Source organism: Methanomassiliicoccales archaeon, assembly GCA_029907465.1.
In the GTDB taxonomy this organism is placed as follows: Archaea; Thermoplasmatota; Thermoplasmata; order Methanomassiliicoccales; family JACIVX01; genus JACIVX01.
Genome location: JARYLV010000006.1, coordinates 1 through 103,903, shown reverse-complemented (window position 1 = coordinate 103,903; position 103,903 = coordinate 1). Strand labels below are relative to the sequence as shown.

Sequence of the window (103,903 nt, the reverse complement as noted above, 5' to 3'; positions counted from 1 at the left end):
GTGCACTTTGGGATCGGGGAGGCACATATTACATCCTCAAAAAATCAAATGCGGACAAGTTTACCAAGCATCACGGGCATTTTTAAAAATTACACCCTCATGGCGATCAATCTTGCAATATTCGGAATTTTTTTCATTCGAATGGGCGTCGTTTCAACTCTCGTTCCAATTTTCGCGAGTGAAAATCTCGGGTTGAGCGTTCAAATAATAGGTGGTGTGCTCGCAATTACCGCGCTCATAAATTTCTTAACAATGTTGCCAGCCGGATCGTTGACGGATCGGTATGGGAGGAAAAAATTTTTGTTCGCAAGTCTTTTCATCACTGGCCTGCTGACACTTGCGATACCTTTTGCAAATTCTAGCGTCTCCCTCATTATCATAATGGCTGGTCTTGGGTTTGGTTTCGGATTTTCTGGTCCCATTATGGCTTGGGTCACGGATACAGCCAGTGAGGGTCAGCTTGGTATCGCGATGGGGATATTTAGGACAATGAGCGATTTAGGTTTTATCGTTGGACCATTAATTCTTTCATACATTGCAAGTTCATCATTGGATGGAATCAGCTACGAACCATTTGCGCTCGCTGGCTTTCTTGCCATTGGGACAAGCATATTCATCTTAATGGCAAAAGAGAGAGTGAAATGAACCTTCGAAAAATGCATTGAAACTCCGAACGAAATGTTTAATCACTGCTAACGGAATAAGCGTCTGGATGTTAGAAAGCTCAGCACCAGGCAAAATCATCCTTTTCGGTGAACACGCTGTTGTATTCGGGCAGCCCGCTCTCGCTCTCGCGATCAGCCTTCGATTACGATGCAACATATCATTGTCTGATAAATTTACTGTCAATGGCCAAGTACTTTCTTATAAGCAACATCCCTATATTTGTGCCGCTATCGATAGATATTGGCATGGTCAGCCACTGAGAATCGAAATCGATTCTGATTTACCATCTGGATCTGGTCTCGGATCTTCGGCCGCAGTCACAGTTTCAATAATTGGGGCCTTTCAAGCCATGCAGGGAAACATCGTTGAAAAGCAAGTTGCTGAGAAGTCTTTTGGCATCGAATTAGCGGTTCAAGGAAGGGCCAGTCCGATAGATACTTCGACGTGTGCGCATGGAAGTGGGATCTTCATCAACAAGACACCAGGAGATGAACTTCTCTGGGATATAATAAACGATTCCAAGCGCTGGTTCATTCATCATTGCGATGTGCCTGCGATGAAAGTTGTCGTTGGGTATACTGGTATCAATGCACCAACCGGTCCTCTTGTCGAAAAAGTGAGACGATTTGTCGAAAAAAACAGATTTGGCAACGAGGTCGTGGAAGAGATTGGGCAAATTGCTATTGAGGGTATGAAGAAGTTGAGATGCGGCGATCAGGTTGCTCTTGGCCAATTAATGGACAAAAATCAGAAACTGCTTTCGATACTTGGGGTATCTACGCCAGAACTTGAAAAATTGATTCAAGCAGCGGCGCAGTATTCATTCGGTGCAAAACTCACGGGAGCTGGGGGTGGTGGTAGTATAATTGCCCTCACCGATCAACCAGATAAAGTAAGTGAGATGATCAAGAAAAAGGGAGGGACACCATTTATCGTTGAGACTGGTGCTCCCGGTTTAACCATAAAGAATTTCGACTAATTTGCACTCTTTCCTACCTTTTTATTCTCAATTGAATATGTATGTTGATAATAAGTTTATATTAGATCTTCAAATTCTTTGACTAGTTCTGGATGCCGAGACTTTATAACCTTCAAGATGTTGCCGACGGACATTTTCTCAACGCCGACCTCAGCGAGAGTCTGTATGATCTTATCGAATGTTTCATCGCTGAGCGTGATGAGCTTCTCCTTCGCCATCCAGTTTCGCCACAACTTGTTCTCAAGGCGGTCGCGCAGCATATTCTCATATTTCATCAATTTCGCTTCGCTGAAATCCCCATCCTGAGCTGCCTCTCCAAGAACCTTACCTGCAAGCATGCCAGAAATACATGCGTGAGCGATGCCACCACCAGTTATTGGATCAATGATCCTTGCCGCATCACCCACGAGTAGGAGTCCGTCTCGGACCAATTTGTCAGGCGGCGGTGAGACAGAAACTGCTCCACTCACGGCATCAAGCGGTTGTCCCTTATTGAGTCTTTCATCCTTCGCGATAAACCTATCCAGCAACTGCTTGACCTGACCAGGCGCTTTAATCTTTGAAAGCAAAACACCTATTCCCACATTCGCTGTATGTTCGTCCTTTGGGAAAATCCAGATATAACCTCCTGGAGCGACGCTGCCGATTATGAATTCGCAATATCTGAAGTCATGATCTATATTTGTTAATCTGTATTGAAAACAGCTCGTTATATCATTTGGTTTAAGAGTTGTATCGAGCCCGCCCCATCGTCCGATCTGCGACTCGAAACCATCGGCACCGACAACACATCCTGCTTCAAATTCCATCGGTTCGCCTTGAGAAATGACTTTGACGCCTCTAACCTTTCCATTTTCAAACTTTAAGCCAACGGCCGACGTCTTGACTCTGATCTCCGCACCAGACTTAGCTGCATCTGCAGCAAGTGCCTTGTCGAATAGAACCCTTTCAAGAACCATCCCAACTTCATTTCCTGCCATCCTCTCATTGATCGTGAACGTATGACCACTCGGCGACACGATTTTTGCACCATCGACCTCAGCAGCTATCCATTTTCTATCTGGTCTTATGCCAACTTCATCGAGTGATGCCCTGGAGATACCTTCGCCGCAACGGACGGGTGAGCCGATCTCTTGCCTCTTCTCAATCATTAGAACGCTTGCTCCATTCTGTGCTGCGTGCTTTGCCGTCATGCTACCCGCCGGTCCCGCACCGACGACGATTACATCGTATTTCCCAGTGATCATTTAATCACCAGCCTCCATCTGGATCGCACCTACTGGGCAGACTTTCACGCATCGTCCGCACTTTGTGCAATCGGAGTTAAAATTGAGTATGACTTCATTCAGATAGATTGCGTTGCTCGGGCACGAGCCTACACATGCGCCACAATGCATACATTTTTCAACAGCAGCAATCATCGGTAGATCCCCCCATACTCAGGTATATTCGGTTCCTCTGGTTCTCCTCCATTCCTCAATAGGAATTGAGAATTTCTTCTCGATTTCTTCTCGGTATGTTGGTCCGCCATTGTAGGCGCAGAAGGGTATGATTCTGCCATCAGGCACTGCATAATGAATAACGCATCTCTTGACCCTTTCAATGTCGTAGTTGTACGCGTCCTGGAAGTGCATTCCTCCAACGAACATCATTTTCCATGAAAACTCTGCTAAGCCTTCTTTGGTCTCATCACTGAAGACGGTGCTCATCAACCTCAGAAAGTTTGATAAGTTAAGGCCCTCGGGTGTTTTCTTTTTATCGATGTATTTCTTTAGAATCCGCAAGGCTTTGACTTTTGCAGGCAGCTTGATACTTGACTTTTCTGTTTTTTGGGAGAGGGTGAAAAGCTCATTGAAAAGCGGCTCGACATCAACGAATCTCGTCAATGGGATGACATTGTTAACGTCCTGAACAAAAAGGTAACTCGCGAGGCCGCAGTGCGGATGGGCGGTAAACGTCACCTTTGGCTGATTAAGGATGGAAGAGACAAATGTTGAAATCGGCACGACCGTTGGGACTGGATACCAGTCTTCTTTCTTGATATATCCAGTTTGTGCTTCTATGTCGTGAACGAGGTCAGTGAGAGTATACCGATGTTTCTCCCGTTCTTCCTTACTAATTCTGCCAGTGAAAGCCACAGGTTGATAGTTAACCCCTCTTATAACATCGGAGTTCTCAATGGCATACTTGAGAATAGGTCCCACTTGATCGTCGTTTATGCCTTTTACTATTGTTGGTACCAATACAACTGATGGATGTCTTTCCATCTTTCTCAAATTTTCAATCACCTTTTTCTTGATTTCGAGAAGCGGCCTTCCCCTTGTCATGACATATATGTCCTCTCTAAGGCCGTCGAATTGGAGATAAATTGTATTAAGTCCCGCTTCCGCAGCTTCCATAAGAAATTCTTCATCTTCTGCCAGTCTTAATCCATTTGTTGCAATTTGTATTTGAGCAAAACCCATTTCTTTCGCTTTCTTGATGACCTCAATGAACTTTGGATAAATTGTAGGTTCTCCACCTGAGAATTGAACGGCTGGCGTAGGTACCGGTCTCTCATCCCTGAGAGATTTGAGCATGGCAACGACCTCTTCAAACGAAGGTTCATATACGTAGCCTGCAGCGTTCGCATTCGCAAAGCATATTGGACACTTTAAGTTGCACCTATTTGTGAGATCGATATTTGCAAGTGAAGTATGGCTGAGATGTAGATCGCAAAGGCCGCATTCATTTGGACATGTCTTTGCTCCTTTGATTGCAGGATTGAGAACGCCCGTTCCGTCGTAAGCAAACTTTTCTGCCTTCAGATATAGATCAACATCTGACCAATATACATCGACGAATTTTCCGTGTAACGGGCACTCCTTTTCCATTAGAACCTTTCCGCCAGACTCGAAGATTGTTGCATTTACAATCCTTTTACACTCTGGGCATAGAGATTCTGTCTTCTTCGGGAGTCCCTTTGTTAGCGCACTTTCTCTAGCTATCATTGTGATCAGCTCGGACGCTTCGATTACTCAGATAATGATTTAATACTTATGTCGCTTTTTTAGCTACAAGGTCAACCATGAGAGACGAAAGAAAGAATCAATTCAATTTGATAAATCTCGACATTAACTACAGCGAAATGCTATCATCGCTGCGGCGTGTAGGCCTATCCGAATATGAATCAAGGGCGTATATCGCCCTTGTTGCTCAGGGGCGTGGTACAGCTGAGGAAATTGCTCGGATCGGAGGTATACCAAGAACTTCCTCTTATAAGACTCTGGAGAGTTTGAGATCGAAGGGTTTCGTCCATATGCATGATAGTAGACCAGCTATATTTTACCCAGTTTCTCCAACGGAACTCAAGAAAGACATCATAGGGGCGATCGGAAAAGCGTTCGATATCCTAGAAAATCTGCAGGGGGTTTTGAGTGAAAAGGGAACGCCCCAATTAGTATATACGATCATGGGGAAAGATAAGATACTCGCAAAGATTGGTGAAATGCTTGATGGAGCTACAACTCGATTCTTTCTATCAACACCTACGATGACACCAATCCGGACACTTCACTCGCAACGATTCAAAGAAGCCGTGAAAAGAGGAGTTGAAGTCATTATCGTTGCCGAGCCCTTTATAAAAGTCCCAGAATGCACGCGAGTTCACAGACGACCTGATCTAATTGCGACAGATGTCATATCTGATGGAAGAACGGCGCTCATAGCCTCACCAGATTACTCGATTTGTGGCTATTCCGACAATCCTTTTCTGGTAGGACACCTGGAAGTTTTTATGTTGTCACCTCTTAAAGAAACGCGTCCTCTCCAATGAAACCACATGCAGTTTTTCACTTCGTGTTCAGGTCTCAGAACAATCGATTGGGAGGTTGTAGGTTTTGTACCAATGCTTGGGGACAATCTCTTTTGATTCATGTTGTAGTTTGCAATTAACTCAAATGGTTTTTATGTCAAATCAACTCGAGCAATGTGATGTTGAAAGTCGCAAGAATAGGGAAGCGTCTGGGACAAAAAGCGTGGAATCTTCGGCAATCAAAGACTGGTCAAATGGCATTTTCACTCATTGCAGTTATTATATTGCTGATCGCCTCGGCGAGTATAGCTTTGATTTCTAATCTGGAAGAGAAAAATAATAATCAAAGGATGTCAGTAGATGCCATCCAAAGGCTGATCCAATCGGCCGACAAAGTTGCAAAACAGCTAGAACAAGAAGCATACTTTCTTGCAGTAGATGCAATTAAGGCCAGCGTGGGAAGAGACGAAAATGAAATCAATGACTTGTTTACTGACTACTTGCGGCAGTATCTGAACATGACTTTTCCTTTATTGGTAGGCGAATGCCAGTTACACGTTAGGGATTTGAATGTACATTTGACTTTCCTGAAAATGAGCCTCCAAGAGCTTTATCCGGTACCAATCGATGGGAATACCAATTATTCTACGGACTGGAACGGTGCCACAATACCTGCATATTTCTCACTAGGGGGGACTTACTGCATTGTTGCGAACTCGACAAGCGGAAATATCGCAAGGAATTTTGTAATTTCAAGAGCAATCTATTTGCCTTTTCCATTTCTCTACAATCGATTTGAATCATTTTCAAATGCAATCTCTGGGGAACGAAGTGAACTTGAAAACATTGTTCGATACGAATTGATGGCATTGGTGCAAGACAGAATTCTGCGGGGTTATGGCGTAGGTTCAAAGCATGGTACGTTTGGTACGGAAAATATTCTCACAAAGGAAGATGTTGAAAATGCATTGAATCTCGCGATACTACTGGAGCATCGCAAGTATCTGCGAACTTTAGGCAGTTCATCTATTTTGTTTTCATTTCTCAATCGTACTTCATCGAACGCAACATTTTTGTTGTTGGACAGGAACATATCTGGCTGGATTGATCCGGCAGAACTCTTTCTTGATTTATTCTCATCGAGAGAATATGATTTGAACATAATGCTCGCTCAGACATTGTATGCTATCGCAGATATGCTTGTGTTGAGGTGGCTGGATTATTTCCATATAATCGATATCTGCGAATTTGTCGACAAAATCGGCGATGTTTCGGACCTTGCCGTTTCATCTTTGGTAGATTATCTATTTCATGAGGACGTCCTCGGAGAATCGATCACCAAATGGATGCATTGCAGGCTTGAAAATGCTGGATACCCTGATTGGTCGTATCGGTATTTGAACTACGGTTGGCCAGATGAAGTGATCGAAGTCCCTGGTCGAACCATTATGTTAAGGAATGACTATAATGAAGTCCGTTCTTTCTATTTGGGTGGTTCATATACTATAGATTTCCCGCCATTAGATCTTTTCTCGGTTGAAGTCTGGAAAGAATTTGCTGTACAATATAAAATGAGCACCTGCGAACTAGCAAGCACACTTGAGGATTTTGTGAAATCAATCGCTTGCAGCCTTCTCGATGAGAAGGTTCTGCCACTTGCGGAAACTACCAGAAATGCGATGGACGGCAACTACTACCATTCTTCACTGAAGGGCGCGCTCAAGAAAGCATTAGAGAGCGGCGATCTAGCCCTTAATCAAGCAATCAACCATGCTCTGAACGCCTCTATAATCATCGATAGAATGGGTGAGGCGCTAATCGATTTCATACACATGAATTGGGAAAGGATTTTCGATCGTAGTGCTGCCATCGACCAGGCGATGAAATCGCTTGCAAACACGATCGTCAACGAAATTGCGCTCCAATCACAGGACTTCAACATTGATTCTTTCCAAAGTGCAGTTGATCAGGTTTATTCAGAAATGAAGTGTTCTTCAACTTGGGGGCTGAGAGAAAGAATCGAGGAATCTTTCGATGAAAGAGTGGATCGCGTTATTAGTATCTTTGAAAATGTGTTTGGACAACTTCCTTCCCAGAGTCCGATCAATCTTCTTGCTCAAAATTTGGGAAATCTTGCATTTGGTTTTGTGGAAGAAATACCAGGTATTGAAGATATCTTGACGAAGGTGATATTTCGTCTTCTAGATGATATTGAAAATGCCTTCAACTTAAGAGGAGACCCGATTCCAATTGCATTTCCAGAAATGAAAGGGTTCACCCTCCTAGCTGAAGATGGGTCCATAACCCACGAAGTTATAAGATCGGCGTTCGCTTTCAACGAGGGGAAGATTGATGCGAGTGTACTGCCATTGGAATTGGAAAATCCCTATACAATTGAAATCACAAAACCTTGGGAGCATACCCCTTCATCTGGATTCTATCCAAATAGGCATCTCACCGATCTCAAAAACCTATCGTTCTCTCCATATGTCACGCAATGGGAGGTTTCAATCAATGGTTCCCTTTATCTTTCAATCTCATCAGATTTGGATGCGAATTCTCTCATTTCAACCATACCATTGAGCGTTAATGGTTCGTTCGCTTTTAACATGACATTTTCAGTTACAGCCCAGAGTGGTTGGCCACTCATGGGAGTCTACTATGAATCAACTTCAACGCTCGGAAAAGACGTCTTCAATTTTTTGGAGAATGTCTGGTCAAAGATAAGCGGAGGCATGGGATTAGTCTTCAACATCGTCAACCATATATTCTCCTTTACAAGGACGATTCTATCAACGGCTCTTTCTTATGCCGTAAAGGCGATCCAAATATTCTCGGATTCGTTGCAAACCGTGTTCTCTAGCATCGTTAAATTCCTTGAGCACGGCACGAACTCTGTTCTTTCATGGGTTGTCGAAAAGATCGTCTCTTTGTTTGGCGAACTCCAGTTTAATCTGACGATTTATGGCTTGAAATTCATTATTGCGATAAATCCCATCGATATCGCGCTTGGCTCTACAAAAGATCTACTAAAGATCACTTCCCTGTTGTCGTGCGGAGATACGGAGTTCTCAATCTCTGTGAGGTTCTTGAAAATTGCCACTGGCGATTATGATTTGATATCTAATGCGACAATCGCAAATGGCGAATGGAGCCTTGATATTATAATTGATCCACTTATGAAAATTTTCAATCATTTTGTCGAAGTAAAAGGTCTTCTCGGCACGATCTCCTTTGAATTCAAGATGCCTGAGATCACGCAGTATAAGCAACTGCAATTCTCCCTATCTGAAGTTCCCATCATCGGCCAATTCCTTTCCAGAATTCCTCTTCCAATTCCAGGTATAGTTGGTTCTATTGATGCTGGCTTTGAGATGAAATATAACTATCCAATGGCAAATCATGTCGTCATCAATGAATATGAACAGAACCCTCCCAGTACAGACTTTGGTCGCGAATGGATCGAGCTTTACAATCCCACTGATTACACGATCAGTCTTTCAGGCTGGAGAATAGAAACTTCACACGGTGTCCAGAAATTAGATACGATTGGTGATGACCAGATTCTCCCAAAATCGCATAAGGTAATTGTCCTTACTGGACAAGCTTTGGATAACGGCGGGGAGAGGAAGTTCCCTCTAAGTGAATGCATTGTGCTGCTTGATTCGTCGGGCCATCGCGTTGATGTAACGCCATGGACGACTGATTTCTATAACGACGATCGTACGTGGCAACGCGCATATGATGGCGGAGACCGATGGGTGTTCAAGTCGGAGAGCTGTGGTAGGCCGAACGGCAAAAAAATTATTACGCCATCGAGCCCAGAATGGATACGAAAAACACTTTGGGATGCTGCCGCGCAGACTTTTTCTGAACTCTCTCTTTCGAGCACTGACCTTAACGCATTGGGAACATTATTGAAGAAGATATTACACAACATTACGGAAAGATGCATTCGTGCTATCGGGGACACCATAATAGAATTTCGCATATTTGTCGAAATTGCAGTATCTGATGTTGCCTCAACAGTGAAATCTGGATTTGCATTGAGCTTGGTAGTGACAGGGGATTTCATAGAAAGAGCGCTCGAGAACATCTCCTCAATCATTGTGAAAGCAATCAAGAGAATTGCGACCCCTGGCATTTCCGATGCTATTGGAAAAAACATTTCTTCTATCTTCGAGGACGTTTACATTCGATTCGAAGTTTTTGGCTCCACTGGTCTCCCCAAGTTGTTATTGAGCGCCCCATCGAGTGGGACATTTCGGTTCGAGGCAGTCATCGAAGCAAATATTCCTGCGATCTCACGTGTTTTAGGGGACAGCGGGGAAAGGACGAGGATCAATCTCGGAGTACGAATTTGCAACGTGCCAGGTCTTATCCTGTCCCCTTTATTCAGTACAGGAACGGAAAAGAACGTTGATATCTGGATATTCAAAATATGTCTGTTTCCACAAGGTGTTTAGCTGCTTTGCCTTTTTCGCATGCTCTCGCTAAGGACTATTCTTCATTGAAGTAATTGATATGCGATCGTCTCGCGAAGTTTCAATATATTTCCTACGGAATATCCTAGCGTATGGATATTTGCGATATGTCGCCCACTCTTGAGATCGGAAATACCAGTTGGCTCGAAGAATACGGATGGGCTATCCTGGCATTTTTCTCTCTTTTTGTTCTCTCTCTCTACCTATGGTCATACGTCTCGAAACATTTTGAGAAAATGAAGACCAAGGAGAGCAAGTACTTTGACGCGGACGTTGTTGAGTTTTTGGGGCGGACAATCAAGTCGCTGATCGTCATATTTCTTATCTTTTCGCTGATTTACGTTACTTCTTTTGTTTCAGAATTCTTTAGAGAGAATATATGGAACTTTTACTCTGGATATATGATTGAAATCATTTTCATCATCGTCCTTTTGCTCCTCGCGATCCTGGTAGGGAAGATTTTGCGGAGAATCTCAAAGAGTGCGAGAGTAAGATCATTAAAGGATGGGACCATTCATACGAGTGCGGTTGAGTTCACAACTCTGTTTTTGAGTTATGTCCTCTATGTTATAGTCGCTATAATCATCCTTTTCGTACTCATATCAATGATTCCGGGCGTAGACCCTTACACTGGATTGGCAGTTTTTTTGGAAAGAAATCAGGTAGCTCTTGTATCGACATTTATTATTATACTCGCGATTTATCTCATTGTCAAATTGATTGAGGCGATCTTTGAGGATTACAAATTTAGGACAAAACGATTTAATCCGCAGGCAATCGATCTTTTTAAGGTGAGCTTGAAATATGCGCTTTATCTGGTAGCCGCTTTCACTGCAATTTTCAACTTCTTTGCGCTTATAGAATTGGAACTGGTCGGCTTCCTTTTGGTCGCAATTTTATTCACATTTATCATCATAGGGATTATCTTCTCGTATTCTACCGCTCGGAATATCGTTTCGGGGTTTACGATTATGGAAGTCAATCTTTTTGATGTTGGAGATTACATAAAAATTGGGGATAGTCTTGAATGTGAAGTTCTTGAGAAGGGAATTGTATACACGAAAGTGAGGACCCCAATGGGGGAAATCATCGATATTCCGAACCAAGAAATCCTCAGAAATAGAATCTACAACTATTCGCGATCTGGAACATATGGTATTTCTCTCGTGTTCGAAGTCTCTACTGATGTTCCATATGAAAAAGTTGAAAGTCTTGTTAAGTCCGCGGCGGCCAATGTCTCAGGGATCGTTGAAAAGCGTCTACCTGAGGTAACTGCGCTTGAAATCAATAATGATAAAATAAAATACGAAGTGGTAGTATTTACAAATGCTCCGACTGAATGCAGAAGGATCCGATCGGATTTCATAACACATTTGCTGGAAACGTTTAGGAAGAATGGCGTAAACATTGCGTGAATCAGGAAGGAAAATCTGATCGGAGGTGCGGCTCCATATAAATCATAATTGATCTTCTCATACTCCTTTCATTTTCTATATCTTATGAAATTTACTAGGAAGTCTTTTTTGGAGTTGACCTATGTACATTCATTGTTGCTGATATTAATTCATTACAACATCTTTGGTATATCTGAGAAAATCTTATTCTGCGGAATTGTTATACCTCTCGGGATGCACTCGTGGAACTTAATGCAATATTGGCCCTATTGATCTTTGGCGTTGTTTATCTCATAATGGTTCTAGACCTCGCTGATAGAGCCGTACTTGTGATAGCAGGTTCTCTTCTGATGGTTGGCCTCGGCATCATATCGGAAGAACAAGTGATCAGATCGATTGAATGGAATGCTATTGGACTGATATTTGGTATGTTCATCCTCGTGGGGGCGCTTGCTGAGAGCGGGTTTTTCAGGTGGATAGGCCTGCATTTTCTGCAATTAACAAAATTTGACTCGGTAAAGATTTTTATCGTATTCTGTGGCCTCTCAGCTCTTCTATCAGCATTCATGGATTCGATCACTGTAATGGTTTTCATGAGCTCCCTGACCATTGAGGTTGCCTCTATACTCAAGATTCCACCATTGCCTCTGATCATAGCTCAAATATGTTCGGCCAACATTGGCGGCAGCGCTACAATCATGGGTGATCCACCTAACGTCATCCTTGGGACGGCTTTAAACTTTGGGTTTATGGATTTTGTTGAGAATACTGGCATGATCGCCGTTATCGTTTTCTTTTTTAATCTCTTCCTCTTCATGATACTATATAGGCATAACTTCAGGCGACACGATATTAATGTGCATGAAATCATGGAACAGCATAAGGACTTAGATCCTTTCTCGGCGGTTAAGGATCTCAGACAGATGCGAATTGCTTTGGTCATTTTCGCATTTACAGTCACGTTGCTAGTCCTTCACAATCTTTTGGATCTACTAGTTGCATTTGTCGCCGTTCTTGGGGGCGCTCTTGTTCTGTTGTTGGGTAGAAGAAGATATGATGAACTCATACAGAAGATCGACTGGCACACGATCGTTTTCCTCGCTGGTCTTTTCGTTATGGTGGGAGGTCTTGAATCCGCTGGTGTCTTGACTGGATTTGCTCACGCGATCGCAGATATTTCTGGCTCAGATTCATTCATCCTCCCTACACTCCTCTTCTGGTTTGTTGCTCTAATCTCGGCGGTCTTCGACAACATTCCAGTCGCAGCCGCAATGGTTCCTGTATTGAAAACGCTTTCAGCTGATACCGGAGCGAGTTTGGGTTCACTGACCTTCACAACCGCACTGGCATGCGATATTGCAGGGAACGCGACTCCGATCGGCGCGTCTGCTAATGTTGTCGCCTTAGCGGTTGCGGAGAAAAACGGCATTCGTTGGTCATGGAAATACTATTGCAAAATCGCGATTCCTATCTTACTCGCTGTACTCATCCTAACTAATCTGCTTGTTCTCCTCTTAATCTGGTGAACTCAATGGCATTTCCTCAATTATCTGCAATTGCTCATTTCTAATTTCTTCGTCGACGCCTATTCCCATTGCCTGCAATCATTCAATGAGCTCTTGGCCCTGCATATACGGCCTTAGAACTTTTGGAATAGTCACCGTACCATCACGATTCTGATAATTCTCAAGAAGTGAGGCGACAGTCCTCGGCAATGCAATTCCAGATCCATTCAAGGTGTGGACAAATTCGCTTTTCAAATGAGGTTCAGGCCTATATTTGATCCTTGCCCTTCTTGCCTGAAAATCCGTAAAACAGCTACACGAAGAAACTTCCAGCCAAAGTCCTATTCCTGGCGCATGAGCTTCAATGTCGTAAGTTTTTGCCGATGCGAAACCGAGATCGCCTGTGCAGAGTAATCTCACACGATATGGGAGTTCCAATCCCTGAAGAATTGCCTCTGCGTCAAGAAGAAGACTTTCGAGTTCATCGAATGATTTTTCTGGTAGAACAAATTTGACGAGTTCGACCTTATTGAATTGGTGTACTCTCACAATCCCTCTTGTGTCAGCGTGACGGCCAGCCTCTCTTCTAAAGGAAGGCAAATACGCGGTATAATAAATCGGCAGATCCTTCTTGTCAAAAATTTCGTCCATGTGGAGATTCGTGACAGGCACCTCAGCAGTTGGGTTCAACCATAGGTCATCTCTTTCAATCCAGTACATGTCATCTTTAAGCTTTGGATATTGCCCAGTGCCAATCACCGCCTGTCTGTTAACAACTGCCGGTGGAAACACTTCAATATAACCCTGCTGTCGATGAACATCAAGCATGTAATTGATAAGCGCTCTTTCCAATCTCGCACCGTCTCCTTTCATCACATAAAAGCCGGATCCTGCAATCTTCGCGCCTCTAGCGAAATCAATGATGTCAAGATCTTCGCCGATCTCAAAATGCGTTTTTGGTGGAAAATCAAACACCCTCGGCTTTCCAAATTCTCTAACAGTAATGTTATCTTCACTGTCGCGACCAATGGGGACAGAATCGTGGGGGATGTTCGGCATGTTGAGCACAATCTCGGTTCTCGTATTCTCCAGTTCTGATATTTTTGTATCAAGCTCCTTAATTCTCTCAACGATCCTCTTCATTTCATCGATCTTGCTCTTTTTTTCATCATCCTTCAATTTCGGTATCTCTTCTGCGACCGAATTCCTCACCCTTTTGAGTCGATTGCTCTCGTCGACCATTTTCCGCCACTCGGCATCGACTCTCAGAAATTCATCGAGGAGATTCTCTGGGTAGCCTCTGTTTCTAAGGGAGGCTCTTACCAGGTCAGGATTATTTCTGATCAAGGCGATATCCAGCATCGGCTCACCTGTTTGCGTTATCATTCTGTTTGCTCAAAAAGACTTGCTTCACAGAGTAATATGGTATTGCCTCTTACTTCAACCAGTTCCGATCCTGTTCGATCGGCAAGTTCTTTTGCAGTAGTCATTCTCTCTAAACCCGCTGTTTCGAGAATTCTGATCTTTACAATTTTATTCTTTTTCAATTGGCATTTTATCTCTTCAATGATGTTTTCCGAAATACCGCCCTTCCCGATATGGATACTTGATCTGATCTTTGTGCCCATACGTCTCAATTCCGTTTTTGAAATCCTCGACATTCTTTCGCCATCCTCTTCTCTTTTAAGTAAGGTATTCTCCTGATATTTCCACAACTGTAACAATGAATTACTACTCGACCCGCTCGTAGCCTTACGCGGCAATTCTTACCTGGAATCAGTGGATAGAGACATTCACGGCAGTACATTAAGTCACCTTTCGGCATCGGGGTATTTGTTCTTAATCCGATTCGCCTTGCCAGTTCCACATACCTCTTTCCGCGAGAAAAATTGTTCCTCAAAGCTTCAGATTGGGCCAACGCTAATAGATATTCGATTCGTCTTTTCGCAATTCGATGTGCTTCCTTGTTATCGATTCTTTTCTTTGCCGTGGTTCCCACTCACCTTTAGATTCAACAAAGATAATTTCCCTTTTGCTTCAGCTAGCATTTGATGCGGTTTCGTAATTTGTTCTCATCACAATATTATGTTCTGATAAAAAGAAATCGGAAGAATTTTTTGAACTACTCATCAGCCTTATATACCAAAATATTAATGTAGCCACCTCTTGGATTATTAAGATTACTGGTGATCTATTATGGCACGGAAACCAGGAAGGATGTATCGCCAAATAAAGGGACAAGCATATACACGGAAGGAGTACATGGGAGGCGTCCCCGCTCCGCGCATTTCCCAGTTCGACATAGGGAATCCAGCAGGTGATTTTCCGGTTGTACTTTCCCTCAGAGTGAAAGAACCATGCCAGATACGACACACAGCTCTTGAGGCGGCGCGTATCGCAGCAAATAGGGTATTATCCAAAGGTGTAGGTACTTCCAATTATCACCTGAAGGTTAGGGTCTATCCTCACAATGTGCTGAGGGAACACAAGATGGCAACTGGAGCTGGTGCTGACCGAGTTTCAGGCGGAATGAGGGCGGCCTTTGGAAAACCAGTGGGTACAGCGGCGAGAGTTCAGCCCGATCAACCTATAATAACAGTGCGCACGACTGTGCAAGGAGTCAATGCCGCTAAAGAGGCTCTATGGCGCGCAGCGATGAAGCTGCCCTCCCCATGCTATACACAGGTTGAAAAGGGTGCAGAACTGCTGACCTAAAATCCTCCTATTTGTTCATAGCAAGGGAACGGACTTGTACGATTTCAAATTTGACATTGTGGCGAAATGGATCAATGGAAGAAATGCCAGATCTGTTGCTCTCCAGATGCCTGAGGGCCTCAAAATCTATTCACAATTCATTGCCGAGGAACTTGGAAAGAGGACCAATGCGGCTATGCTCATTATTGCTGATCCGTGTTATGGTGCGTGCGATATTGCAAGGGATTTTTCGGACTTTGCAGACGTTCTCGTGCACTTTGGTCATACAGAAATACCTACACTAGCATATGATGACCGAATTCTTTTTGTTGAGATCGGCGCAGATATTCATTATCAAAGCCATCTTGTCGAACTCCTTCCAAAGTTGGAGAACAGGGTTGGATTGATTGCAACGATTCCTTTCCTTGGGGAGCTCGAAAAAATCAAAAAATGGTTGGAAGAGAACGGCAAACAGGTCTTTATCGGAAGAAGAAAGGGTCGAGCAAAATATGATGGCCAAGTCTTGGGCTGCGATATTTCGGCGGCAAAGGACATCTCTGAAGTCGTTGACCAGTTTCTTTTTATCGGAAATGGTGATTTTCATCCACTGGCAGTCTCCATCGAAACTAAAAAAGAAGTTATAATCTTTGATCCAATTACTCAGCAGGTTCGCGACCTTGCAGACCTGCCCGAACGGATCCTCAGACAGAGGCATGCTGCGATCTCGAAAGCCTCGACCGCAAAAAAGTTCCTCATCCTTGTGAGCACGAAAATCGGGCAAAATAGGTTGGAACTCGCCATGCATCTGAAAGAAGAGGCGAGGGAACATGGTAGGAAAGCGGATGTTGTCGTAATGAATGAATTCAACCCCGATCTCTTGATGCCATTCGAAGCTGACGCCTATGTATCTACGGCTTGTCCCCGCCTTGCGATTGATGATTTTCTTAGATATCCGAAGCCTATTCTGACACCCATTGAATTTGAAATCGCGATCGGAATTAGACGATGGAGTGATTATCACCTCGATTCTTTTTAGTTTTTTGATGGTGAGCGACAACACTTAAGTTTATGATCACTTGGATCAGACTAATGTCGCTTCAGGACTTTTGATTTCTTCAATCGAAAAGATAGAATATTGCCATTGATAATCATGACTTGTGTTTACCGCACGCACGATTCTGGACACCGCAAGAGGTTCTGACGCAAGAGTTGGAATCGGATTTGTTGGGGATACTCAGGGCGCTCATCGCATCACTTCGGCCGCCAAGAGGATCGGGCTAGGTAAGCCCATTATATTCAATGATCCCAGGCGCCTGGTAGAAGCATTGAGTTCTGGCGAGATCGATGCAGCTGTCCGGGGGAACTTAGACGCTCATTCAACGATCTCCGCCATTAAGACTATTTTCTCATTGGACCGCATATTTAGAATGGCCCTTATGCAGCCCAGGAAAGGCATGATTGTCCTCATTGGTCCTGTTGGGGTTGACGAGGGGTGGACAGTGGAGGACAAAATCGAAATGATCGATCTTGGAAGTAGATTTCTCACGAATTTCAATATTGAACCGAAAATTGGAGTACTTTCTGGCGGGAGGAAAGGGGATCGAGGCAGACATCCTATTGTCGATAAGACGCTCGACGATGCAGAGTTCATTGTTCGGCATTTCGCCGGGTCTGGACTTGATGTGAAGGATTGTGAGATTCTCATCGAAAATGCTATTTTAGATCGAAATCTGATTCTTGCGCCTGATGGTATATCAGGTAATCTCATTTTCAGGACACTTCATTTTCTCGGCGGCTGGCGTGCCCTTGGAGCGCCTGTTTTAAATCTTGAAAAGGTCTTTATTGATACATCGAGGGCTAAGAAGAGTTACATTGATTCGATCGCACTCGCGTCAGCAATTGCGAAAATGAAAAGGTGAAATTGAAATATATTATGAGAAGTGTGTGAAATATGCGATTAGAAATCGATGGAAGAGAGGCCAATATCAAGTTTTCTGCATGTCATCTTATCACAGAACACCCTAAATGCGGTCGCCTTCATGGTCACGTTTACGTGCTTAGGATGATCGTTCATGGGGAAAAAGGGGAACATGGAATGATCATGGATTTCACCGAGTTGAAAAGGATTATGAGAAGAATTGTTGAGGAATTCGATCATCGTGTCCTTTTGGCTGGCAATTGTCCGCGGATGAAAATCACGGTCGGGGAAGAGGTAATTGCTGAGACATCTGGCAAACGTTATGTTTTTCCAGCAGAGGATGTTGTCATAATCGATGCTGAGGAGGCGAGTGCCGAGGAAGTCGCCCGTGTTCTTCTCTCGCGAGTGTTATCGGAGGTTAAATTCCCTGCAAATGTAACGAAAATTGAAATAGGGATTGATGAAGAGCGTGGCCAAAGTGCTTGGGTCTCCCATAACATTGGATAGGGGGAATAGTGAACGACCATGAGAAGGGCGATCGTCTTACTTTCTGGCGGTCTCGATTCCACCGTTACCCTAGCATACGCGATATCGAAAGGGTATGAGACAATTCCGCTTACATTCGTATATGGCCAAAAACATCATCGGGAGTTGAGATCAGCAAAGGAGGTCGTACAGTATTACAAATTGAAAGATCACGTGATACTAACTCTAGATCCAAGAATTTTCTCGTCGAGCGCACTGGTTTCATCTTCTTTGCAGATACCCGAAAAAAAGAAGGTCGATGAAATCAGCGAAGACGTCCCTTCAACGTATGTGCCAGCACGCAATATCATATTCCTGAGCATAGCTGCAGGTCTTTGCGAAACGGAAATGGCCGATGCGATCTTCATCGGTGCCAACTCAGTTGATTTCTCTGGGTATCCTGATTGCAGACCTGAATTCTTTGACGCGTTTCGCAGAGTTCTCGAGGTCGGGACAAAGAGGGGTGTCGGAGGAAAGCCCCCTGAATTAGAAACACCGATACTGTTTCTAACGAAAGCCGAGATAGTGAAATTGGGGAAATCGCTCGGTGCACCGTTGCACCTGACTTGGAGTTGTTACAAAGGTGGTCAAAAGGCATGTGGAAGATGCGATTCGTGTCTACTACGTTTAAAGGGATTTAGAGAAGCTGGTCTTAAAGACGAAATCGAATATGAGGTGACTGAATGAGAATCTCCGAGATCTTCTATTCATTGCAGGGTGAAGGAATTCTTATCGGCACGCCGAGCTCCTTCGTGAGGACGTCGGGATGTAATCTGCGGTGCAGATGGTGCGACACGACGTATGCCCAAACTGGTGAGGGCGTTGAACAAACGATCGATGAGATTATTGAAAAGGTCAAGGGATTCGGCTCGCGATATGTCTGTATCACTGGTGGGGAGCCCCTGCTTCAGAAGGACATCTATAAATTGATCAATAAGCTGCTCGAAAATGATTATGAAGTTTGTGTAGAGACGAATGGGTCTATTTCGATCGAGGAAATGCCATGCTCTGAGAATCTAGTGGTGAGCATGGACATTAAATGTCCTTCATCAGGCATGGCGGATAAAATGAACCTTGAGAATCTCGAACTTCTTTCGCAATCGGATCAGTTGAAATTCGTTGTTGCTGACAGGAAGGATATGCTTTACGCTAAGGAAATCATACAGAAATATGAGATTCAGGCAACCATTGTTATGACGCCCGTCGGTGGTCTTGATCTGAGGCCGGTCGCTGAATGGGTACTGGAAAACAAGTTGCAAGTGCGTGTTCTGCCTCAATTACACAAGATAATCTGGGGAGATAAAAGGGGCGTTTGATCTGAGGAGCTCATTTCAGTCGTTTTGAACTTGGTCAAGCCGTGATGGCTGATTTCCCCCCCACAAACCCATTCCCCAGTAAGATCTCCAAAGTTTTGTCAGGGGAATCTTACAGCGCCGGGAATGTTGTAAAACACAAGTCCAAGATAAGCGATAGCATAGCAATGATTAAATAGGAGCTTGAAAGTGTCATCTTGACTAGAGCCGGGAGAAACATGAGCGAGTCGGGATTTGATTTCATATTGCTTTTGCGCTCAGCTCCAGTTTCATTGCTGTAAACCCGGCTTGGTCGAGGTGTTTCTTATGACTTCGCATCAAGCTGCTGAGGGCGCATCATATCAAATGAAGAGAACTTCGGGTCTGGATCGCAAAAAAGTGTATACAAGTCATTTTAATGTATTTGCAACGACGGATTCAATCCCTCCTTATGTTGAGATTTTTGACACAACGCTTAGAGATGGGGAACAAACACCTGGAGTTGCCCTTTCACTCGAGGAGAAAATAAGAATCGCTGAAGCGCTTAACGACTTAGGCGTTGATGTCATTGAGGCGGGTTTTCCAGTCATTTCCGAAGGGGAAAGGGAAGCTGTCAAGCGGATTGCTTCAATGGGCCTTCAGTCACGAATTTGTGCTCTCTCTAGAACAACTTTTAAGGATATCGATACAGTCATCGATTGTGGCGTCGATTATGTCCATACATTCATCGCCACTTCAGATGTGCATCTGAAGTATAAATTGAAGATGACAAGGGAAGAGGTAAAGGCTCGAGCGGTCAGCGCAATTGAATACGCAAAGGCACACGGTTTGACCGTCGAGTTTTCTTGCGAAGATGCGACGAGGACTGACCTGGACTTCCTGAGAGAAATGCATCTCGCCGTGCAAGATGCGGGGGTCGATAAAATCAACCTACCCGATACTGTGGGTGTGATTTCGCCGCCGGCGATGGAACGTCTCGTGGAAGAAGTCATGAAATTCACACGTGTCCCTCTCAGCGTGCACTGCCATGATGATTTCGGTCTTTCAGTTGCAAACTCAATCGCAGCGGTGAGGCGTGGGGCAAAACAGGTGCACGTATGTGTTAATGGCCTCGGAGAAAGGGCTGGGAACGCTGCGCTAGAAGAGGTTGTTCTTGGCTTAATGGCGTTTCTTAATGTCAGAACAAACGTTGACACGAGGAAAATTGGTTATGTCTCTAAGACCGTCTCGAACCTGACTGGTATTCCGATCCCCGCGAACAAGGCGATTGTTGGAAGCAACGCCTTTGCACATGAATCTGGGATACATGTTCACGGGGTGCTCGGAGATCCCTCGACATACGAGGCATTCGGCCCCGAGCTCGTGGGTATGGAGCGATCAATAGTCATAGGGAAGCATACTGGTGTTCATTCTGTAAAGGAAAAACTTAGGGAATATGGTGTTATACTAAGTGATGACCAGGTTGCACAAGTCGTCAGCGAAATCAAGAGATTGGCGGAAAGTGAAAAACATGTCGACGACAGCGAACTCGTTGCGCTTGCATATCACATCGCAGGGCAGCGTCCTGATGAAGAGCGCAAAGTCACACTCAAGGAGTTTGCTGTATTTACGGGCCTCAACATTACACCAACAGCTGTTGTGAGCATCGATGTTAATGGAGAAACAAGGCGAGGGTCGGAGATCGGTGTTGGTCCAATTGACGCAGCCCTGAAGGCGATCAGGCAGCTGGTCAGTGAAAAAATCTCCCTCCTCGAATATCGGCTAAGTGCTATTAGTGGGGGAAGCGATGCCCTGTGTGAGGTCGGAGTAAAGCTGCAATACAATGGTGAAAGGAAATTGATGTCCGTGGGTAGGAGCGTTGGGCCAGATATCGTGCAAACAAGCGTTGATGCTGCAATTCAAGCGATTGATCGCTTATACACGCGTATTCATAAGGAGGGTGAAGCACGTGACGAAGGTAGCCGAAGGACAGGGAAAGACAATCTCTGAAAAGATCCTTTCTCTCAAGTCCTCAACTGATGCCTACGCAGGAGATTTCGTTGAAGCAGAGATCGATTACGTCATGGTTAATGATGTTACAGGACCTATCGCTTTCAGGGAATTCGAGTCGATAGGATGTGAGCCCCTGAGGGATAAAATCGTCCTGATCCCAGATCATTTCGTCCCTAACAAAGATGTTCCTTCTGCTGAACAGGCGGCAGAAATGAGGCGTTTCGCAAGAAAATACGGCATCCTCAATTACTACGAAGTCGGGAGGGGGGGTGTTTGTCATCAGGTTATGGTTGACGAGGGATTTGTCGCGCCTGGTCGACTCATAGTCGGCGCCGATTCTCATACATGCACTTACGGCGCACTCGGCGCGTTTTCGACTGGTATCGGCAGCACAGAAGCCGCAGCTTGTTTTGCAGAGGGTAGACTCTGGTTTCGCGTGCCAAATTCAATATTAATCCAGCTTGAAGGACGCTTGAGCGGTTTTGCAACAGGAAAAGATCTCATCCTTAGCATTATCCGAGACATCGGGGTTGACGGCGCAAATTACATGACCTTGGAGTTTTCTGGAAATGGTGCGCGATCTCTTAAGATTTCAGACAGATTGACCGTATCGAATATGTCAGTTGAGGCAGGTGCGAAAGCAGGTATTTTTTGTCCAGATGAAAGCGTTTTCAGTTACCTCAAAGGAAGAGTGAGAGGAGGTTACTCGCCTGTAATGCCTGATGAAGGCGCGAGTTATAAGTCTGAAATGTTTTACGATTTAGGTAGTATCGATTGCATGGTTGCATTGCCACATTCTCCTGGCAACGTCAGACCTGTCAGGGATGTTGATGTGGAAATCGATCAAGCATTTCTCGGTTCATGCACAAACGGCAGGATTGAAGACCTAAGGATAGCCGCATCGATCCTCAAGGGAAAGAAAGTTCATCCTTCAGTAAGGATGATCGTTGTTCCAGCGAGCACAAGGGTATATCACCAGGCTCTCGAAGAGGGTCTATTGGAGATTTTCGTCAATGCTGGTGCATTTATTTCCGGCCCCACATGTGCAGCTTGTCTTGGTGGGCACATGGGTGTTCTTGCGTCTGGCGAGCGTTGTGTGAGTTCGACGAATCGCAATTTTATCGGAAGGATGGGGCACAGGAATTCGGAGGTGTACCTAGCAAGTCCAGCTGTTGTCGCCGCAAGTGCCGTTACTGGGAAGATTACACATCCTGATGATGTGGTGTGAGGGTTTCATATGCAATCAATCAGAGGACGTGTCTGGAAATTTGGTGATCATGTCGATACTGATCAGATTATCCCTGCTGAACGCCTGACCAGCGACAATATCGAGCGACTCGGTCACTTTATCTTTGAAAAAGTTAGGCCTGGATTCGCGTCGGCAGTCAAGAATGGTGATATAATTGTTGCTGGACGCAATTTTGGATGTGGTTCAAGTAGGGAGCACGCACCAAGGGCGCTCAAGCAAGCTGGAATATCATGTGTCATCGCGGAAAGTTTTGCAAGGATATTTTTCAGAAACTCAATTAATGTAGGACTCATTCCAATTGAATGTCATGTTGACGCCGAGGAAGGTGATATCGTAAACGTGCTTCTAGAAGAAGGAATAATCATCGATGAACGGAGCGGCCAAAAGTTCTATTTCCACAGATACCCGCCTTTTATTAGCGAACTGATCAAAGCTGGCGGATTGATTGCGAAAGTGAGGGAGAGAAAAAAATGTTCAGAATTGCGGTGATCCCAGGAGATGGCATCGGTCCCGAAGTTATTGGAGAAGGACTTAAGGTAATGCGTGTTCTCGAGGAAACTGGCTCACTCAAGCTTGACACAGTGCAGTTGGATATCGGGGCTACGAGATATCTTCAGACTGGGAAGACTCTGACGGATGAGGACCTTGATATCCTCGTTAAGCAGGACGCCATTTACTTTGGAGCTGTCGGGGATCCGCGTGTCAAACCAGGTATCCTAGAAAGGGGCATCATCTTGGCTATGCGCTCCTATTTCGATCAATATATTAATTTGCGCCCCGTAAGATCCTGGATCAATCAGGGTCGATTGAAATTGACGAGGCCTTTCAATATTGTCTTTTTGAGGGAGAATACCGAAGATTTTTACTTAGGGGCCGGCGGCGTGATCTCAAAAAAAAGTCAGAATATATCAATTGTTGTCAAACGGAGCCTCTATAAACTCGATTTGAATCTGGCGGCTTCCTGTCCTGGCGACGATGATTTTGCATTTGAAATCGGTCTCCTTTCGAGGAGGGGAGTGAGGCGATTCGCCGAATATGCGATAGATTATGCGAAATCGCGAGGGGAAACGAAGATCACGGTTGTTGATAAAGCGAATGTCTGTACGGCCCTCTATGGCCTTTGGAGAGAGGTTTTTGATTCGGTTGCAGAAGAAAAGGGTATTGATATCGAATATATGTACGTCGATGCGATGAGCCAAGCGCTTGTCCGGAATCCCGAGAAGTTCCATGTTGTTGCAACTCCCAATATGTTTGGGGACATTCTGACAGACCTCGGTGCGGAAATCCAGGGGAGTCTGGGACTGGCAGCTAGTGGAAATATCAATCCAAAGGGTGTTTCGATGTTCGAGCCAGTTCATGGAAGCGCACCCGATATCGCCGGTCGTGGGATAGCAAACCCGATCGGGGCAATACTTGCTGCGAAGCTGATGCTCGAGCACTTCGGATGTTGGAACATGGCTAGGCGTGTGGAAGAGGCCGTCGAGCGCACAATGGAAGAAGGGATCGTCACGCCCGATCTGGGGGGCAGATCAAGAACAAAGGAAGTCGGTGATGCGATTGTTAATTATCTGATGAAACACTGAATCTCGGTAAATCGGTCCTATGCGAGGTCGGGAATCTCTCTGGTTGTTTTGTTACTTCTCTCATACCCGTGGATGTTTAGAAATTGATGCGCTTACTCATTTCGATCGGTAAATACATCGGTCGGAACGGTTTACCTTCGATTTCTTTCTTGATTTTCTGAATGAAGTCATCAGTACTCATCACGATATTCTTATTTGTCGCCCTCTCGTAGATCGTGAGTGTGTCTGACGAAAGCTCTTTGTCACCTATCACAATCACATAGGAAACCCAGTCTTGTTTCGCCTCCCTCACTTTTTTGTTCACTGTCTCGCCACGATCATCAATCCCTACTCTGATTTCCTTATTACTCATTTTTCTTGCAAGCTCCCGTGCCCTCTCAACATGTCTTTCGTTGACCGTGAGTATTCTCACTTGCTCTGGTGTGACCCACACGGGCAAGCATCCTATGCCCCCCTCGTTCTCTCTCAACACAGCCGTGTCAAGCAACATATAGAGGTACCTTTCAATCGTCCCTATGATCGCGGTGTGGAGGATGACAGGATATCGCTTTTTCCCCTCCTCATCGACGTATTCAATGCCGAAACGCTTCGCGTTGCCAACATCGATCTGAACAGTACCAATCTCTCTCGCTCTTCCCATTGAGTCAAGGATATGGTATTCAATATTGACTGTCCAGTAATAGTTTATTCCTTCTGGATAGAAATGAAGCAGCGCGGGTTTGTTGTGTTTGTTGAGTAGTTCAAGAATGAGGTCTTTGTTTGCTTCATATGCTTCCTTTGAGGAAAAATTGACCAGCATCTCATAATCGCGACCGAGCTTCGCCGCTTCTTCGTAAATCCTAGCATCAAGTTTGCTAAACCATTCTTTCGCTTCGCGAAGATCGCGGCAGATGACATGCAAGTCTGGCATGTTCATTCTTCGTGTTCTGAAGCAAAGCATCGTTTCGCCAGACTGTTCAAGCCTATATGAATCGGCAACTTCAAACGCACCATATGGCAAATTCCTGTAACTGATGTTCCAGTTACGCATCATCGCAAATTGTTGGTGGCACGCTGCGTATCGCATCACAAAATCTTTTTTCTCCCCCTTGATCACGTAAAGTCGATCTCCAAAAAGCTTTGCGTGCTCTCTAACGGCGGGTTCATCGAGGCTGAACATGTTTGTTCCTCTTATTGTGTAGACTGGGATGCCGAGATCATTGACGATCTGGAACGAATATTCAGCGACAAGATCAAACATCAGTGCACCGATCGGATTAAATGCCATGTGGCCTACGTCGCTCAGAGCTTCCCACTGTATTCCAAATTTCCTGCAAAGCCTCAGATATTTCGGCTCTCCAACTAGTTGCGTTTCCTTTTTCAAAGCCTCCTTTTCCAGCATCGCCCTGAAGCATAGTGATCCGCCCTCAAAATCCTGTGGAGCATATTCGCTGCCATCGGGGGTAAGGACAAGAAAGCTTTCCTCACCTTTGATGACTTGTTTTTCCTCTTCTGCCAGGATATGTCGTGATAATTCAGAAAGTGGATGACCCTTGCAACTGATCCTGAATGCCTTATACCATCCAAATGGGGCTCTGTAGGCCTCAATACCCCTTTCGATCAATAAATTATGTAGGCGCTTCAGTAGTTCCTTGCCTGTTTCGGGATCAGAAAGTTCAGAACTGAGGTGAGCATAGGGATAGACGAGAACGCGCTCTGCGTTCACCTTCTCAACCGTCTGAAGAATATCCCCAGCGGCTTGCGCCGCAACTTTTTCAACTTTACCCTCATCATTTTTTTCAACGGCAGCGAAAACGACGAGAACTTCTTCAAAGCGACCTTTTTTCTCGTGCTCTGAGATCTCTTCTGCCATCGGGGTTGGTTTCTTGACTTCGAATTCCATGTGATCTGCGTGAATGTAAAGAACTTTCATCGAAAGGGCAGGTAATGTTTGCATGGTATAAAAGAATCGTGATGTTCTGGATGGATTGGTTATTTGGTGAGCGATAAGATAAGGTTTATATGACGCAAATCGATGTGCTCGCGAGCATTTCCATGAGCCTTGCCATTGACAGAAAAGACTTGATGGGCGCGTTGAACCTAGGATTCATCGTCCTGATCGCAATTCTTTTGATCAGCGCCAGCAGCGTTGCCATTCTCGTCTACGAAGGAACAAAAAGTGAGTCCTCGCCAGCTCTTCATAAGGCGAAATGGGGCGATACTGTCAAAGTCGATTACATCGGTAGATTTGCCGACGGAAGGGTCTTCGATACATCATTATGGGACGTCGCTTCAAACAATGCGATGTATCCTAAGTCTTTATCATTCACGCTAAGAAATCAAAGCGAATATGAACCCCTCCAATTTAGAATCGGTAGTGGACAAATGATCAGGGGCTTCGAACGGGGAATCATTGGAATGGCGGTGAACGAGACGAGAGTCATTGTTGTTTCGCCACAGGACGGGTACGGTGAACTTGATGAATCGAAACTTGTTACTCTTCCGCTGGTCGAGGAGATACCGGTTTTTGAATCCTACAATATCACCACCTTTGTTGAAAAATTCTCGGTATATCCAAAGGATGGTCTCACAGAAAAGGATCCGAAATGGGGATGGGACATCATCTGCCTCGAAGTCAATCCCCTTACGAACAAGGTACTTGTAATGAATACTCCTGCTCCCGGTGAAATTTACAAGATTTATGTTGATTCACAATCTTCATCTGAAACTGGCTGGTATGTAGAAGTCGAAAGCGTCGAATCATCCGCTAATGGCGGAGCTGGTATCATCCGGGTACACCATCTTCTCACGAGCAGTGATGCAGGTATGATAAAAGGAATGGACGAATTTGGAAAGACATTCTATCTGCATGAAGTTGATGAGAACGCGGGAAAAATAGTTTTAAATTACAATTCTGAGCTTGTTGGGAAGACGCTCTATTTTACGGTTACCTTGTTGGATATCCTATGACTATTGCCACTCCTTCCAGTTCATTTTTTTAGGTTCTATCGCAAAATTATGTGACGTCGTTAGGATTTAATTTCTCGACCAATTTCAAATTGGTCAGCTTGCGTTCGAGGACACTTCAACATATATCCTTTCCATCATCTCTGCTGCTCTGTCCCATGAGAACTCTTTTGCCCTCTCTCGTGCTTTACGACCGAGATCTCTTCTGAGATTTTCGTTGGCTAGTAACGCATTGATCGACGATGCTAGTTCTCTTGCATTCCTTGGTTCCACTAGGATTCCCGCCTCTCCAATAACATCGGGCAAACCTCCTGTTTTTGATCCGACAACTGGTTTCCCATATGCCATTCCCTCTGCAGCCGCAATCCCGTATGATTCGATCAGTGAAGGCATCACAAAGATTTTGCATCTTGAGAGAAGGTCGTGTTTCTTTTCTTCGCTGACCTTGCCCAAAAAAGTTATCTTCTTCTCTAATTTGAATTTCCTGACGAGGCTCTCCAACCGATTTCTATCAGGTCCAGTGCCACAAATGATCAATTCTTCATCGACATATCTCATCGCTTCTATAAGGTATGGAAGCCCCTTCGTTCCGACGAGCCTACCGATGAATAGTATAAAATCCTCTTCTTTGTTCAATCTCTCATCTGGTGGAAGGTCAACACCATTCGGTACAATTGACAACTTTTCGGCTGGAAACCCTCGGGAAATGAGATCCCTAGCGACAAAGTTACTGATGCAGACGATTCTTTGAAACCCATTCCTCTTTCTGCTGAAAAGCATGTCGTTTATAATGCTCAACGGACGGAGTAGCCCTACGCCCTCACCGTACGCATTGTGCCAGGTTAGTACTTTGGCCGTATTCTGTGAAACTACTGGCTTTGTGTAACCCCTAGCCCACCGGTAATGAAGGTCAATTACATCGGGCTTCAATTCTCTAAGGGCTGCGTCGATGCCCTTCGTCCAGATCATTGGAGGATTATATATGTTAAGGTAGGAAGATGGCAGTCGTTTAATATGATACCCGTCAACCTCTTCGTACTCCTTAGTTTCCGGCAATTTTCCCGTAACGACGATGACTTCGTGACGGGAAGCCAATCTCTTTGAAATATGGTGGATTCGGTGCTCAATTCCACCAAAATATGGGTAGTGAAATGGATTAACGATTGCGATTCTCATTGCTTCTTCTTCAACCTCCTGCTCTTGAGATACGCGCATATGAAGCTGATCGCAATGATGATGAGAATCATCAGCAGAGTGATTGTCTGGGCAGTGCCAGTAGATAGCAGTGCAAAGAAAAGGCCGCTTGCAGCTAAAATGACCCCATATTTACCAATTCCGCCGATGAACGTGTAAGCAACTGATTTTGCATACGACCATTTGCAGATTGCAACAAAAGCACCGAGGAATGGAAGAATTGGCGCAATCCGATTCAGCAGAATGATCCTTTCATCGCCCATAACGAGGAAATCTTTGTACTTGTTCACCGCTTTTTCAATTCGATGCGGGATCTTGATCTTCTTGACGATCAAATATAGTGTCGTCAGTCCGAGAAATTCTGAAACGGCGATTACTCCTAAAATCGCTAAACCGAACCATGATTCAGGGATTGTCATAAATATCATTACGGTAAAGAGCTCAGGCAAAGTCGGAAAGACAATGGCGTCGATGTAAAAGAGAATGAATATACATCCCAACATACCCCAAATGCCAAGCGGTAAGAAATAGGAATAAATAACCTGGCCAATGTCAATCATCTGAACATGTACTCTCATTCACTTACTTTATCTTTCCGCCAGTCTCCGTTTCTTTTCCTTGATCACATACTCATATAATTCACAAAGTTTTTTTACACTTTCAATGGCCGAAAACTGCTCCGCCCTTTTTCTTATGGCTTTTCCATTTTCCTTCGGACAGTTAATCGCCTTCTCAAGCGCATTGGCACAGCTCACAGGGTCATCTTCAAAGAGGAAGTGAAATTGGCCCTGGCCAACGACCTCTGCGACAGCTCTATAATTAATGCCTGCCACAGGCTTCCCACACGCCATTGCTTCGAGAATGACCAGCCCCTGAGTCTCGAATTTTGATGCCGTGGCAAATGCATCACACGCAGCGTAATAAAAAGGCAATTCTTCGTCTGATACGAAGCCCGTGAAGACTACCTTATCCGAGATACCCATTTGACTAACCATATTCAAATAATGCAATCGAGCGGGACCGTCACCGACGATCATTAGTCGCACATCATCAACTCTTTGTGCCAGTAATGCGAACCCCTTGAGTACAAGATCGATATTTTTTTCCCAAGAGATTCGGCCGAGGTGGAGGATGACTTTGTTATTCTCTAATCCATATTTTTTTCGTACCGCGGAGCCATCGATAGATGGATTGAATCGTGCGCAGTCTATACCTGTGGGAATTACTTTTATCATCCTTATCTTAGGTGCCTGCCGTCGGAGTTCTTCGCTGATCGCATGGCTTGGTGCGATGACTGCGTCCGCGCGTTCGAGAAGTTTTTTTATATAGAACCATGAGAGTTTGTTGATGACTTGTTCTGGGATTGGTAATCGCATGAAGTACTTAGAGGCATCCGTCACCATCGTATGGAATGAAATGACGACTGGTTTCTTCAGAGTCCTGCCCGCGAACATGCTTCGTAGAGCCATGTAAAAAAGTCCATGTGTATGGATTACATCGACATCTAATCTTTTCAGAATCTCACATTTATTGGAGGGAAATGGTGCGATCCTATAACCTGGATACTTCTTATATCCAAAAGACCGAAAGTAGTAAACGCCTTCCTCTCTGTCCGAGGGATTTTCTGGCTCTGGAGCAAATATTATGACCTCATGCCCAAATTCCTCGAGCATCTTCTTTGTCAATAAGATTGAGGTGACGACGCCATCTCGAGTTGGCAAATAACTTTCCGTGAACATCGCGATTCTCACGGCATCACCGCACGGTCGAGTGCCAACCTTATTTTTCTTATGACATCCGAAGGATTTTTTCCAAGGACGCGAATCATCGGTTCTTTCCCAAGACCCCCTTTATCAAAAATCACGTCTGGAACAAATCCAGCCTCTTTGATTGCTGTATCGGTCCCCCACTCCATAGTTTTTCTCCCCTCAGGCTCCTCAGCCCTGCTGAACGAAGCGACACTCAGGCCCGCGAGTCTCAAACATGCGAGGATGTTCTCATGGTATCGAATATTGATAGCCGATCGAGTCGATGGATCATGTTGCATCGCTGCGAGCACTACCATTGCGATGTGTTTTGAAGCGCCAAAGTCGAGACAGCCGAGATGAACTGGCCTATCGCCGACAACACCGATTCTCCCCTCGAGCCCGCAAACTTCGTTAGGCCCGCGTGCGCATGGAAGTGCGTATACGAAATTGATGCCAACCTCTGGAACCCATGAAGTCGGAAGAATAGACTCAAGTTCTCTCACAGCGGACTTGAGCGATTTCATGACCGTATATCGTTCCGCCTCCTTTTCCGCCGTTGCCATCGGATTGACGATCTTCATACCTTTTCCAATAGTATAATGCATGCCTATTGAATCGCTCAGTCTATCTCGCGCCAAGTTAATCGCTTCTTTTATGGTCTTTCCAGTTGCGAGATAACCAGCAATGTACGCAGAAAGAATACAACCTCCGCCGTGGCCACGGTGCTCGACACGACGCGAAACAAACTCCACAATTTCGTCGCCAAGGCAGAGCGTGTCGATTATTTTTTCGCCTTGTAAATGGCCTCCTTTGAGGAGGACTGATTTAGCACCCATATCCAGGATATATTTGCAGGCCTTTGTTCTGTCTTCACCTGACCTAATCCTAATGCCTGTCATCGCTTCGGCTTCTGGAATGTTCGGCGTCACAACCGTTGATATTGGAATTATGTCGTCCTTAAGCGATCGAATTAAATCCCCCGCATATAATCGATCACCGGCACCTGCCACTAGTACGGGATCTACGACAATCGGTGAATTCAGCTTTTTAATCTTCTCCGCAACCGCCTGTGCGGCCTCAGCACTGTATAGCATTCCAGTTTTAATTGCTCCAATAGGTGTGTCCTCAATGATCGCGTCAAGTTGAGAAATAATGTGATCAACTGGAATTGGATGGATTCCATACACGTGCTGTGTGTTCTGAGAAGTCACAGCAGTGAGGACTGAGACGCCGTGGATTCCCATGGAGGCAAGCGCTTTGATGTCTGCCTGGATCCCCGCCCCACCAATGGAGTCCGATCCGGCAATCGTTAATACGACGAACATGGTTGAATATTCCCTCCCGTAAATATTTTTCACCCTTCGTTCACGCAATCTGTTTTTTTGACTAAACTGCAGGGATATTATACTAATAATAACAACCCTACGTTTCAACAGATTTAAATAGAAACTTGTGTATGGAACGCCATAATGAAGGCAACCAGCGGGCACTTCGTTTTCAAGAAAAATACATCATACAAGGATCTAGCAAAAATCTTTCCCGAACTTCTGAAGACATTTCTTGAAGAAACTGATCAATTGCCTGAGGATGAGGACGTACTGCAGATGTTCATCCACCTTAACCAAGTGGAATTGGAGAGGGATAGAAAGCCTGAGGGCTACAACAGAAAGGGAAAGATGAGGCTTGTGTTCCCGATTAATAGGAAGGAGTTTTACATAAGGGGGACATCCAAGGGTGGCGAGGTCGTTAGGGTCGCTGAAAAGCTCAGCCGAATGCTGACAAAGGCTGGTGTCGCCCATGACCTCGAATGGGATGCTCTTTCATTCATCGAAGAATAGTGAAAGGTGAACGGAGGCTCATTGATCCAATGACAGATGAACCGAATTTCTGCGCAGGAAAAGCAAACTCAATCATAAGAAGGGCAATTGATGATTATGCACGATTCGAGGGAATGCGCAGAGCTTTTCAAACGAATTTTGATAATCAGGAAATCAACAAGCTCAGGATTGATGGCTTCGAGCAAAGGAGGGAGAGGGCAAGAGCGGTAAGGCAGAGATCCTTTTCCGACAACTCCCTTCTAAAAAAAGCAATTACTAGGCTAGAGGCAAACGGGATACGGGTGCGCATCGCATCGACAAAGGATGAAGCGCTCAATATGATTCTTGAAGAAATTGGAAATGAGAAACTTATTGTCAAGTCGAAATCGAACGTTACGAAGGAAATCGATTTGACCCATTTTCTAGAATCGAAGGGGATAGAGGTCGTTGAGACAGACGCAGGTGATAGAATCGTTCAGCTCGCAAAGGAACGCACAGTGCATCCAACCGGTCCAGCACTGCACCTAACAAGATATGATGTGGCGCAGATCCTCAGCGACCATCTTAATCGCCCAGTTGAACCGAACCCTGATGAATTGACAGAAGCGATTAGAAAAGAGATAGCAACGTTTATCTCGAGGGCATCAATCGGAATCACTGGTGCAAATTTTATCGCTGCTGAGGAGGGCTCGATCGTTCTTGTGCATAACGAGGGCAATATCACAGCATGCGCGCGGAGACCCAAAAAACACATTGTTGTTAGTGCAGTCGAAAAGATTGTTCCAAATCTAGATGAAGCGATGAATTTTGCCAAACTTCAGATTCTCTATGGTACTGGCAGTCTGAACAGCTCTTTTATTGATGTGATTAGCGCTCCTAGCAGGACCGCGGACATCGAGAAGATTATGTTTTATGGAATGCACGGCCCAAAGGAGGTCGTGTTAATCCTCATCGACAATGGAAGGAGTTCAATTGAAGACAAAGAGGTCATGTATTGCATCAACTGCGGAAGCTGCTTGTTGAAATGCCCAGTCTATGATGTTCTTGGTCCCTCATTCGGAGGTCACGCGTACTTGGGTGGTAGGGGTGTATGTTTCACTGCAGAGTTGGAGGGCTTAGAAAAGGGTATCGAAGGCGGTCTTACATACTGTACTCAATGCGGCCTCTGCGCCGAGATGTGCCCTGTGAAAATCGATACGCCAAGATTGATGCGGGATATGAGGTACAGAGCCGTGCAGAAAGGACTCCTCCCAACGCCAGAGCAGGAAGAAATGATTTCGAACGTAAGGCAATGGGGAAACCCATGGAATGAACCGCCGGAGAATAGAACGCAATGGTCAGATGGTTTGGACATTACAATTAATGGGCCCGTCCTCTTTTTTGCGGGGTGTTTCAATTCACTCCGCGCACCAGAAATCCCGAGAGCGGCGGTAGATATCCTCGTCTCCGCGGGGTTAAATGTCTCCTACCTGGGCGCTGATGAGGTATGTTGTGGCTCGCCTTTTCTGAAAATTGGGGCAAGAGACGTTTTCATGAAACTAGCACTGAAGAACGCTTCTAGAATGAAGAAAACAGGTGCACGAAGAATCATCACGTCCTGCCCAGGATGTTACAACACGCTGTCTTCTTATTCGCAGTATATTCCAGGATTTGATTTGAAAGTCGAACATATTTCTCAAACGATCGTATCATTTCTCAGAGATGGAATACTCGAACTTCGAATGCAACCCATGCATGTGACCTACCATGACCCTTGTGATCTTGGTAGGCACCGAGGGATCTTTGAGGAACCTCGCACGATCCTCAATGCGATACCTGGCCTAAAGCTAACTGAAATGAGATTCAATAGGAATAAATCGATCTGCTGTGGCGCCGGTGCTGGGGTAAAGAAGACCCATCCCGAACTCGCATCATTCATCGGCAAAAGAAGGATCGATCAAGCAATCGAGACTGGTGCGGATTGCCTCATCACTACTTGCGCCTTCTGTGAGAACAATTTCAGAGATGCACTTAAATCTTCAAACAAAGGGATTGAAATTATTGACCTGGTTACCCTTGTCAAGGAACTCTCGATTTTTTCATGAGAGCAATCTTTTCCAGACCTTTTTTAACCTAAGTTTCTCTTTTTTTATGAGCTCTTTTTGCCTTTTAAGAATCTCGGTGCACTCCTCGATTTGTTTCTTCACAGCATCGGGCGATGTTCCCCCATAAGATCTTCTCCGTTTGACACAAGCTTCGACCGAAAGAATCGGAATGACATCATCATCAATTCTCTCGGAAAATCTTCTCATCTCGTCAACACTCAACTCTTCAATCTTCTTACCCTTTTCAATCGCGTATCTCACAATCTTCGCTGAGACCTCATGTGCGTCCCTAAATGGTACCCCTTTCAAAACAAGGTAGTCGGCTAGATCAGTTGCATTGAGATATCCTTCAAGAGCTCTCAATCTCATCTTTTCTTTATCAAAACGTAGTGTCTTTATTGCTGGCACGAGGATTTCGAGTGAGGATCTTGTCGTGTCCAGAGCATCGAAGAGGAGCGGCTTGTCTTCCTGAAGATCACGATTGTAAGAGAGGGGGAGTCCCTTTGCAAGCATCATGATTGCGTTGAGGTTTCCGACGACTCGCGCGGTTTTGCCTCTGATAAGTTCAGCGATATCGGGGTTTTTCTTCTGCGGCATGATCGAACTGCCAGTTGCATAGGTATCATCAAATTCAACAAATCCAAACTCAGGAGTGCTCCATATGATGAGCTCCTCACAAAGGGAGCTTAAATGGATCATTGTCATCGCACAATTATAAATGAATTCTGAGACAAAGTCCCGATCAGAGACAGCGTCGATTGAATTTCGCGAGGGGCGATCAAAACCTAGAAGCTGTGAAGTATACGATCGGTCAATGTTGAATGTTGTTCCTGCCAGCGCAGCGGATCCAAGTGGACAGACGTTAATCCTTTTATAGGTCTCGGCGAAACGATCGAAATCCCTCTCAAGCTTCGAAAAATGAGCAAGTAAGTGATGTGCCAATGTAATCGGCTGGGCGTGTTGCAGATGTGTGAACCCAGGCATGATCGTTTCGAGATTTTGCGCGGCTTTGTTAAGCAGAATCTCCTCGAGAGAGCTGAGAAGGGACATGAGTACGAGTGTGCAATCCCTCATCAACATGCGCAAGTCCGTCACTACCTGATCATTCCTGCTCCTCGCAGTATGAACTTTCTTGCCGATACTTCCTAAGCGATTAACCAATAGGAATTCGATGCCAGAATGGATGTCTTCGATATTGTCAGGAAGAACCAGTTTGTTTGTTTCAATGTCTATCAGCAATTCCTTTAGCTGGTCGATGATTCTATCACATTCAGCTTCCTCGATGATTTTCTGCTTGCAGAGCATTTTGACATGGGCGATGGAGCCGACAACATCGTACCACGCTAGACGTCTGTCCCAGCTCAAAGAAGAAGTGAAGGAGAGGACTTCATCAGCGATTCTTACCTTGAATCTCCCCTTCCATAGTGTTTCCTGACTCACCCGAATTCACCTGTCTTTTTCGTATTGCCGCAATCGTCTTCAATGGAAGTCCCCAGACATAAATAAATCCTTTTGCCGCAGTGTGATCGAACTGGTCTCCTTTGTCGTACGTTGAAAGAGCGACATCGTACATCGAATAGGGTGATGACCTCCCTACGGGTGTTGCGGCTCCCTTGTACAATTTAACCCTCACATTTCCAGTCACGTATTCCTGGGTCTTATCAATAAATGCGTCGAGCGCCTCCTTAAGCGGACTGAACCATAAACCTTCGTACGCAAGTTCTGCGTATCGTTGTTCTATAATTCTCTTGAAGTTTAGGAGATCCTTTGGCAAAACAAGTTTCTCAAGGTCTTGGTGTGCCTTAATAAGGACCGTAGCTGCTGGACATTCATATACTTCTCTTGATTTGATACCGACGAGTCTATCTTCGATATGATCGATTCGACCGATACCATTTTTCCCCGCGATCTCATTCAATTTTTTGATGAGTTCGACAGGTTTCATCTTCTGTCCATCGATCGATATCGGAATCCCTTTTTCAAACCCGATATCGATGTATGTTGGCTCATCAGGTGCCTTGGCCGGAGAAACGGTCCACTCAAAAGCGTCCTCTGGCGGTTCTTGGCTCGCATCCTCAAGAATACCGCATTCAATGCTCCTACCCCAAAGGTTTTCGTCAGTGCTGTAGGGACTCTCCTTCTTGACTTTAATCGGAATCTTGTGAATTTTTGCGTATTCTATTTCATCCTCCCTCGTCATTACCCACTCTCTCATTGGCGCGATAATTTCGATGTGCGGTGCAAGCGCGCCGATCGAAACATCAAATCGGACTTGGTCGTTCCCCTTAGCTGTGCAGCCGTGAGCTATATAGGACGCCCCCTCCTTTATTGCCACATCGACTAGTATCTTCGCAATTAGTGGTCTGGCAATCGCCGTGCTGAGTGGATATGTACCCTCATAAAGTGCATTTGCCTTTAGCGCCGGAAAGATGAACCGTTCTGCAAACTCGTCCTTCGCGTCGACCGCATAGGCATTGGATGCCCCGATCTCCTTTGCCCTCTTAATATCTTCATTGATGTTTCCAGGCTGGCCTACATCAACCGAAACTGCAACAACATCGAAGCCATAGCGTTCTTTCAACCATCTGATCGCGACGGACGTATCAAGACCGCCCGAGTATGCCAACACAACTTTCTTGACCTTAGAATCACTGGATAACATCTTTATCGAGGCGTCAAATCTTGAGTTATTATAAAACAATGATGACTTGTCAACGACATTTAGATGAAACTCAGTCTTCTTTTGGACATCTTAAATTCAGTGTTAAATCAGTCTCTCCGAAGACAGCGAGCTTCTCAATTGTCTGAAATCGGTCATCATCCTTAATATTCATTTATTTTTAATCGAACCCTGAGTTCAGAGGAATATGGACATGCTACGTGCTGCAATAATCGGAGGCTCTGGTTACACCGGCGGAGAACTAGCCCGCATTCTTTGTCGCCATCCTAAGATGACAATCGCATCAATGACTTCGAGACAGCATCCCGGTGTTAAAGTCTCCAAAATTCACCCGTTCCTTGAGGGATTTGTCGATTTGAGATTCGACGAGAAGCTTGGGAAGGCGATGGATTGCGATATTGTTTTCGTTGCAACTCCATACGGCGCCTCCATGGACATTATCCCAGAACTCATTGACAGAGGTATCAAGGTCGTTGACCTTAGCGGTGATTATCGTCTCAGTGATCCGAATGTTTACCGCAGATGGTATGGAATCGAGCACAAAGATCCAAAGAATCTGAAGAGTGCGGTCTACGGAATCCCTGAGCTTTTTAGGAATGAAATTGCAAAGGCACAGCTCGTGGCTAATCCTGGTTGCTATCCGACTTGTGCTACGCTCGCGCTGGCGCCTCTGGTTGCTGAGGGAATAATCGATGGGAAAATCATTGTTGACGCAAAGAGCGGGACTTCCGGCGCTGGAATGGAACCGACGAAAACGACGCATCACCCTAATTGTGGCGCCAATGTGATCCCCTACAAGGTTGGAACTCATAGGCACACACCCGAGATTGCAATGGCGCTCAAAAGGATCGGAAAAACTCCGATTGATGTGATCTTTACACCTCACCTTGTTCCAATTGTTAGGGGGATTTTATGCACCTGCTACGGGTCACTTGTCAAAACAATTGAACATGATGATCTCTACTCAATTTATCAAAAGTTCTACAAAGACAGCAAATTTGTCAGATTGAACAATATCCCCTCGATTCCATCCGTGGTCGGATCGAATTTTTGCGAAGTTGGATATGAATTCGCGGGTAACGGAAATCTCGTGGTCCTAGGAGCGCTTGACAATCTTATAAAGGGTGGAGCAGGGCAGGCGATCCAGAATGCGAATATCATGTTTGGCATTGATGAAGAAATGGGGCTCGACTTCCCCGGCATGGGGGTGTGATATTTGAAGATAATTGATGGTGGTGTCACAGCTCCGCTCGGATGGAAGGCGGCGGGGGTACATGCTGGCATCAAAAAGGAGAAACTGGATCTGGCGATTCTCTATTCTGAAAAACCTGCAAAAACTTCGATTGGCTATACTCAGAACAAGGTCAAGGCAGCGCCAGTCGAAGTGATGATGAAAAAGGATCCTGAGTTGCTTCAGGCTTTCGTGATCAACAGTGGAAACGCCAATGCACTGACAGGGACGAAGGGCATTGAGGATGCAATCACGATGATCAAGATCGCTGCTACGGAACTTTGTGTCGAAGAAAATCTCGTAGGTGTTGCCTCGACAGGTGTTATTGGTCGCTATCTTCCAATGGATAAGATTGCTGCGGGAATTCCACTCGCGGTGAAATCACTTGGGAGAGGGAGAGAGTTTGACGAACTCGCATCAACGGCGATTCTCACAACAGACACTGTAAGAAAAGAAGCGGCTTGCCAAGTTACACTTAGTGATGGGAGAACGGTGACAATTGGTGGGATGGCAAAAGGAAGCGGCATGATTTCACCATCAATGAAGGTGTCTCACGCGACGACACTGAGTTTCATTACAACAGATGCCCCGCTTTCCTCGAGACCTGACAAGAAGTGGCAGGAGATACTGGATCACAGCTTCAATATGATCAATGTTGATGGTGACCAGAGCACAAATGATATCTCGGTGTTCATGGCAAACGGATGTGTCGGTGGCCAACCTGTCGACGACGATCCAGTTTTCTGGCGGGCCATCGAATGGACTGCGAAAACACTAGCAAGAAAAATCGCAGCTGACGGCGAAGGCGCGACCAAATTGATTGAGGTAGTCGTCACTGGAGCGCGCACAGCAGAAGACGCACGCAAGGCGGCGAGAGCGATCATATCGTCAAATCTCGTAAAGGCTGCGATTTTCGGATCGGATCCCAACTATGGAAGAATCATTGCAGCTGTCGGCAATTCGAACAGCCATTTTGACCTTGAAAAGATGCAACTGATGATATGTGCAAATGGGACGAATGTCAAGCTCTTCGATCACGGCAATCCTATTCAGTTTTCTGGTAAGACGACCGAAACCATTGCGAGAAAGGTACTATCAAACAAGACGATTACAATCAAGGTCGATTTGGGAGTTGGTAATTGTTCAGCGGAGGCGTGGGGATGCGATCTCAGTTACGATTATGTGAGGATCAATGCACAATACACGACATAGGTGGGGGAAATGGCAGGAGTAGAAATTCCTAAGGAAATGATTCCACGGCTGGCAAAATTGCGTGGCAAGAAAATCGTTATCAAGTTCGGTGGTAGCACGCTCAACGGAAATGGGGACATGGCCAGCTTCTGCGAAGACATCGCGTTGTTAGTCAGTCTCGGCGTCAGACCTGTTATTGTGCATGGCGGTGGCCCAGAGATCAATGATGAAATGAGGAAGCTGGGGAAAGAGGTTAAAAAGGTTGCTGGCCTGAGGGTGACCGATGACGAGACTCTCGAGGTCGTTAGGAACGTCCTTGCGAGAATCAATGGAGAGATTGTAAACGCATTGAGAAATGCTGGGATCAAGGCGATAGGAATCGAGGGGGCAGAGGGCAGAACGGTGATTTGCACAAGGATGCCCCCGATCAAGACAAAAGACGAAAACGGCCGCGAATGTCTTGTCGATCTCGGGAATGTTGGGGAGGTCTCCAGGGTCGATCCTACGCTCATTAATCTTCTGTGTGCGAGCGGGTTTGTCCCCGTTGTTTATCCGATATGTGTTGACGAAAAGGGGAAGCGCGTAAATGTGAACGCTGACACCGTGGCCGCCCATCTTGCAAAGGCTCTAAGATCTGAGGACATTTTCCTGGTCACAGACGTTCCAGGTTTAATGAAAGAGAACGGGAACGGTGCAACAGTCATACCGCAGATTTCAATGAAGGAGATTGACGCACTAATTGCTAGCGGCGTCGTCAAAGACGGAATGGTTCCAAAGCTCGAAGCTTGTCGTCTAGCGATCCTCAGTGGCGTTAAGACGGCGCATATGGTCTGTGGTAAGGTTCCACATTCGATCCTCAACGAGCTTCTTGGAATGGGTGACATGGGGACAAGGATTACCGATTAAATCTCTTTAAATGAACAATGCGAAAAGGCGAAAGCGATGAAATTCGAAGAAATCAAGAAACTTAGCAATACCTATTTATTCTCGAATTATTCGAGGGAGGAAGTTTGCTTTGAAAGGGGTCATGGCGAATTCCTTTACGATTTGGATGGAAATGAATATCTGGATCTCGTCGCCGGGATCGCTGTAAATATTCTGGGACATTGCCATCCAGCAATCACGAAGGCTGTGAAGGAACAGGTCGATAGACTTGTGCACGTTTCAAATCTATATTATATCAAGGAACAAGCGCAGCTGGCTCAGACTTTGGCAACGATTATGCCCGAGCCCTTGAATCGTTCCATGTTTGTCAACAGCGGTGCGGAGGCCAATGAGGCGGCACTCAAATTGGCCGCGAAAAAGACAAAGAGAAGACGTTTCGTCGCGACCTATAATTCATTTCACGGGAGAACAATCGGTGCGCTTTCTGCGACCGGGCAGAGGAAATACCACGAGGGTTTCGAGCCGCTATTGTCGAACTCCTTTGATTTCATCAACTATGGCGACGTTGAAGCGCTTAAGACGGCAATCACGTCGGATACGGCAGCCGTTATACTCGAACCAATGCAGGGGGAGGGAGGGATCGTAGTTCCTCCAGCTGAGTTCATGAAAACTGCGAGGGATTTGTGCACAGAGAGGGATACCTTATTGATTCTCGACGAGGTACAAACTGGACTCGGAAGGACGGGAAAAATGTTTGCCTTTGAACATTTCAATATCGTTCCAGATATCGTGACGCTCGCCAAAGGACTAGGAGGTGGTTTTCCCATAGGGGCGATTATCTCATCAGAGGAAGTTGCGAACGCATTCCAGCCTGGATCTCATGGTTCAACTTTTGGAGGGAACCCTTTTGTCTGTCGTGTTGCTACAACAGTTATTGAAACCCTAAAAAATGAAAAACTGGATAGCCGTGCTATGGAAATCGGGGACGCATGGATCTCACGCATAAAATCTCTCTGTAATGACTTTCCCTTTGTCGTAAGAGGCAAAGGGCTAATGATCGGATTGGAAATGGGCGAGGAAGCAAAACAATTTCAGAAATTCTGCTTCAAGCATAGAATTCTCGTTAACGTGTGCGCCGGGAAAGTCGTCAGAATGGTGCCTGCGTTGATAATCTCTGAAGACTCGATATCGAGATTTGACCAGGTACTTCGATCGTATATTGATTTGCGTGCTAGCGCGGGATCATCGATCTCAGAATTATAATTAATTTTTAATACTCAGATATGCAATCCTCCAAATCTTATGAAAAAAACGAAGCATAAGGAAAGCGTCGCTGAACGGACGCGCGCTTACATTGATTCTCATCCAAGTATTAAAGATTGTATCTCCAAAGACCTTATTAATTTCTCTTCTCTGGCTAGATTGATCATGAAGGAAGAAGGGATAAAAAATGAAGAAGCCGTCATGATCGCCTGCCGCAGATATGCTTTGACGCTCGGGAAACACGATCACGAAAAGGAAATTTTATCAGTCATAGGAAATAGCAGGGTGGAAGTGAAAACGAAGATATGTATCGTGACAGCGAAAAACGACTGGACGGTTCTTCAACGTCTCGAATCCGTTTTCAGAAAGCTCATCAATGAGAAGGCAATCATGCAGGTAATCCAAGGTACTCAGGCAATCACTATCATTGCCGATGAGAAGCTTAAGGGCGAGGTTGTTGCAGCGGTGGGCAAGGAGAATGTTTTGAAGGTGCGGCAGAACCTCGTCGAGATCTCTGTTAAGTCGCCTGAGGTGATCACAGAGACTAGTGGTGTTTTTGCGTATCTTGTCTCCAGCCTCGCAGAGGGCGGTCTAAATATCGTCGAGACCGTGAGCTGCTACACAGATACGATCTTCATTGTCGCAGAGGCGGACATGATCCGGGCATATTCGATTCTGTCGAAATGCATTGAGAGAGCAGAAGAGGTTGGATCTGCACCAGAAGAAGAGGAAGAAGGGGAGGGACTTTAGCAATCTTTGTTTTTTGTTTTTTCGACAATATTAATCAATGCCAGCAAACAATAAAATAGTGGGTGAGTAATAAATCAGATCGGAGACATGACGATGACTAAAATTCCAGTCATCAATACTGAGTTGCCAGGACCTAAGGCAAAGCTAATTATTGAAAATGATGAGAAGTATCTGGCGACTTCCACGAAGGCGTTGCCTCTCGCAATTGAGGCCGGATATGGGAGTACTGTAATTGACGTTGATGGGAACAAGTTTCTTGATTTCACGAGTGGGGTCGCCGTTCTTAACCTCGGGCACCGTCACCCCGCCGTCGTGAAGGCGATAAAGGAGCAAGTCGACAAGTTTATTCACTTCGCTGGGACTGACTTCTACTATGAAGTACAGTCAAGGTTAGCGAAGAAATTGACCGAGCTCACGCCGGGTGGTTTTGATAAAAAGGTCTTTTTCAGCAACAGCGGAACAGAGTCAATCGAGGCGGCTATGAAAATCGCCAAATGGTCAATGCACAAGAGTCAGTTCATTGCGTTCATCGGTGCATTTCATGGGAGAACAATGGGATCATTATCATTAACTGCAAGCAAACCCGTGCAGCGTGCAAGGTATTTCCCCGTAGTTCCCGGCGTCATTCACATTCCGTACGCTTACTGTTACCGTTGCCCTTATCGTCTTGAATACCCTTCATGCGACATCTGGTGTGCGCGGGGTCTCGAAGAAGTCTATTTTGAATCATTCATTCCTTCGAATGAGGTCGCTGCGATTTTTATGGAGCCAATTCAAGGCGAAGGAGGATACATCGTCCCCCCCTCAGAATTTGTCAAGATCATTCACGGAATATCGAGAAAGTACGGTATTCTCTTCGTCGACGATGAGGTGCAGGCGGGTATGGCGCGGACAGGAAAAATGTGGGGAATCGAGCATCATGGTGTTGTGCCTGATATCGTTTGTTCTTCAAAGGCGCTCGGATCAGGCATTCCGATTGGGGCGACGATATTTGATGAAAAGCTCGATTTTAGCGAAAAGGGTGCGCACTCCAACACATTTGGTGGAAATCCTATCGCATGTGCGGCGGCCCTCGCAACCCTTGAAGTTATCGATAAAGAGAATCTCGTCGAGAAGGCGCGGAAAAACGGACAATATCTTCGTAAAAGGCTGGAAGAACTCAAGGAGAAGTACGAGATCATCGGCGATGTTAGGGGGATCGGCATGATGCAGGCAACAGAGTTTGTGCGGAATAGAGAAACAAAGGAACCTGCATCAGCTGAGAGGGACAGAATCATCGAAATCGCATTTAAAAATGGTCTTATACTTTTAGGTTGTGGCAAGTCTTCTATCCGTTATATTCCCCCTTTGACGACGACAATTGAAGAAATTGATACCGGAATTGAGATACTGGAACAATCAATCGCGACTGTTGAGAAGATGAAAAAATAGAGCTAAGGAAATGGATACTCCAGACACGGAGTATCGCCCCTCTCCAAATAGAACGGAAAAACGCACAGAAATGGAATATTATTTAACGGGCGTGTTATTGGTGAGATGCATACCTTGCTATAGGTCGTGTCCTGTGTGAACGAAGAGATGTGTTCGTATCATAGTTACTGGTCCGATGAGGCTCCTCTTCCATCTTTAATAAAATGAACCACCTCCTTACCGATCAATGTTCTTTTCCGTGCGGATCAGTGCTTTTTACGGTTTTGGCAATATCATGAACCCTCTAAGTTCTCGAAAATAGGCATATCCCATTGTGTCATATTGATTGGATACTCATGGAGATTTGTATTAGCTCAGTGAATCGAGAGAAATGTATGCGAATTATCTGTTTTAGTTTATGTTGATTGAAAATGGAGCCACCAGGGAGATTTGAACTCCCGACCTGCTGATTACAAGTCAGCCGCTCTTCCAGCTGAGCTATGGTGGCATCGCTCCTCGTATTTCACAACTAGCATTTATCATTTTTTCATAACAATGCCTATCAATGTCGCCGCCGAATATGTTTACTGAATGTATTGGTGGCCCTTTGGAGTTGGGACCGCCCGTTCTTGGATCATTTTTCCTCTTTATATAATTCCTCTGCCTCTTTTACAAAGATGTCGCTTCCGTATCTCGTTTCACCTTTTGCAAATTTCGAGAGCATCTCCCGCACTATCATGCCCGGTGGCGGGCATCCTGGAATGAACATTCCTTTATCCCTGTTACGGTACTGGCATTTGCCAAGAAGAACGAGTTTGTCACATTTGGCAGGTTCAATTCCTTTGCCAAGCGCGACAACTATTCCTCCGTTGCGCCTAATTACCTCGAGTTCTCCAGATCTTTCCATGCGCTCAAGGGCAACGCTGAGAGCGCCAGCGCAACCACTACACGGGTCGCCCCAAAGGATCTCAACCCCTTTATACAAACCCTTCAACGAATATATGGGCCTTTCAAACCTGATATTCAGGTCAGACAATTGTTCTCCGGCTGTCCGAGGTTTGTAACTATCAAGATCAATACCCTTCGTTTCTGCAAAAAATGCCAAATGCCTAACCTCTCTGGGATCGAACCCCATGATCTTGCTTGCAATGATGTCCACGTCGAATTGATCCCTACCAGCGATAAGGAGACCAGCGTTTGCGGGCGTACCAGTCAGTGGCCCCTGTCCCTGCTGTCCAATGATACCGTCCATAATGACGAGGTTAGAAGAGACAATCGTAGCTAAATCCGCAATGCTTCCGTCGAGACCCATAAAATGAAATCTTCTCTTCCATTGGTGAGGAATGACGCCCTTTAAATTTTTCATGGAGAGAGTCACCGTTGTGTTGATGTGCGTCTTCATAACTGGCATGTTGATCAAAAATTCGCATTCAGCTATTGTCCGTGCGACTCCAATAGTCTCGAAAACATTTGGCTTTTCAACGCGGAGCTCGACGATTGGGTCTTTGTTCAGATCAACGACTTTCAAATCAAGTTCTCTAGCGAGTTGCATGAAACCTGTCTTTTCGAAACACTCAAATGTATTATGGCCTACCATTGACCCCTCTGCGATCGTAATCTCCTCAACTCCTCTTTCCCTAAGCCACTTGACGACTTCCCTGACAAGTAGTGGGCAAGTTGTACTGCCTGATTTCCAGTCTTCGCCCCAGCAGACATTCGGTTTAATAACCACGGATGAAACTCCGTCCAATTCCTTCTCGACGCCAAGGGGTTGAAGGAGATCCTTTAGCTTTTGTGCGATATGTGCTGCGTCAATACGGTGGCATCTGAGAATCGAAACAGGCCAGTGCATCATCACCACTTTTCTGATCGTTATACCCTTCCATCACATTTACTTGCATAAGATAATATCGCTTATTACAACAAATGCTTGCAGGTTTTGGAAGAAGTTTTATTATTTGCTTTGTCTTCATCTTTTAAAAAGGATCGGGTTCGCGGATCCTAATCATGAGGTATCGTCATGGACAAAGAATCATTGAAATTTTTTGAAGAACTCTGTAACAGTCCAGGTCCGGCAGGGTTTGAGAGGGAAACGACACAATTAATGAAGAGTTATGTTCAGAAGTGGGCAGATAACGTTTACGCTGATAGGATGGGAAGTCTTGTTTTCGAAAAAAAAGGTAGCTCAGAGGCCCCTACGATTCTTATACCGGGCCATATCGACGAAATTGGATTCATCGTTACAAGCATTACGGATCAGGGCTTTTTGACATTTCACCAGCTCGGGGGATGGTTTGACCAGGGTCTTCTAGGTCAGAAAGTAATTGTGATGACGAGAAAAGGGAAGCTGAGGGGGGTCATCGCAATCAAACCTCCCCATCTTCTGGATGAAGAAGAAAGGAAGAAGGTCATTACAAAGGACAAAATGTTCATCGATATTGGATGTTCGAACAAAGATGAAGCGGAGGAAATGGGAGTTCGGGTTGGTGATGCGATCGTTCCCGATTCGACATTTTTCACAATAAAGAAGAGGGCTTTTAAGGAAGGAAAATTCATTGGAATAAAGACGCTGGCATTTGGAAAAGGATTTGACGATCGGGTCGGAGCTTTCATCGCTGCTCAGGTTGTAAGAACATTGAAAGAGAAGGAAATCGATCATCCAAATAGAGTCGTCGGCGCTGCAACGGTTCAGGAAGAAGTCGGCTTAAGAGGTGCAAAGACCGTTGCAAACCTTGTGAAACCTGACGTCGCGATAGTCCTCGATGTAGAAATTTCGGGGGATGTTCCTGGTGTAGAACCAAGACAAGCACAAGCAAAACTGGGAGAAGGCATCGCGATCACGACGTATGATGCGTCAATGATTCCTAATCAGCCCCTAAAAGAATTAGCAATCAGCGTGTGCGAAAAGAACCGAATACCTTATCAACTGGCTACGACAACGATGGGAGGTACTGACGCGGGTGCAGTCCACATCAGCAACATTGGTTGTCCAAGCATCGTTGTTGGGCCGCCTACGCGGCATATTCACTCACATGTCGGCATTTTGGACCTGGGGGATGTCGATCATTGCATAAAGTTCGTCGTGGAGATGGTCAAGGTTCTTGATAAATCAAAGGTCGATTCACTGACGCTCATATAAGGGGATTAGGGTATCCTCGACCAAAAATTATAAGAATAGTCAAAGGATGACACCGCTTATCGTTACTGACGGTGTTCATTGGTGAGTTCAATGTCGACAGAGAAAGCAAACGCAAGTGTCAAGGTCTCAAAAGGTGACATTATCAGGCTCGAATTCGACGGCTGGATTGTGGAGAGCGGCGAGCTTTTCGACACGACGGACGCGGGAAGAGCCAAGGAAGCTGGGATTTTCAATGAGAATCTCACTTACGCTCCTATCCCAATCTTGCTTGGAAATGGCAGAATATTTGAGGGGCTCGAAGAGGCCATCATTGATGCGGAAGTCGGTGTTGAAAGGGAAGTCGTTATTCCTCCTGAGAAGGCTGCGGGGCATAGAGATCCAAAGCTCGTGGAAATACATCCAATAAGGGAATTTTTGAAGCAGAATATCGAACCAAAGGTCGGTATGGAAATCAGCATGAAGAATCGTGTCGGAACGATCATCTCTGTCACAACTGGCAGGGTCAGGATAGATTTTAACAAGAGATTAGCTGGCAAGACGCTGAAGTATAGATTTAAAGTCGTTTCGAAAATCGAAGATCCTGAGGAAAAAGTTAAGGCGATTCTTGAGATGGATTATGGCACGAGCGACGGGTTCAGAGTTACTCTTGAGGACAAGAAAGCAATCATCTTCCTTCCAGACGTCTGCAAGTATGATCAAAAATGGCTCATATCGAAGTACAGGGTCGTCTCCGATTTAAGAGACGCTTTGGGCTTCAATATAGTGCAATTCGTTGAAGAGTACGTAAAGAAAGAGGAGGAGTCGAAAGTCGAGGAAAAGAAGGGTGAGGAAAAGGGAAATGAACCTCTCCAAGCTCTTGAGAAGTCCGAGGCCTCTCAATAATCAGTGCGGCTGACAATCACGTCAGTCCCAGCAAGTAATCTTTTTATTACAATATTTTTTATGCAATAACGGGCGTGTGGCCTAGCATGGATATGGCAGCAGCCTCCTAAGCTGCAAGTCAGGGGTTCAAATCCCCTCACGCCCGCATGGCATTTTTTGGATCTGCAGGCAGGAGTCTCTTTGGCGAACAATATGGAAAAATCTCTTTGGCTAATTACCACTGGGGCCGCTATGACGATGCCTGAAAGTGAAATAGGAAGACGGCTATATAGGTAATTAGGATTCATATGGATCTCATCCTTGTCAGACACGGCGAGACGGACTGGAATAGGAATCTCGTGTTCAGAGGGCGCATCGACGTTCCGCTTAACGAAACTGGATTGGCCCAGGCAGCGGCGACGGCAGAAGTGCTAAAGAATCGCGCGATTTCTTTTGTCTATAGCAGTCCACTTCTTCGTGCGATGAAGACCGCTGAAATCATTGCGAGACCACATTCACTTGCTGTCATCGCTGATGAAGACCTCATCGACATCGACTATGGTCTTCTTCAGGGCTTATCTGAGGACGAAGCAAGAATGCGCTATCCAGAGTTGATCGAAGAATGGAACTCGCATCCTGAAAAAGTAAGATTTCCCGGCGGGGAGGGTATCGCGGATGTATGGAATCGGATACAGGATTTCTTGGGTCGCATTTTCGCATTAGCGGAAAGGGAGACGGTGCTGGTCGTTTCCCACAGGATTCCCATTAAACTTATCTCATTAGCCCTCCTGGGCGTGGATCTGGCAGAAATGAATGCGATCAAACATGATACATGTGCGATATCGACATTCCTGATCGAAAATGGATGTGTCCGGGGGTCATTACTCAATGATACCCGACACCTTACGCACCTTGGCGCAGGTCATATGAAGGATTTTTGAAACGATGTTAGTGAGCACAGGTACTGGGCGATAGCGTAACCTATCTTTTCTCCTACCTTTTTGGTTAGCCAATAGTCTCCTAGGAAAGAAGAGGAACCCAATTGCGATTGTCTTTGAGAATAGCTAATGAAGAGACCAGGTGTCCTCGAGATGAAATCATCATTTTCTGGATGGTAATTAGAGGATCCAGAGAAATTAGCGTCATTGATCTCCCCTCTGGAAGGCCAGGTTGGAGTTTCCATCCCCTCTATTTTGATTGACGAATTTGCCATAATTAACTCGCGTGCAATCAATTCACAATTCAATCAGCGAATCAATCCCTTCTCAAAATTCGACCAAATCGCATTTTCGACGTAAATCATTGCAATAAACCCCGCAGAAGAATTTTCTGGGAGAAACTTAAATAGTTGTACATCAGAATCCATCATGGGCGGGAGAGCGAAAATACTTCCCTGTGGGGCATAGGGTGGTATTTTTCATGTATCAAAGGAGGACGAGGTATTATAGATGGTTGTAAATTCTCGAAGAATCGCTTGGGGTACGATGTTATTCGTCTTCTTTTTGATCGCCCTTGCAATTGCAGAACTTATTGCATGGTACCTTGAGGATTGGCTTCTTTTGATTCCGATACTTCTAGTTGAATGCGGCGTGGTAATAATTGTACTCGGGATCTTATTTGCTCTGAAAACCGAGCATAAGAGGACAGACTCGATCACGTCATACTTTGCTTTCTGGGGTTGTCTTGCGTTAATCTTGGGAATATTATGGTTGGCAAACACATGGATTCCAGGAAATGTTCCTGCACTCATTGCTATCTTTCTCATCTGGTTTGCTGTGATGATACTCGTACTTGCGCTGAGAGAGAAATATAGGAAATGAAGAGCTAATCATAAAAATTGTTCAACGTAGAATCCTTCAACAGGAAAGAATTATAACGCATGCGTTTCATAATTTTTTAATCGACATGGTCAAGGAATATGATCTCATCGTCATCGGCTCTGGCGCTGGTATGAACGTCGTTGATCGTGCTCGTCGAGCGGGTTTGCGCGTCGCTCTCATTGAAAACGGGCCTCTCGGCGGTACATGTCTTAATCGGGGTTGCATTCCCAGTAAGATATGGACTTATCCCGCAGATGTCATTCGATTAATAGGAGATTCACATAAGGTAGGAGTAACGGCTGAAGTAATTCGTACCGATTACGAAATCGTAAGAAAGAGAATGTGGAATCTTATCCTTCATGATCGCCAACAGATGGAAAGGGCAGTTCAGGCGGATGAGGAACTTGATTTTTATCATATGACTGGCTATTTCATTGATCGAAAAATGATACAGGTCGGTGATGAAAAAATCCGCGCTGAGAAGATTATGATCGCGTGTGGTGCGAGAACACGCGTCCCGGAGATTCCGGGTCTTGAAGATGCTGGTTATCTCACCTCAGAAACGGTCTTTGACATCGATCGCTTGCCGAAAAGTCTTGTTATTCTTGGAGGAGGCTATAAGGCATGCGAATTTGCTCACTTTTTCTCTGCTTTCGGAACAACTGTGACGATCATTGGTCGAAACCCCCGTCTCTTACCAAAAGAAGAGCCTGAGGTAAGTGCGCTTGTTCTTAAAGAGATGTCACGCTTCATAGATATCCGGGTTAATCAGGAAGTTATCGAGATCAACAAAGGAAGGAAACGGCATACGATTATTTTCAAGAATCGTGAGACCGGTGCAAAGAATGAGGTGGAGGCAGAGAAAATCCTTGTTGCGACGGGAGTGAGAAGCAACGCTGATCTAGTCCGTGCTGAGGCTGGTGGCATAGCACTCGACAATAATGGGTACATTGTTGTCAACCAGTTTCTCGAAACAAACGTTCCCGGTGTGTGGGCGTTTGGCGATGTTATTGGAAGGAATATGTACCGTCACACGGCAAATTATGAGAGCGAGATCGCGTGGAATAACGCTTTCGGGACAATAAAAGTCCCGGTGGATGAGCATGCCGTTCCTCACGCCGTTTTCTGTTATCCACAAGTCGCAAGCGTTGGTTTGACCGAAGCCGAAGCGGTGAAACGGGGTTATGATATCCTCGTTGGAATCAACATGTATTCAAGCTGTGCAAAAGGTTACGCCATGGCTGAAGAAAATGGTTTTGTAAAAGTGATTGTCGAGTCGGCAACAAGAAAGATCCTTGGTGCAAGTATTGTCGGATCGGAGGCCGCAATACTCCTCCAGTCACTTGTCTATCTCATGAATGCCGGCGATCAATCGTACCTTCCGATAGCACGGAGCCAGACAATTCATCCAGCGCTCAGCGAAGCCGTCGTCGGGGCCTTTGCAAGGTTGCACCCTCGTGGACATGACCAATCGCATCAATGATAGTACCGTGTGGACTATGATTGAGCTCGGCATGCTTATGAAAGGGATTAGGGTGTCGAGGATTAATGACCAGTCAAAATCGGGGGAGAGGATTATTAACTCAGTAATGACAAGGTCACAATCCATTACCATCAATGTTCTTTTCAGTTCAGAAGCCGTATGAGCATTTTCACATAGATCATACGGTCATTTGAACTCCCTTCGCATACTAAGGCTTGCCGCCGTTTTCAGTTTCGTGTCTCTTGGCTAATCTCTTCAGAAAGCGCTCGCCAGTAATAGCACAAAGATATGGAATTGGTGGTGTCAAATAAATGATCGATCCAAATAGAGCGAGCATTTTTTTCCCAGTGCTCATGAGACTGATTTTCTTAATTACGGGATCGTGTAGGTCAACTTGTTTGATCATCCCGAAAATCGATCTCAAGATCATCACGTCGGATGCGAAAACCACGCCGACACTCCAGGAGATTGCCTTCTGGAGTGGCATTCTTACACCACTCGCATCTGTCTTTTTTTTGAGAATTGCTCCCCTGAGATCCTCTGCATTCTCACCATCGAAGGTCGTATACGCATAAGCAATCGTACTAAGTGCGTGTGAATCGCTTCCGCCAACAATTGCCCATTTTCCAGACTTACTTCGCTCGGCCGCCAAGTTGTTTGCATATCCATCAATGTGCCCTGCGTTGATCGTCTCGATCGCGTCAACGTCAAGACTCTCGATTCTCTCGCCGAGACTAGGGCAGTGAAGACTGAAAGGATGAGGTGCGATGACAATGCCGTCCTGAGACCTGATTCTGTCGATCGTCTCTTCTACGGTCAAATGAGGCGGAACCTCTTCATTTAGATAAAGGCCTATGATTTCGCCTTCCAGCGTGCTGATTTCTTCTCCGATGACGACATCAATGTCGTTTTCCTTAGCGAATTCTTGTGCTTTGCACGCACCGAAAATCGTGTTGTGATCAGTGATGCACAGAACTTTGAGGCCCACTGATCTCGCCTTTCTCACCGCATCTCGAGGTTCGACGACAGATTCAGGGAATCTCAAAAAACCGAGCCTTGCGATTCCTGAGTACTTTGTATGAACATGAATGTCAGCTCGACTCTCCATCCGGACATGATATCATATTCAATGATATATACCATTCGGGCATTTTGAGTCAAAAAACCCTTTATGTACTTTTCACTGATTGGTCTGAATGCTTAGGAATTGTGGATTTGACCATACATTCTGAAAGCCGAAATTCACTCTTACTGACACGATCGATTTCCTGAATCCTCTGTGGTAAAGTCCTAAAAATGAAAAACTAATGAGATTCTACAAGCGTCTCATCTCTTGGCCACAGCAAACCAGCTTCCCTCTTCCGGCCTCCAACACTTTGACCTTATTGCCACAGATTTCGCAAAGGTATGTTTCCCCAATGTTCGTCATTTCTCTTCCTCCATTTGATCTAGCTCTTAAATTCTAAATTTTCATTTCACTCGACTTGATCTTTTCACTGATCATCTTCCCGTATTCCATGCATTTTGCTATTTTCTCACCTCTGGGAACATACTGGATTTCCAGATCCTCAAGCATGATCATTCCGGCCTTTTCCGCTTGTTCTCGCAAAGCTTTGACCGCACCACCACCCCAACCATATGAACCGAAAAATGCTCCAATTTTACCTCTCGGTCTGAGTCCCTTGAGGTAAACGACAAAATCTGCAACAGTGGGAAATGGACCATTATTGAGCGTTGGTGATCCAATTACCACAGCACGCGCATCAAGAACTTCGGTCATAATCTCACTTCTATCGCTGTCTGATATCCTGAACACTCTTGTTTCAACCCCTTCAGATGCGATGCCTTCAGCAATCAATTCTGCCATCACTTGGGTACTCCCCCACATTGTATCATATACGACCACTGCTTTTTCCTTCGTTTCTCCCTTTGCCCAAGACAGGTAACGACTGATGATCTTGTTAGGATCCTTCCGCCAGATAATTCCATGAGAAGTCGCCAATATTTTTATTGGAAGATCTTTCACCTTTTCGAATGTTTTGAGAACTTGTGAGCCAAATGGCATCAAAATATTAGCATAGTATTTCGCCGATTCATAGTCAAGGACAGATGGATCAACTTCGTCATCGAATCTTTTCAATGTTGCAAGATGCTGTCCGAAACCATCCATGGTGAAGAGAATTCCTCTTTCGACGAGAAACGTGAACATCGAGTCGGGCCAATGGAGCATAGGCGTCTCAATGAACTTCAATGTCAAATTCCCAATTTTCAGTTCCTGTCCGTCATGGACTTCTTGGACATCGAGATTATCATAATGAAGCGATAATCCTTCGACCCCCCTCTTCGAAGCCAAGATCTTTGCGCCTGTTAATTGTTGAGCAAGAGGCAGACTTCCTGAGTGATCCATTTCCACATGGTTGGAAATGATCAAACTTATGTCTTTTGGATTGGTGATTGATCTTATCCGTTCGATCATTTGGTCAAAGAATGGTCTTTTCACCGTATCAATGAGAACATTTTTTTCACCAGTTATCAGATATGCATTATAGGTTGTACCCCTCGGAGTTTTATAACCATGAAAATTCCTCACATTCCAATCGATTGCTCCGACCCAAAAAACGTCCTCTGCTATTTTCACACCCTTCATGAGATCGCCACATAAAAAAAGTAGAGGAACAAATATCTAAACTTTCTGGATCATGTTCATCTCGGACCTCAAGTAGCCACTTGTACGAAAATGACTCTGCTGTTTCATTGTCAATATTTTAATAAAGGTACATGATTCCTCTTTATAATGGGTATCATCGAATCAGTGATAATCTTCGTCAAGAACCTCATACTCGATCTTGGTTATCCCGGCATCGTTTTGTTAATGGCTTTAGAAAGCGCTAATGTGCCACTTCCAAGCGAAATCATACTGCCCTTTTCGGGTTGGCTTGTCTACGAAGGAAAGATGGATATTGTTGCGGCTTCATTAGCTGGTGCTATAGGTTGCACATTAGGGTCAATAATTTCCTATATCATAGGACTTTATGGCGGACGAGCATTCGTCGTGCGCTATGGAAGATATGTTTTGTTCGATGAAAGAGCGCTCGTGGCAGCTGAACGTTTATTCTCTAAGTACGGTGATGCGATTGTTTTCTTAAGTCGATTGTTGCCAATTATCCGGACGTTCATTTCTTTACCCGCTGGAATGGCTAAAATGAATTTTTCGCGTTTCGTGATTCTGAGTTTTTTCGGCTCTCTACCGTGGTGTTTCATTTTGGTCTATGTAGGGTTCGCGCTCGGACCCTCATGGGAAACAATCTTGGAAATTTTCCGTGGATTTGACTTGATCATTGTTGTCATAGTCCTCGTGGTACTGATATGGTTTCTTCTCAGAAGAAAGAACAAAATGAAGAAGCAATTAATTCATCAGGAGGAATAATAATATTCTCCCCTTTCTTTCTGTTCCCTATCAAGTCTTGAATCTAGCTTGTTGATCCTGGGTCTGTTGGTTTCATTGTCTCGTCGAAATGTCACACCGACATCCTTGAGAAAGAGGTTCATCCCTGTGCGCATGTCGAAGGGTCCTTTTCCGAGTCCTTCCTTTCCCGGCACACCTGAAAAGACCATAATAGAGTCGGAGACCATGTCAAGGAAATATATGTCGTGATCGACGACGAGCGCGCTTTTTCCCTGCTTCTCCATCACCCTTCTTAATGTCTTTGCAGCCTCCATTCTTTGATTCGAGTCAAGATATGCAGACGGCTCGTCAAGAAGGTAGATGTCCGCCTCTCTTGAAAGACAGAGAGCAATTGCGACTCGTTGCAGTTCGCCTCCCGCAAGCGTTGAGACCTGTTTTTCATATAGGTGAGTGAGGCCAAGTGGTTCTGCGATCTCGCTTTTGAAAAAACCTGATTCAAAAAAGTCTTTGACGAGCGTATGGAAGAGCTCTTTCACCGTTCCCTCGAAATCTGGAGTTATGTATTGAGGTTTGTAGCTCACCTTGACGTTTCGATCAATCGATCCCATTGTTGGTTTCAGAACACCTGCGAGCATTTTAACAAATGTTGTTTTTCCGATTGCGTTCGGTCCGACGACACCGACGGTTTCACCCACTCTGATCGACCCGCGCTCGACCTTCAGGCTGAACCCAGGGTACTGGTATCCCAGTGGTCCGAATTCAAGAAGCACGGCACTTTGCCAGGTCTCTTTAGGGGGTCTGACCTCGAATTCAATCATTCGTTCTCGGAACCGGATGTTCTCTTCAGCGAGATAACCTTGAAGATATACATTAATCGCTACGCGCACTTGCCTGGGCTGAGCGAAGACGCCGTAAGCGCCCTCCGAACCATAGACAAGATATACGTTATCTGCGAGGAAATCAAGGATTGCGAGGTCATGTTCTATGACGACTACATGTCTCCCTTGACTTAATGATTGAATGATCCGCGCGACTTTGAGTCTTTGGCTGATGTCGAGATATGATGAGGGTTCATCGAAGAAGTAAATGTCAGCATCCTTCAGCAGTGCCGCGGCAATTGCAACCCTCTGCAATTCCCCGCCAGAAAGCTCCCCTAGATCTCGATCAAGTGTGTCTGTTATATCGAGTCTTTCTGCAACCTCATGGATAGACATGCGTTCGGCCACTCGTGAGAGAAGATCCCGTGTGCGACCTTTGTAGGCTGTTGGAATCTTATCGACATATTGCGGCTTAAATGAAACTTTGATGTCGCCCGAGTATAGTTTTTCTAAATAATCATGGAGTTCCGATCCAGCGAAGTGCTCGAGAACCTCTGTTTTCGAAGGAGGATTTTCGTAATTGCCAAGGTTCGGCACTTCTTCACCTGATAGGAGCTTGAGTGCTGTCGTTTTACCAATCCCGTTTGGTCCAAGTATACCTGTGACCATCCCTTCTTTAGGTACAGGAAGCCTGTATAACCTGAAGGCATTCCGACCATACTGATGTACCAGATCCTTTTCCAGCTCTTCTGGTAGACCAATAATCTTTATCGCCTCAAAGGGACACTTATGAACACAAATACCACATCCCACGCAGAGTTCTTCGGAAATGACAGGTTTTCCTCTCTCTCCAATTACGATGGTTTCGACACCAGTTCTGACTTTCGGGCAGTACTTGATGCACTCCAAATTGCACTTCTTTGGCTGACAACGATCTTTGAGCAATGTCGCAATCCGCACATTCTCAGCAATAATGATGCTATTAAAAAAAGTTCCTAATCGCATGATCTTATGTCGCTCAATACCTGAGCATCAAAGCCTTATGTCTGGCTGCGATTCTTCTAAACGGCATGCGAACAGAGTGACTCAGGAAATCTATGGAATTCGGTTCGGACACGATCCGTTTGACCGAGTAATCAAAAGATTTCCACTAGCATGGTCTTTACGTGGTATGATAGGAATCTATCGAAATGCTGAAAAATAAGGCGAAAATAGTATTCATAGATTGGACCAACGGTTTAATTTCTGCTATTCAAACATTAAATGCTCTTATTTATTGTTTGATCTCATTTGATTATGCTATAAAGAAAAATACGACACAGGCCATTCTATTCTATAGATGAACGGCATATAATATGGATATGCATGGCGATTCGAAAACCCGTTTCTTTATCCCTTATATTCTCTATCCTTTATATTATTCCAATGTCATCATGAAACTTCTTAGGGCGCTATGCAGGAACTCGAAGATCTGCCAATATTGTTTTCGAGGGTTGTGGTCTTTTTTTTGGGATTTGCTGAGTCTTTTAGTTCTTTCGACCGTAAACTGTCAAAAGTGGGCATCGTCTTTTTTCTTCAAACTTAGATCGCCGTTTCTGGATCTTTTGTTCACTGTTTGTGGTGTAAATGGTCAAACTTAAATCCTATGTGATTCATTCACCCTCGTTCCATATGGCTAGGGTCCTGGTTTGCACTGCGTGGCCTTATTCAAACAGTCCGATACATCTAGGACACGTTGCGGGCTCGCTACTGCCAGGTGACATTTTTGCTAAGTATCACAGGCTTAAAGGGAATGAGGTCTTAATGGTCTCGGGATCAGATCAGCATGGGACTCCAGTTACAGTCAAAGCTGAAAAGGAAGGTGTTTCTCCAGAGGAAATTGCGGAGAGATACCACCGGATAAATTCTGAAGCGATCAGAGGTATGTCGATCACTTTTGATCTCTTCACGAAAACCCATACGGAAAATCATTTTGCCGTCGTACACGACGTTTTTCTCAAGCTTCTTGAAAAAGGACATCTTTACAAGAAAGAGACACTGCAGTATTACTGCGAAAAATGCGGGAGATTCCTTCCAGATAGGTATGTGGAAGGTCGGTGCGGGAACTGTGGGTACGAAAAGGCCAGAGGTGACCAGTGTGACAAGTGTGGGACTACATTCCTCCCCGGTGAGCTGAATGATGCGGTTTGTACGATTTGCTCCTCGCGGCCAGTGCTTAAAGAAACGGAACACTATTTTTTCAAACTTAGCGCGTTCAACGAATCTCTTTTGGACTATGTCAGCAACAAGCCCTATTGGAAGCCCAATGTTCAGACATTTACAAGGAATTGGCTTGAGGCAGGATTGAATGACAGGCCAATCACCCGTGATATGACTTGGGGAGTACCTGTCCCGTTACCTGGCTGGGAAAACAAAGTCATTTATGTATGGTTCGAGGCCGTCATTGGGTATCTCTCTGCATCGATCGAGTGGGCTAAAATGACGGGAAATCCGGAGAAGTGGAAAGATTTTTGGATGGATCCAGATTCCAAGCACTATTATTTCCTTGGAAAAGACAACATTCCGTTCCATACGATTATCTGGCCGGCTATATTGATGGGATATGGTGGTCTTAACCTTCCATACGACGTTCCTGCAAATGAATATCTCACTTTTAAGGGAGAGAAATTCTCGAAGAGCAGGGGGGTAAGCATCGATATTCCCAACATGCTTTCACGTTTTGACCCAGATATTATCAGATATTACTTAACAGCAAATATGCCGGAAAATAGGGATAGTGAATTCGATTGGGATGATTTTGAAGCCAAAATAAATAACGAGCTCGTGGCTACGCTTGGTAACTATTATCACAGGGTTCTGAGCTTTACTTACCGCAACTTTGGATCGATCCCTTCGTGTAATGGCATGGATGAGGAGAAAAGGAGAGTCACCGCTGCGATTTCTTCCGCGGCAGAGGAGGTTGACCAGTATCTTTCAACCTGTCAGTTCAAAAAAGCGCTAAAAGCGGTAATGGATCTAGCTCAATTCGGGAACAAGTTTTTTGATGGCGTTGCGCCCTGGGCTCTGTTGAAACAAGACAAGGATCGATGTGGATCCGTTCTCAATTTGAACCTTGAGATCGTCAAAGCACTCGCTGTTCTTTCTTACCCGTTCTTGCCCCGCTCAGCCTTTGATCTTTGGTCTTTGTTGGGTTATGAGGAGAGCCTTTTGAGTAAAGGATGGAACTGGATCTTTATCCCCGTTGTTCCAGGTCAGAGGTTGAAGGAGCCTCGCCCACTCTTTTCAAAAATCGAGATTACGGAGGAAACAGCAATGTTCAAAGAGTTTGAAAAATTGAATTTGAAAGTTGGTCAGATCATCAGTGCCGCAGATCATCCAAATGCCGACAAATTATATGTTCTCGAGGTCGACATCGGGAAAAGAATAAGACTTGTTGCCGGTTTGAGAGGTTACTATGACAAAAAAGAGCTTGTTGGAAAGAAAATCGTTGTTGTAACAAACTTGCAACCCGCCAAACTAAGAGGAGTTGAATCTCAGGGAATGTTATTGGCGGCAGAACATTCCAGCAAGGTTATTCTTCTTACGCCTGCAGAGGACGTTCCAGTGGGTACACCAGTTAATTCGGGCATGAATCAGTCTGATCGAGTTTTGTCGTTCCCCGATTTTCAAAAATTGAGGCTCTTGGTTGGTGAAGTCATCGACTCGAGGACGATAGATATCGGTAGATCTGTGAAGATCGAAGTGAGGAACGCAGTGCTCAAGAAGGGTAGCAAGATCGCGGTCTTCCTGCCTTCCCAGGACGCCTCTGTCGGCTTACCGCTTTTAACAGATAATGGCATTCCGATCACTGTAGACGGAGAGATTGAGAACGGAGCATTAATTAGATGATGGCGGACCTTCATGTTCATTCGACCTATTCTGGCGATTGCGATCTAAAAGTCGAAGCGATCCTTGAAAAATGCAAGTCTCTCTCCATTCGTGTTGTTTCGATCGTCGATCATAATTCTCTCGAAGGCACAATGCGTGCACTCGCGATCAAGCAAGACGATGTTATTGTCCTGCCAGGCATCGAGATTACGAGCAATGGGGGACATGTGATTGCTTATAACATCGAAGAGATCATTCCACGCGGCAAAAGTGTCGAAGAGACAATCGATTTGATTCATGACCACGGGGGGATCGCTGCCGCGCCCCATCCTTATCGGTTGTGGTCCGGACTTGGAAGAAAAGAGATTATTGGCAAGAAATTCGACGTGATCGAGACGATTAATGCACGGTCGTCATCTAGATCAAATCTCAAAGCGAAGAAGCTCCTTGAAATTGTCAATTGTGGTGAGATTGGTGGAAGCGATGCGCATTCGCTATCTCATATTGGTAAAGGATATACGATTTTTCCAGATCACTGTGAAAATGCCGATGACCTCGTCAAGGAAATTCTTAATAAGAGAACGAAAGCTGGGGGCGTGTCGAGAAAGTTTTCAGATTCTCTCAGTTACGGGGCAAAATGCATTTCCGAGTGGCTCGCGAGGGGTATGAAGAGATTGTAGTCAGAGAGTCAACTCAATTTTCGAAATTCTCTCCTTAGCATCGTTTGCGATCTTGTTCACATCTGCTGTCGCATCAGTCGCGACCACTAGTAAATATCGAGGGCCAGCACCAGTGAGGATCAGATTTCTATTAGCGAGCTGCAGTACAACTTTGTTCAATGTATCTTTTAGTTCCGCAGAGGTCGTTTCTGCTGCGCCAATAATAATCGCAGACATCGCTGCAAAAGTTTCCTGGTGAACGCCCCTTGGGGGATCGCCTGTGATATACATTCCACCTCTTGAGATGAGAGAAACGTCCAATACGTGATCGAGATTCTTAATGTCATCCAAAACACTGCGTATCTGTGATAATTCACCCATCTTAACCCACACTCTCCACGAGCGCCTACCAAGAGTATAATCGAAGAGACACCATAAAAGCTTTTTCTATACAATTTTCAAAATCCATAATAACCCAGGTGGGTCAAAAAAGAGTGTTTTGAAGCGCGGGAGAAAAAGACCCATTCATTGTTGCAAACATAATGATGCATCCCGGTTCTGTGCGAACCAAACCCTAGAAAGTTTCTAGTATTTTCATATATGTTACTAATCTGACAACATGGCGCGCTTTTCTCTCCGTCGACTATTCGTGCCACCTTATAAACGAGTGAGCGAAGGGATGAGAATTGAGAGAATCCTCGTACGATCCCTTAAGTCTCCATTGGCGGCTGAGAGGAGGCGCATGGAAAAGCGAATTATAAGCCATGGGACCAAGGATCCATATGAGATGGTCGCAATTCTGTTGAAGTTCTATCACAATCCTGACCAGAGAGTTCGGTCGAGCGTGAGGCACTGTTTGTCAGAAATCGCCAAGTCCCGCGTCGGCATGGACGCTGTCTTAAATAATATCATTCATCCAAGTAGAGACGTTCGGAGAGCAGTTCTGTCATTTCTCGGAGAGCATGTCGGGTTTCACGCGATTACATATGCGTCATTTTACGAGCAGACGATGTTACTTATTGCAATGGCGAGGAATCGGGAAATACCAGTTGATGATATTGAAGCGCTTGTGGGGGTTTCAAAGTCGACCTTTCTTGATGGCGAAGTGATTGAAGCTGTCAAGGACATCGCTGCATGTCTTGATTTTGTGAAACATAGGTATCGAAGTGCCGAGCAGCTTCGGGCCTACGTTGTTGACATTCTCAGATTAGCACCTGATCTCTCTCGGATGGGCGTTTTCAGCAGCTCTATTGAAGAACCTCTTAAAAAGGCAGTGAGAGCAAGTAGATCGAGAACTTACGACGAGACAAGAGAGATTATCGAGGAAAGAATGAAGGAGGCCACGGTAAGGAATGAACTTCTGAAGATTGGGAGAACTGTCAGCAGCGCTATAAAGGAAAGGCCAGAGATGAAACCTTCAGAACTTGCAGGTACTGATGTGTGGGTGATTTCAAGGTTGCATGAGTTAATCGACTCCGTTACATCAGCAACAGTTTCTGGCAACAAAATGGGTGCCATAGAGATGTTGCGATCATTTCTTGAGGATGAATTCCTTGAATTCTTTGAGGAGAGTTGTAAGAAACGCGTGGAAGAAAGAGAACCATCTGCTCTCTTCACGGTATATACCATAGGCATAGTCTGCCTGAAGTTGGCGTCGGCCCATATGCCAACATCAGCTGAGGAAATCTATCAGAAGTATTATAGACATCTTGAAGGGGAACCGAGCATTCATCTAGTTATGTGGCCCGAAATTGTTATGCACATCATCGGTTGAGAACCATATTCTTTCCTTCATGGGATTTAACATTGTACTGAGAGTTTAGACAAAAACAGGATAGAGGGACATTTACGGCCACACGGCGTTTGCAAAAGTAGTCATCAAGCTGGTCTTACGCAATATTTATATTCCAGTTGCAACTTATCGTCAAATGAGGGATGCACTCATGGTGAATTCGTTAGTGAAGCATGCTTTAGCAGCATCTAAGACTGTAAATGGCGACCAGCAGATTGGTCAAGGGGCCGTAGATGGATCTTCTGATATAGATGAAGAGCTGCGTAAGATCGCGGCTCAAATGGATGTCTGTATCAAGATCATCGGTTGCGGTGGAGGTGGGTCGAATACTATCAATCGATGCGTCGACGCTGGCATCAGTGGAGCACAGCTCTGTGCAATCAATACTGATGCAAAGCATCTGTTGACAATTCGTGCACCAAAGAAAATTCTCATAGGAAGAACTGCAACGAGGGGACTCGGTGCGGGTGCGATACCCGAGGTGGGTGAACAAGCAGCGAGAGAGAATGAGCTCGAAATCAGAGAGTATCTGAGGGGGGCGCACATCGTTTTCGTCACTGCTGGATTGGGCGGCGGTACGGGGACTGGATCGGCGCATTTTGTTGCAAGAATCGCTAAGGAATCGCTCCAAGCCTTGACAATCGGAGTCGTCACATTGCCGTTTAAGGCTGAAGGAACCGTAAGAATGGAAAATGCCCTCGCAGGTCTCGATAAGTTGAGGCGGGTGTGCGATACAACGATCGTCATTCCAAATGACAAGCTACTGGAGCTCGTTCCGAAACTCCCGATCGATGCAGCGTTCAAGGTGGCCGACGAGGTCTTGATGCAGACGATGAAAGGTCTCACTGAGATCATAACCAAACCGGGACTTGTGAACCTCGATTACAGCGATATCCAAACAGTGATGAGGGAAGGAGGGATTTCATTCGTTGGTATCGGCGAATCCGATGACGAGGACAACCGGGTTGAAGCCGCCGTAAAGGAAGCGCTTACATCGCCGCTCCTCGGTGAAATTGATCTGAAGGATGCCAAAGGTGCCCTTATCAGGGTAGTTGGCGGTCCTGACATGACAATTGCGGAAGCGCAGAAAGCGGCAGAGATCGTAACAAACAGCGTAAACGAGAGGGCACGAATCATCTGGGGATGCTCGATCGAACAGGAACTGAAGGGAACCATTAAGGTGCTCCTTATTGTCACAGGAGCAAAATCGAAATACATGCTGGGGCGAAGCGACTATGATTATGAGGACAAGCTGGCTAGCAATTTTGCTCCCCAGAGGAGTGCAAGGGGATACGGCTCAGCAAGCGATGACGGAATCGATTTTGTGCGTTGAGCGTGGAGGCAAACTGGTTTCGCGTTGGCTGAGGATCTCAATATAGCCGTGTTCGAGACCTAGAAATCAAAAGCGGAGTCGCCAAAGCTGAGTGCAGGACATGGTTCGATGCATTTCCCGCAGTGAACGCACCTGTGGGGGAGAATCCGAATGTGATCCTGCTCTAGCATGAGTGCACCCTTGGTGCATCTTGCGATGCACACTCCGCACCCGACGCACTCCATGGCCTTGACTACTGCTTGGCGCACCTTTTCTACATTTTCTTTTATCACATCAGGGCTATGTCCCTTGGCAATGATCGCCCCTTCTTTCGTGACGATCACATCATTAACTCGACAGAAGTTTCCCCCTGAGTCGACCTCTACCTCCCCCACGATATTGAGGAGGTTGCAGACCTCCATGAAATTAAGGGGTTTGTTAAAGACACCCTCGGCACTGTATCCCTTGATGCATGGGGAGAAACCCTCTTGCATGATCAATGTTAAACCCCTCTGCGGTGCTCTTACTCGATCGATTTCATCGAACTCGTGGCGATGCCGCAGCGCATCGTCCTTCCCTAGGCGTTTGAGTTCATCGACTATCGATTGTGGTACCGTTTTCCATCGCCATAGCCCGAAATTAACCCAGTCGGCACTGAACCCCTTCCTCGAGGCGTAATCATAAAGGTAATCTTTCCATTTGTTGTACGGTGCACAATTCATTTCAACGATTTCCAATTCGGACAAATCTGAGGCAGGGCAGAGGTAGCACCCGATTCGATCGAGCCCCTTTTCATACCACGGATTGGCTTTTTCACCCTTTGAAAAGATATAAAGCCAAACATGCAAAGCTGTCCAGTCTTGGATCGGTGACGCCCCAATTTGACCAGGTGTCCACGGGTTTTTCCATACACGATTCTTTTCCGCCCTGCTCTCCGACTCATATCTCCTCTGGCCGATGAATGAAAGGAGCCCTCCTGGAAAGTTCTTTGTGATTGCCTTTACTGTCGGGCCGAGTTTATTTGTCTTACAGCACCATCGGTAGTCTCTTCCTGGCGGTCCAAAGACATCGAGGTGCCCGTAGAACGCATTTTCACTGGCCTTTTCGACGATGACTTCGAGCTCGTATTTTTTGGCTATTTCCAGTACATATTGAACAGTCTCTTCGAACTCAAGACCGGTGTCAATAAAAAGTATTGGGAATCTAAAGCCTGCGTCGATTGTGAGCAGCAGGCAGGCGAGGCTATCTTTTCCACCAGAAAAGGACACAGCACAGGGAAGCTGGCACCTTTCGACAGTTTCTCTTATGAATCTTATTGCATCATTTACCCTTCTCGAAATGACCGTCTCGTTGGCTTTCAAAACGTCTGACCAATTCGGTTTCTTGACCTGTAAAGAGTGTTTCATTGGCCTTTCAGCCCATCTCACTTTGACCGCTACCCCTCTTTTTCTCTCCATCATATCCTTCCCAGGCATACGAGCCGTGCCTGTCGCAAATGCGAAACGATCCTTTGTTAAGATAACGACTTCATCTCCAACTTTCAATTCCTCCGCCGTTTCGAGAACTCCTGGAGCCATGAGGTTTGTATGACGTTCGACAATCGGTTCAATTGTGCCATCATCTGCGATCACAAATCCTCGTTCCGCAATGTCACTGATGGCTCTAGCAGCTGGCATGCGGAGCAAAAACCTCCAACCCATCCCAATATCATACCTTAGGGCACCGGCTACTTCTCCATTGACAATAACCTCGTCCATACGGTCCAGCGCGGGAACTTTATTTAGCAGAACGACCGTTCCTTCAGGTATGACTCTTTCCCCACAGCGTAGACCGAACTGTTTGTCAACGATTTCAATGATTTTCTTAATATCATACGGAAATGCGGGGCGAACATCGCCCGGTGGTGTAATATCTACGACGTAAGTTTCATTTCCACAGGTCCCACATCTCCTTTCCTCGAGTATCGGGAGGTTGCAGTTTCGGCACCAACGAAGATGCATTTTTCCAAGGTGTACGACGCCCACACCATAGCGAGTCACAGATTTCGTATTAAAATCTATCCCGATCCTTCGAGACACCGTGCCCAGTATTGAAAGGTAAATTATACTTGAAAGGATTTCGCGGTATTGTGATCAAGGGAACGCGACGAACAATGGGTTTGAGCTCACCGATAAGGGATTTCCTTGTCTACGCGAGACAGCTCGAAGAAAAGGGTATTAGAGTCCTCAAACTCAACATAGGAGACCCCAATAAGTTTGACTTCGAGACGCCGAGGCATATCAGGGAAGCTCTATGCCGTGCCGTCGAGGAATGCGATAATGGATATGCTGATGCTGAAGGTATAGTTGAGCTGAGACGCGCGATTGTGGAAAGGGAAAGAGAAAAGAACGGTATCGATCTTGATGTAGGGGACGTCGTAATCACAACGGGGGTCACCGAAGCGATTCAGGCCGTGATTGCAGCCTCGGTCGAGCCAGGTGATGAATTGTTGCTGCCCGGTCCTGGTTACCCAACATACTCTGAGTATGTTTCGTTTTTTGATGGTGTGCCAGTTCCTTATAAGAAAGACGAATCAAATGACTGGCAGCCAGACTTAGATGATATGAGAAAAAAGATCACGAAGAAAACGAAGGGGATCGTTGTGATCAATCCTAACAATCCTACTGGGGCAGTATATTCACCGAAAACGCTCAAAGCCATCGCGGATCTTGCTGCCGAATATGGGTTGTTCTTGATCACTGATGAAATTTATGATCTCATGACCTTCGATGGAACACACTATTCTCCGTCAACACTCGCGCCAGATGTGCCGATAATCATTTTCAACGGGTTTTCGAAGGTCAATCTCCTGCCGGGCTGGAGGCTTGGTTACATCGCTTTCCGAGACGCTGGTGGCCAGCTTGAAGAAATAAAGTCAGGAGTCATGCGTCAGTTGAGGGTCAGACTTTCAGCAAATCACCCGTGTCAGATTGCAATGTTGCAAGCGTTAAAAGGTCCAAAAGAGTACATGGAGGAAACGAATCGGAAGTTACGGGAAAGAGCGGTCTTTGCTTACAAGAGATTCAATGAAATTGAAGGTCTGAGCACGACGAAACCAAAGGGGGCTTTCTACATCTTTCCAAAAATTGAATCGAACAAGTGGAAGAGCGACAGAGATTTCATCCTGGATGTTCTACTCAATGCCCACATTCTTTTCGCACCGGGATCAGGATTTTGCAAGACGTATGGGACTGGGCACTTCCGGTCAGTTTTTCTGCCGAGCATTGATATATTGGCCGAAGCGTTTGATAGATTGGAGGACTTCTTGAAAAGCAAGTGATCGCATTTAATTCTCTTCTTCTTCAGAAAGAATAATAAGGATGGAAGCACAAGAACTCATACGATGTGGATTAGCGGCTGCGGCTATGCCTGTGAAATATGTGCGATTAGAAAAAATGGCCGATGCCTGGGTTGTTCGCCGGAAAACAAGCAGACATCTCTATGCAGACTCTTTCAGTGTTTTGAATCAAAAGGATTTGAGACCTGCCTTCAGTGCGAGGACCGTTTGAAATGCGGCAGGTACAGCATGGCACTTAAACAGTGTCCGATTCGACGCTCGATCGTCGGCCATTGGTGAGATTTCTTCAATCATCGAATCCTTCCCATGATTGAGGGAAGACCTTTTCGAGGCCAGCGAGCTTGATACCTGTCATAGCCGCTGTATTGAGATCGATTGCCCTAAGATCGTCAGCTGAAATTGTATCGAGTCTGTCATGGCCAGATAGCATGGCCAGAATCTTCAATTCCTCAGCACATGCGTGGACGAAATTGACGAGCCGCTGTGAAGCTGTTTCTACATCAATACAAGCTCTAAACCGCGCTTCCTGGGTTGCAAGTCCGTAATGGCAAGCGCCCCTATGACACGACATACATCCCCGGCAGCCGAGAGCGATTTCCGCCGCGGCGCCAAAACCCACAGCATCAGCTCCGAGGGCTATGGCCTTGAACGCATCTGCACCGTCTCTGATACCTCCAAGAGCGATCAACTTCACCTTACCCTTCAGGCCCATGTCCTTCAGCGCCTTCGAAGCTTGTCGAATGCACGCAATTGTTGGAATCCCGGCATTCTGTGTGACAACTTCAGGTGAAGCACCGGTTCCACCTACCATCCCATCGATAGAGATCGCATCAACGCCAGCCTCTGCAGCGATATATGTGTCTTCGTAAGGAAGGCTCGGACCCATTTTGATCATGATAGGCTTTTCGTAATTTGTTAAATCGCGGAGAATTTCGACCTTTTTCTTGAGATCCTTTTGATCACTGATGTCGTAATGTCTGCACGGTGACAAAGCATCTGTTCCAGGTGGCAATCCCCTGATCATCGCGATATCTTCTGTTACCTTTTTCCCAAGCAGGTGACCTCCCATTCCGGGCTTAGCCCCCTGGCCAATCTTAATCTCGATAGCATCTCCTGCCTGAAGGTAGTCTACTGAAACGCCCCATCTCCCTGTCGAATACTGCACTGCAAGATAACCACCAGGACTCCATTTCTTCACACCTTTTCTTCGCGATTCCTCGTTCTCGTAGCCGTGTGCAAGGGTCGCCTCACCTGGAAACATGCCTCCCTCACCAGTGTTAGCAAGTATGCCCAATTTTGCGGCTGCAACGGCAAGTGCCATTTTCCCCTCTCTTGATATGGCTCCATAAGACATAGCGGCAAAGACAAACGGATAGTTGAGTCTGATCGGATTTGCGCACTTCCCCTCTCCAATCGTAACTTCCATCCTGAATTTCTCCCTGTACTTGTCCTTTGGAGGCCTTGATGCGAGTTGCGAAGGCACCACGACGAGACCGTCAAAGTGCGGTATGTTCCCCATTGTACCGTAACCTCTGATCTCATATTCTCCCGTCTGTGCCTTCCTATGGATCTCCTCAATTGTCTGAGTTGTCCAAATCCCTCTCGAAAATGATTCTGGAGTTGCGGGTCTAATATAGATACAACTGTTAGGACACCCCTGTTCCATACATATTTTGCATCCCACGCATGCGATTTCATTCGCAACGTATACTCTTCCCATCTCATCTCTCGCGAAAACCCCCTGTTCGCAAGTGTCTATGCATGCTCCGCATTTCCACGGTTGTTGCCAACTCCTGCATCTATCTCTTTCGATGGTCACCCAGTAGTGCCCTGCAAGTGTCATCGCACCCCTCCACCTTCTTGCATCTGCGTCTTTTCGCTATAAAAAGGCCTAAATGTTGCTGGGATAATCTTTTGAAAGGCACGGGGACTGATATTCAACCCTTCAACCGCCAAGATCGTATCGAGTTTATCAAGGTCAGAAGATCGAAGTTTTTCCAATTTAGCATTGTTCCCGAGATCGCTGTAGGAGCCAGCAATGTAAATCGCGCCTCGGATCATGTAATCTCCCAACGCCTTTCCTGCGTCCCCTAGAACGACGATGTCGCCCCCCACCATGTAAGTTCCTGCGTTATTTCCGATATCGCCTTCCACAATGATCGTTGCACCCTTGTTCATCGTTCCAAGAAAGTCACCAGCAGATCCCCTGATCCTAATGACCCCGCCATAACAATAAACGGCAGCACCATCTCCGACGTCCGAGCCGACTTCTATTCGTCCAGCTGTCATGCCATCACCAAGAAATCTGCCTGAAGACCCCGTAACAACGAGTTCAGCACCGGCATTTAGTATCCCGAAATAATCACCGACATCACCGTGGATGAGAGCTTTCCCCGAGCGCAGTCCTCCGCAGAGGCCGTCGATATGTGAAGCGTTAAAGATCTCGATGCGGTCAGTTGTTCCGATCAGTTCTCTTATCCTCTCATTACAAATCCGCATGTCCAGGTCGGTACAATCGATAGAAGCAGCCATTTTCACCGCCTCACTGAGAGCTGGGAGTAGCGTTTCAAAGCCTCCAGCCTTTTTTCTGGATCAGTGAGCCCCTCCAGCATTAGGAGCAACTCTTCATCGTAGAGTTGGGACCTTTTCCTCTTCTGTTTGTTCCGCTTTGCAATATAAAGTTGATTCGTATCAACACTCTTTGTGATCTCAAGATGGCCTGTCTGGACAGCTCTCGTTAGCAAACTTTCTCCGGCAGCGTTCCTTGTGATGATCGTGCAGTAGCCGTATCGCGAGCCAGTGTAGCCTATTGAAAGGTCAGCCGACTCTGCGAGGTAATCAGTACATCTAGCGCAACCCATCCGGAGGTATTTCTGTGTGTTTGCCAGTGAGATTTCTCTGACTGTACCGTCACGCAGCGTCACTGTGAGAAGCTTTTCAGCGGTGGAACGGTCCATCATTGCAATATTCCTCGGTGAGATCCCCATCTCTTTCTCAATGACCTCGGAGACGAGATCGTGCATGCAAACTCCGGCGCAAAATCTCCCGATGAGTATCCTCAGTGATTTTCCGTAGATTTCGAGTCCCTTCATTTTCGACTTCTGAATCATCCTCGCAGCGTCGATCACACACGGGGCGCCAACGAGGGCGATTTTTCTCAGCGACTTGTCATGCACAGCCTCATTAAGACTCGACAGTGTCGGAGACCAGATGAACTGGTGTCCAGCACAATCGTATATTTCGCTTTCGGTGGTCACAACCCTTGAAAAAGGCTGCCAAGTCCATCTATCGACATCGGTGACAATGGCACCATCTATGAAGCCGCTTTCGAGCGCGCTCACAAGCAACTGGTTTAGGACATCACTGAGAAGATCTCCATGCCTACTTCTCAGAGCGGTTAGACAAGACCTCGCTGAGACGACAGAAACCATCTTCCCCTCCCCCCACTCCCTCAGTCGCGGACATACTTCGACACAGAAGGCCTCGCAGCCGAAACAAGGATCGATAGCGTACGTGGAAAGGCCAAAACGTTTTGTCAATTTCCGGTGGTCTGGGTTTTGTTTTCCATCTGGGAAATAAAGGACTCCTCTTGAGCAACATGCCACGCAGGCGCCGCAACCCGTACACTTACCGAGACTCCACACATAGGTTTCGAGCTCTTTTGACATCACGCCACCCCCTTTTCGCGGACGCGCTGCTCGGTGGCAATTGATTTCTTGAGGGGATTTGGTCCGAGGCGCCTCAAATCTGCCACGAATTCCTTCACAACTTCTGCAAACCTCCTGCCCTCAGAAGCGGATATCCACTCGACTCTGACCCGTTCGGGCTCAAAACCATAGTCCCTAATCATCTCTCTCAGATTGTCGATTTTTCTCTTCATGAGCTGGTTCCCGATCATATAATGGCAGTCACCAGGGTGGCATGCGCCGATAAAGACGCCGTCCGATCCCTTGAGAAGCGCATAGAGGACGTGAAATGGATCGATTCTTCCGCTGCACATAATTCTGATCGGGAGGACATTCGGCGGGTACTGATACCTACTGACTCCCGCATTATCAGCTCCGGCATACGCGCACCAATGGCATAAGAATGCGACACTCCTGATCTCATCTTCTTTTGTGTCCTCCAAGGCTGCGTCTATCTGTGCGATGATCTGGTCATTTGTGAAGTTGTGTAGGGTAATCGCTCTGCACGGACACGCTGCAGCACATGCCCCGCATCCCTTGCATAGTAGACTGTTTATCTCAGCTACAAGCATCTCATTCTGTATTCTAATCTCGATCGCGCTGTATGGACAGGCCTCAATGCACCTTGCACATCCTGTGCATAGTTCTTGGTCGACGACTGCAACCGTTGGGTCACGGACTATTTGTGCGTTCATAAGGATCCCGAGTGCGCGCGACGCTGCGGCCAAGCCTTGTTTCATTGATTCAACTATCCCTTTTGGATACTGGGCTGTACCAGCAATGAAGATGCCATCAACAGAAAAATCCACCGGACGTAGCTTTGGGTGGGCTTCGAGAAAGAAACCGTCTTCTGAAAGGGGTACCTTGAGCATTTCTGAAAGGATCTTATTGTCTTCTCCCGGTATGAGTGGGACAGCAAGGACGACGAGATCAGGCCTGATCACAAGCTCATCGTCACTGACCACATCCTTTATTTTTACATTCAGCCCGTCCAATCGGTCAATTCTTGGCGGATCTTCTTCACCGAATCTGATGAATCTGATTCCGACCTCACATGCCTCCCTGTAATATTTTTCTAAAAGCCCATTAATTCGAATATCTCTATATAAGACGTAGATATTCGATTGAGGGCTCATCCGCTTCAGTTCAAGAAGATCCCTGAGGGCAACCTCGCAACATATCTGAGAGCAATATGTCCTGCCCTCATTTTCTCGCGAGCCAGCACAGAGAATCTCCACGATGTCGGATCCCTTTGCAGTCCCATCTTCCAGCATTCTCTCGAATTCAAGCTGGGTGATAACGCGTTCATCCAATCCATAATCATAGATGCCATCGGGCCGAAGTAACTCAGCACCAGTTGCAAGAACGATTACGCCAGCCTCGATGATCCTGTCCCCAATAAATGGACCTGTTTCCACCAGACCTCCTTTCCTGAGTTTGACAACAAAGTGCCCTACAGAACCGCTGACTGCTGCGATCGATGTTGATGTCAACACCTCTATGTTCTTGCAGGATCTGATAGCATCGATCATCTGGTTGGACAACTTTTGCGGTAGTTCGGCATCGAGGTCTTTCAAATGATTGTCTTTTACACGGCCACCAAGAACATCCGATTTCTCAACGAGATACACTGGGAAGCCCTTAGACGCGATAGAAAGAGCAGCTGTCATGCCAGCGATTCCGCCGCCAATGACGATTGCTGATCGAACGACCTCACTCCGAATCTGTTTCATCGGTCTCGCAAGGGCGATATTGGCAATTCCCATTCTCACCAGTATTTTGGCTTTTTCTGTCGCTTTTTCTCTATCGTGCTGGTGAACCCAACTGTCCAATTCCCTTATGCTGACAAAACCAACGAGGTTCCTGTTCAGTCCCGCGCGTCTGCATGTATCCTGGAACAATTGAAGATGGCTTCTCGGGCTACACGCAGCTACGAGTATCCTGTTTAGTCCTAATTCTTTGATCGCCTTTTGAATGGCGTTCTGGTTGTCTTGGGAGCACGCGTACATGCATTTTTCTGCGTAGGCCACTCCGGGCAACATCGAGGCATAGTGCACGACCTCGTCCACATCGACGACAGCGCCAATATTCATCCCGCAACTGCATACAAAAACACCAATTCTTGGCTCCTTTAGCGCCGTTTCTGAAATAAACTCCTCATCATCCTCCAGTTTGACAACTCCCACACCGCTCCTTTGAGTAACGACGCAGGCTGCGGTCATCGCGTCCGTGACTGTATTGGAAATGTCTTCAGGCCCTCTCGCACAACCGCAAACAAGAATGCCATCCCTTGTTGTTGCAACTGGGTTTGAGTCGAGGGTCTTGATAAATCCGTTTTCATCAAGATCTATGCTGAGCATTCTTGCAAGCTCCGCAGTCCCATTACTTGGAACGATAGGGGGGCAGAGAATGAGGAGATCAACGGTAGTTGTAAGTATTCTATCAGTTTGCCGATCGTGGTATCTGACCCTGATACACCCCTCCTCATCCTCCTCGACGTCCCCTATTAAGGAGGGAATGTACTGGATTCCGGTTTCTTGCCTCGATCTTCTAATGAACTCTTCATGTCCCTTTCCAATCGTTCGAAGGTCATTGTGAAAAACAAGAATCTCTGATTCAGGTAAATGCTCCTTGGTAAGGATCGCTTCTTTCGCTGAATAGATGCAGCAGATTTTCGAGCAGTAGCTCTTACACCCTTCATCCCTTGATCCTGCACATTGGACGATGCCGATGCGTGTGGGTATTCTGCCGTCGGAAGGCCTCGCAATGATGCCCTTGGTTGGTCCTGATGCGTTAAGCATTCTTTCGTATTGCAAAGCCGTAATAACATTCTTGAAACGCCCGTACCCGTATCGACCGAGATAGTTCCCATCAAAAACATCAAATCCAGTTGCAACAATGATCGATTTGACATTGATGTCGACAAATGTCTCCTCATCATCGAATTTTATGGCCCCAGCCGGACATTTCTTTTCACAAACCCCACACACGCCTTTCGTCAATTTGAGGCAGTGGTTCTCATCAATCGTTGCAACCCGCGGAACGGCCTGGGGGAAAGGGATGAAAACTGCTGATCTCTCTCCCAGTCCTTCATTGAATTCGTCGATGAGATGCTTTTGAGGACAGTGATCGGCGCAAATACCGCAACCCGTGCATTTTGTGACGTCAACATACCTTTTTTTCACTTTGATTTTCACGTCGAAACCGTCTTCGTGACCTTTAACATCCTCGATTTCAGAATACGTCATCAAATGAATGCGCGGGTTCCTTGACACCTCAACCATCTTTGGGGCGAGGATACAAATTGCACAGTCTAATGTAGGAAAAGTCTTGTCCAGTTGTGACATCCTACCGCCGATCGACGGTCTGCGTTCGACGAGAAAAACCTCGTGGCCATGATTGGCGAGTTCGAGCGCGGAAGAAATACCCGCTATCCCCCCGCCGATGACTAGGACCTTGGTGGTCTCCTCCTTCATAGTATTGCCATCCTAGGAGGCACTGCCGGCGCACTGCCTCCGAAGTTCGCATTTCTTCTCTCGATATAAGATTCTTTCGGACAACCCAGACAATAATTATCACGGAGAAAAAGCCTGAGAAAATTATATAAACAAGATTCATGCGTCCGGCGCCATTAGCGAATTTTTCTTACGAAGTTTATTTGTTGTTCTCCGAAATTTCGCAAAAAATTGTAAGAGAGGAAAAAATCAGGAAAGGGCTTTGAGTAATTTGACGCACGCCTCTACGGCCTCTCTCGCTTTTTCAATGCGCTCCTCAGCCTGGAGCCTCGTCATTCCTGGACCACTGATGCCGAGCGTTACTGGTTTATCGTATTCAAGCGCAAGATCGGCGATTTTTCTGGCAGCATGCTGCATAATTACCTCGTCGTGCTCGGTCTCGCCTTCAATGACGGCGCCGATCGTCACGATTCCATCGATGTCCTTCTCCTGGATCATCTTCTTGATCGCGAGTGGCATGTCAAAAACACCAGGAACTGTCACAATTTTTGCGATGTTGACGTCCAGAAATTTCGCGTGTTCCTTCGCCCTTTCCAGCATCATCGATGTGATGTCGAAATTATACTCAGAGACAACTATCCCTATGTTGAATTTCCTCATTATTCATCACTCCTTTAACGGGCCAACATCTTCGTAGCCCTGTCTCAAACCTTTGCCGGCATTTCTCGTAAGAACCTCTGGTCTAAAGAGAAGATTGTATGCGTTCAGAGCGTGTTCCCTTGCCCTCCTATCGGCTAGCCATGCAAGCGTTTTCTCGTCAGGTGCTTCGTCTTCGTGCACGAATACTTCGATTATATGTTTATTCGTGAGTAACTGACATTGGATCAGACCAAGGGAAGCTTCGTGCGCACATGTCTTGTCGATTGCTTTACCACCCGGCATGCCGAGTGCAATGACGATATCGCATTTCTGTTCGTCAAAGAGTTTCTTGCATGCGATCGGCAGATCCTTGATGCCAGGCACGGTGTAACGGACAATCTTAAATCCTGTACCTGCCTTTTTAAGTTCGTCGATAACACTCGCACCCATGTCGTATCGAGCAAAAGTCGTATCAGCGATCCCGATGATCTTCATGATCCCTCTCCGTTTTTTCGATCGTCTTCTTGAATGTGTACCAGTCAATTATTTTCTGAATAATTTTCCTTGTTCCGTTCAGGTCGTCTTCGTATTTTGATAATCGGACGACTTTCGCTTTGATCCCCCTCCGGGCGAGTTCTTCCTGCAGTTGCTCTTCGTCAAATTCCTGATCGTATCCAAGTGCTATAATATCTGGCCTGATCTCCTCGACAATTTTGAATATATCACCTTCGTGTCCGATGAGAGCCTTGTCGACCGGTTTTAAGGCCTTGATCAACTCAAGCCTTAGCTTTTCTGGCGTCACCGGCTCATGTTTTCTTTTTCTCACCGTGGAATCTGTAGCGACTACGACGACCAGTTCATCCCCCAGCCTTTTAGCTTCGTTGAGGTAATGAAGATGGCCGACGTGCAGTAAATCGAATACGCCTGTTGCCATGACGCGTGTCATCGCAACCACGCACCAGATCGCCATGCTTCGATGATCTCTCTCCCTTCAAGAAATACCAGTCCATGCTCTCTCGCATACGCTTTTGCTAGTTCCTTTGGAAGAGCATTCCCGTCATCACCCATCATTTCGCATATTGTTGCGGTCGGTATGACGCCAGCCATGACGGTCATTGCAGTTGCTAGCTCAGTATGGCCGAACCTTGAGACGAGCAAATCTTTTCGAGCATTGAGGAGGTACACGTGACCTGGGGCTCTAAAAAGCCGTCCGAATTCCTCCTTTGCCCATCCGTTTTCTGTTTTCAATGCACGCCCTGCGAACTTTGCGAATTCAGAAATCGTGAGTGCCCTGTCTTTATCCGTTACCCCAGTAAAAGTGTTCCGGTGATTGATTGTAATTGAAAACGCTGATTTGGTGTCGTATGGGATGTCATTTGGGCTGAGCCGTGAAAAGATCGGATAGCGATCTGAAATGTTGCTGAAAACGTCAGCCAGGTATGGAATCCCGATGAGTTCTCGGATGTCATTGTGCACGGTAGTGCAAATCAGTCCGCCTGCGTCCTTTCTCATCGTCCTGATGACCTCTGGCGTGACTTTTTCCGAAGCGATGACCATGTCCGTCTCTCGTTCTCTATTGTCTGCATCATAGATTAGAATGATTTTTCCACTACGTAAGTCGTGGAGAGCTCTAGTCACATTTTCGAACATGGTGGATCGCATCCAAGCTGATAATTGGCACTAATATTATTCCTTTTGTAGTTACCAAACTATTAGTAGCATCAATTGATCTGGAAATCATAATTGCCAGTCGTTTCTACCTTCCATTTCGAAAAGATGAATTTTTCTCTGCTCCCCCTAAATGTATTTCTCCCGCTGTCAAATTCCTAAAGGCACGATAAACAGAAAATGAGCGTTCTGCGCGCATCTAATTTATTATGACAGCGATTATACGAGTGATGCACGAAGAGCTTGACAATATCCAGCGGATGACCCTTATTGACCAGTCAAAAATGATCAAATATATACTTGATTTCCCAACTCAATTACGAACGATCCTCGACTCATCTTGCCGTTACAAGCCATTTGGTGTTGAGGGCGTCTGCATCTGTGGCGTTGGCGGATCCGCGATTGCTGGTGACATTCTATGTGAATATCTTTCAGATGTCTCGACATCACCAGTTTTCATCATACGATCGACCCGTCCTCCAAAATGGGCAAGAGAGGATACGCTCGTCGTCGTCGTGAGCTATTCTGGTGATACAATCGAGACCTTATCATTGTTTGAAGAAGCGGTCCGCAGAGGATGCAGAGTCGTCTGCATCACATCTAATGGAAAATTAATGGAGAGATGTTTATCCCTTGATATCCAGCATTTGAGTTTGCCAAAAAACATCATGCCGAGGGCTGCGCTCGGGTATATCCTCGGAGCAATAGCGATCATCCTTGATCGCGAAGGAATCGCGCCTCTGGTATCTGAATTGAGGGCTAAATCGGCAGTGCTAGAGTCGTATGTGAAGGCCTGCTCGCCTGAAATTCCCCTGAGCTCAAATGAAGCGAAGAAGCTCGCCAAACGGTTGTATGGACGCGTTCCGGTAATCTATGCTCCTAGGAATCTCCGCGCGGTTGCCGCCCGATGGCAAAGTCAGATCAATGAAAATGCGAAGATGTTGTCTTTTTGCGGTGAAATCCCAGAGATGAATCACAATCAGATTGTTGGATGGCTAGAAGGTCAATATGTAACTGAGTGCCTCCCTGTTTTCCTTCGGGGTTTTCCGACAGACTCAGTCTTAGCCAATATAACTGATGTCACTGCCAGAATGTTTGAACGGAAGAATCTAAATGCTGTGACCGTTGATATCCCGGGGAAAGATGCATTAGACTGTATCCTGCGTGGTATCGTATTGGGCGACTTTGTTAGTTATTACTTGGCGATGTTGAAAGGCATTGACCCGACTCCTGTTAATTCGATCAGTGGGTTGAAGAGTGACTTATTGAGTGCCATGATGAGGGACAAATAGCTAAGAGTTAAACGCGGAATTGCGTTTATCTTTGAAAGTTTCATGCTAACATTTACCAATATGTTTTTTATAGAGATTTATTATCTCGTGTCGTGACCCTATGAAAGAAGACGCATTCTGGATACGCGAACAAGTGAAAGCACATTGTAAATGGTTCGAGGAATCCCTTCCTATGATCGCATCAGAAAATATCATGAGTCCCCTCGCTCAGGAGATGATGATCTCAGACTTTCACGGCCGGTATGCTGAAGGTATGCCTGGAAAGAGGTTTTATCAAGGCAACGAATATGTCGACCGTGTTGAACTCAAATCGATGGAAATTGCTAAGAGGCTCTTCAAATGTTCCTTCGTCGATGTTCGCCCAATTTCAGGAACCGTTGCTAATCTAGCCATTATCTATGCGTTGACGAAACCAGGGGACCTCATATCATCATGTGCCCTTGCAAATGGTGCTCATATTTCGATGGCGCCTTTTGGTGCCGTTGGATTGCGGGGGTTGAGAACAGTTGAATACCCTTGGAACGCAAAAGATATGAATATTGATATCGACGGAACGAGGAAATTGCTTTTGGAGACCAGACCAGTCGTTGCCCAATTCGGACTGTCTCTCTTTCTTTTCCCCGCGCCACTAAAAGAACTGAATGATGTCTTCGAGGAGATTGGGTGTATCGTCTGGTATGATGGGGCTCATGTTCTTGGTCTTATTGCAGGTGGGAAATTTCAGGATCCTTTGCGTGAGGGTGCTCATATTATCACGGCGAGTACTCACAAAACTTTCCCAGGGCCGAATCACGGGATCATTCTTGCAGAAGGAATCACAGAGGAGGTGGAGAAGAAGATCCGGAGGGCAGTGTTCCCGGGCGTAACAAGCAGTCATCACTTACACGCGATGGCGGCGCTGGGCGTGACACTCGCCGAGGAAGAGATCTTTGGTGTAGAATATGCAAAGCAGACCATAAGGAACGCAAAGGCACTTGGCGAGGCACTATATGAACTGGGCATGGAGGTACTCTGTCCTCATTTGGGGTTCACTGAATCCCATACTCTAGCCGTTGATGTTTCGAAATTTGGTGGAGGTGAGCGGGTCGCTAGAGATTTAGAGTTGGCGAACATCATCACCAACAAGAACTTACTGCCTGGCGACGAGAGTCCGCTCAGGCCTAGCGGGATCAGGCTCGGCACACAGGAATTGACGAGAGTAGGCATGCGTGAGAGCGAAATGAAGGAGATTGCAGAATTGATCTGGAAAGTCGCCGCGAGAGAGGCCAAGCCAGAATCCGTTAAGGAGGAGGTTAAAGAATTGAAGAAAAGTTTCACCAAAATCCGTTACTGTTTTGGCGAAGGCGAGGAGGCTTACGCGTACAGAGAGCTTTTCTAGGTCATTTTCTTCCTAATCTCTTCGAGTAGTTCGCACGTCATGCACTTTCCGTTGATTGTCGGCTCACCGCATTTACACTCCTGCATCGAAGCGGGTGGAAAGAGATCTCGAAGTGCTGGTAGGATTGCGTCGTAGCTTGAAAGAATCGCGTGTCTCGTTCCTGGACTTCTGTCCTCTAATTTGTTAATAATCTCTCTATATTCATTTCTCAGAGCTCTCTCCGCGTAGGGACATTCATCATCTGAAAATGGCAATTCTTTAAGCAGCGCGTAGAGATAATTTTCTTTTTCTGGTATAGATCTCAGTGGTTGGATTCGCGGAACGAGACCGGGCTGGATTTTGACATGGGGACCTAGTCTCGCAAGTCGCTCGATATCTCCCCGTGTGAAATTCATAAGGATCGATTGAGCCGTGTCATCCAGATTAAGGCCTGTGGCAATGGCATCGACACGCTCTTGCTTTGCGACCCTATTTATGCACCTCCTTCTCAGCACGCCACAATATGAACAAGGTGTCCTCTTTTTTACTGATCTCGCAATCTCGTCCATGTCGATGTCGAATTCTTCTCTAAAAGAAACGATGAAATGAGGCACTCCAAGTTGTTTTGTCAATTCTTTGGCCCTTGAAAGCGTGAGCGGTCTATATCCAGCGATTCCCTCATCAACTGTAATCGCACTCAATGTGATATCCCTTCTAACATGAAGTATATCTTTCAATGTTGATAATGCAACGGTGCTATCCTTACCACCGGAGAGAGCAACTGACAAGTGCTTGACGCGATCCAAATCAATCTGTTTTCTTAGTTCAGCTTTAACTCTCTTCTCAACAAATTCAATGAAATGATCCCTGCAGAGGTGCGTGCCATTGTATCGGATAAATGTTATCGCTTTTTTATTGCACTTTGAACATCGAGCCACAGTTTGTCAAGAAAACACCCATTTAAAAATCTTCTCATGCAAAATATTAAGCGACTTTGGTGAAACCCCATAAAATTGTTTTTCAATAGCTTACAGATTTTTCAAATATCTCATTTATTAGGTTATCTCAGATACTTTTCAAGGATCAGTAAGAATTTTCTGTCGCAAGAAATCAAACGAATGGCCCGTCGTCTTTCCAAAAGTGAAGCAATACTCAGGTTGATCGGAGACTCATCTAAAACTCAACGATGCATTTCATAAACGGATGACCATTCCAAAGGAATATAGGTAAGAACAAATCCAACAGGATCATCAGTTATCTGAGATGGCAATGAAGATTGCCTGATTTTCGCTTTCACTGTAATAATCCGTCTGCTCCAACCATTTCTTTAAGTTTTGGATGACTCTAGCAAAAGTATTAGTTATCGTAGATATTTTTGATTGGGTAGGGGCGAAGATGAAAGAAATTTGGATCGAGAAGTACAGGCCGAGGTCGCTGAAGGAAGTCATTGGCCAACAGGAAATCGTCGAGCGATTGCAGTCTTATTCTGAATCTGGCAATATACCGCATTTGCTGTTCGCTGGCCCAGCTGGCACAGGAAAAACAACGTGTGCGATCGCCCTTGCAAAAGAGCTCTTTGGTGATGCTTGGCGAGAGAATTTTGTCGAACTCAATGCTTCTGATGAGAGAGGAATCGAGGTCGTCCGAGGGAAGATCAAAGAATTTGCCAGAACTGCACCGATCGGCGAAGCGAGCTTCAAAATAATATTTCTCGATGAGGCGGATGCACTGACGCCTGAGGCACAGGCCGCCCTGAGAAGGACAATGGAACGATATAGTAAGACATGCCGTTTCATCCTTTCCTGCAATTACTCCTCCAAAATCATTGAACCAATACAGTCGAGATGCGCAGTCTTCAGATTTCGCCCGCTCAAGGTCGAGGATGTAAGAAAGTATTTGAAGATCATCGCGAAGAATGAAGCGCTTAAAATCACGGACGACGCTCTCGATGCAATAGCCCACATCGCGCAAGGCGATATGAGAAAAGCGATCAACTCTCTGCAGGTGGCGGCCTCGATCAGCAAGGATGTGACGGTGGATATCATTTATCAGACAGCCGGAATGGCGAGGCCCGAAGAAGTCAAGCTTCTGCTCGAGACCGCCCTAGCTGGCGACTTTATGGAGGCGAGGAATCTCCTAGACGAGCTCATGGTTCAATATGGTTTGTCTGGGGAAGACATTATAAAGCAGATCCATAGAACTTTTTTTGATCTGCAGATACCCGAGATTGAGAAAGTTCGACTGATCGACAAGACGGGGGAAATTGAATTCAGGATAGTTGAGGGCAGCAATGAAAGGATACAACTCGAATCCCTCCTCGCACATCTTGTTCTAGTTGGAAAAATCGGATCAAATGACAAATGATATGTCTCAAAATTGAACATGCCCTCAAGAAATTAGTTGGGTGATCAAATCTCGTAGCAATGAACGCGAATAATGTGAGTGGTTTGGAGTTTTTATAAACTCTAGATGAAATTTGTCTCTCTTGAACCTAATGGTTTTGTCTAAAAATCGAGAATTCTTCGGAAGTCAGTGCCACCTGAATAGATCTTATTTATTTTAACTCTCGTCAAGATGCATCTCTCGCATTGATATGATCTCTAAAGGAAGGAGCTCAGAAGCTATTTATAGTCCCTTTATGTTCATCGTCCGAGACCATTATGGCGCGATTCAAAGAAGCTGAGGAAAGGCTCCTTAACAAAAAGATTTGCATGAAATGCTACGCACGGAATGCATTAAGGGCGACCAGGTGCAGACGATGTGGATATAGTGGCCTCCGCGTCAAGTCTAAAGAAAGCAAGAAAAAGGCTTGAGTCTGCTTAGAGCAAAATCTTGACACCTTTATTCATTTTCGAAAGATTTTGGGATGTCTTTGCGAACTTTGGGGCCTCAGTGAATCATTTCGGTCGGTGAAGATAAATTTTTTAACGACAGTTATTAATTTCTAAAATGAATTGGCTTCATAGGTGCGGGCCCTGTTATCGAGGAGGCGGTTTGGATTAAGAAAATTCTCATTGCGGACGATAATCCAGCGGTACTTGAAGTAGTTTCGGAATTGGTATCTTCTGCTGGATATCAACCGATAACAGTAGCAGGAGGAAAGGAGTGCCTCACTAAGGCGGAATCGGAAAGGCCAGACCTCATTCTACTGGATATTACTATGCCTGATCTAGATGGTTGGAGTGTTCTTAGGGAACTGAAGCAAAAGGGAATTACGAACCAGACGAAGGTCGTTATGCTCACAGCGGCAACCGATGTCAGCACGGACATTTTCGGCTTGCAGGACGTTGTGACTGGATATATTAGAAAACCCTTTAATAACAAGGAGCTCACGGATAGGTTGAGGGCTATTTTTGAAGAGGCACCAGAAGTCCCTACCCAGGAATCAGAGAAAGAACCAAAGAAGAAAATGGGCCTTTTCGGGAAGCTGCGTGGCGCACGACAGATCCCGAGCGGAATGGAGAAGCCAACGAATTCCGCAATGCGCTACGAGATTAAGAAGGGCTTCAGTTATCTGGTCAAGGAAAAGAAGCCGAAGAAATCGTTTGAGATCTTTGTCGATCAAGTCAAACATAACATACAGGGACTATGTATTTCAAGGCAGCATCCCGAGATCATAAGAAAGACATGGGGTTTAGAAAAGACGCCGATTATCTGGCTGAGCAATCAGGTGGGAAGAGTTTACATCAATCCTACAAATATCAGTATTTTGAGCGATACAATCATTCGGTTCATTGAGAAAAGCGGCGAAAGTATCGTCCTCATTGATGGGATAGAGTTCCTCGTTGTCTCCAATGACTTCAACAAGACTTTACGGATGATCCATCATGTTACGGAGGCTGTTATGGAATATAAATCAAGGTTGCTCATCTCAATCGACCCACGAGCTTTCGACGCACGGGAACTTGCGCTGCTAGAACGGAACATGGAGATTATCGATGCGATGGAAGAATAGTCTCGAAACCTATTAAGTGAATGATTTTGCTTAGGGGTTGTGCCGCTATGGAGGGTCTCTGAATGACTGATTCAAGAATTATCAGGGTGTCAGCGCGAGAAATACTTGATTCTCGCGGCAATCCAACGGTTGAGGTTGAAGTAAGGACGAAAAGCGGTGCTGCAAGGGCAGCTGCGCCATCAGGTGCTTCAACCGGGACTCACGAGGCCGTTGAACTACGCGACGGCGGTCATCGGTACGGTGGTAAGGGTGTTCTGAAGGCCGTTGAGTCTGTCAATAAGATCATAGCGCCTCGCCTCGAAGGTATGGACGTGACCTGCCAGCGTGATATTGATCGCCTTTTAATCGATCTCGATGGTACCCCAAATAAATCCCGGCTCGGAGGCAACGCCATCACAGCTGTTTCTCTGGCGTGCGCAAAAACTGGTGCCGTGGTCACAGGTGTTGAATTCCATGAATATCTGGAAAAGGGAAGCAATATCTTGCCAGTGCCGTTAATGAATATCATCAACGGAGGGAAACATGCTGGTGGAAACCTGCGAATCCAGGAATTCATGATTGTGCCAGCTGGTATGAAAAGCTTTTCAGAGGCGCTAAGGGCAGGTGCGGAAGTTTACAGTTCCCTCCGTTCCCTGCTGAGAAAGAAATACGGTAGCGGGGCAATCAATGTTGGCGATGAGGGTGGGTTCGCGCCGCCACTCAACGCAACGGATGAAGCGCTCGACGTACTCATCAATGCCATTGAATCTGCGGGATATTTACCAGGAAAAGACGTTTTTCTTGCGGTCGATTCAGCGGCCAGTGAATTCTTCTCTGATGGTTTCTATGAATTTGATGGTAGGAGATTTAATGAAGACGAGATTATAGAGTTCTACAAGGATCTCGTCTCACATTACCCCATCATAAGCTTAGAAGACCCTGTAGAGGAGAACTCATTCGGGACGATGGCGAGGCTTACGCGGGAGATTGGAGAATCTATACAGGTCGTGGGCGACGACATTTTTGTTACAAATGTCGAACGTCTCAAACGGGGCATAGCTGAAGGAGCTGGAAACGCCCTGCTCCTCAAGGTTAATCAAATCGGTACTATCACCGAGTCTTTTGAGGCAGCAAACCTCGCTTTCAGATCGGGTTACAATGTCGTCGTCAGCCACAGATCCGGTGAGACGGAAGACACATCGATTGCGGATATAGCTGTTGCACTCGGGTGTGGCCAGATAAAAACGGGGGCCCCTGCAAGAGGGGAGCGGACGGCAAAGTATAACCGTTTGCTGCTGATTGAAGAGTTGCTCGGTTCCAGGTCAAGATTTCTTGGTATCGACGCTATCAAAAGGCTGAGGGGTGCTTAGAACGAACTGCGAAAAGAATATTAACGATTGTCGTTGATTAATCATGTCGGTGATTGCCTTGAGAAGAGCTGTTATTGTTGTTGATATGATCAATGATTTTGTATATGGCAAATTTGGGAGTGAGCGGGCGAGGGGAATCATACCGGCTATATCAAGACTTCTTGAGACTGCTCGCGCGAAAGGCTATCTAGTCATATTCACGAGAGATGCCCATGAAAGTAAAGATCCTGAAATGAAAATATGGGGCGAGCATGCGATGAAAGGAACATCGGGCTCTGAAGTCATTCAGGACCTAAAGATCCACAAGGGTGACCATGTCATTGAAAAAACAACGTACAGTTCCTTTTACAATACAGAACTAGACAGCGTCCTCAGGAGGCACAATGTTGATGAAGTCATCATCGTCGGCGTGACAACAGATATCTGCGTTCGCCACACAGCAGCTGATGCCTTCTTCAGAGGCTATAAAATCATCATTCCGAAAGAATGCGTCCAGACGATTTCAGACGAGGTCCAGGAAAGAGCTCTTGATGAAATGAAGAGATTATATCGGGCGGAAATTTGGGATCTTGACCGGGTGATTTCCTGAAGAAGTTCTTTTCAGCTTCTGATGAGGAAATTCTGGAAGGCAAGACCACTGATGTATACTTCACGAGAACGATGGAAGTTCTCAAAGCCAAGGGGATGCTGGCTCAGCACGCTCTCTCCGAATTCACGGTAGGTGACCTTCCTAACAACTGGAAATGGGGGGTTTTCTGCGGGCTAGAGGAAATCGTCAGATTAATGGAAGGCAAAAGAATCGACTTGTGGGGTGTCCCAGAGGGAACAGTTTTCAGAGCGCGCACAACGAGAGGTGTCAGGGTACCTATCCTCACGATCAATGGTCCATACTCCGAGTATTGCGTATATGAGACACCAATGCTTGGTCTAATGTGCCACTCAAGCGGGATAGCTACGATGGCAGCGCGCTGCAAAAAAGCAGCTGGAAATCGCCTTGTCATATCCTTTGGCATCAGGCGGATGCATCCCGCGGTATGCCCTGCTATCGATAGAGCAGCCTACATTGGTGGGTGCGATGCAGTTTCATCGCTTCTCGGGGCGGAGGCCATTGGTGAAGAACCGCGAGGGACAATGCCCCATGCATTGATCATCATGTTCGGCGACCAGAGAGAAGCTTTCAAAGCTTTTGATGAGGTTGTTGATGTAAGAATTCCACGCGTCGCTCTCATCGATACTTACTCAGACGAGAAGGAAGAAGCAATCATGGCGTGTGAGTCGGTAAAGAAATTGTGGGCAGTTCGTCTTGATACGCCTGGGTCGAGGAAAGGATCGTTTCCAGAGTTGATCAGGGAAGTGCGATGGGAGATGGACATCAGAGGATACAAACATGTCAAGATCATCGTTTCAGGAGGAATTGACGATAAGGTCATCCCTTCGCTCGTGGCAGCTGGTGCAGATGGATTCGGCGTAGGAACGAGTATAAGCAATGCTAGGACGATCGATTTCGCTATGGATATTGTTGAAAAAGACGGTCGGCCAGTGGCGAAGCGCGGAAAATTCGGCGGAAGAAAGTACCTGTTCAGATGCGACCAGTGTCTTGAATACGAGGTCACGGCATCAAAAGAGGAAGTTCCAAGATGCGCAAAGTGTCAGGGTGAGATGCGACTAGCGGAAATTCCAATCTTGGTCGGCGGTAAAAGGGTTTATGAGGAAAGGTCGCCGAAGGAGATCAGGTCTTACGTGCTCAAGCAACTCGAAAGGGTCGAGCTCGAATAGACATCTTTGCACTGTATCATCGGTGATCAGCATGCAGGAAACTGAATTCGCATTGAGTATTGAGCTTATTGAAAACTATAAGTTCCGTGTTCGGTTTGGATCTGAGAAGATCGCAGACGTCATTGTCGATGAGCCTGAACCACTGGGGAGTGGTCATTATCCAAATGCTGGAAAATTGCTCGCTGCTGCCGTAGGGAGCTGTCTCTGCGCAAGCTTGGCATTTTGCTTGAGAAAGTCAAGGGCCGAATTGAAATCGATGGCGGCGGAGGTTCGCACAACGGTGAAGCGTAACGAGAAGGGAAGACTACGTCTCACCGAAATCGATGTTAAGATTACCCCCGAGGTCGACAGTGAACCAAAGCTCCGTCGCTGCGCCGAGATCTTCGAAGACTTCTGCATTGTTTCTCAAAGTGTCAGAAACGGCATCCCAATTAAGGTTCATATCGATCCTCTCTTAGATCACGAAGGAAATGCTCATTGAGTTTTCCTTTCCAGTCTCTATCTGTTTCGCTCCAAATCCTGAGGCAACAGTCGAGTTCTTTTGTTAGGTCTTTCTTGAATTCCTCGAGCGAGGGGCATATTGAGAGGTCAAGGCTTCGTTCTGCATTTTTCTTGAGATGTGCCCTCAATTTGGAAGGAGATCTTCTTAGAGCTGTCATCTTCCATCGCGCGCGACCTTTTTTATCAATATATTCATATTTTTTTGCCGTTTTATCTGAGTCATATATGAGGAGAATGTCAATATCACGGGGGTCTTTCTTACCCTTAAGGAAGCTACCAAAAAGATACACTTCCTTGATATGCATCGGGAGCTCATCATTTTCGATTTTTTCCATAAGTCTTTCTAGTTTTGCGTGCAGCCATTCACGTCTGTCCGATCGAAAGCCGCACATCTGTTTCCCAGGTTGAAAATAATTGTCGCAGGAGATAATTCTTTTTTTTGAAAGTGAAAGAACTCCCAATGGCTAACGTGTTCCGCCTCCTCCAAAATGATTAATCCGTCCCTTATCAATTTATGATTGTATGGTTGACGAGAAAGATCGGGCAATTCTTGATGAATTGAAAAAGGACTCAAGAAGGACCACAAAGTCCATTGCGAAGGTAGTAAACATGCCAAGGGCGACGGTTCGTGAAAGAATCCGGAAGATGTGTGAAAAGGGACTGATCCGCAAGTTCACCATCCTTCCCGACTATGCGAACTTGGGAGAGCCGATTCTGGTTTTCATCCTGGTCAGCTTCCTGCCAAACCCGAATATATCACAAAGGGAACTCGCCCAACAAATTGCGGAATTAGCGGGAGTAATGGAGGTCCACCTTATCTCAGGTGAGTACGACATATTACTGAAGGTAAGGGGAAAATCGATGGAAGAAATTGGATCCCTTGTGATTGATAGACTTAGACAGATTGAGGGAGTTGGGAGGACGATCACATGCGCATCTTTTGCGACTGTTAAGGAAGAATTGTGATTCCTTGCGTCCTGTGTCTGCAGAGATTTTCTTGAATGATTCAGCACACAAGTTAGCGCTTTTGGCACTTGATTGGGAATTTCTGGACAATGCTGGCTTTTCCAAAATTTAATGCGTTAAGGAAATGTTTAAGTCTTTATGTCCGATATGGTTTTTAGTAATCATTTGGGGCGGAGCCCTATTTTGCCGATTCCTTTGCACGGAAGTGTATTGGGAATCAGCTAGGTGCTTTGCGTGGGGGGACGGATGTAATGGTGTTGAACGATAGGATAGCCCAGGCTCTCGACACGATTGGCTCTAAACCGCGGCTCGAGTCGATCGGATCGTTGAAACCGACAAATGATTTGAGCACACGAGAGACCAATCCTCTGGTTTCAAACACCGTTGCAATAAATGATTATTCTTTTGAGAACTCACGCAATCTGGGGGAGGTTATGTTCGGACCTTTTTCGAGTAAGAAGATTCTGTGCGAATGCGGCGCAATTGCTGATATCGATTCAACCGTTGTACGATTAAAACACAAGCTCGGAAAAGAAATAGAATGCACGGCTTGTAGGAACCAGCGAATAGCAAGAGAACTCGAAGCATTACAGGCACATTTCACAAATCCTGACGAGGAGCATTGGTGATGGTTGTTGTATTCTCGAGCGAATCTTTCAAAATTCCCTATTTTTCATGTATTCTTTGAAGCAAATCTTTATAACCAAACTCGAGTGCTTTCGACAGTTAACGATATCGATCGGAGCGATTGGCAATGGGCATTTTTGTTGAAAGGAATAAGCTGACAACACTCGAAGACGCTGCACGTATGGTCAAGGACGGGGACATTGTTGCGATTGGCGGCGGTCTATGTCTTAGGGAACCAATCGCCATGCTGCGCGAACTTATTCGACAGGGGCGGCGCAATCTTCACATCGTCGGCACAGCGCATGGATTCGACGTCGACCTTGCATGTGGTGGCGGTATCGTTGGGACTGTTGAGGAGACCCATGTGAGCTTTGAACAGGATTTCGGGCTCGCGCCGAACTACAGACGTGCTTGCGAAAGCGGGGCTGTCAAAATCAAGGAGAGCTGCTGTAATACGATTATCAACCAGCTCCGTGCCGCTGAATTTGGAATGCCTTTCGTGCCGATGAGGAGTATCAAGGGAAGTGACGAGATCAGATTCCATCCTGAATACAAGGAATTCACCGATCCATTCACGGGCAAAAAAGTCATCCTCGTACCTGCCCTCGAACCTGATGTTGCCATTATTCATGTTAATAAGGCTGACATACATGGTAACGTGAAAATCGAGCCTCCCTATGTCGCCGATGTTCTCTTTATGAGGGCATCCAAGAAAGTCATTGTTACCGCCGAAGAAATTCTGCCAGAAGAGGAAATGAAGAAGATAGGACCAACAATACCTTATTACGAGATCACAGCGGTCGTTCACGCTCCGTTTGGAGCGCACCCAACGAGCTGTTATCCTTACTATGCATATGATAGGGCGCATATCGCAGAATACATGCGGGCGGCTTTGGCTGGACCTGAAGCCTTCAAAAGGAATTACCTTGACAAGTATGTCTTTGGCGTAAAATCGCATGCTGAGTACATTGAGAGAATTGGTGGGGAAGAAAAAATGCGATTGCTGGCATCATGGAAGGAAAGCCGCGAGAAATGGATGGAGTTGTTCACCTATGAATGACGGGTTTGAAGTCGGGATTGACGAACTTTTCGTTGTAAACGTCGCGCGCACGATCAAGGATAGGAGTACAGTCTTTCATGGGGTTTCATCTCCGATACCAATGGTCGCCATGTATTTTGCCAAGCTAACGCACGCGAAGGACATGGTCTATTTTGGGGGAGTTTCGAGTGCGGTTGATCCAAACCCACCGTTTCTCCCTTACACGACAAACGATTGGGTTATGATTCAGGGAAGAACTGCGATGGTGACTGTTGATAAGATCTTCGATCTCGCACAAAGGGGAGAACTCGATCGATCTTTCTTCAGTGGTGCACAGATCGACAAGTATGGTAATCAAAATGTCAGCTTGATAGGGACACCAGAGAAATGCAAGATAAAGTTCCCTGGTGGAGCAGGGGGCTGTAACCTCTCAGCCGATTGCGTTAATTACACGATCTGGACGACAAGACATCGAGTCCAGAGAAAGAAGGATAGGGTTATTTATGCACTTGTCGAGAAATGCGACTTCATAACAAACATTGGACATGTGACGCCCTATGGAAACCGCCGTGATCTCGATCTGGTCGGCAACGGTCCTGACTGGGTGGTAACTGAACTCGGTGTTTTCGATTTTGATCCAGAAACGAAAATAATGCGATTGCGCTATCTCTACCCAGATACGACTGTCGAGACGATCCTAGAAAACACCGAGTTCCGGCCAGTCATACATCCAGAAGTAAGGATTATGGATATGCCTACGAGAGAGGAAGTTGAACTGATCCGTCAGATCGACCCGCTGAAGGTAAGACAGTTGGAGTTTCAGCCAGAAGAGTTGAAAAGGAAGTTCTACATATGAAATAACCTCGAGAAGGTGGGGGTTGTGAAAGACGAAAGAATTGATGCGATTTTTAATCCGAAGTCAGTCGCGTTGATCGGTGCCTCGAATAAGGAAGGAAAAATGGGTTATGTTTTTGCGAAGAACATAATCGATGGTTACCGTGGTAAGGTTTATATGGTCAATCCGTCGGAGCAGCAGGTTTTCGGATTAACATGTTATCCAAATGTGAAGTCGATTCCTGATTCGATTGACCTAGCAGTTATCGTCATCCCTGCTAAGGCCGTTCCGAAGGTAATGGAAGAACTGGCAGAAAAGGGAACAAAGGCAGCAGTTGTTATTACAGCCGGGTTCAGCGAAGCGGGGCCTGAGGGGAAAAAGCTCGAAGAGGAAATGATGGTAGCGGCAAATAAGGGGAAAATCAAAGTAGTTGGTCCAAATTGTTTTGGGATTTACAATTGCAATATCGGTCTAAATGCCTCTCTAGGTGTCGGTACGCCACCAAGGGGCGGTGATATTTCATTCGTGACACAGTCAGGTGCCTACGGTATGGCGATATTTGCCTGTGCGCTTGATCACCACATGAAATTCGCAAAGATCATGGCGCACGGAAACAAAGCTGGTATAGAGGACTATGAAATTCTGAGATACTTGGGAGAAGACGACGAAACGAAAGTCATCTGCCTGTTCCTCGAATCTGTTAACAAAGGCAGGGAATTTTTTGAGGAGGCGAAGAAGATCACTCCTAAGAAGCCTATTGTCGCGACAAAAACTGGAAGAACGGCTGGTGCAGCAAGGGCGGCGGCCTCCCATACGGCTGCGCTGGCCGGCTCTTTTACGGCTTATGAAGCCGCATTCAAACAATCAGGCATCATCTTCGCGAGGAATGGAATGGACCTCATCAACATCGCAAAAGGTCTTGACTGGCAGCCACTTCCAAGAGGGCCAAGAGTCGGCATCGTGACGAATTCGGGCGGCACTGGGGTTGAACTTGCCGATCTGTGTGAGGAAGCCGGACTCGTTGTTCCAGAACTGTCCGCAGAGACTCAGGAGAAAATTAAGGAATTGATCCCACCGTATGCGAGCGCGAGGAACCCTGTCGACATGACACCCGTTTGGCCAAAGTTCGTTGAGCTTTATTCAAAGATCATTGAAATCCTTTATGAATGTGATGAGATCGATATTATCGTACCAATTATCTTGCAGCGGGCGGCGATGATGCCTGAGGTGTGCCAGGCAGTCGCTGACACCGTGAATAAGTGTCTCGCGTGGGGTTACAAGAAACCGACATACGTTTGCTGGGTGTCAGTAAGGAGCGCCCTGGGAAATATGGACATTTTGCAGAAAAACCGTGTGCCATGCTTTGACTGGCCAGAGCGGACAGCGAGAGCTGTCGGTGCAATATATGGATATGTTGAATTTTTGAAGCGAAGAGCGATCAGTTTTGAGGGAAGGTAATTACATGACAGGGGAAGCTGCCAATTTGATCAAAATGGCCCGGGATGAAGGTAGAAATTTCATGCTAGAACATGAAGCAAAAGCTGTTTTGAGATCATATGGAATCTCGGTCACGCAAGATATGTTTTGCAGGACTCCTGATGAAGCCGTTCATGCTGCCAGAAGAATCGGCTATCCCGTTGCGATGAAGATCGTCTCGCCCCAGATTGTTCACAAGACCGAATTCGGTGGCGTCCGGCTAAATATCGCAAACGATGAAGATGTTAAGTCAGCATTTGATGAAATGTTCTCGAGCGCACGAAAGAGACTGGGCGATTTCGATTTCCGCGGTGTCCTCGTGTCCGAGATGGTACGTGGACATGAGATGATCATCGGCTCTACGAGGGATGCACAGTTTGGCCAAATGATCATGTTCGGGATCGGTGGGATCAATGTCGAGGTCTTTAGGGACGTTTCATACAGGCTTGTTCCTATTGAGGAGATCGACGCACTCGAAATGATTTCTGAGTTGAAGGGGAAAAAACTTATTGAAGGATATCGGGGGAGTGAGAGGGTCGACACAAACATCGTTGTATCCACTTTGCTTGCCGTCTCACGGTTGCTTTGCGATTTTGATGAGATCGAAGAGATGGATCTCAATCCTGTTTTTGGCAATGCGAAAGGCGTAAAAGTTGCTGATGCGAGGATCTTTCTAACTCACGTTTGATCTTAACGTGTTTCGATCTTCTTTCGATTTTTTTGTGTTCCTTTTTTTCCTAAATGACTGAAATCGGTGTGTTTTGTGAAGCAAGCATATATAAATTAGTTGTGCGCTAATTTTTCGCAAGGGGGGTTGATTAAAAGATGGAAATGACACCGATGCAGCGGTTTGAGGCGGCCTTGAATTTTGAGACGCCTGACTACGTCCCAGTGTCGCTTTTCGGCGGGATATTTGAGGTACATTTTGTGCCGGGTATGGATGTGATCAAGTACGGCACAAGTGGAGCCAACATGGCGAAAGCTCACATTGCTTTTTACGAGCATGTTGGCGGAGACAATATCTACTGCCTATCGGACATGGGGCTGATTGTGCAGGGTTGGGGAGTGAGGATGAAACTTCCGACTGAGCCAGATATCCACATGGCGCTGGGGAAGTTCCCGGTGAAAGAGCCTGGTGACTGGGAAAAGCTAGAGGTGCTTGATCCACGTGTTGACGGTAGAATGAGGCTGTACCTCGATGCATGCGCTATATGTAGCGAAAAGTATGGTGATAGAGTTCCAATTGGCGTGTCGATGCCAAGCCCGTTGACGACGACAACCCATGTCTGTTCGATGGAAGATACACTCATGCACATGATTACCGATCCCGACGCGCTAAAGAAAGGGTTGAAGGTCATCACAGATACGATCGCGGATTTCATCAACGCTTGCGTTGACAATGGCGCTTACTTTGCGGGTTACCTCACGACAAGGGCGAGCAAGGAGATCACAACTGTTGAACAGTACCGTGAATTTGGCGCACCATATGATGAGGAGATCTTTAGGAGAACGCCCGCGATGGTCCATGTCCCACACATCTGCGGTGTCGAACCGATGTTCGAAATCATCGACGATTATAGAAAGAAATTCAAGAACGTTAAGGCGATTTCATGGTGGGACAGGGGTGCGAAACCAAACCTTGCTGAAGCGAAAGCGACATATGGAAGGAACCTCGCTCTAATGGCAGGCATTGATCATACGAATACACTTGTTTCTGGAACACCAGATGACGTCGCCGCCGAAATAAAGAATGCTTGTGAAACTGCAAAAGAGGGAAGCGGGTTCGTTTTAGCACCAGGTTGTGAAGTTTCACCGAAAACACCGTGGGCGAACATGCGCGCAGCGATTAACGCCGCGAGACGATACGGGAAGTACTGAAAATGGTGTGGAAACCCTTTCACTTCCTTTCTTATTTATTTGCTGGTCAAGGAGACATATTGATTGGGTCTTCTCATCTCTGGATCTACTGTTAATTGATGAATAACGGATAAGCGGAGTGGTATGATGAATGAGGAACAATACAAAATGGCGTACGAATGCGTGGTCAACGGAAAAGTTGGAGAAGCGCAGAAAATCGGTGAAATGTTGAAAGCTGCAGGTGTTGACAGCAAGGACGTTGGAAAGGTTCTCATAGACGCGATGAACGTCGTTGGACATAAGTATCGGGAACGAGAGATCGCGCTGCCACAACTGATTCTCGCAACGCATTCGTTCAAGAAGATGCTTTTACCGTATGTGATGGACACGAAAGGCGAGGCTGGGACAGTTGTCATGGGTGTCGTGCAGAATGACATCCACGACATCGGAAAGAATCTCGTCGTCGGTATGTTGCAGGTCTACGGCTACAAAGTTCATGATCTGGGAAAGGATGTGCCGCTCGACAAGTTTGTCGAGGCGGCTAAACAGCAAAACGCCAATATCGTTGGCGCTGGAACATTGCTCACTGCCACAATGCCAGAATTAGAGACAATTCTTAATAAGTTGAAGGACGCAGGATTGAAGGACAAAGTCAAATACATGGTCGGTGGCGCGCCCATCACGACAACCTTTGCCAAAAGGATTGGGGCAGACGGCTACGCTGCAGACGCTGTTCTTGCTGTTGAGATGGTCGCGGAACTGATGAAAGGGAATCAGTGCTATCTGGCTGCGCGACAAGAAAAGGCCTGAATTTGGGGTAGTGGTCAGCATGAGTCGATCAATGAGCTCAAGGGATAGGGTGTATGCTGCACTGATGCATGACTCTGTCGATCGGATCCCCGTCTGCGGTATGGGGTGGACGATCGGCGCGGTCGCTGGCGGCTTTTCGACGAAAGAATATGCGCAAGATGGCGAAACAATGGCGAAGGGGCAGATCGCCTTTTGGGAAAAAACTGGCGTTGACATCCTTAACCCTACTTCAGATATGGGGCAGCTCGCGGAGGGTTGGGGGGTAAAGATGCGATACGAGGCTGATCTGACGCCGATGCTCGGTGAATTCGCTGTTAAGGAGCCAAGTGATTGGGAAAAACTGCAGGTTCTCGATCCTCTCGTTGACGGAAGAATGCACGTGACTATCCGAGCTGTGAAAAAAATTAGGGATCATCTTGGAGATAGGACGGCTCTCATGCCATATGTTCCTACCCCGCTGACCTCGGCGACGCACGTGTGCAACATGGAACAGGTCATGATGGATATTTTGCTCAATCCCGACGCGCTTCACATAGGCCTGAAAACGATGACTGAAACAATCATCGCGTATATTGAGGCGATCATGGATGCTGGTGCTGATGGCGTCCTCTTTGCGACAACTCGTGCATCTGGTGAGATCACAACTGAAGAACAATATAGGGAGTTCGGTGTGAAGTATGATCGGCTCGTGCTTTCATCACTAAGAAAACAAGACGGGGCAAATATACTGCATGTCTGTGGTGTCGAACCACATTTCGAGATTCTCGCCGGCTACACGAACGCAAATGGGATCAATTGGTGGGATCGCGGTAGCAATTTGAGTCTTGAAGAAGCGAAAGCGAGGTACGGAGGTAAGGTCTGCCTCGTGGGCGGGATCGATCAGACGACAACACTCATTCTTGAGGGTGCTGAGGCGGTTGAACGGGAAGCGAAGGATGCGATCGAAAAGGGGTTCCTTGATCGCAAGGGAATGATCCTTTCGCCAGGTTGTGAGATCTCGCCGAATACGCCATTAGAGAATGTAAAGGCGATGGTGAAGGCAGCTGAACTCTATGGGAAAGGGGGGCGATAGATGAAGGATGTGGATAGTGGTAAGAAGAAAAGTGGAAGTAGAGTTGGAAAAAGTGGTGTGAAAAAGGAAAAGGGGATTCCTCTTGATGCAGCGATCATCAATGCGAATGTGATCACTGTTGACAAGAATATGTCAAGAGCGGAGGCCGTAGGCATTCTGAACGGTGTAATAGTAGCCGTTGGCAGTAACAAAGAAATTGAATCAATGATCGGTAGCAAGACGAAAGTGATCGATGCGAAAGGAAAAACCGTTGTCCCAGGATTTCATGACTCGCACATGCACCCATTGCTCGTCGGGCATTTTGCAAGGGGTGTATACCTGACAGACGTAAAGGATATCCCTGAGATGCTTGAAAGGATTAAACAAAAGGTCAAAGAGACGCCAAAGGGAGAAATGATTCTCGGGTTCGGTTGGAACCAGGAGCGCATGGCGGAAAAGCGCTACCCGACAAGGTGGGAAGTCGATACAGTCGCACCGGATCATCCGGTCTTCCTCATTCACTGGAACGCCCATATCTATCTGATCAACACGATGTTAATGAACCAGAAGGGGATCACGAAGGATACGCCGGACCCTCCAGGTGGCACGATTGTGAAGGACGACAAGGGCGAGCCGACCGGTGTCCTTCTTGAGAACGCGATCGATCTCATCGCGCCAGGGTTCCTCGAAACGGGTGCGGGCCTGTTCAGCTATGAGCAGAGCAAGGCCGCACTGAAGTATTGTGTAGACAGGGCGGCGGAATGGGGACTCACTTCGATCGTCGATATACTCGCAGGAGACGCTCAGGTGAAGGCCTATCAGGAGCTTGAGGCCGAAGGGAAGTTGCCGGTGAGGGTCAATTTCTATTTGGGTTTCCAGTATCTCGATTACTTGATCAAACTCGGTATAAAAAGCGGTTTTGGATCCAGTAAGGTAAGATTAGCTGGCGCAAAGATGATCGTGGACGGCTCACTCAGCAGTCATACCGCTGCGCTCCGCGAACCCTATGCTGATATGCCAGACAACAGAGGGGTGATGCGTCTCACGTACGAGGAAATCAGAGCGTTCGTGGAAAACGCAACGAAGAACGGAATTAGGGTCGATATTCACGCATTAGGTGATGGAGCAATTGAAACAGTCCTTAAGATTTTTAGAGAAACGCTCAATAAGTATAATGTTAAAGATCCAAGATTCAAGATCAGTCATTGCATCATACACGCCCCGGATCTTATCGAGCAATTCAAGGAAATGAACGTCATCGCAAACGTGCAGCCGGTGTTCATCATGAAGGGACAACACTGGATCCCTCGACTTGTCGGGCCGCAGAGAGAAAAGTACGCACATCCGTATAGGTCTATGATGGAAGCCGGCATCCATATGTGCTCTGGGACTGACGCGCCAATCGAAACGATGAATCCGATCATGAATATCTATGCAGCTTCAGTGAGGAAAGACGCACAGGGAGTTCCTAAGGGAGGATGGCATCCCGAGCAGCGCATTCCAGTGGAACACGCGTTGAAGATGGTGACGATTGAAGGCGCTTACGCGACTGGAGAAGAGCATGTCAAAGGGTCAATAGAAGTAGGCAAGTATGCAGATATTGTCATTTTAAGCGACGATCCGCTGGGAGTGGAGCCTGACAAGATCAAGGACATACGAGTGCTCCTCACGATGGTCGGGGGAGAAGTTGTCCACTCTAAAATGGAATAGGACGTGTGGTTTCCGTGAAAATCCCCCATTTCATTTTTCCCGCCGGATGCTTCATTGAATGCCGTTGTCTGACCTGCCTTGTGAAGCAAAGTTATAAGGGGGAAATAGGGATAGCTGAACAGAGCTGGAGGATATTGGATGTCTGAGAATAAACTTGACAGGATATCGATCGTCGTTGAGCCGCCTGGTCCGAAGGCACGTGAAATCCTTGAGAGGGATAAGAAGTATCTCGCTACAACGAATAAGGTCATGCCAGTTGTTGCCAAAAGAGGACAAGGTCTTTATGTTGAGGATGTCGATGGCAATGTCTACCTAGACTTTCAGTCTGGGATTGCCGTCAACAATACTGGTCATTGCCATCCAAAGGTCGTCGAGGCCGTGAGAAAACAGGTTGCTGAACTCATTCACTTCCCGGGCATTCTTCTTTCTCAGAATATTGAAGGCGAGGTGGCGAAGAAGCTCAATGAAATCACACCTGGCGATTTCGTGAAAAAAGTTTATTTTATGTGCAGTGGCGCGGGCGCGATCGACTCTGCGATAAAAGTAGCTAGATGGGCAACTGGGAGGCCGCGGAATATTGCATTTATCGGGGCATTCCACGGAAAGTCCATAGGCTCGATGAGCCTGACGGCGAGCAGGACTGCGTACAGGAAAGGTTTCTTCCCGGAGATGCCAGGTGTTCTTCATGTGCCATACGCCTACTGTTATCGGTGCCCCTACAAGATGACTTATCCCAGCTGCGATCTTTACTGCGCTAAGATCATCGATGAGCTCTATCTTCAGAAGTTCATTCCACCCGAGGAAGTGGCGGCCATTTTTGTCGAGCCGATACAGGGCGAAGGCGGGTATATTGTCCCACCGAAGCCGTGGATGAAGGAGATCAAGAAAATCTGTGAGAAGTACGGCATTCTCTTCGTCGCTGATGAGGTTCAATCGGGATTTGGAAGGACGGGTAAATGGTTTGCGATTGAGCATTTTGACGTGGTCCCAGACATCATGGTCGTCGCAAAGGGGATCGCTTCCGGATTGCCGATGAGCGCATGCATTTTCAATGAGAAATTTGACATCAAGCAACCCGGCGCACATGCTACTACATTCGGTGGGAACCTAGTCACCTGTGCCGCAGCGCTAGCCACGATCGAGGCTATTGAAGAAGAGAGAATGCTGGAAAACGCGGCGAAACAGGGGGCCTACATGATCGCGCGTTTGAACGAAATGAAGGATAAATACGAGATTCTGGGGGACGTGCGCGGTATCGGTTTGATGACGGCGATCGAGATCGTGAAAGACAAGAAATCGAGAACACCAGCGCCAGATGAACGGAATAAGATATGCCTCGACGCAATGAAAAGAGGTCTACTCATTCTATTCTGCGGACCGAGCAGCATTCGTATCATTCCAGCCCTCAATGTTACGAGGGAACAAATAGACACGGCGATGGAAATCCTCGAGCAGCTGCTCAGGGAAAATGATGCTCACTAACCTCTCTTCCCTCTTCCTTTTTTTTGACAGTCCTGGAGCTCTCTCACTAATTCACGATAAAGAATGATGATCAATGCCAGTCTATGATCTCAAATTCATTTTCTAAACTGGCGGAATTCCATCTCTACTCCATCCACGTGCGTCGTAGTATTCATCGAGCATTCTTTCCATATCTTCCTTGACGACGACATGCATTCGCGATGATCCGTCAGAAAACGGCACCTCGTGGAAAATTTTCGGCAACGAATCGTCTTTTCTGCTGATACCTTCCCGCACGCTGAAGCGTCGCGCATTATCAACAGCTCTCGCACCAGCATTCTTGAGTTCCGTTGCAGACATGTTGATTCCAGTTGCATACGTGTACAAATTCGCAAGATCCTCCCATTCGTAGGCGTCCCGCACAAAGCAGCAGAGAACCATTGAATCGATGACGGCGAGTTTGTCTTCGAGATTCTTAATGAACGTTCCCTTGCCAGTGACAGCGAACCTGTCAACTACGCCTCTCATCTCATATGCGTACGCAGTCGACCTCAGGTGATCAGCTCCTCTGACGCCGATGGCATAGGATAGCGCCATTCCGTTATATCCTCTGGGATCATAACCCGGGGGCTCGAGTCCTTTAACATGCACAGCGATATCTTCGAGACCGAGGGTTTTAGAAGCACTCTTGACACCTTCCGCCAGTACGTTCCCCAATCCATTCCTGCTCGCAATCATGTCGAGTAACTTGAGCACAATGTCATCGTCTCCAAATCTTATAGGGAACTCTGAATTAAGGCGACCGAGTTCGTAGGCGCGCATTGCAAATCCAATGACATTGCCAGATGTGATTGTGTCTAAGCCGAGGCTATCGCAGACCTCGTTGATCTTTGCAATCGCCTTGATATCGGCGATTTCACACAGTCCCCCAAATGCGAAAATTGTTTCGTATTCAGGCCCCTCAACTACAGTCCCCTTGTACTTTCCTTCCTTTACGGAGGACATCTTTCCGCACGCGACTGGGCAGTTCCAGCATGCCTTATTCTTGTCGAGAATCTCCTTTTCCATCGTCGGGGCGTTAATCTTGATGTGCGAGTCAAAGAATCCCTTTTGCCAGTAATGTGTTGGAAAAGCACCCAGTGCATTCTGATTATTGACCATTACCGGCGTCCCGTACTTCGTCATTGGGCCGTCCTTCGGAATGCGGTTCAGGACTTCTTTGACGACAGCATTGAATTTCTCCTCGTTCTCGAGTTCGACTTCCTTCGTGCCCATGAACGCGATGGCTTTGATCTTCTTTGATCCCATGACCGCGCCTGCTCCAGCTCTTCCAAGCTGTCTGTAGTAATCATTGCAAATACATGCGAATTTAACGAGGTTCTCACCAGCAGGTCCAATCGTCATAACTTTAGCCTTACTCTCACCGATGTCCTTTTTCACCGCGTCTTCGGTCTCCGCGGTTGTTTTTCCCCAGATCGCACTCGCGTCGTGAAATCGAACATCGTCATCAATAATGCTGATGTAAATCGGAGACGGGGAGGCGTTTTTAATGACGACGGCATCATAGCCCGCTTTCTTGATCTGGGGACCAAGATGCCCGCCTGAATACGATTCCCCCCAGATGCCTGTGAGGGGGGACTTGAAAAAAGCACCGTATCGGTTTGATGTTGGGGCACGCGTGCCAGTCAAAGGACCTACGGCGAAAACGAGCGTATTGTTAGGGGAAAGGGGATCCACGCCCGCAGGAACTTCGTCCAAAATTATTTTCGCGCCGAGACCCTTGCCGCCAATACATTCCTTTGCTTTCTTTTCATCAAGTTTTTCTATCTTTGTCGATTTCGAGCTGACGTCGATCTTCAAAATTCGCCCAGTGTATCCCTTCATGAAGTTCCCTTCCAGTGTTTGTTGCTCCATTTATATCAGGAGAACTAAATTACCTTTTCCTTCTTTGAAGTGGAGCGGTTCTTCATTTTTAAGAAACACCCCTTCGATCTTCGTATGATCTCAGAATTGACAGAAGGAAATCGTGAAGGGTCGAGATGTGGGAAGTAGAGTGCAGAATAGAAAGTTTCTTCAAAATCTGGTTGCGCCGCAAGCTCAATATACCTGACCTTTCTCGCAATATCATTCGCACGCCTTCTCAGCTCTCTATTGAGAAGAGCCAATTTTGCCCCCGCACCCGCCGCATTGCCAATACCAATGATGCGATCGAGGGGGATTTCAGGGAAGAGTCCAATTGTCCTTGCACTCGCCGGGTCTAAATAGTTCCCGAATGCCCCAGCAAGTAGAATTGCATCAAGATCCTTTTCACCTAATCCCATCTTTTTCATAAGAGTTGCCGCTCCAGCATACATCGCAGCTTTCGCGTACTGTACCTGGAGTACATCGTTTTGAGTGATCGCTATCGGTTCGCTGACAGCCGTCTCATTCTCGTATGCAATGACGAAACGCGATTCTCCATCCTTGACGATTATGCGAGGCGAATCAATCTCCTCGACGATTCTTCCAGATCTATCGACAATCCCCAATTGAATCATCTCAGCGATTGCATCAACCACACCAGAACCGCAGATACCACGAGGCTTGACGTTTCCGATAACAGAATATTCTACTTCTAAGTCATCTCTAATATGAACGTGGTCGATCGCACCTTTGGCCCCCCGCATACCGAACGCGAGATTTCCGCCCTCAAACGCAGGACCGGCGGCGCAGGAAGCACTTGCGATTCCATCTGGTGTAACAAGCGATATTTCTCCATTCGTTCCGATGTCGATGATCATTTGCACCTTATCTGACCGATCGGCACCTACAGCGAGGAGCACACCAACATGATCCGCGCCAACAAAGCCAGCGATGTTCGGAAGTGAATAAAGATATCCTTCCTTCCAAATGTCTATTCCCGCATCAAAGGCTTTCTGCTCGATGGGCGCTGTAACCACAGGGATATGTGGTGCGAAGACAAGCGACTGCATCTCCAACCCAAAAAGCATATGGTGCATCGCCGTATTGCCAACTACAACGACTTCATAAACCTCCTCCTTTGAAATCTGTACGGAAGAGCAGCATGCATGTATAAGGTCGTTGATGCATTTGATTACGAGATCGCGAAGGAGATCGAGCCCATTGGTTGTCTCCATTGTGAAGGTAATTCTTGAGATAACATCATCACCATATCTGATCTGAGGGTTCATGTCGGACTTAACGGCGACTTCCTCTCCGGTTATTAAGTCCATCAGATATGCAACGATCGTTGTCGTTCCGACGTCGATGGCAACGCCGTAAACCCGTTTGTCCTCATTGGCAGCGAGTCTGATGATTTCGTTATTTCTCAACACAATTTCGATTTCTTCACCTTTTCTCAAGAATCCTGGCAGTTCCGAAAGTAATTCCAAAGGGATTTTTAAGTCTCTGTATCTGGAAATTGACAAGACTTGCTTGATGCGCTCAAAGTCTGCCATTGGATAGTCAAGGGATGGTGGCGGTACGCAGAGCGTCACTCTTTTCACGGCAGGATCAATGTTGACCCTCACATGGGTTTTCTCGAGTATCACCTGCCCTGTTCTCTCACATTCCTCGGGTACTTCGACCACCAAATCCCGGTCGACCTTGTGACGACAAGCAAGCCTAACGCCTCTCTCCAGGTCTTTTTCAGAAATGCACTTCTTGTCTTCTGGTGTAACTGGTATAACATCAGTGGCGATGATGACACGGCACCGCCCACAGATCCCCCTGCCGCCACATACTGACTCAAGCGGAATCCCGGCTCTTGCTGCAAGTTCGTAAAGCGTTTCATTCTCATCTGTTGTCTCAACGGTTCTTCCTGACGGCTCGAAGCGCACTTTTGGCATAGTGACCCGATTAGTAATAATGACGATAGATGCTGTATATCTCCGTGATCTGACTTATTTCATATCCAGAAAAACATTTGTTGCTGATCACGAGTTCTCTGATCAGCCGTTCAGCTTCTCTTGGTGTTTCCGCGTGGAAAAGCAAGATCGCACTGAAAGCACCAATGGCGGTGAAAACCTGAATAGTGGCAGGATGACTCTTGAGTTCTCTGAGAACTTTCTCTTGATCTTGTGGCGATAGTCCCGTGTCAAATTTGAGAACTACCGAATAGATCAAATCTCCGAGGCGATCGTAATAAATGAGATTTGCTTTCTGAAGGATTTTGAGTTCTCTGAGTCTTTCAATCCTGTACCCTACAGATCTGCTTGTCATTCCCATTTTCTCAGCGATTTTCTCGTACGTCCAATCTGGATGGTTTGCCAGCATGATCAAGAGCTCTTTGTCTTTTTCGTCAAGTTTTTCGCGGTTCATCCTGACCCCCAATTCTATCAGAATTTTCCTCTATCTACAATTTCTCAAATATACTTTGTTGTGGATCGCTCCGAGTCGAAGAATTATCGAATTTTTAGCGCTTTTATGAGAGCTAAGAAACTCAAAAAAAAGAATACGGCAGTCCTGAGCAAAAGCAAATCTAGTGCTGATATCAAAATAATCTTTCAAACACATTTTTCTCCAAGCTCTGATCTGTCTCAGCCGATTTTTCTTCGGACCAACATGATTTACGTTATTTTTTGGTAAGGTTTATTTAGGCGAGAGAATGTAAATGCCAAACAACTAATCGCCGTGGCTGTGAAGATGAAAAGGTGTTTCCAATGGATCTTGTTGTCATAGCGGGTTTCCTTGGCTCAGGCAAGACTACGCTGATTCTCTCGACGATTTCGAAAATCATTGAGCAGACTGGAAAAAAAATCGTGATAATTGTAAACGATTTTGGAAAAATTGGAATTGATGGAAAGGTCATGCAGAAATACGGTCTGCAGGTTCAGGAACTTGCCAGTGGATGCATATGCTGCACGCTCGGTTCTGATTTCATCAGTACATTAAGGACTGTGGCACTGGAGTTCTCACCTGACATCGTTATGGTAGAGCCAACGGGTATCGCAGATCCACAAGCGATACTGAACTCACTGGAACTCTATAGCGGACCCCCAGTCAATAGGAGGGTAGTTGCAGTTGTCGTTGATGCCGTAAGGTTTTCTGCGATCGTCAGGGCGCTTGAGAGACCGCTAAAGGCTCAGTTGAAAGCGGCGGGACTCGTCATTATCAACAAGATCGATGAAGTTTCAGCTGCTGCGGTGGAGGAAATTGAAGCAAAGATTAGGGAGATTGGAGCGACGGGAGCAATCATTCCAGCCTCAGCCACGGAGGGTACAAATCTCGACAAGGTTATTGACTATCTGGTGAGTGCATGTTGACACCTGATTTCTCAGCATATGCAGCCAAAGTACAGATCACTTCGGATCACTTGAGAACTGGATCGGAAATGCAAAAAGTGGTTGAAAATTTAATGTCAAGGTCTGTTATTGAGTGTGTGAAGGCTGGCGCCAGCCTCATTGGACATGCGAAGTGCATCGCTGAGAGTGACAGCGGTCATTATCTTACTTGCAGCGTCACAGACAACGATGGTAAGGCACGATGCAAAGGGAGTCTTGGAACCAATGTCAGCAAAATGGAACTTGTGATCAACATTCTTTTATACGGTTTGAACAGAGTGCAGGTGGAGGAGATCTTTAAGCGCGTACTGGAGGAAGAGACGAATTCAAAAGGATTCATGGCAAATGTTGAAGACATAGACGTGCGTGATGACGAACACGACCACGAACACCACGGGCACGAGCACCCAGAGGACAATCACAACGATTCCCATTGAGAGTCATGCATGGACATATTCGAAAAGTAGCTAGCTATTAGCGATCTTTCCATTGTTCTTAATCAGAATTGTCATTTCTTTATTTTTCTCGAGAATGCGAAGTGCAATTGTGAAAAGTAATAAATACCGCGATAGCGGGTAGTCCCCATTAGTAATTCATTCAGAAATGTGATAAATATTGATTAAATATTGAGGTTTCACAAACTCGTAAGGAAGGATTGGTCTGATGAAGACTAGTACGGGTGTGCAGGTCCTCAAAACGATGATCGGCAATCCGATAACAAGAAAGATCCTGGCGGGGATGAGTAAGTACTGCGAAACTGACCAGAAAAACCGTCTTGAGGTCGCACTTGAACTTTATGTCGGTGTGCGAGATGATGCATGCGCGTTCTGCAAGGCGGCGGAGAAGCCGCTTGCGTCTGTCCTGAGGAGAGGAGCGAAATCGTTTGGGGTCACTGAGGAGGAGATGAAGACCCGATTTAGAGATCCATACTGGCGAAAAGGACTTTCGTGTGTTGTGAGAGGGATTGCCGACTTCGGGGTGAGAAAGCCGTTCGTTCCAGGTGCACCGTTTCAGGTCGTTTGGGATGTGACTTACGCCTGCAATCTTCGATGTCAGCACTGCTATGCCACTGCGGGAAAAGCTCAGGAAGATGAACTTTCTCACGATGAGGCCATTGCAGTTGTCGACAAACTCGCAAGAATGGGCATACCGATCCTTGCCTTCTCTGGCGGTGAGCCGCTTGTCAGAAAAGATATCTTTGACTTGACGCGGAGAGCAGCCGACCACGGAATGTATGTTTCAATCGCCACGAACGGTACATTGATCACGCCTGAGAAAGCTAAGGAGATGAAGGAGGCTGGCGTAAGATATCTCCAAATCAGTATTGACGGCGCCAATGCCGCG

92 protein-coding genes, 2 tRNA genes and 1 pseudogene are annotated in these 103,903 nt (G+C 46.2%); 61 read left to right on the top strand and 34 right to left on the bottom strand.

What is annotated here, in order from left to right; translation table 11 throughout:
- On the top strand, positions 1-645 hold a 645-nt coding region (locus tag QHH00_04060), incomplete at its 5' end, for an MFS transporter (protein ID MDH7508555.1).
- 67 nt (positions 646-712) lie between these two features.
- On the top strand, positions 713-1,645 hold the full coding sequence (gene mvk, locus QHH00_04055) for a mevalonate kinase (GenBank protein MDH7508554.1): 933 nt from the start codon (positions 713-715) through the stop codon (positions 1,643-1,645).
- Positions 1,646-1,701: 56 nt separating this feature from the next.
- On the opposite strand, the gene QHH00_04050 is transcribed toward mvk, so the two are convergent.
- From QHH00_04050 to QHH00_04040, 3 genes are read right to left on the bottom strand one after another with little or no spacing between them, the layout of a single operon-like run.
- Positions 1,702-2,892: an NAD(P)/FAD-dependent oxidoreductase gene (locus QHH00_04050; GenBank protein ID MDH7508553.1), complete on the bottom strand. Its 1,191-nt coding sequence runs from the start codon at positions 2,890-2,892 to the stop codon at positions 1,702-1,704.
- The gene (locus QHH00_04045) at positions 2,893-3,066 is read right to left on the bottom strand and encodes a 4Fe-4S binding protein (GenBank protein ID MDH7508552.1); all 174 of its coding nucleotides are present in this window, start codon (positions 3,064-3,066) and stop codon (positions 2,893-2,895) included.
- A gap of 18 nt (positions 3,067-3,084) precedes the next feature.
- On the bottom strand, positions 3,085-4,635 hold the full coding sequence (locus tag QHH00_04040; GenBank protein ID MDH7508551.1) for a radical SAM protein: 1,551 nt from the start codon (positions 4,633-4,635) through the stop codon (positions 3,085-3,087).
- Between the two features lie 77 nt (positions 4,636-4,712).
- Here QHH00_04040 and QHH00_04035 point away from each other — a divergent pair, with 77 nt between their 5' ends.
- From QHH00_04035 to QHH00_04020, 4 genes are all read left to right on the top strand, one after another.
- Positions 4,713-5,459 (top strand): helix-turn-helix domain-containing protein, encoded by a 747-nt coding sequence (locus QHH00_04035; protein MDH7508550.1) that lies wholly within the window; start codon positions 4,713-4,715, stop codon positions 5,457-5,459.
- A 158-nt stretch (positions 5,460-5,617) separates the two neighbouring features.
- Entirely contained in the window at positions 5,618-9,904 is a 4,287-nt protein-coding gene (locus QHH00_04030) for a lamin tail domain-containing protein (GenBank protein MDH7508549.1), read from the top strand.
- A gap of 110 nt (positions 9,905-10,014) precedes the next feature.
- The gene (locus QHH00_04025) at positions 10,015-11,337 is read left to right on the top strand and encodes a mechanosensitive ion channel family protein (protein ID MDH7508548.1); all 1,323 of its coding nucleotides are present in this window, start codon (positions 10,015-10,017) and stop codon (positions 11,335-11,337) included.
- Positions 11,338-11,558: 221 nt separating this feature from the next.
- Positions 11,559-12,842 carry an SLC13 family permease gene (locus QHH00_04020; GenBank protein MDH7508547.1) on the top strand — a complete coding sequence of 428 codons (1,284 nt, stop codon included), beginning with the start codon at positions 11,559-11,561 and terminating at the stop codon, positions 12,840-12,842.
- 78 nt (positions 12,843-12,920) lie between these two features.
- On the opposite strand, the gene serS is transcribed toward QHH00_04020, so the two are convergent.
- Entirely contained in the window at positions 12,921-14,207 is a 1,287-nt protein-coding gene (gene serS / locus QHH00_04015) for a serine--tRNA ligase (protein ID MDH7508546.1), read from the bottom strand.
- A complete protein-coding gene (locus QHH00_04010; protein ID MDH7508545.1) occupies positions 14,204-14,482 on the bottom strand; it encodes a YhbY family RNA-binding protein in 279 nt (92 codons plus the stop codon). The genes serS and QHH00_04010 overlap by 4 nt, the downstream gene beginning before the upstream one ends.
- Before the next feature lie 535 nt (positions 14,483-15,017).
- Here QHH00_04010 and QHH00_04005 point away from each other — a divergent pair.
- From QHH00_04005 to QHH00_03960, 10 genes are all read left to right on the top strand, one after another.
- On the top strand, positions 15,018-15,536 hold the full coding sequence (locus tag QHH00_04005; GenBank protein MDH7508544.1) for a 50S ribosomal protein L16: 519 nt from the start codon (positions 15,018-15,020) through the stop codon (positions 15,534-15,536).
- A 34-nt stretch (positions 15,537-15,570) separates the two neighbouring features.
- Positions 15,571-16,551 (top strand): diphthamide biosynthesis enzyme Dph2, encoded by a 981-nt coding sequence (gene dph2, locus QHH00_04000; GenBank protein MDH7508543.1) that lies wholly within the window; start codon positions 15,571-15,573, stop codon positions 16,549-16,551.
- Positions 16,552-16,672: 121 nt separating this feature from the next.
- The gene (mtxX, locus tag QHH00_03995) at positions 16,673-17,434 is read left to right on the top strand and encodes a methanogenesis marker protein Mmp4/MtxX (GenBank protein ID MDH7508542.1); all 762 of its coding nucleotides are present in this window, start codon (positions 16,673-16,675) and stop codon (positions 17,432-17,434) included.
- Positions 17,435-17,466: 32 nt separating this feature from the next.
- A complete protein-coding gene (locus QHH00_03990) occupies positions 17,467-17,940 on the top strand; it encodes a 6-carboxytetrahydropterin synthase (GenBank protein MDH7508541.1) in 474 nt (157 codons plus the stop codon).
- Between the two features lie 18 nt (positions 17,941-17,958).
- Positions 17,959-18,645 (top strand): 7-cyano-7-deazaguanine synthase QueC, encoded by a 687-nt coding sequence (gene queC / locus QHH00_03985; protein MDH7508540.1) that lies wholly within the window; start codon positions 17,959-17,961, stop codon positions 18,643-18,645.
- Positions 18,642-19,274, top strand: coding sequence for a radical SAM protein (locus QHH00_03980; protein MDH7508539.1), 633 nt, complete (start codon positions 18,642-18,644; stop codon positions 19,272-19,274). Before queC ends, QHH00_03980 begins: the two co-directional genes overlap by 4 nt.
- Before the next feature lie 303 nt (positions 19,275-19,577).
- Positions 19,578-21,239: a 2-isopropylmalate synthase gene (locus QHH00_03975; GenBank protein ID MDH7508538.1), complete on the top strand. Its 1,662-nt coding sequence runs from the start codon at positions 19,578-19,580 to the stop codon at positions 21,237-21,239.
- Positions 21,199-22,470, top strand: coding sequence for a 3-isopropylmalate dehydratase large subunit (locus QHH00_03970; GenBank protein ID MDH7508537.1), 1,272 nt, complete (start codon positions 21,199-21,201; stop codon positions 22,468-22,470). The genes QHH00_03975 and QHH00_03970 overlap by 41 nt, the downstream gene beginning before the upstream one ends.
- Positions 22,471-22,479: 9 nt before the next feature.
- Complete coding sequence (locus QHH00_03965) at positions 22,480-22,980, top strand: 3-isopropylmalate dehydratase (GenBank protein MDH7508536.1); 501 nt, start codon at positions 22,480-22,482, stop codon at positions 22,978-22,980.
- The gene (locus QHH00_03960; protein MDH7508535.1) at positions 22,962-24,074 is read left to right on the top strand and encodes an isocitrate/isopropylmalate dehydrogenase family protein; all 1,113 of its coding nucleotides are present in this window, start codon (positions 22,962-22,964) and stop codon (positions 24,072-24,074) included. Before QHH00_03965 ends, QHH00_03960 begins: the two co-directional genes overlap by 19 nt.
- Positions 24,075-24,150: 76 nt before the next feature.
- Here the strand turns inward: QHH00_03960 and QHH00_03955 are convergent, their stop codons facing one another.
- Positions 24,151-25,986: a threonine--tRNA ligase gene (locus tag QHH00_03955; protein ID MDH7508534.1), complete on the bottom strand. Its 1,836-nt coding sequence runs from the start codon at positions 25,984-25,986 to the stop codon at positions 24,151-24,153.
- Between the two features lie 89 nt (positions 25,987-26,075).
- On the opposite strand from QHH00_03955, the gene QHH00_03950 reads away from it, so the two are divergent.
- Positions 26,076-27,023, top strand: coding sequence for an FKBP-type peptidyl-prolyl cis-trans isomerase (locus tag QHH00_03950; protein MDH7508533.1), 948 nt, complete (start codon positions 26,076-26,078; stop codon positions 27,021-27,023).
- A gap of 93 nt (positions 27,024-27,116) precedes the next feature.
- Here QHH00_03950 and QHH00_03945 read toward each other — a convergent pair whose 3' ends face one another.
- From QHH00_03945 to thiD, 4 genes are read right to left on the bottom strand one after another with little or no spacing between them, the layout of a single operon-like run.
- The gene (locus tag QHH00_03945) at positions 27,117-28,196 is read right to left on the bottom strand and encodes a glycosyltransferase family 4 protein (GenBank protein ID MDH7508532.1); all 1,080 of its coding nucleotides are present in this window, start codon (positions 28,194-28,196) and stop codon (positions 27,117-27,119) included.
- Positions 28,193-28,774, bottom strand: coding sequence for a hypothetical protein (locus QHH00_03940; GenBank protein MDH7508531.1), 582 nt, complete (start codon positions 28,772-28,774; stop codon positions 28,193-28,195). The genes QHH00_03945 and QHH00_03940 overlap by 4 nt, the downstream gene beginning before the upstream one ends.
- Positions 28,775-28,801: 27 nt before the next feature.
- The gene (locus tag QHH00_03935) at positions 28,802-29,965 is read right to left on the bottom strand and encodes a glycosyltransferase (protein MDH7508530.1); all 1,164 of its coding nucleotides are present in this window, start codon (positions 29,963-29,965) and stop codon (positions 28,802-28,804) included.
- Positions 29,962-31,287 carry a bifunctional hydroxymethylpyrimidine kinase/phosphomethylpyrimidine kinase gene (gene thiD, locus QHH00_03930; GenBank protein ID MDH7508529.1) on the bottom strand — a complete coding sequence of 442 codons (1,326 nt, stop codon included), beginning with the start codon at positions 31,285-31,287 and terminating at the stop codon, positions 29,962-29,964. Before thiD ends, QHH00_03935 begins: the two co-directional genes overlap by 4 nt.
- Before the next feature lie 144 nt (positions 31,288-31,431).
- On the opposite strand from thiD, the gene QHH00_03925 reads away from it, so the two are divergent.
- On the top strand, positions 31,432-31,800 hold the full coding sequence (locus QHH00_03925; GenBank protein MDH7508528.1) for a hypothetical protein: 369 nt from the start codon (positions 31,432-31,434) through the stop codon (positions 31,798-31,800).
- Complete coding sequence (locus QHH00_03920; GenBank protein ID MDH7508527.1) at positions 31,800-33,863, top strand: LUD domain-containing protein; 2,064 nt, start codon at positions 31,800-31,802, stop codon at positions 33,861-33,863. The genes QHH00_03925 and QHH00_03920 overlap by 1 nt, the downstream gene beginning before the upstream one ends.
- Here the strand turns inward: QHH00_03920 and argH are convergent.
- Together argH and QHH00_03910 are read right to left on the bottom strand one after the other, a co-directional pair.
- The gene (argH, locus tag QHH00_03915; GenBank protein MDH7508526.1) at positions 33,858-35,303 is read right to left on the bottom strand and encodes an argininosuccinate lyase; all 1,446 of its coding nucleotides are present in this window, start codon (positions 35,301-35,303) and stop codon (positions 33,858-33,860) included. The two genes, QHH00_03920 and argH, sit on opposite strands and share 6 nt — an antisense overlap.
- Entirely contained in the window at positions 35,254-36,525 is a 1,272-nt protein-coding gene (locus QHH00_03910; protein MDH7508525.1) for an argininosuccinate synthase, read from the bottom strand. The genes argH and QHH00_03910 overlap by 50 nt, the downstream gene beginning before the upstream one ends.
- A 205-nt stretch (positions 36,526-36,730) precedes the next feature.
- Here QHH00_03910 and argC point away from each other — a divergent pair, with 205 nt between their 5' ends.
- The 6 genes from argC to QHH00_03880 all read left to right on the top strand — a co-directional run bounded on the left by argC (position 36,731) and on the right by QHH00_03880 (position 43,294).
- Complete coding sequence (argC, locus tag QHH00_03905) at positions 36,731-37,756, top strand: N-acetyl-gamma-glutamyl-phosphate reductase (protein MDH7508524.1); 1,026 nt, start codon at positions 36,731-36,733, stop codon at positions 37,754-37,756.
- A gap of 3 nt (positions 37,757-37,759) precedes the next feature.
- Entirely contained in the window at positions 37,760-38,986 is a 1,227-nt protein-coding gene (gene argJ, locus QHH00_03900; protein ID MDH7508523.1) for a bifunctional ornithine acetyltransferase/N-acetylglutamate synthase, read from the top strand.
- A 9-nt stretch (positions 38,987-38,995) separates the two neighbouring features.
- Complete coding sequence (argB, locus tag QHH00_03895; GenBank protein MDH7508522.1) at positions 38,996-39,871, top strand: acetylglutamate kinase; 876 nt, start codon at positions 38,996-38,998, stop codon at positions 39,869-39,871.
- A 36-nt stretch (positions 39,872-39,907) separates the two neighbouring features.
- Positions 39,908-41,113 (top strand): aspartate aminotransferase family protein, encoded by a 1,206-nt coding sequence (locus tag QHH00_03890; GenBank protein ID MDH7508521.1) that lies wholly within the window; start codon positions 39,908-39,910, stop codon positions 41,111-41,113.
- Between the two features lie 39 nt (positions 41,114-41,152).
- A complete protein-coding gene (locus tag QHH00_03885) occupies positions 41,153-41,863 on the top strand; it encodes an ACT domain-containing protein (protein MDH7508520.1) in 711 nt (236 codons plus the stop codon).
- 93 nt (positions 41,864-41,956) lie between these two features.
- Positions 41,957-43,294: an acetyl ornithine aminotransferase family protein gene (locus QHH00_03880; protein MDH7508519.1), complete on the top strand. Its 1,338-nt coding sequence runs from the start codon at positions 41,957-41,959 to the stop codon at positions 43,292-43,294.
- A 411-nt stretch (positions 43,295-43,705) separates the two neighbouring features.
- Here QHH00_03880 and QHH00_03875 read toward each other — a convergent pair.
- A tRNA-Thr gene (locus QHH00_03875) sits at positions 43,706-43,781 on the bottom strand.
- A 126-nt stretch (positions 43,782-43,907) separates the two neighbouring features.
- Positions 43,908-45,125: a DUF362 domain-containing protein gene (locus QHH00_03870; GenBank protein MDH7508518.1), complete on the bottom strand. Its 1,218-nt coding sequence runs from the start codon at positions 45,123-45,125 to the stop codon at positions 43,908-43,910.
- 168 nt (positions 45,126-45,293) lie between these two features.
- Here QHH00_03870 and QHH00_03865 point away from each other — a divergent pair, with 168 nt between their 5' ends.
- The 6 genes from QHH00_03865 (at position 45,294) to QHH00_03840 (ending at position 50,576) form a co-directional block, all read left to right on the top strand.
- Positions 45,294-46,412, top strand: a complete 1,119-nt coding sequence (locus QHH00_03865) for a M42 family metallopeptidase (protein ID MDH7508517.1) — start codon at positions 45,294-45,296, stop codon at positions 46,410-46,412.
- 90 nt (positions 46,413-46,502) lie between these two features.
- Complete coding sequence (locus QHH00_03860) at positions 46,503-47,294, top strand: peptidylprolyl isomerase (GenBank protein ID MDH7508516.1); 792 nt, start codon at positions 46,503-46,505, stop codon at positions 47,292-47,294.
- Positions 47,295-47,364: 70 nt separating this feature from the next.
- A tRNA-Arg gene (locus tag QHH00_03855) sits at positions 47,365-47,439 on the top strand.
- Between the two features lie 142 nt (positions 47,440-47,581).
- Positions 47,582-48,214 carry a histidine phosphatase family protein gene (locus tag QHH00_03850; protein ID MDH7508515.1) on the top strand — a complete coding sequence of 211 codons (633 nt, stop codon included), beginning with the start codon at positions 47,582-47,584 and terminating at the stop codon, positions 48,212-48,214.
- A gap of 507 nt (positions 48,215-48,721) precedes the next feature.
- A complete protein-coding gene (locus QHH00_03845; protein MDH7508514.1) occupies positions 48,722-49,093 on the top strand; it encodes a hypothetical protein in 372 nt (123 codons plus the stop codon).
- A gap of 85 nt (positions 49,094-49,178) precedes the next feature.
- The gene (locus tag QHH00_03840) at positions 49,179-50,576 is read left to right on the top strand and encodes a dihydrolipoyl dehydrogenase (protein ID MDH7508513.1); all 1,398 of its coding nucleotides are present in this window, start codon (positions 49,179-49,181) and stop codon (positions 50,574-50,576) included.
- A 208-nt stretch (positions 50,577-50,784) separates the two neighbouring features.
- Here the strand turns inward: QHH00_03840 and QHH00_03835 are convergent, their stop codons facing one another.
- From QHH00_03835 to QHH00_03825, 3 genes are all read right to left on the bottom strand, one after another.
- Entirely contained in the window at positions 50,785-51,684 is a 900-nt protein-coding gene (locus QHH00_03835) for a PHP domain-containing protein (protein MDH7508512.1), read from the bottom strand.
- Positions 51,685-51,891: 207 nt separating this feature from the next.
- Entirely contained in the window at positions 51,892-52,005 is a 114-nt protein-coding gene (locus tag QHH00_03830; GenBank protein MDH7508511.1) for a desulfoferrodoxin FeS4 iron-binding domain-containing protein, read from the bottom strand.
- A 33-nt stretch (positions 52,006-52,038) separates the two neighbouring features.
- Positions 52,039-53,223, bottom strand: a complete 1,185-nt coding sequence (locus tag QHH00_03825) for an FprA family A-type flavoprotein (GenBank protein MDH7508510.1) — start codon at positions 53,221-53,223, stop codon at positions 52,039-52,041.
- Positions 53,224-53,370: 147 nt separating this feature from the next.
- Between QHH00_03825 and QHH00_03820 the strand changes: the two genes are divergently transcribed.
- Complete coding sequence (locus QHH00_03820) at positions 53,371-54,003, top strand: DedA family protein (GenBank protein ID MDH7508509.1); 633 nt, start codon at positions 53,371-53,373, stop codon at positions 54,001-54,003.
- On the opposite strand, the gene QHH00_03815 is transcribed toward QHH00_03820, so the two are convergent.
- Positions 53,991-55,805 carry a ribosome biogenesis/translation initiation ATPase RLI gene (locus QHH00_03815; protein ID MDH7508508.1) on the bottom strand — a complete coding sequence of 605 codons (1,815 nt, stop codon included), beginning with the start codon at positions 55,803-55,805 and terminating at the stop codon, positions 53,991-53,993. The two genes, QHH00_03820 and QHH00_03815, sit on opposite strands and share 13 nt — an antisense overlap.
- Positions 55,806-56,471: 666 nt before the next feature.
- Here QHH00_03815 and metG point away from each other — a divergent pair.
- Both metG and QHH00_03805 read left to right on the top strand, forming a co-directional pair.
- Complete coding sequence (gene metG / locus QHH00_03810) at positions 56,472-58,688, top strand: methionine--tRNA ligase (protein ID MDH7508507.1); 2,217 nt, start codon at positions 56,472-56,474, stop codon at positions 58,686-58,688.
- Positions 58,685-59,347 (top strand): PHP-associated domain-containing protein, encoded by a 663-nt coding sequence (locus QHH00_03805; GenBank protein ID MDH7508506.1) that lies wholly within the window; start codon positions 58,685-58,687, stop codon positions 59,345-59,347. Before metG ends, QHH00_03805 begins: the two co-directional genes overlap by 4 nt.
- On the opposite strand, the gene QHH00_03800 is transcribed toward QHH00_03805, so the two are convergent.
- Positions 59,348-59,707 carry a roadblock/LC7 domain-containing protein gene (locus QHH00_03800; protein ID MDH7508505.1) on the bottom strand — a complete coding sequence of 120 codons (360 nt, stop codon included), beginning with the start codon at positions 59,705-59,707 and terminating at the stop codon, positions 59,348-59,350. It abuts the gene before it with no gap.
- Positions 59,708-60,068: 361 nt separating this feature from the next.
- Here QHH00_03800 and QHH00_03795 point away from each other — a divergent pair, with 361 nt between their 5' ends.
- Positions 60,069-61,100: a class I tRNA ligase family protein gene (locus tag QHH00_03795; protein MDH7508504.1), complete on the top strand. Its 1,032-nt coding sequence runs from the start codon at positions 60,069-60,071 to the stop codon at positions 61,098-61,100.
- A gap of 154 nt (positions 61,101-61,254) precedes the next feature.
- Positions 61,255-62,451, top strand: coding sequence for a cell division protein FtsZ (gene ftsZ, locus QHH00_03790; protein MDH7508503.1), 1,197 nt, complete (start codon positions 61,255-61,257; stop codon positions 62,449-62,451).
- 59 nt (positions 62,452-62,510) lie between these two features.
- On the opposite strand, the gene QHH00_03785 is transcribed toward ftsZ, so the two are convergent.
- Complete coding sequence (locus QHH00_03785) at positions 62,511-64,454, bottom strand: phosphoadenosine phosphosulfate reductase family protein (protein MDH7508502.1); 1,944 nt, start codon at positions 64,452-64,454, stop codon at positions 62,511-62,513.
- A 104-nt stretch (positions 64,455-64,558) separates the two neighbouring features.
- Between QHH00_03785 and QHH00_03780 the strand changes: the two genes are divergently transcribed.
- Positions 64,559-65,749: an aminotransferase class I/II-fold pyridoxal phosphate-dependent enzyme gene (locus tag QHH00_03780; GenBank protein ID MDH7508501.1), complete on the top strand. Its 1,191-nt coding sequence runs from the start codon at positions 64,559-64,561 to the stop codon at positions 65,747-65,749.
- 40 nt (positions 65,750-65,789) lie between these two features.
- Positions 65,790-65,978: a hypothetical protein gene (locus QHH00_03775; GenBank protein MDH7508500.1), complete on the top strand. Its 189-nt coding sequence runs from the start codon at positions 65,790-65,792 to the stop codon at positions 65,976-65,978.
- 75 nt (positions 65,979-66,053) lie between these two features.
- Here the strand turns inward: QHH00_03775 and QHH00_03770 are convergent, their stop codons facing one another.
- The 9 genes and pseudogenes from QHH00_03770 to ribB form a co-directional block, all read right to left on the bottom strand.
- A complete protein-coding gene (locus tag QHH00_03770) occupies positions 66,054-67,610 on the bottom strand; it encodes a glutamate synthase-related protein (protein ID MDH7508499.1) in 1,557 nt (518 codons plus the stop codon).
- A complete protein-coding gene (locus tag QHH00_03765; GenBank protein ID MDH7508498.1) occupies positions 67,607-68,299 on the bottom strand; it encodes a hypothetical protein in 693 nt (230 codons plus the stop codon). The genes QHH00_03770 and QHH00_03765 overlap by 4 nt, the downstream gene beginning before the upstream one ends.
- A 2-nt stretch (positions 68,300-68,301) precedes the next feature.
- On the bottom strand, positions 68,302-69,435 hold the full coding sequence (locus QHH00_03760; protein MDH7508497.1) for a Coenzyme F420 hydrogenase/dehydrogenase, beta subunit C-terminal domain: 1,134 nt from the start codon (positions 69,433-69,435) through the stop codon (positions 68,302-68,304).
- Complete coding sequence (locus tag QHH00_03755) at positions 69,435-69,896, bottom strand: hydrogenase iron-sulfur subunit (GenBank protein MDH7508496.1); 462 nt, start codon at positions 69,894-69,896, stop codon at positions 69,435-69,437. The genes QHH00_03760 and QHH00_03755 overlap by 1 nt, the downstream gene beginning before the upstream one ends.
- Positions 69,897-69,951: 55 nt before the next feature.
- A pseudogene (locus tag QHH00_03750) lies at positions 69,952-72,929 on the bottom strand (FAD-dependent oxidoreductase).
- A 228-nt stretch (positions 72,930-73,157) separates the two neighbouring features.
- The gene (gene ribH, locus QHH00_03745) at positions 73,158-73,568 is read right to left on the bottom strand and encodes a 6,7-dimethyl-8-ribityllumazine synthase (GenBank protein ID MDH7508495.1); all 411 of its coding nucleotides are present in this window, start codon (positions 73,566-73,568) and stop codon (positions 73,158-73,160) included.
- Between the two features lie 6 nt (positions 73,569-73,574).
- The gene (gene ribC, locus QHH00_03740) at positions 73,575-74,042 is read right to left on the bottom strand and encodes a riboflavin synthase (GenBank protein MDH7508494.1); all 468 of its coding nucleotides are present in this window, start codon (positions 74,040-74,042) and stop codon (positions 73,575-73,577) included.
- Complete coding sequence (locus QHH00_03735; protein MDH7508493.1) at positions 74,020-74,517, bottom strand: FAD synthase; 498 nt, start codon at positions 74,515-74,517, stop codon at positions 74,020-74,022. The genes ribC and QHH00_03735 overlap by 23 nt, the downstream gene beginning before the upstream one ends.
- Positions 74,490-75,209, bottom strand: a complete 720-nt coding sequence (gene ribB / locus QHH00_03730; protein ID MDH7508492.1) for a 3,4-dihydroxy-2-butanone-4-phosphate synthase — start codon at positions 75,207-75,209, stop codon at positions 74,490-74,492. Before ribB ends, QHH00_03735 begins: the two co-directional genes overlap by 28 nt.
- A 215-nt stretch (positions 75,210-75,424) precedes the next feature.
- On the opposite strand from ribB, the gene QHH00_03725 reads away from it, so the two are divergent.
- The gene (locus QHH00_03725) at positions 75,425-76,507 is read left to right on the top strand and encodes a bifunctional phosphoglucose/phosphomannose isomerase (GenBank protein ID MDH7508491.1); all 1,083 of its coding nucleotides are present in this window, start codon (positions 75,425-75,427) and stop codon (positions 76,505-76,507) included.
- Positions 76,508-76,607: 100 nt separating this feature from the next.
- Entirely contained in the window at positions 76,608-77,885 is a 1,278-nt protein-coding gene (gene glyA / locus QHH00_03720) for a serine hydroxymethyltransferase (GenBank protein MDH7508490.1), read from the top strand.
- Here the strand turns inward: glyA and QHH00_03715 are convergent.
- Entirely contained in the window at positions 77,882-78,802 is a 921-nt protein-coding gene (locus QHH00_03715) for a TIGR00269 family protein (GenBank protein ID MDH7508489.1), read from the bottom strand. The two genes, glyA and QHH00_03715, sit on opposite strands and share 4 nt — an antisense overlap.
- Before the next feature lie 457 nt (positions 78,803-79,259).
- On the opposite strand from QHH00_03715, the gene QHH00_03710 reads away from it, so the two are divergent.
- From QHH00_03710 to QHH00_03680, 7 genes are all read left to right on the top strand, one after another.
- Positions 79,260-80,228 (top strand): replication factor C small subunit, encoded by a 969-nt coding sequence (locus QHH00_03710; protein ID MDH7508488.1) that lies wholly within the window; start codon positions 79,260-79,262, stop codon positions 80,226-80,228.
- Between the two features lie 296 nt (positions 80,229-80,524).
- Positions 80,525-80,677, top strand: coding sequence for a 50S ribosomal protein L40e (locus tag QHH00_03705; GenBank protein ID MDH7508487.1), 153 nt, complete (start codon positions 80,525-80,527; stop codon positions 80,675-80,677).
- A gap of 200 nt (positions 80,678-80,877) precedes the next feature.
- On the top strand, positions 80,878-81,819 hold the full coding sequence (locus QHH00_03700) for a DUF835 domain-containing protein (GenBank protein MDH7508486.1): 942 nt from the start codon (positions 80,878-80,880) through the stop codon (positions 81,817-81,819).
- A 62-nt stretch (positions 81,820-81,881) separates the two neighbouring features.
- On the top strand, positions 81,882-83,168 hold the full coding sequence (gene eno, locus QHH00_03695) for a phosphopyruvate hydratase (protein ID MDH7508485.1): 1,287 nt from the start codon (positions 81,882-81,884) through the stop codon (positions 83,166-83,168).
- Positions 83,169-83,217: 49 nt separating this feature from the next.
- Positions 83,218-83,757, top strand: a complete 540-nt coding sequence (locus tag QHH00_03690) for an isochorismatase family cysteine hydrolase (protein ID MDH7508484.1) — start codon at positions 83,218-83,220, stop codon at positions 83,755-83,757.
- Positions 83,754-84,944, top strand: coding sequence for a nicotinate phosphoribosyltransferase (locus QHH00_03685; GenBank protein ID MDH7508483.1), 1,191 nt, complete (start codon positions 83,754-83,756; stop codon positions 84,942-84,944). The genes QHH00_03690 and QHH00_03685 overlap by 4 nt, the downstream gene beginning before the upstream one ends.
- A 31-nt stretch (positions 84,945-84,975) precedes the next feature.
- Entirely contained in the window at positions 84,976-85,425 is a 450-nt protein-coding gene (locus QHH00_03680) for an OsmC family protein (protein ID MDH7508482.1), read from the top strand.
- Here the strand turns inward: QHH00_03680 and QHH00_03675 are convergent.
- Positions 85,376-85,780, bottom strand: a complete 405-nt coding sequence (locus QHH00_03675) for a nucleotidyltransferase domain-containing protein (GenBank protein MDH7508481.1) — start codon at positions 85,778-85,780, stop codon at positions 85,376-85,378. The genes QHH00_03680 and QHH00_03675 overlap by 50 nt on opposite strands.
- A gap of 187 nt (positions 85,781-85,967) precedes the next feature.
- Here QHH00_03675 and QHH00_03670 point away from each other — a divergent pair, with 187 nt between their 5' ends.
- The 11 genes from QHH00_03670 (at position 85,968) to QHH00_03620 (ending at position 97,298) form a co-directional block, all read left to right on the top strand.
- Positions 85,968-86,411: an Lrp/AsnC family transcriptional regulator gene (locus QHH00_03670; protein ID MDH7508480.1), complete on the top strand. Its 444-nt coding sequence runs from the start codon at positions 85,968-85,970 to the stop codon at positions 86,409-86,411.
- Positions 86,412-86,662: 251 nt separating this feature from the next.
- Positions 86,663-87,040 carry a hypothetical protein gene (locus QHH00_03665; protein ID MDH7508479.1) on the top strand — a complete coding sequence of 126 codons (378 nt, stop codon included), beginning with the start codon at positions 86,663-86,665 and terminating at the stop codon, positions 87,038-87,040.
- A gap of 125 nt (positions 87,041-87,165) precedes the next feature.
- A complete protein-coding gene (locus QHH00_03660; protein ID MDH7508478.1) occupies positions 87,166-88,098 on the top strand; it encodes a CoA-transferase in 933 nt (310 codons plus the stop codon).
- Positions 88,091-88,933, top strand: a complete 843-nt coding sequence (locus QHH00_03655; protein MDH7508477.1) for a CoA-transferase — start codon at positions 88,091-88,093, stop codon at positions 88,931-88,933. The genes QHH00_03660 and QHH00_03655 overlap by 8 nt, the downstream gene beginning before the upstream one ends.
- 24 nt (positions 88,934-88,957) lie before the next feature.
- Positions 88,958-90,370 (top strand): CoA-binding protein, encoded by a 1,413-nt coding sequence (locus tag QHH00_03650; GenBank protein ID MDH7508476.1) that lies wholly within the window; start codon positions 88,958-88,960, stop codon positions 90,368-90,370.
- Between the two features lie 4 nt (positions 90,371-90,374).
- Positions 90,375-91,076 carry an acetate--CoA ligase family protein gene (locus QHH00_03645; protein MDH7508475.1) on the top strand — a complete coding sequence of 234 codons (702 nt, stop codon included), beginning with the start codon at positions 90,375-90,377 and terminating at the stop codon, positions 91,074-91,076.
- A 137-nt stretch (positions 91,077-91,213) separates the two neighbouring features.
- The gene (locus QHH00_03640; protein ID MDH7508474.1) at positions 91,214-92,266 is read left to right on the top strand and encodes a uroporphyrinogen decarboxylase family protein; all 1,053 of its coding nucleotides are present in this window, start codon (positions 91,214-91,216) and stop codon (positions 92,264-92,266) included.
- A gap of 126 nt (positions 92,267-92,392) precedes the next feature.
- On the top strand, positions 92,393-93,055 hold the full coding sequence (locus tag QHH00_03635) for a cobalamin-dependent protein (GenBank protein MDH7508473.1): 663 nt from the start codon (positions 92,393-92,395) through the stop codon (positions 93,053-93,055).
- 31 nt (positions 93,056-93,086) lie between these two features.
- A complete protein-coding gene (locus tag QHH00_03630; GenBank protein ID MDH7508472.1) occupies positions 93,087-94,127 on the top strand; it encodes a uroporphyrinogen decarboxylase family protein in 1,041 nt (346 codons plus the stop codon).
- Positions 94,128-95,816 (top strand): amidohydrolase, encoded by a 1,689-nt coding sequence (locus tag QHH00_03625; protein ID MDH7508471.1) that lies wholly within the window; start codon positions 94,128-94,130, stop codon positions 95,814-95,816. It begins immediately after the preceding gene.
- A gap of 138 nt (positions 95,817-95,954) precedes the next feature.
- Entirely contained in the window at positions 95,955-97,298 is a 1,344-nt protein-coding gene (locus tag QHH00_03620; GenBank protein ID MDH7508470.1) for an acetyl ornithine aminotransferase family protein, read from the top strand.
- Positions 97,299-97,400: 102 nt separating this feature from the next.
- Here QHH00_03620 and QHH00_03615 read toward each other — a convergent pair whose 3' ends face one another.
- Genes QHH00_03615 through QHH00_03605 form a run of 3 tightly spaced genes read right to left on the bottom strand, consistent with a single transcriptional unit; the run spans position 97,401 to position 101,597 of the window.
- A complete protein-coding gene (locus QHH00_03615) occupies positions 97,401-99,191 on the bottom strand; it encodes an aldehyde ferredoxin oxidoreductase family protein (GenBank protein MDH7508469.1) in 1,791 nt (596 codons plus the stop codon).
- A 14-nt stretch (positions 99,192-99,205) separates the two neighbouring features.
- Positions 99,206-101,125 (bottom strand): ASKHA domain-containing protein, encoded by a 1,920-nt coding sequence (locus QHH00_03610; GenBank protein ID MDH7508468.1) that lies wholly within the window; start codon positions 101,123-101,125, stop codon positions 99,206-99,208.
- Between the two features lie 10 nt (positions 101,126-101,135).
- Positions 101,136-101,597, bottom strand: coding sequence for a winged helix-turn-helix transcriptional regulator (locus QHH00_03605; GenBank protein ID MDH7508467.1), 462 nt, complete (start codon positions 101,595-101,597; stop codon positions 101,136-101,138).
- A gap of 341 nt (positions 101,598-101,938) precedes the next feature.
- Here QHH00_03605 and QHH00_03600 point away from each other — a divergent pair, with 341 nt between their 5' ends.
- From QHH00_03600 to QHH00_03590, 3 genes are all read left to right on the top strand, one after another.
- Positions 101,939-102,541: a GTP-binding protein gene (locus QHH00_03600; protein ID MDH7508466.1), complete on the top strand. Its 603-nt coding sequence runs from the start codon at positions 101,939-101,941 to the stop codon at positions 102,539-102,541.
- Positions 102,535-102,996 (top strand): hypothetical protein, encoded by a 462-nt coding sequence (locus QHH00_03595; protein MDH7508465.1) that lies wholly within the window; start codon positions 102,535-102,537, stop codon positions 102,994-102,996. Before QHH00_03600 ends, QHH00_03595 begins: the two co-directional genes overlap by 7 nt.
- Positions 102,997-103,222: 226 nt before the next feature.
- The coding region (locus tag QHH00_03590) for a radical SAM protein (GenBank protein MDH7508464.1) at positions 103,223-103,903 on the top strand (681 nt) is incomplete at its 3' end.

Excerpts from the sequence above, each read along its gene's own strand:
- mvk (MDH7508554.1), top strand. The coding sequence starts at position 713 with ATGTTAGAAAGCTCAGCACCAGGCAAAATCATCCTTTTCGGTGAACAC.
- QHH00_04050 (MDH7508553.1), bottom strand. The coding sequence starts at position 2,892 with ATGATCACTGGGAAATACGATGTAATCGTCGTCGGTGCGGGACCGGCG.
- QHH00_04045 (MDH7508552.1), bottom strand. The coding sequence starts at position 3,066 with ATGATTGCTGCTGTTGAAAAATGTATGCATTGTGGCGCATGTGTAGGC.
- QHH00_04040 (MDH7508551.1), bottom strand. The coding sequence starts at position 4,635 with ATGATAGCTAGAGAAAGTGCGCTAACAAAGGGACTCCCGAAGAAGACA.
- QHH00_04035 (MDH7508550.1), top strand. The coding sequence starts at position 4,713 with ATGAGAGACGAAAGAAAGAATCAATTCAATTTGATAAATCTCGACATT.
- QHH00_04030 (MDH7508549.1), top strand. The coding sequence starts at position 5,618 with ATGTTGAAAGTCGCAAGAATAGGGAAGCGTCTGGGACAAAAAGCGTGG.
- QHH00_04025 (MDH7508548.1), top strand. The coding sequence starts at position 10,015 with ATGGATATTTGCGATATGTCGCCCACTCTTGAGATCGGAAATACCAGT.
- serS (MDH7508546.1), bottom strand. The coding sequence starts at position 14,207 with ATGATAACGCAAACAGGTGAGCCGATGCTGGATATCGCCTTGATCAGA.
- QHH00_04010 (MDH7508545.1), bottom strand. The coding sequence starts at position 14,482 with ATGTCGAGGATTTCAAAAACGGAATTGAGACGTATGGGCACAAAGATC.
- QHH00_04005 (MDH7508544.1), top strand. The coding sequence starts at position 15,018 with ATGGCACGGAAACCAGGAAGGATGTATCGCCAAATAAAGGGACAAGCA.
- QHH00_03990 (MDH7508541.1), top strand. The coding sequence starts at position 17,467 with ATGCGATTAGAAATCGATGGAAGAGAGGCCAATATCAAGTTTTCTGCA.
- queC (MDH7508540.1), top strand. The coding sequence starts at position 17,959 with ATGAGAAGGGCGATCGTCTTACTTTCTGGCGGTCTCGATTCCACCGTT.
- QHH00_03980 (MDH7508539.1), top strand. The coding sequence starts at position 18,642 with ATGAGAATCTCCGAGATCTTCTATTCATTGCAGGGTGAAGGAATTCTT.
- QHH00_03975 (MDH7508538.1), top strand. The coding sequence starts at position 19,578 with ATGACTTCGCATCAAGCTGCTGAGGGCGCATCATATCAAATGAAGAGA.
- QHH00_03965 (MDH7508536.1), top strand. The coding sequence starts at position 22,480 with ATGCAATCAATCAGAGGACGTGTCTGGAAATTTGGTGATCATGTCGAT.
- QHH00_03960 (MDH7508535.1), top strand. The coding sequence starts at position 22,962 with ATGTTCAGAATTGCGGTGATCCCAGGAGATGGCATCGGTCCCGAAGTT.
- QHH00_03955 (MDH7508534.1), bottom strand. The coding sequence starts at position 25,986 with ATGAAAGTTCTTTACATTCACGCAGATCACATGGAATTCGAAGTCAAG.
- QHH00_03950 (MDH7508533.1), top strand. The coding sequence starts at position 26,076 with ATGACGCAAATCGATGTGCTCGCGAGCATTTCCATGAGCCTTGCCATT.
- QHH00_03945 (MDH7508532.1), bottom strand. The coding sequence starts at position 28,196 with ATGAGAATCGCAATCGTTAATCCATTTCACTACCCATATTTTGGTGGA.
- QHH00_03940 (MDH7508531.1), bottom strand. The coding sequence starts at position 28,774 with ATGATTGACATTGGCCAGGTTATTTATTCCTATTTCTTACCGCTTGGC.
- thiD (MDH7508529.1), bottom strand. The coding sequence starts at position 31,287 with ATGTTCGTCGTATTAACGATTGCCGGATCGGACTCCATTGGTGGGGCG.
- QHH00_03925 (MDH7508528.1), top strand. The coding sequence starts at position 31,432 with ATGAAGGCAACCAGCGGGCACTTCGTTTTCAAGAAAAATACATCATAC.
- QHH00_03910 (MDH7508525.1), bottom strand. The coding sequence starts at position 36,525 with ATGTTATCCAGTGATTCTAAGGTCAAGAAAGTTGTGTTGGCATACTCG.
- argC (MDH7508524.1), top strand. The coding sequence starts at position 36,731 with ATGGACATGCTACGTGCTGCAATAATCGGAGGCTCTGGTTACACCGGC.
- argB (MDH7508522.1), top strand. The coding sequence starts at position 38,996 with ATGGCAGGAGTAGAAATTCCTAAGGAAATGATTCCACGGCTGGCAAAA.
- QHH00_03890 (MDH7508521.1), top strand. The coding sequence starts at position 39,908 with ATGAAATTCGAAGAAATCAAGAAACTTAGCAATACCTATTTATTCTCG.
- QHH00_03885 (MDH7508520.1), top strand. The coding sequence starts at position 41,153 with ATGAAAAAAACGAAGCATAAGGAAAGCGTCGCTGAACGGACGCGCGCT.
- QHH00_03880 (MDH7508519.1), top strand. The coding sequence starts at position 41,957 with ATGACTAAAATTCCAGTCATCAATACTGAGTTGCCAGGACCTAAGGCA.
- QHH00_03870 (MDH7508518.1), bottom strand. The coding sequence starts at position 45,125 with ATGCACTGGCCTGTTTCGATTCTCAGATGCCACCGTATTGACGCAGCA.
- QHH00_03865 (MDH7508517.1), top strand. The coding sequence starts at position 45,294 with ATGGACAAAGAATCATTGAAATTTTTTGAAGAACTCTGTAACAGTCCA.
- QHH00_03860 (MDH7508516.1), top strand. The coding sequence starts at position 46,503 with ATGTCGACAGAGAAAGCAAACGCAAGTGTCAAGGTCTCAAAAGGTGAC.
- QHH00_03850 (MDH7508515.1), top strand. The coding sequence starts at position 47,582 with ATGGATCTCATCCTTGTCAGACACGGCGAGACGGACTGGAATAGGAAT.
- QHH00_03845 (MDH7508514.1), top strand. The coding sequence starts at position 48,722 with ATGGTTGTAAATTCTCGAAGAATCGCTTGGGGTACGATGTTATTCGTC.
- QHH00_03840 (MDH7508513.1), top strand. The coding sequence starts at position 49,179 with ATGGTCAAGGAATATGATCTCATCGTCATCGGCTCTGGCGCTGGTATG.
- QHH00_03835 (MDH7508512.1), bottom strand. The coding sequence starts at position 51,684 with ATGGAGAGTCGAGCTGACATTCATGTTCATACAAAGTACTCAGGAATC.
- QHH00_03830 (MDH7508511.1), bottom strand. The coding sequence starts at position 52,005 with ATGACGAACATTGGGGAAACATACCTTTGCGAAATCTGTGGCAATAAG.
- QHH00_03825 (MDH7508510.1), bottom strand. The coding sequence starts at position 53,223 with ATGAAGGGTGTGAAAATAGCAGAGGACGTTTTTTGGGTCGGAGCAATC.
- QHH00_03820 (MDH7508509.1), top strand. The coding sequence starts at position 53,371 with ATGGGTATCATCGAATCAGTGATAATCTTCGTCAAGAACCTCATACTC.
- QHH00_03815 (MDH7508508.1), bottom strand. The coding sequence starts at position 55,805 with ATGCGATTAGGAACTTTTTTTAATAGCATCATTATTGCTGAGAATGTG.
- metG (MDH7508507.1), top strand. The coding sequence starts at position 56,472 with ATGGCTAGGGTCCTGGTTTGCACTGCGTGGCCTTATTCAAACAGTCCG.
- QHH00_03805 (MDH7508506.1), top strand. The coding sequence starts at position 58,685 with ATGATGGCGGACCTTCATGTTCATTCGACCTATTCTGGCGATTGCGAT.
- QHH00_03800 (MDH7508505.1), bottom strand. The coding sequence starts at position 59,707 with ATGGGTGAATTATCACAGATACGCAGTGTTTTGGATGACATTAAGAAT.
- QHH00_03795 (MDH7508504.1), top strand. The coding sequence starts at position 60,069 with ATGGAAAAGCGAATTATAAGCCATGGGACCAAGGATCCATATGAGATG.
- ftsZ (MDH7508503.1), top strand. The coding sequence starts at position 61,255 with ATGAGGGATGCACTCATGGTGAATTCGTTAGTGAAGCATGCTTTAGCA.
- QHH00_03775 (MDH7508500.1), top strand. The coding sequence starts at position 65,790 with ATGGAAGCACAAGAACTCATACGATGTGGATTAGCGGCTGCGGCTATG.
- QHH00_03770 (MDH7508499.1), bottom strand. The coding sequence starts at position 67,610 with ATGACACTTGCAGGGCACTACTGGGTGACCATCGAAAGAGATAGATGC.
- QHH00_03765 (MDH7508498.1), bottom strand. The coding sequence starts at position 68,299 with ATGGCTGCTTCTATCGATTGTACCGACCTGGACATGCGGATTTGTAAT.
- QHH00_03760 (MDH7508497.1), bottom strand. The coding sequence starts at position 69,435 with ATGTCAAAAGAGCTCGAAACCTATGTGTGGAGTCTCGGTAAGTGTACG.
- ribH (MDH7508495.1), bottom strand. The coding sequence starts at position 73,568 with ATGAGGAAATTCAACATAGGGATAGTTGTCTCTGAGTATAATTTCGAC.
- ribC (MDH7508494.1), bottom strand. The coding sequence starts at position 74,042 with ATGAAGATCATCGGGATCGCTGATACGACTTTTGCTCGATACGACATG.
- QHH00_03735 (MDH7508493.1), bottom strand. The coding sequence starts at position 74,517 with ATGGCGATCTGGTGCGTGGTTGCGATGACACGCGTCATGGCAACAGGC.
- ribB (MDH7508492.1), bottom strand. The coding sequence starts at position 75,209 with ATGCGATCCACCATGTTCGAAAATGTGACTAGAGCTCTCCACGACTTA.
- QHH00_03725 (MDH7508491.1), top strand. The coding sequence starts at position 75,425 with ATGACAGCGATTATACGAGTGATGCACGAAGAGCTTGACAATATCCAG.
- glyA (MDH7508490.1), top strand. The coding sequence starts at position 76,608 with ATGAAAGAAGACGCATTCTGGATACGCGAACAAGTGAAAGCACATTGT.
- QHH00_03710 (MDH7508488.1), top strand. The coding sequence starts at position 79,260 with ATGAAAGAAATTTGGATCGAGAAGTACAGGCCGAGGTCGCTGAAGGAA.
- QHH00_03705 (MDH7508487.1), top strand. The coding sequence starts at position 80,525 with ATGGCGCGATTCAAAGAAGCTGAGGAAAGGCTCCTTAACAAAAAGATT.
- eno (MDH7508485.1), top strand. The coding sequence starts at position 81,882 with ATGACTGATTCAAGAATTATCAGGGTGTCAGCGCGAGAAATACTTGAT.
- QHH00_03680 (MDH7508482.1), top strand. The coding sequence starts at position 84,976 with ATGCAGGAAACTGAATTCGCATTGAGTATTGAGCTTATTGAAAACTAT.
- QHH00_03675 (MDH7508481.1), bottom strand. The coding sequence starts at position 85,780 with ATGGAAAAAATCGAAAATGATGAGCTCCCGATGCATATCAAGGAAGTG.
- QHH00_03670 (MDH7508480.1), top strand. The coding sequence starts at position 85,968 with ATGGTTGACGAGAAAGATCGGGCAATTCTTGATGAATTGAAAAAGGAC.
- QHH00_03665 (MDH7508479.1), top strand. The coding sequence starts at position 86,663 with ATGGTGTTGAACGATAGGATAGCCCAGGCTCTCGACACGATTGGCTCT.
- QHH00_03660 (MDH7508478.1), top strand. The coding sequence starts at position 87,166 with ATGGGCATTTTTGTTGAAAGGAATAAGCTGACAACACTCGAAGACGCT.
- QHH00_03655 (MDH7508477.1), top strand. The coding sequence starts at position 88,091 with ATGAATGACGGGTTTGAAGTCGGGATTGACGAACTTTTCGTTGTAAAC.
- QHH00_03645 (MDH7508475.1), top strand. The coding sequence starts at position 90,375 with ATGACAGGGGAAGCTGCCAATTTGATCAAAATGGCCCGGGATGAAGGT.
- QHH00_03640 (MDH7508474.1), top strand. The coding sequence starts at position 91,214 with ATGGAAATGACACCGATGCAGCGGTTTGAGGCGGCCTTGAATTTTGAG.
- QHH00_03635 (MDH7508473.1), top strand. The coding sequence starts at position 92,393 with ATGAATGAGGAACAATACAAAATGGCGTACGAATGCGTGGTCAACGGA.
- QHH00_03630 (MDH7508472.1), top strand. The coding sequence starts at position 93,087 with ATGAGCTCAAGGGATAGGGTGTATGCTGCACTGATGCATGACTCTGTC.
- QHH00_03625 (MDH7508471.1), top strand. The coding sequence starts at position 94,128 with ATGAAGGATGTGGATAGTGGTAAGAAGAAAAGTGGAAGTAGAGTTGGA.
- QHH00_03620 (MDH7508470.1), top strand. The coding sequence starts at position 95,955 with ATGTCTGAGAATAAACTTGACAGGATATCGATCGTCGTTGAGCCGCCT.
- QHH00_03615 (MDH7508469.1), bottom strand. The coding sequence starts at position 99,191 with ATGGAGCAACAAACACTGGAAGGGAACTTCATGAAGGGATACACTGGG.
- QHH00_03610 (MDH7508468.1), bottom strand. The coding sequence starts at position 101,125 with ATGCCAAAAGTGCGCTTCGAGCCGTCAGGAAGAACCGTTGAGACAACA.
- QHH00_03605 (MDH7508467.1), bottom strand. The coding sequence starts at position 101,597 with ATGAACCGCGAAAAACTTGACGAAAAAGACAAAGAGCTCTTGATCATG.
- QHH00_03600 (MDH7508466.1), top strand. The coding sequence starts at position 101,939 with ATGGATCTTGTTGTCATAGCGGGTTTCCTTGGCTCAGGCAAGACTACG.
- QHH00_03595 (MDH7508465.1), top strand. The coding sequence starts at position 102,535 with ATGTTGACACCTGATTTCTCAGCATATGCAGCCAAAGTACAGATCACT.